Annotated in this window: 112 protein-coding genes, 4 tRNA genes and 1 pseudogene (2 of these 117 only partly in view); 50 read left to right on the top strand and 67 right to left on the bottom strand. The window is 73.7% G+C overall.

All coding sequences use genetic code 11. The annotated features are described in order from the left end of the window. A protein-coding gene (uvrA, locus tag DNK53_RS16055; protein ID WP_110183339.1) for an excinuclease ABC subunit UvrA crosses the window boundary here: on the bottom strand, nt 1-2,517 show its 5' portion. It extends 339 nt beyond the left edge of the window; the window shows 2,517 of its 2,856 coding nt (coding positions 1-2,517); its start codon is at nt 2,515-2,517; the stop codon falls past the left edge of the window. 121 nt (nt 2,518-2,638) lie between these two features. On the opposite strand from uvrA, the gene DNK53_RS16050 reads away from it, so the two are divergent. The 5 genes and pseudogenes from DNK53_RS16050 (at nt 2,639) to DNK53_RS16035 (ending at nt 5,418) form a co-directional block, all read left to right on the top strand. Beyond that, nucleotides 2,639-3,328: a maleylpyruvate isomerase family mycothiol-dependent enzyme gene (locus DNK53_RS16050; RefSeq protein ID WP_162599986.1), complete on the top strand. Its 690-nt coding sequence runs from the start codon at nt 2,639-2,641 to the stop codon at nt 3,326-3,328. 73 nt (nt 3,329-3,401) lie between these two features. Continuing rightward, on the top strand, nt 3,402-4,082 hold the full coding sequence (locus tag DNK53_RS16045; protein ID WP_110183338.1) for an MBL fold metallo-hydrolase: 681 nt from the start codon (nt 3,402-3,404) through the stop codon (nt 4,080-4,082). A gap of 16 nt (nt 4,083-4,098) precedes the next feature. Next, nucleotides 4,099-4,458 (top strand): annotated as a pseudogene (locus tag DNK53_RS17880) (thioredoxin family protein); the annotation flags it as partial. Beyond that, entirely contained in the window at nt 4,441-4,758 is a 318-nt protein-coding gene (locus tag DNK53_RS18215; RefSeq protein WP_420846511.1) for a rhodanese-like domain-containing protein, read from the top strand. The pseudogene DNK53_RS17880 and the gene DNK53_RS18215, both read left to right, overlap by 18 nt. A gap of 30 nt (nt 4,759-4,788) precedes the next feature. After that, nucleotides 4,789-5,418, top strand: coding sequence for a sulfotransferase family 2 domain-containing protein (locus tag DNK53_RS16035; RefSeq protein ID WP_110183336.1), 630 nt, complete (start codon nt 4,789-4,791; stop codon nt 5,416-5,418). Here DNK53_RS16035 and DNK53_RS16030 read toward each other — a convergent pair. Both DNK53_RS16030 and DNK53_RS16025 read right to left on the bottom strand, forming a co-directional pair. After that, nucleotides 5,403-5,996 (bottom strand): flavin reductase family protein, encoded by a 594-nt coding sequence (locus DNK53_RS16030; RefSeq protein ID WP_110183335.1) that lies wholly within the window; start codon nt 5,994-5,996, stop codon nt 5,403-5,405. The two genes, DNK53_RS16035 and DNK53_RS16030, sit on opposite strands and share 16 nt — an antisense overlap. Continuing rightward, the gene (locus tag DNK53_RS16025) at nt 5,908-7,515 is read right to left on the bottom strand and encodes a potassium/proton antiporter (RefSeq protein ID WP_239456593.1); all 1,608 of its coding nucleotides are present in this window, start codon (nt 7,513-7,515) and stop codon (nt 5,908-5,910) included. The genes DNK53_RS16030 and DNK53_RS16025 overlap by 89 nt, the downstream gene beginning before the upstream one ends. Before the next feature lie 137 nt (nt 7,516-7,652). On the opposite strand from DNK53_RS16025, the gene DNK53_RS16020 reads away from it, so the two are divergent. From DNK53_RS16020 to DNK53_RS16005, 4 genes are read left to right on the top strand one after another with little or no spacing between them, the layout of a single operon-like run. Continuing rightward, nucleotides 7,653-8,633 (top strand): sensor histidine kinase, encoded by a 981-nt coding sequence (locus DNK53_RS16020; protein ID WP_162599985.1) that lies wholly within the window; start codon nt 7,653-7,655, stop codon nt 8,631-8,633. Further along, nucleotides 8,630-9,286 carry a response regulator gene (locus DNK53_RS16015; RefSeq protein ID WP_110183332.1) on the top strand — a complete coding sequence of 219 codons (657 nt, stop codon included), beginning with the start codon at nt 8,630-8,632 and terminating at the stop codon, nt 9,284-9,286. The genes DNK53_RS16020 and DNK53_RS16015 overlap by 4 nt, the downstream gene beginning before the upstream one ends. A gap of 24 nt (nt 9,287-9,310) precedes the next feature. Beyond that, nucleotides 9,311-10,558 (top strand): alpha/beta hydrolase, encoded by a 1,248-nt coding sequence (locus DNK53_RS16010; RefSeq protein ID WP_110183331.1) that lies wholly within the window; start codon nt 9,311-9,313, stop codon nt 10,556-10,558. 11 nt (nt 10,559-10,569) lie between these two features. Continuing rightward, nucleotides 10,570-11,235, top strand: a complete 666-nt coding sequence (locus tag DNK53_RS16005; protein ID WP_239456592.1) for a class I SAM-dependent methyltransferase — start codon at nt 10,570-10,572, stop codon at nt 11,233-11,235. On the opposite strand, the gene DNK53_RS16000 is transcribed toward DNK53_RS16005, so the two are convergent. The 3 genes from DNK53_RS16000 to DNK53_RS15990 are packed head-to-tail and all read right to left on the bottom strand — an operon-like array spanning nt 11,200 to nt 14,267. After that, nucleotides 11,200-12,303, bottom strand: a complete 1,104-nt coding sequence (locus DNK53_RS16000) for a prenyltransferase/squalene oxidase repeat-containing protein (RefSeq protein WP_110183330.1) — start codon at nt 12,301-12,303, stop codon at nt 11,200-11,202. The genes DNK53_RS16005 and DNK53_RS16000 overlap by 36 nt on opposite strands. Continuing rightward, nucleotides 12,293-13,012: a class I SAM-dependent methyltransferase gene (locus DNK53_RS15995; RefSeq protein ID WP_110183567.1), complete on the bottom strand. Its 720-nt coding sequence runs from the start codon at nt 13,010-13,012 to the stop codon at nt 12,293-12,295. Before DNK53_RS15995 ends, DNK53_RS16000 begins: the two co-directional genes overlap by 11 nt. Then, nucleotides 12,999-14,267, bottom strand: coding sequence for a glycosyltransferase family 4 protein (locus DNK53_RS15990; protein WP_110183329.1), 1,269 nt, complete (start codon nt 14,265-14,267; stop codon nt 12,999-13,001). Before DNK53_RS15990 ends, DNK53_RS15995 begins: the two co-directional genes overlap by 14 nt. 159 nt (nt 14,268-14,426) lie before the next feature. Here DNK53_RS15990 and DNK53_RS15985 point away from each other — a divergent pair, with 159 nt between their 5' ends. Continuing rightward, entirely contained in the window at nt 14,427-15,056 is a 630-nt protein-coding gene (locus tag DNK53_RS15985; protein WP_110183328.1) for a TetR family transcriptional regulator, read from the top strand. A gap of 66 nt (nt 15,057-15,122) precedes the next feature. On the opposite strand, the gene DNK53_RS15980 is transcribed toward DNK53_RS15985, so the two are convergent. Further along, entirely contained in the window at nt 15,123-16,094 is a 972-nt protein-coding gene (locus DNK53_RS15980; RefSeq protein WP_110183327.1) for an NAD(P)/FAD-dependent oxidoreductase, read from the bottom strand. A gap of 166 nt (nt 16,095-16,260) precedes the next feature. On the opposite strand from DNK53_RS15980, the gene DNK53_RS15975 reads away from it, so the two are divergent. Next, complete coding sequence (locus DNK53_RS15975) at nt 16,261-16,932, top strand: potassium channel family protein (protein ID WP_110183326.1); 672 nt, start codon at nt 16,261-16,263, stop codon at nt 16,930-16,932. Between the two features lie 73 nt (nt 16,933-17,005). Here DNK53_RS15975 and DNK53_RS15970 read toward each other — a convergent pair whose 3' ends face one another. Beyond that, nucleotides 17,006-17,455 (bottom strand): VOC family protein, encoded by a 450-nt coding sequence (locus tag DNK53_RS15970; RefSeq protein ID WP_110183325.1) that lies wholly within the window; start codon nt 17,453-17,455, stop codon nt 17,006-17,008. Further along, nucleotides 17,452-19,584 (bottom strand): excinuclease ABC subunit UvrB, encoded by a 2,133-nt coding sequence (gene uvrB / locus DNK53_RS15965; RefSeq protein ID WP_110183324.1) that lies wholly within the window; start codon nt 19,582-19,584, stop codon nt 17,452-17,454. Before uvrB ends, DNK53_RS15970 begins: the two co-directional genes overlap by 4 nt. Nucleotides 19,585-19,758: 174 nt before the next feature. On the opposite strand from uvrB, the gene DNK53_RS15960 reads away from it, so the two are divergent. From DNK53_RS15960 to DNK53_RS15940, 5 genes are read left to right on the top strand one after another with little or no spacing between them, the layout of a single operon-like run. After that, complete coding sequence (locus DNK53_RS15960) at nt 19,759-22,479, top strand: sensor histidine kinase (protein WP_110183323.1); 2,721 nt, start codon at nt 19,759-19,761, stop codon at nt 22,477-22,479. After that, nucleotides 22,476-22,892: a roadblock/LC7 domain-containing protein gene (locus DNK53_RS15955; protein ID WP_110183322.1), complete on the top strand. Its 417-nt coding sequence runs from the start codon at nt 22,476-22,478 to the stop codon at nt 22,890-22,892. Before DNK53_RS15960 ends, DNK53_RS15955 begins: the two co-directional genes overlap by 4 nt. A 6-nt stretch (nt 22,893-22,898) precedes the next feature. Continuing rightward, nucleotides 22,899-23,273 carry a DUF742 domain-containing protein gene (locus tag DNK53_RS15950; protein ID WP_110183321.1) on the top strand — a complete coding sequence of 125 codons (375 nt, stop codon included), beginning with the start codon at nt 22,899-22,901 and terminating at the stop codon, nt 23,271-23,273. Then, nucleotides 23,254-23,847, top strand: a complete 594-nt coding sequence (locus DNK53_RS15945; RefSeq protein WP_110183320.1) for a GTP-binding protein — start codon at nt 23,254-23,256, stop codon at nt 23,845-23,847. The genes DNK53_RS15950 and DNK53_RS15945 overlap by 20 nt, the downstream gene beginning before the upstream one ends. A gap of 35 nt (nt 23,848-23,882) precedes the next feature. Further along, nucleotides 23,883-25,139: a phospholipase D-like domain-containing protein gene (locus tag DNK53_RS15940; protein ID WP_110183319.1), complete on the top strand. Its 1,257-nt coding sequence runs from the start codon at nt 23,883-23,885 to the stop codon at nt 25,137-25,139. A gap of 48 nt (nt 25,140-25,187) precedes the next feature. On the opposite strand, the gene DNK53_RS15935 is transcribed toward DNK53_RS15940, so the two are convergent. Further along, a complete protein-coding gene (locus DNK53_RS15935; RefSeq protein WP_110183318.1) occupies nt 25,188-26,120 on the bottom strand; it encodes a DNA-3-methyladenine glycosylase family protein in 933 nt (310 codons plus the stop codon). A 31-nt stretch (nt 26,121-26,151) separates the two neighbouring features. Next, nucleotides 26,152-27,849 (bottom strand): FAD-binding dehydrogenase, encoded by a 1,698-nt coding sequence (locus DNK53_RS15930; RefSeq protein ID WP_110183317.1) that lies wholly within the window; start codon nt 27,847-27,849, stop codon nt 26,152-26,154. 74 nt (nt 27,850-27,923) lie between these two features. Here DNK53_RS15930 and DNK53_RS15925 point away from each other — a divergent pair, with 74 nt between their 5' ends. The 6 genes from DNK53_RS15925 (at nt 27,924) to DNK53_RS15900 (ending at nt 35,087) form a co-directional block, all read left to right on the top strand. Then, nucleotides 27,924-29,123 (top strand): helix-turn-helix domain-containing protein, encoded by a 1,200-nt coding sequence (locus DNK53_RS15925; protein ID WP_110183316.1) that lies wholly within the window; start codon nt 27,924-27,926, stop codon nt 29,121-29,123. Next, nucleotides 29,123-29,977 carry a tryptophan 2,3-dioxygenase gene (locus DNK53_RS15920; protein WP_110183566.1) on the top strand — a complete coding sequence of 285 codons (855 nt, stop codon included), beginning with the start codon at nt 29,123-29,125 and terminating at the stop codon, nt 29,975-29,977. The genes DNK53_RS15925 and DNK53_RS15920 overlap by 1 nt, the downstream gene beginning before the upstream one ends. A 2-nt stretch (nt 29,978-29,979) precedes the next feature. Further along, the gene (locus DNK53_RS15915) at nt 29,980-31,491 is read left to right on the top strand and encodes an ATP-dependent DNA ligase (RefSeq protein WP_110183315.1); all 1,512 of its coding nucleotides are present in this window, start codon (nt 29,980-29,982) and stop codon (nt 31,489-31,491) included. A 63-nt stretch (nt 31,492-31,554) separates the two neighbouring features. Next, nucleotides 31,555-32,259 carry a TetR/AcrR family transcriptional regulator gene (locus DNK53_RS15910; protein ID WP_110183314.1) on the top strand — a complete coding sequence of 235 codons (705 nt, stop codon included), beginning with the start codon at nt 31,555-31,557 and terminating at the stop codon, nt 32,257-32,259. 187 nt (nt 32,260-32,446) lie between these two features. After that, complete coding sequence (locus tag DNK53_RS15905; RefSeq protein WP_162599984.1) at nt 32,447-33,394, top strand: class I SAM-dependent methyltransferase; 948 nt, start codon at nt 32,447-32,449, stop codon at nt 33,392-33,394. Nucleotides 33,395-33,401: 7 nt separating this feature from the next. Next, nucleotides 33,402-35,087: a glycosyltransferase family 2 protein gene (locus DNK53_RS15900; protein WP_110183312.1), complete on the top strand. Its 1,686-nt coding sequence runs from the start codon at nt 33,402-33,404 to the stop codon at nt 35,085-35,087. A 50-nt stretch (nt 35,088-35,137) separates the two neighbouring features. On the opposite strand, the gene nusB is transcribed toward DNK53_RS15900, so the two are convergent. From nusB to DNK53_RS15810, 18 genes are all read right to left on the bottom strand, one after another. Beyond that, a complete protein-coding gene (nusB, locus tag DNK53_RS15895) occupies nt 35,138-35,545 on the bottom strand; it encodes a transcription antitermination factor NusB (protein ID WP_110183311.1) in 408 nt (135 codons plus the stop codon). A gap of 28 nt (nt 35,546-35,573) precedes the next feature. Beyond that, entirely contained in the window at nt 35,574-36,137 is a 564-nt protein-coding gene (efp, locus tag DNK53_RS15890; protein WP_110183310.1) for an elongation factor P, read from the bottom strand. Nucleotides 36,138-36,237: 100 nt separating this feature from the next. Further along, entirely contained in the window at nt 36,238-36,681 is a 444-nt protein-coding gene (locus DNK53_RS15885) for a type II 3-dehydroquinate dehydratase (protein WP_110183309.1), read from the bottom strand. Beyond that, on the bottom strand, nt 36,678-37,790 hold the full coding sequence (gene aroB, locus DNK53_RS15880) for a 3-dehydroquinate synthase (RefSeq protein ID WP_110183308.1): 1,113 nt from the start codon (nt 37,788-37,790) through the stop codon (nt 36,678-36,680). Before aroB ends, DNK53_RS15885 begins: the two co-directional genes overlap by 4 nt. Next, nucleotides 37,787-38,257, bottom strand: a complete 471-nt coding sequence (locus tag DNK53_RS15875; protein WP_110183565.1) for a shikimate kinase — start codon at nt 38,255-38,257, stop codon at nt 37,787-37,789. Before DNK53_RS15875 ends, aroB begins: the two co-directional genes overlap by 4 nt. Nucleotides 38,258-38,307: 50 nt before the next feature. Further along, nucleotides 38,308-39,486, bottom strand: a complete 1,179-nt coding sequence (aroC, locus tag DNK53_RS15870) for a chorismate synthase (RefSeq protein WP_204163979.1) — start codon at nt 39,484-39,486, stop codon at nt 38,308-38,310. Nucleotides 39,487-39,521: 35 nt separating this feature from the next. Further along, a complete protein-coding gene (locus tag DNK53_RS15865; protein ID WP_110183307.1) occupies nt 39,522-40,328 on the bottom strand; it encodes a prepilin peptidase in 807 nt (268 codons plus the stop codon). Further along, complete coding sequence (locus tag DNK53_RS15860; RefSeq protein WP_110183306.1) at nt 40,325-41,173, bottom strand: shikimate dehydrogenase; 849 nt, start codon at nt 41,171-41,173, stop codon at nt 40,325-40,327. Before DNK53_RS15860 ends, DNK53_RS15865 begins: the two co-directional genes overlap by 4 nt. A gap of 4 nt (nt 41,174-41,177) precedes the next feature. Beyond that, complete coding sequence (gene mltG / locus DNK53_RS15855; RefSeq protein WP_110183305.1) at nt 41,178-42,344, bottom strand: endolytic transglycosylase MltG; 1,167 nt, start codon at nt 42,342-42,344, stop codon at nt 41,178-41,180. Continuing rightward, nucleotides 42,337-42,798, bottom strand: coding sequence for a Holliday junction resolvase RuvX (gene ruvX / locus DNK53_RS15850; RefSeq protein WP_239456591.1), 462 nt, complete (start codon nt 42,796-42,798; stop codon nt 42,337-42,339). Before ruvX ends, mltG begins: the two co-directional genes overlap by 8 nt. A 1-nt stretch (nt 42,799) precedes the next feature. Further along, nucleotides 42,800-45,520, bottom strand: a complete 2,721-nt coding sequence (gene alaS, locus DNK53_RS15845; protein ID WP_110183303.1) for an alanine--tRNA ligase — start codon at nt 45,518-45,520, stop codon at nt 42,800-42,802. Beyond that, nucleotides 45,520-45,867, bottom strand: coding sequence for a DUF6167 family protein (locus DNK53_RS15840; protein ID WP_110183302.1), 348 nt, complete (start codon nt 45,865-45,867; stop codon nt 45,520-45,522). Before DNK53_RS15840 ends, alaS begins: the two co-directional genes overlap by 1 nt. Next, entirely contained in the window at nt 45,864-46,343 is a 480-nt protein-coding gene (locus tag DNK53_RS15835) for a hypothetical protein (RefSeq protein WP_110183301.1), read from the bottom strand. The genes DNK53_RS15840 and DNK53_RS15835 overlap by 4 nt, the downstream gene beginning before the upstream one ends. A gap of 11 nt (nt 46,344-46,354) precedes the next feature. Next, entirely contained in the window at nt 46,355-47,749 is a 1,395-nt protein-coding gene (locus DNK53_RS15830) for a replication-associated recombination protein A (protein ID WP_420846507.1), read from the bottom strand. Nucleotides 47,750-47,794: 45 nt separating this feature from the next. Beyond that, nucleotides 47,795-49,552: an ABC transporter substrate-binding protein gene (locus DNK53_RS15825; RefSeq protein ID WP_162599983.1), complete on the bottom strand. Its 1,758-nt coding sequence runs from the start codon at nt 49,550-49,552 to the stop codon at nt 47,795-47,797. 119 nt (nt 49,553-49,671) lie between these two features. Next, on the bottom strand, nt 49,672-51,468 hold the full coding sequence (aspS, locus tag DNK53_RS15820; protein ID WP_110183299.1) for an aspartate--tRNA ligase: 1,797 nt from the start codon (nt 51,466-51,468) through the stop codon (nt 49,672-49,674). Continuing rightward, complete coding sequence (gene hisS / locus DNK53_RS15815) at nt 51,465-52,817, bottom strand: histidine--tRNA ligase (protein WP_110183298.1); 1,353 nt, start codon at nt 52,815-52,817, stop codon at nt 51,465-51,467. Before hisS ends, aspS begins: the two co-directional genes overlap by 4 nt. 1 nt (nt 52,818) lies before the next feature. Continuing rightward, nucleotides 52,819-53,541 carry an MBL fold metallo-hydrolase gene (locus tag DNK53_RS15810; protein WP_110183297.1) on the bottom strand — a complete coding sequence of 241 codons (723 nt, stop codon included), beginning with the start codon at nt 53,539-53,541 and terminating at the stop codon, nt 52,819-52,821. 86 nt (nt 53,542-53,627) lie between these two features. On the opposite strand from DNK53_RS15810, the gene DNK53_RS15805 reads away from it, so the two are divergent. Continuing rightward, a complete protein-coding gene (locus DNK53_RS15805) occupies nt 53,628-54,866 on the top strand; it encodes a DUF349 domain-containing protein (RefSeq protein WP_110183296.1) in 1,239 nt (412 codons plus the stop codon). Nucleotides 54,867-54,884: 18 nt separating this feature from the next. On the opposite strand, the gene DNK53_RS15800 is transcribed toward DNK53_RS15805, so the two are convergent. From DNK53_RS15800 to pdxT, 8 genes are all read right to left on the bottom strand, one after another. Continuing rightward, entirely contained in the window at nt 54,885-57,119 is a 2,235-nt protein-coding gene (locus tag DNK53_RS15800) for a RelA/SpoT family protein (protein ID WP_110183562.1), read from the bottom strand. An 87-nt stretch (nt 57,120-57,206) separates the two neighbouring features. Beyond that, complete coding sequence (locus tag DNK53_RS15795) at nt 57,207-57,746, bottom strand: adenine phosphoribosyltransferase (RefSeq protein ID WP_420846510.1); 540 nt, start codon at nt 57,744-57,746, stop codon at nt 57,207-57,209. Between the two features lie 25 nt (nt 57,747-57,771). Continuing rightward, nucleotides 57,772-58,089, bottom strand: coding sequence for a preprotein translocase subunit YajC (gene yajC / locus DNK53_RS15790; protein WP_110183295.1), 318 nt, complete (start codon nt 58,087-58,089; stop codon nt 57,772-57,774). A gap of 51 nt (nt 58,090-58,140) precedes the next feature. Next, complete coding sequence (gene ruvB, locus DNK53_RS15785; RefSeq protein ID WP_110183294.1) at nt 58,141-59,217, bottom strand: Holliday junction branch migration DNA helicase RuvB; 1,077 nt, start codon at nt 59,215-59,217, stop codon at nt 58,141-58,143. A gap of 1 nt (nt 59,218) precedes the next feature. Next, nucleotides 59,219-59,818: a Holliday junction branch migration protein RuvA gene (ruvA, locus tag DNK53_RS15780; protein ID WP_110183293.1), complete on the bottom strand. Its 600-nt coding sequence runs from the start codon at nt 59,816-59,818 to the stop codon at nt 59,219-59,221. Continuing rightward, the gene (gene ruvC, locus DNK53_RS15775) at nt 59,815-60,384 is read right to left on the bottom strand and encodes a crossover junction endodeoxyribonuclease RuvC (RefSeq protein ID WP_204163995.1); all 570 of its coding nucleotides are present in this window, start codon (nt 60,382-60,384) and stop codon (nt 59,815-59,817) included. The genes ruvA and ruvC overlap by 4 nt, the downstream gene beginning before the upstream one ends. A gap of 116 nt (nt 60,385-60,500) precedes the next feature. Further along, nucleotides 60,501-61,265 (bottom strand): YebC/PmpR family DNA-binding transcriptional regulator, encoded by a 765-nt coding sequence (locus DNK53_RS15770; protein WP_110183291.1) that lies wholly within the window; start codon nt 61,263-61,265, stop codon nt 60,501-60,503. Nucleotides 61,266-61,324: 59 nt separating this feature from the next. Continuing rightward, nucleotides 61,325-61,921 carry a pyridoxal 5'-phosphate synthase glutaminase subunit PdxT gene (gene pdxT / locus DNK53_RS15765; protein WP_110183290.1) on the bottom strand — a complete coding sequence of 199 codons (597 nt, stop codon included), beginning with the start codon at nt 61,919-61,921 and terminating at the stop codon, nt 61,325-61,327. Between the two features lie 40 nt (nt 61,922-61,961). Between pdxT and DNK53_RS15760 the strand changes: the two genes are divergently transcribed. From DNK53_RS15760 to DNK53_RS15750, 3 genes are read left to right on the top strand one after another with little or no spacing between them, the layout of a single operon-like run. Then, entirely contained in the window at nt 61,962-62,840 is an 879-nt protein-coding gene (locus tag DNK53_RS15760; protein WP_204163978.1) for a helix-turn-helix domain-containing protein, read from the top strand. Next, nucleotides 62,837-63,277, top strand: coding sequence for a VOC family protein (locus tag DNK53_RS15755; protein WP_110183288.1), 441 nt, complete (start codon nt 62,837-62,839; stop codon nt 63,275-63,277). The genes DNK53_RS15760 and DNK53_RS15755 overlap by 4 nt, the downstream gene beginning before the upstream one ends. A gap of 18 nt (nt 63,278-63,295) precedes the next feature. Beyond that, a complete protein-coding gene (locus DNK53_RS15750) occupies nt 63,296-64,504 on the top strand; it encodes a serine hydrolase domain-containing protein (protein WP_110183287.1) in 1,209 nt (402 codons plus the stop codon). Here the strand turns inward: DNK53_RS15750 and pdxS are convergent. The 6 genes from pdxS to thrS all read right to left on the bottom strand — a co-directional run bounded on the left by pdxS (nt 64,452) and on the right by thrS (nt 70,218). Next, entirely contained in the window at nt 64,452-65,369 is a 918-nt protein-coding gene (pdxS, locus tag DNK53_RS15745; protein WP_110183286.1) for a pyridoxal 5'-phosphate synthase lyase subunit PdxS, read from the bottom strand. The two genes, DNK53_RS15750 and pdxS, sit on opposite strands and share 53 nt — an antisense overlap. Nucleotides 65,370-65,436: 67 nt before the next feature. Further along, entirely contained in the window at nt 65,437-66,240 is an 804-nt protein-coding gene (locus DNK53_RS15740; protein ID WP_239456589.1) for a spermidine synthase, read from the bottom strand. Nucleotides 66,241-66,260: 20 nt separating this feature from the next. After that, nucleotides 66,261-66,890 (bottom strand): phosphatidylinositol phosphate synthase, encoded by a 630-nt coding sequence (gene pgsA, locus DNK53_RS15735; protein WP_110183285.1) that lies wholly within the window; start codon nt 66,888-66,890, stop codon nt 66,261-66,263. 12 nt (nt 66,891-66,902) lie between these two features. Beyond that, nucleotides 66,903-67,715, bottom strand: coding sequence for an inositol monophosphatase family protein (locus DNK53_RS15730; RefSeq protein ID WP_239456588.1), 813 nt, complete (start codon nt 67,713-67,715; stop codon nt 66,903-66,905). After that, nucleotides 67,712-68,170, bottom strand: a complete 459-nt coding sequence (locus tag DNK53_RS15725) for an HIT family protein (protein WP_110183558.1) — start codon at nt 68,168-68,170, stop codon at nt 67,712-67,714. The genes DNK53_RS15730 and DNK53_RS15725 overlap by 4 nt, the downstream gene beginning before the upstream one ends. Before the next feature lie 44 nt (nt 68,171-68,214). Beyond that, nucleotides 68,215-70,218, bottom strand: a complete 2,004-nt coding sequence (gene thrS, locus DNK53_RS15720; RefSeq protein WP_110183284.1) for a threonine--tRNA ligase — start codon at nt 70,216-70,218, stop codon at nt 68,215-68,217. Between the two features lie 108 nt (nt 70,219-70,326). On the opposite strand from thrS, the gene yczE reads away from it, so the two are divergent. Genes yczE through DNK53_RS15705 form a run of 3 tightly spaced genes read left to right on the top strand, consistent with a single transcriptional unit; the run spans nt 70,327 to nt 72,580 of the window. Beyond that, on the top strand, nt 70,327-71,040 hold the full coding sequence (gene yczE / locus DNK53_RS15715) for a membrane protein YczE (protein WP_204163977.1): 714 nt from the start codon (nt 70,327-70,329) through the stop codon (nt 71,038-71,040). Next, nucleotides 71,037-71,423: a hypothetical protein gene (locus tag DNK53_RS15710; protein ID WP_239456587.1), complete on the top strand. Its 387-nt coding sequence runs from the start codon at nt 71,037-71,039 to the stop codon at nt 71,421-71,423. Before yczE ends, DNK53_RS15710 begins: the two co-directional genes overlap by 4 nt. Next, on the top strand, nt 71,420-72,580 hold the full coding sequence (locus DNK53_RS15705; RefSeq protein ID WP_110183283.1) for a phosphatase PAP2 family protein: 1,161 nt from the start codon (nt 71,420-71,422) through the stop codon (nt 72,578-72,580). Before DNK53_RS15710 ends, DNK53_RS15705 begins: the two co-directional genes overlap by 4 nt. 73 nt (nt 72,581-72,653) lie before the next feature. Here DNK53_RS15705 and DNK53_RS17875 read toward each other — a convergent pair whose 3' ends face one another. Then, nucleotides 72,654-72,989, bottom strand: a complete 336-nt coding sequence (locus DNK53_RS17875) for a molybdopterin-dependent oxidoreductase (RefSeq protein WP_204163976.1) — start codon at nt 72,987-72,989, stop codon at nt 72,654-72,656. Between the two features lie 356 nt (nt 72,990-73,345). Between DNK53_RS17875 and DNK53_RS15695 the strand changes: the two genes are divergently transcribed. Next, nucleotides 73,346-73,753, top strand: a complete 408-nt coding sequence (locus DNK53_RS15695) for a four-helix bundle copper-binding protein (RefSeq protein WP_110183282.1) — start codon at nt 73,346-73,348, stop codon at nt 73,751-73,753. A 133-nt stretch (nt 73,754-73,886) separates the two neighbouring features. Here the strand turns inward: DNK53_RS15695 and DNK53_RS15690 are convergent. Together DNK53_RS15690 and DNK53_RS15685 are read right to left on the bottom strand one after the other, a co-directional pair. Beyond that, nucleotides 73,887-73,958 (bottom strand) — tRNA-Val (locus DNK53_RS15690). Nucleotides 73,959-74,032: 74 nt separating this feature from the next. Continuing rightward, nucleotides 74,033-74,584, bottom strand: a complete 552-nt coding sequence (locus DNK53_RS15685) for a PGPGW domain-containing protein (RefSeq protein WP_110183281.1) — start codon at nt 74,582-74,584, stop codon at nt 74,033-74,035. A gap of 138 nt (nt 74,585-74,722) precedes the next feature. On the opposite strand from DNK53_RS15685, the gene DNK53_RS15680 reads away from it, so the two are divergent. Next, nucleotides 74,723-75,157, top strand: coding sequence for an SsgA family sporulation/cell division regulator (locus DNK53_RS15680; protein WP_110183280.1), 435 nt, complete (start codon nt 74,723-74,725; stop codon nt 75,155-75,157). Nucleotides 75,158-75,193: 36 nt separating this feature from the next. On the opposite strand, the gene DNK53_RS15675 is transcribed toward DNK53_RS15680, so the two are convergent. Next, on the bottom strand, nt 75,194-76,015 hold the full coding sequence (locus tag DNK53_RS15675; protein ID WP_162599982.1) for an aminotransferase class IV: 822 nt from the start codon (nt 76,013-76,015) through the stop codon (nt 75,194-75,196). Nucleotides 76,016-76,183: 168 nt separating this feature from the next. Between DNK53_RS15675 and DNK53_RS15670 the strand changes: the two genes are divergently transcribed. The 8 genes from DNK53_RS15670 (at nt 76,184) to DNK53_RS15635 (ending at nt 81,723) form a co-directional block, all read left to right on the top strand. After that, a tRNA-Gly gene (locus tag DNK53_RS15670) sits at nt 76,184-76,256 on the top strand. 43 nt (nt 76,257-76,299) lie between these two features. Further along, nucleotides 76,300-76,373: transfer RNA gene (locus tag DNK53_RS15665), tRNA-Cys, on the top strand. Nucleotides 76,374-76,389: 16 nt separating this feature from the next. Then, nucleotides 76,390-76,464 (top strand) — tRNA-Val (locus tag DNK53_RS15660). Between the two features lie 130 nt (nt 76,465-76,594). Next, nucleotides 76,595-78,193 carry an ABC transporter substrate-binding protein gene (locus DNK53_RS15655; RefSeq protein ID WP_110183278.1) on the top strand — a complete coding sequence of 533 codons (1,599 nt, stop codon included), beginning with the start codon at nt 76,595-76,597 and terminating at the stop codon, nt 78,191-78,193. Beyond that, nucleotides 78,181-79,182 carry an ABC transporter permease gene (locus tag DNK53_RS15650; protein ID WP_239456586.1) on the top strand — a complete coding sequence of 334 codons (1,002 nt, stop codon included), beginning with the start codon at nt 78,181-78,183 and terminating at the stop codon, nt 79,180-79,182. Before DNK53_RS15655 ends, DNK53_RS15650 begins: the two co-directional genes overlap by 13 nt. Beyond that, nucleotides 79,179-80,033: an ABC transporter permease gene (locus DNK53_RS15645; protein WP_110183277.1), complete on the top strand. Its 855-nt coding sequence runs from the start codon at nt 79,179-79,181 to the stop codon at nt 80,031-80,033. Before DNK53_RS15650 ends, DNK53_RS15645 begins: the two co-directional genes overlap by 4 nt. Next, nucleotides 80,030-80,935: an ATP-binding cassette domain-containing protein gene (locus tag DNK53_RS15640; RefSeq protein ID WP_239456585.1), complete on the top strand. Its 906-nt coding sequence runs from the start codon at nt 80,030-80,032 to the stop codon at nt 80,933-80,935. Before DNK53_RS15645 ends, DNK53_RS15640 begins: the two co-directional genes overlap by 4 nt. Beyond that, nucleotides 80,929-81,723 (top strand): ABC transporter ATP-binding protein, encoded by a 795-nt coding sequence (locus DNK53_RS15635; protein WP_110183276.1) that lies wholly within the window; start codon nt 80,929-80,931, stop codon nt 81,721-81,723. The genes DNK53_RS15640 and DNK53_RS15635 overlap by 7 nt, the downstream gene beginning before the upstream one ends. Here the strand turns inward: DNK53_RS15635 and DNK53_RS15630 are convergent. Next, the gene (locus DNK53_RS15630) at nt 81,675-82,268 is read right to left on the bottom strand and encodes a hypothetical protein (protein ID WP_110183275.1); all 594 of its coding nucleotides are present in this window, start codon (nt 82,266-82,268) and stop codon (nt 81,675-81,677) included. The two genes, DNK53_RS15635 and DNK53_RS15630, sit on opposite strands and share 49 nt — an antisense overlap. A 262-nt stretch (nt 82,269-82,530) precedes the next feature. Here DNK53_RS15630 and DNK53_RS15625 point away from each other — a divergent pair, with 262 nt between their 5' ends. Genes DNK53_RS15625 through DNK53_RS15615 form a run of 3 tightly spaced genes read left to right on the top strand, consistent with a single transcriptional unit; the run spans nt 82,531 to nt 84,941 of the window. Beyond that, nucleotides 82,531-83,115, top strand: a complete 585-nt coding sequence (locus tag DNK53_RS15625; RefSeq protein WP_239456584.1) for a type 1 glutamine amidotransferase domain-containing protein — start codon at nt 82,531-82,533, stop codon at nt 83,113-83,115. Nucleotides 83,116-83,158: 43 nt separating this feature from the next. Then, nucleotides 83,159-84,193, top strand: coding sequence for a nicotinate-nucleotide--dimethylbenzimidazole phosphoribosyltransferase (gene cobT / locus DNK53_RS15620; protein ID WP_110183274.1), 1,035 nt, complete (start codon nt 83,159-83,161; stop codon nt 84,191-84,193). After that, complete coding sequence (locus DNK53_RS15615) at nt 84,186-84,941, top strand: adenosylcobinamide-GDP ribazoletransferase (protein WP_110183273.1); 756 nt, start codon at nt 84,186-84,188, stop codon at nt 84,939-84,941. The genes cobT and DNK53_RS15615 overlap by 8 nt, the downstream gene beginning before the upstream one ends. Before the next feature lie 10 nt (nt 84,942-84,951). Here the strand turns inward: DNK53_RS15615 and cobU are convergent, their stop codons facing one another. The 3 genes from cobU to DNK53_RS15600 all read right to left on the bottom strand — a co-directional run bounded on the left by cobU (nt 84,952) and on the right by DNK53_RS15600 (nt 87,561). Continuing rightward, entirely contained in the window at nt 84,952-85,512 is a 561-nt protein-coding gene (gene cobU / locus DNK53_RS15610; protein ID WP_239456583.1) for a bifunctional adenosylcobinamide kinase/adenosylcobinamide-phosphate guanylyltransferase, read from the bottom strand. Next, on the bottom strand, nt 85,509-86,516 hold the full coding sequence (locus DNK53_RS15605; RefSeq protein ID WP_110183552.1) for a potassium channel family protein: 1,008 nt from the start codon (nt 86,514-86,516) through the stop codon (nt 85,509-85,511). Before DNK53_RS15605 ends, cobU begins: the two co-directional genes overlap by 4 nt. 88 nt (nt 86,517-86,604) lie before the next feature. Then, nucleotides 86,605-87,561 (bottom strand): YihY/virulence factor BrkB family protein, encoded by a 957-nt coding sequence (locus tag DNK53_RS15600; RefSeq protein WP_239456581.1) that lies wholly within the window; start codon nt 87,559-87,561, stop codon nt 86,605-86,607. Between the two features lie 146 nt (nt 87,562-87,707). On the opposite strand from DNK53_RS15600, the gene DNK53_RS15595 reads away from it, so the two are divergent. After that, entirely contained in the window at nt 87,708-88,058 is a 351-nt protein-coding gene (locus DNK53_RS15595) for a hypothetical protein (RefSeq protein WP_110183271.1), read from the top strand. 77 nt (nt 88,059-88,135) lie between these two features. Here DNK53_RS15595 and DNK53_RS15590 read toward each other — a convergent pair whose 3' ends face one another. Continuing rightward, nucleotides 88,136-89,581 carry a glycine hydroxymethyltransferase gene (locus DNK53_RS15590; RefSeq protein WP_110183270.1) on the bottom strand — a complete coding sequence of 482 codons (1,446 nt, stop codon included), beginning with the start codon at nt 89,579-89,581 and terminating at the stop codon, nt 88,136-88,138. 354 nt (nt 89,582-89,935) lie between these two features. Between DNK53_RS15590 and DNK53_RS15585 the strand changes: the two genes are divergently transcribed. The 4 genes from DNK53_RS15585 (at nt 89,936) to DNK53_RS15570 (ending at nt 93,368) form a co-directional block, all read left to right on the top strand. Then, entirely contained in the window at nt 89,936-91,642 is a 1,707-nt protein-coding gene (locus DNK53_RS15585; RefSeq protein WP_110183269.1) for a nitrite/sulfite reductase, read from the top strand. Between the two features lies 1 nt (nt 91,643). Next, nucleotides 91,644-91,799, top strand: a complete 156-nt coding sequence (locus DNK53_RS15580) for an Insertion element protein (protein ID WP_110183268.1) — start codon at nt 91,644-91,646, stop codon at nt 91,797-91,799. Further along, on the top strand, nt 91,796-92,539 hold the full coding sequence (locus tag DNK53_RS15575) for a phosphoadenylyl-sulfate reductase (RefSeq protein ID WP_110183267.1): 744 nt from the start codon (nt 91,796-91,798) through the stop codon (nt 92,537-92,539). The genes DNK53_RS15580 and DNK53_RS15575 overlap by 4 nt, the downstream gene beginning before the upstream one ends. Nucleotides 92,540-92,624: 85 nt before the next feature. Next, a complete protein-coding gene (locus DNK53_RS15570) occupies nt 92,625-93,368 on the top strand; it encodes a sirohydrochlorin chelatase (RefSeq protein ID WP_110183550.1) in 744 nt (247 codons plus the stop codon). A 52-nt stretch (nt 93,369-93,420) separates the two neighbouring features. Here the strand turns inward: DNK53_RS15570 and DNK53_RS15565 are convergent, their stop codons facing one another. The 8 genes from DNK53_RS15565 to DNK53_RS15530 all read right to left on the bottom strand — a co-directional run bounded on the left by DNK53_RS15565 (nt 93,421) and on the right by DNK53_RS15530 (nt 99,266). Continuing rightward, nucleotides 93,421-93,801 carry a DUF3037 domain-containing protein gene (locus DNK53_RS15565; protein ID WP_110183266.1) on the bottom strand — a complete coding sequence of 127 codons (381 nt, stop codon included), beginning with the start codon at nt 93,799-93,801 and terminating at the stop codon, nt 93,421-93,423. After that, nucleotides 93,798-94,559, bottom strand: coding sequence for a HipA family kinase (locus DNK53_RS15560; protein WP_110183265.1), 762 nt, complete (start codon nt 94,557-94,559; stop codon nt 93,798-93,800). The genes DNK53_RS15565 and DNK53_RS15560 overlap by 4 nt, the downstream gene beginning before the upstream one ends. Then, nucleotides 94,556-95,419: a PPK2 family polyphosphate kinase gene (locus DNK53_RS15555; RefSeq protein ID WP_110183264.1), complete on the bottom strand. Its 864-nt coding sequence runs from the start codon at nt 95,417-95,419 to the stop codon at nt 94,556-94,558. The genes DNK53_RS15560 and DNK53_RS15555 overlap by 4 nt, the downstream gene beginning before the upstream one ends. A gap of 9 nt (nt 95,420-95,428) precedes the next feature. Then, on the bottom strand, nt 95,429-96,019 hold the full coding sequence (locus DNK53_RS15550; protein WP_110183263.1) for a regulatory protein RecX: 591 nt from the start codon (nt 96,017-96,019) through the stop codon (nt 95,429-95,431). Next, complete coding sequence (recA, locus tag DNK53_RS15545; RefSeq protein WP_110183262.1) at nt 96,009-97,061, bottom strand: recombinase RecA; 1,053 nt, start codon at nt 97,059-97,061, stop codon at nt 96,009-96,011. The genes DNK53_RS15550 and recA overlap by 11 nt, the downstream gene beginning before the upstream one ends. A gap of 156 nt (nt 97,062-97,217) precedes the next feature. After that, nucleotides 97,218-98,516, bottom strand: a complete 1,299-nt coding sequence (locus DNK53_RS15540; protein WP_239456580.1) for an MFS transporter — start codon at nt 98,514-98,516, stop codon at nt 97,218-97,220. Next, the gene (locus tag DNK53_RS15535) at nt 98,513-98,704 is read right to left on the bottom strand and encodes a DUF3046 domain-containing protein (RefSeq protein ID WP_110183261.1); all 192 of its coding nucleotides are present in this window, start codon (nt 98,702-98,704) and stop codon (nt 98,513-98,515) included. The genes DNK53_RS15540 and DNK53_RS15535 overlap by 4 nt, the downstream gene beginning before the upstream one ends. 19 nt (nt 98,705-98,723) lie before the next feature. Beyond that, on the bottom strand, nt 98,724-99,266 hold the full coding sequence (locus DNK53_RS15530) for a DinB family protein (RefSeq protein WP_110183548.1): 543 nt from the start codon (nt 99,264-99,266) through the stop codon (nt 98,724-98,726). 39 nt (nt 99,267-99,305) lie between these two features. On the opposite strand from DNK53_RS15530, the gene DNK53_RS15525 reads away from it, so the two are divergent. Continuing rightward, the gene (locus DNK53_RS15525; RefSeq protein WP_162599981.1) at nt 99,306-99,815 is read left to right on the top strand and encodes a GNAT family N-acetyltransferase; all 510 of its coding nucleotides are present in this window, start codon (nt 99,306-99,308) and stop codon (nt 99,813-99,815) included. Between the two features lie 49 nt (nt 99,816-99,864). Here DNK53_RS15525 and DNK53_RS15520 read toward each other — a convergent pair whose 3' ends face one another. The 3 genes from DNK53_RS15520 to DNK53_RS15510 are packed head-to-tail and all read right to left on the bottom strand — an operon-like array spanning nt 99,865 to nt 102,442. Next, nucleotides 99,865-100,680, bottom strand: a complete 816-nt coding sequence (locus DNK53_RS15520) for an ABC transporter permease (protein ID WP_110183259.1) — start codon at nt 100,678-100,680, stop codon at nt 99,865-99,867. Then, nucleotides 100,680-101,516: an ABC transporter permease gene (locus DNK53_RS15515; protein WP_110183258.1), complete on the bottom strand. Its 837-nt coding sequence runs from the start codon at nt 101,514-101,516 to the stop codon at nt 100,680-100,682. The genes DNK53_RS15520 and DNK53_RS15515 overlap by 1 nt, the downstream gene beginning before the upstream one ends. Continuing rightward, complete coding sequence (locus DNK53_RS15510) at nt 101,516-102,442, bottom strand: ABC transporter ATP-binding protein (protein ID WP_239456579.1); 927 nt, start codon at nt 102,440-102,442, stop codon at nt 101,516-101,518. The genes DNK53_RS15515 and DNK53_RS15510 overlap by 1 nt, the downstream gene beginning before the upstream one ends. A 78-nt stretch (nt 102,443-102,520) precedes the next feature. Here DNK53_RS15510 and DNK53_RS15505 point away from each other — a divergent pair, with 78 nt between their 5' ends. Both DNK53_RS15505 and DNK53_RS15500 read left to right on the top strand, forming a co-directional pair. Further along, nucleotides 102,521-107,041 (top strand): ATP-dependent helicase, encoded by a 4,521-nt coding sequence (locus tag DNK53_RS15505; protein ID WP_110183257.1) that lies wholly within the window; start codon nt 102,521-102,523, stop codon nt 107,039-107,041. Continuing rightward, nucleotides 107,034-107,819: a DNA-formamidopyrimidine glycosylase family protein gene (locus tag DNK53_RS15500; protein ID WP_110183256.1), complete on the top strand. Its 786-nt coding sequence runs from the start codon at nt 107,034-107,036 to the stop codon at nt 107,817-107,819. The genes DNK53_RS15505 and DNK53_RS15500 overlap by 8 nt, the downstream gene beginning before the upstream one ends. Nucleotides 107,820-107,849: 30 nt before the next feature. On the opposite strand, the gene DNK53_RS15495 is transcribed toward DNK53_RS15500, so the two are convergent. The 4 genes from DNK53_RS15495 to pgsA (DNK53_RS15480) form a co-directional block, all read right to left on the bottom strand. Next, nucleotides 107,850-108,158: a helix-turn-helix domain-containing protein gene (locus DNK53_RS15495; RefSeq protein WP_110183255.1), complete on the bottom strand. Its 309-nt coding sequence runs from the start codon at nt 108,156-108,158 to the stop codon at nt 107,850-107,852. A gap of 50 nt (nt 108,159-108,208) precedes the next feature. Continuing rightward, a complete protein-coding gene (locus DNK53_RS15490) occupies nt 108,209-108,748 on the bottom strand; it encodes a CinA family protein (RefSeq protein WP_110183254.1) in 540 nt (179 codons plus the stop codon). A gap of 94 nt (nt 108,749-108,842) precedes the next feature. Then, on the bottom strand, nt 108,843-111,125 hold the full coding sequence (locus DNK53_RS15485; RefSeq protein WP_110183253.1) for a bifunctional metallophosphatase/5'-nucleotidase: 2,283 nt from the start codon (nt 111,123-111,125) through the stop codon (nt 108,843-108,845). Nucleotides 111,126-111,195: 70 nt separating this feature from the next. Continuing rightward, nucleotides 111,196-111,654: the 3' portion of a CDP-diacylglycerol--glycerol-3-phosphate 3-phosphatidyltransferase gene (pgsA, locus tag DNK53_RS15480; protein WP_110183252.1), read on the bottom strand. The gene runs 183 nt beyond the window's last position; only the last 459 of its 642 coding nucleotides appear in the window; its start codon lies beyond the right edge, outside the window; the stop codon is at nt 111,196-111,198.

Raw genomic sequence — 111,654 nt, 5'->3', positions numbered from 1 at the left:
CTCGCCACCCGAGAGGGTGGTCGCGGGCTGACCCAGCCGGACGTAGCCGAGCCCGACCTCGGTGAGGGTCTTCATGTGCCGCGCGATCGGCGGGACCGCGGCGAAGAACTCGGCCGCCTCCTCGATCGGCATGTCCAGCACGTCGGCGATGGTCTTGCCCTTGTAGTGGACCTCGAGGGTCTCCCGGTTGTAGCGCGCCCCGTGGCAGACCTCGCACGGGACGTAGACGTCGGGGAGGAAGTTCATCTCGATCTTGATCGTGCCGTCGCCCTGGCACGCCTCGCAGCGGCCGCCCTTGACGTTGAAGGAGAACCGGCCCTGGAGGTAGCCGCGCACCTTCGCCTCGGGGGTCTGGGCGAAGAGCTTGCGCACGTGGTCGAAGACCCCGGTGTAGGTCGCCGGGTTGCTGCGCGGGGTGCGGCCGATGGGCGACTGGTCGACGTGGATGACCTTGTCGACCTGGTCGACACCCGTGATGGTGCGGTGCCGGCCGGGGACGGTCCGGGCGTTGTAGACCTGCTTGGCCAGCGACGTGTAGAGGATGTCGTTGACCAGGGTCGACTTGCCGGAGCCCGAGACGCCGGTGACCGCGACGAACATCCCGAGCGGGAACGCCACGTCGACGTTGCGGAGGTTGTGCTCCTTGGCCCCCTTCACCACGAGCTCGCGGCCCTTGGTGCGGGGCCGACGGACGTCGGGGACCGGGATCTCCCGGCGCCCCGACAGGTAGAGGCCCGTCGAGGAGTCGGGGTGCTCCAGCAGCCCCTGGACCGAGCCCGAGTGGACGACCTGCCCGCCGTGCTCCCCCGCGCCGGGCCCGATGTCGACGACCCAGTCGGCGGCCCGGATCGTGTCCTCGTCGTGCTCGACGACGATCAGGGTGTTGCCGAGGTCGCGCAGCCGGACCAGCGTCTCGATGAGCCGCATGTTGTCGCGCTGGTGGAGCCCGATCGACGGCTCGTCGAGGACGTAGAGCACGCCCACCAGCCCGGCGCCGATCTGGGTGGCCAGCCGGATCCGCTGGGCCTCGCCGCCCGACAGCGACCCCGAGGGCCGGTCGAGGGAGAGGTAGTCGAGGCCGACGTCGAGCAGGAACTGGAGCCGCTCCTGGATCTCCTTGAGCACCCGCTCCGCGATCTGCCGCTCCCGGGCGCTGAGCTCCACCGAGCGCAGGAAGTCGGCCGTCTCGTTGATCGGCAGGGCGCAGAGCTCGGCGATCGAGAGCCCGCCGACCGTCACGGCCATGGAGACCGGCTTGAGCCGGCTGCCCGCGCAGGCGGGGCACGGCACCTCTCGCATGAAGCCCTCGAAGCGCTCCCGGCTGGTGTCGGTCTCGGCGTCCTGGTGCCGGCGCTCGATGTACTGGCTGACGCCCTCGAACTCCGCGTAGTAGGAGCGCTGGCGGCCGTAGCGGTTGCGGGTGACCACGTGGACCTTGGTGGGGTGGCCGCGCAGGATCGCCTTGCGTGCCTTCGCGGGGAGCTGCTCCCACGGCGTGTTGAGGTCGAAGCCCAGCTCCTCGCCGAGCGCGCCCATCAGCCGCAGGAAGTAGTCGGCGACGTGCGCGCCGCTCCACGGCTGGATCGCCCCCTCCCCCAGCGTCGCCTGCGGGTCGGGCACGACCAGCTCGGGGTCGACCTCCATCCGGGTGCCGATGCCGTGGCACTCGGGACAGGCGCCGAACGGGGAGTTGAACGAGAACGAGCGCGGCTGCAGGTCGTCGGTGTCGATGGGGTGCTCGTTGGGGCAGGCCATCCGCTCGGAGAAGCGGACCTCCCGCCCGGGGTCCTTCTCGTCGAGGTCGACGAAGTCGAGCACCAGCAGGCCGTCGGCGAGCCGCAGCGCGGTCTCGACCGAGTCGGTGAGCCGTCGCTTCGCGCTGGCCTTGACGGCGAGCCGGTCGACCACCACCTCGATCGTGTGCTTGCGCTGCTTCTCCAGCGTCGGCGGGGCGTCGAGCTGGTGCGTCTCGCCGTCGACGCGCGCCCGGCTGAACCCCTGGGACTGCAGCGCCCGGAAGAGCTCGACGTACTCGCCCTTGCGACCGCGGACGACCGGCGCGAGCACCTGGAACCGCCGCCCCTCCTCCATCGCCAGCACCTTGTCGACGATCTGCTGCGGGGTCTGCCGCTCGATGGGCGCACCGCACGTGGGGCAGTGCGGCCGGCCCGCCCGGGCGTACAGCAGGCGCAGGTAGTCGTAGACCTCGGTGATGGTGCCCACGGTCGAGCGCGGGTTCTTCGAGGTCGACTTCTGGTCGATCGAGACGGCCGGGGAGAGCCCCTCGATGAAGTCCACGTCGGGCTTGTCCATCTGGCCGAGGAACTGCCGGGCGTAGGCCGAGAGCGACTCGACGTACCGGCGCTGGCCCTCGGCGAAGATCGTGTCGAACGCGAGCGACGACTTGCCGGAGCCGGAGAGACCGGTGAAGACGATGAGGGAGTCCCGCGGGAGGTCCAGCGAGACGTCCTTGAGGTTGTGCTCCCGGGCGCCCCGGATGATGAGCTGGTCGGTCACAGAGAGATCCCCACACGTCGTTCGAACACGTGTTCGCCATGGTACCAAGGGGACGCAAGCAGAGGGCACCTCGCGGCAGCGGGGGCTGACCGCGCAGCCGGGCGCGGTGTTCAATGTCACCATGCGCGTGCTCGAGCTGCTGCGGTGGGAGACGGCCAGGCTGGTGCGCAGCGTCGACTCCCTCGACGACGACCGGCTCGCGGGGCCGTCGCTGCTCCCGGGGTGGTCGCGGGCCCACGTGGTCGCCCACCTCGCCCTCAACGCCGAGGGGCTGGCGCGAGCCCTCGAGGGCCTGCGCCAGGGCGCCCCGGTCCCCCAGTACGACTCGGCCGAGGCCCGCGCCCGCGACATCGAGGTCCTCGCCGCCGCCCGTCCCGCCGACCTGAGGGACCGCTTCCTCGCCAGCACCACCACGCTCGTGGACGCCCTGGCGGCGCTCCCCGCCGAGATCCGGGACGGGCTGCTCGAGCAGCGTCCGGGCGGGCCATCGTACCGGGCGGGCGACGTGCCGGCCAAGCGGGTGACCGAGGTCGTGCTGCACCACGTCGACCTCGACGCCGGGCACGGCCTGCGCGACATCCACCCCGAGGCGGGCGGGGTGGTCCTCGACCTGCTCGGCCCCCGCCTGGCCCGGATGGGCGCCCTTGAGCTGCACGCCACCGACCTCGACCGGCACTGGGCAGGCGACGCCGGTCCCGGCGGGACCGTCGTCTCCGGCCGGGCGGCGGAGATCGCCTGGTGGCTGAGCGGTCGCGGGACCGTCGCCGACCTGCAGGTCGACGGCGACCTCCCCGAGGTGCGGCCCTGGTGAGCGCCGGTCCCCCGACCCCCGACCCCGAGACCGCACCCCCCGACACCCGTTGCCCGACACCCAGGAGGACCCGATGGAGCCCGACGCGTACGACGGCAGGGTCGAGCCCGGCGGTCCCCCGCAGACGCGCCGGCTGGCCACCCTGGAGGTGACCAAGCTCGCCGTCGACCCCGAGATGTCCAACAACTGCTACCTCCTGCGCTGCCGGGCGACCGGTGAGCAGCTGCTGGTGGACGCGGCGGCCGAGCCCGACCGCCTGCTCGAGCTGGTGGGCGACGGGGGGCTCACGACCGTCGTCACCACCCACCCGCACTGGGACCACCACCGGGCCCTGGCCGCGGTGGTGGCCGCCACGGGGGCAGAGGTCCTCGTGGGCGCCCCCGACGCGGCCGCCGTGACCGAGCAGACGGGGGTCGCCGTCGACCGGGAGCTGCACCACGGCGACCGGGCGCGCGTGGGACAGGTCGCGCTCGAGGTGCTGGCCGTCGCCGGGCACACCCCGGGTTCGGTCTGCCTGCGCCACGACGACCCCGGTGGCCACCCGCACCTGTTCACCGGGGACAGCCTCTTCCCCGGCGGGGTGGGGGCGACGTTCGGCGACGCCGCCGCCTTCGCCCAGCTCGTCGACGAGGTGGAGCAGAAGGTCTTCGGCACGCTCCCCGACGAGACCTGGTTCTACCCCGGCCACGGCGCGGACGGCCGGCTGGGCGACGAGCGGCCCCACCTGCCGGAGTGGCGGGCCCGCGGGTGGTGACGGGTAGCGTCGAGGCATGACGACCCGAGAGCTGACCGGTCAGGACTTCGAGGCGACGGTCACCGCGCCCGGCATCGTGCTGGTCGACTTCTGGGCCGCGTGGTGCGGCCCGTGCCGCCAGTTCGCCCCCGTCTACGAGGCGGCCTCCGAGGCCCATCCCGACATCGTCTTCGCCAAGGTGGACACCGAGGCGGAGCAGGAGCTGGCCGCGATGGCCCAGATCACCTCCATCCCGACCCTGATGGCGTTCCGCGACGGCATCCTCGTCTTCTCCCAGCCCGGGGCCCTCCCGCCGCCCGCGCTGGCCCAGCTGATCGAGGGCGTCCAGGGGCTCGACATGGACGACGTGCGTCGCCAGCTGGCGGAGGTCGAGGCCGGCGAGCTCGACCTCGACAGCTTCGCCGCCGCCCACGCGGAGGGCGGGTTCGTGCTCGACGTCCGCGAGGACGACGAGTTCCGGTCGGGCCACGTCCCGGGCGCCCACCACGTCCCGATGCAGGAGGTGCCCGACCGCCTGGACGAGCTGCCCCGCGACCAGCGGGTGCACGTCATCTGCCGCAGCGGCTCCCGCAGCCGCCAGGTCGTCGACTACCTGCGCTCCCAGGGGGTCGACGCCGCCAACGTCGCCGACGGGACGGGCGGCTGGGCGGCCCGCGGGTGGCCGCTGGAGCGCTAGTCCACCCCGGCCCGGCGCTACCCTGCTCCGGTGCTGATCTCCGACGCCCACCGGCTGCTCTTCATCCACGTCCCGAAGACCGGCGGCGTCACGGTGGAGACCGTCGTCCGCGAGGGCGCGGACGACCTGCGCGACCTCGGTCCGCGGCGCCACCCCCGGCTGCGCTGGGTGCTGCAGCAGGAGCCCGCCCTGGTGGACTACTGGACGTTCGGCTTCGTGCGGAACCCGTGGAGCCGGATGGTCTCGTGGTGGTCGATGATCGACCGCTGGAACCACCGGCTGGGTCCCGCCTCGGGCAAGCCGCAGGTCGAGCAGGACGGCCCGCGCGGCGGGAACCCCCTGTGGCGGGCCGTCGCGGCGTACGCCGACTTCGAGGAGTTCGTCCTCCGCGGCACGGTCGAGCACGAGCGGCTGGCCACCCCGCAGGTCGACTTCCTCGCGACCCCCCGCCGCCGGGCCGACCACATCGGGCGCACCGAGCGGCTCGCCGCCGACCTGGCGGTGGTGCAGCGTCGGCTCGGCCTGCCCGAGACCGAGCCGCCCCGCCGCAACACCTGGAGCGTCGGCCCCTGGCAGGACTTCTACGACGACCGGACCCGTCAGCGGGTCGCCGAGGTCTACGCCAAGGACGTCGCGGAGTTCGGCTACACGTTCGGCTGACCGGTCGCCCCGGGCCCGGCGGCGACGTCCACCGGCTCCGTCGGTCCGGTGCTCCCGTAGCCCCCGCGGAAGTAGAGGAGCCCCTCCCCCTCGCGGTCCACCTGCAGGTGCTGCACGCGACCGACCACGACGTGGTGGTCGCCGCCGTCGTGCACCGCCTCGACCGTGCAGTCGAGGTGGGCCAGCACGCCGGCCAGGACGGGGCTGCCGCTGTGCGCGGAGGGCGCCCACGCGACCTCGGCGAACTTGTCGATCCCGCGACTGGCCATCACGTGCGACACCTCGGCCTGGTCGGCGGCCAGGACGTTGACGCAGAACGCGCCGGTCCGCGCGATCAGCGGCCAGGCCCGGGACGCCCGCGAGGGACAGAAGAGCACCAGCGGCGGGTCGAGCGAGAGGCTGGTGAAGCTCTGGCAGGTGAGCCCCACGGGGACGCCCCCGCTGGTGCCCGTCACGACGGTGACGCCGCTGGCGAACCGCCCCAGCACCTCACGGAACCGGTCGCGGTCCCCGTCGTCCGGGGAGTCCGGGAAGACGTCGTCGTCCGGCTGCCAGCTCCGCCGTCCGTACGTCGTCATGGCCCCCATTCTTCACGGTGCCCGGTTGGCCGGTGCCCGCGGGACGCCCGCCGTCCAGCCAGACGGCCAGCCGGCCGTCCCGGCTGATCGCGTGCAGGCGGCGCTCGGTCTCTCGCCGCACGTGGTCGGGGACCACGAGCAGCAGCTGGTCCCCGGCCCGCAGCGACGTGTGCCGGCCCGGGGTGCTCACCTGCCCGTCGCGGGCGACCAGCGCGAGGACGGCGGCCGGCGGGAGCCGGAGGTCGTCGGCGAAGACGCCGACGAGGCGGGACCCCTGCGGGACCTCGAACTGCAGCAGGCTGGCGTCGATCGACTCCAGCGGGGCCGACTCCACCTGGATCTCCTCGGCCCGCTCCACGACGACCCCGGTGCGCCGGGCCAGCCACGGCAGGGACGGCGCCTGGATCAGGACGAAGCTGGTGACCAGGAGGAAGACCACGTCGAAGACCCGCTCGGCCTCGGGCAGCCCCTGGGTGATGGGGATCGTGGCCAGCACGATGGGCACGGCCCCGCGCAGGCCGGCCCACGAGATGAAGACCTGGTGGCCCCACGGGACCCGCCACCAGGCGGCACAGAGCGCGACCGAGAGCGGCCGGGCCACGAAGGTCAGCCCCACTCCCACGATGAGGGCGGGGACCACGGCCTCGGGCAGCCGCGACGGGCTGGCGAGGAGCCCGAGCAGCACGAAGAGCCCGATCTGGGCCAGCCAGCCCATCCCGTCCGCGAAGCCCGCGGTGACCTGGCGGTGCGGGAGGGAGGCGTTGCCGAGCCACATCCCGGCCACGTAGATCGCCATCAGGCCGCTGCCGCCCGCCACCCCGGCGGCGGCGAACGCGAGGAACATGATGGCGAAGGTGGCCAGCGGGTAGAGGCCGGCGGCCGGCAGGGCGCTGCGCGACAGCAGCCACTGCCCGGCCCACGCCACCGCGAGGCCGGTGACGAGGCCGGTGACGAGCTGGAAGAGCACGAGGCCGGCGATCTCCAGCCCCTGCGCCTCGTACCATGCGTCGCTGGCCACCACCGTCACGAGGATGATCACCGGCGGGTCGTTGAAGCCCGACTCGGCCTCGAGCGTGGCCCTGATCCGGGGCCGCACCGGGAGGCGGCGCATGATCGAGAAGGTGGCGGCGGCGTCGGTCGACCCCACGACGGCCCCCAGCAGCAGGGCCGTCCGCACGTCGACGTCCAGGCCGACGTAGGCGATGGTCGCGGTCACGGCGACGCTGATCGCCACCCCCGCCGTGGCCAGCAGCCCGGAGAGCCCCACGACCGGCCGGATCACGTCCCACCGCGTGCTGAAGCCGCCCTCCGCCAGGATCACGGCCAGCGCCAGGGTGCTGAGCACCATGGTGAGCTGGAGGTCCTCGAACTCCAGGCCGAGACCGGCCTCGCCGATGGCCAGCCCGATCACGAGGTAGAGCAGGAGGCTGGGCAGGCCCGCGCGCGCGGACACGCGGACGGCCGCCACTCCCGAGAGGAGGACGAGGCTGGCGGCGCCGATGGCGAAGTTCAGGTCCATGCTGTCGCACATGGTTCCGGTCCGGGCCGCCCCGCGACATGGGATCCCGTCCCCACGTCGGTCGCGGTGCCGGCCGGTCGGGCACCCGGCACCACCCCGCGTGGACACCCGGCGCGCTCCCGGTGGAGGCTTGCGCCATGTCCCCGCCGGCCGCGACACCGCTCTCCACCCGGGTGGCGCTCACCCTCGCGGTGCTCCTGGGCCTGGGCGCCGCCGCCCTGGCGCTCACCCCGGCCCACGTGTCGCCGCGGACCCGGGCCTCCGAGCTCGCGGTGCTGGCCGCGGGCGCCCTGCTCCTCGTGGCGGCCGGCACCTGGCTGGTACGACGGGTGCTCGCGCCCCTCGACCGGCTCCCCGCCCAGCTCGACCACGCGCGGTCCAGCGAGCCGCTCGAGCGGCTGCCCACGACCGCCCCCGGCCTCGCGGGCCGCCTCGCCCACTCGGTCAACGACCTGCTCGACCGGATCGAGGAGAGCCGCCGGGAGAACGCCGTCGCCGCGCTCGCCGCCCAGGAGGCCGAGCGCAGCCGGATCGCCCAGAACCTGCACGACGGGGTGGGCCAGTCGCTGACGGCGGTGCTGCTCGAGCTGACGGCGCTGGGCGCCGACGCACCCCCGGAGCTGCAGGACCGGCTGGAGCGACTGCGCGAGGGCGTCCGGGCGAGCCTGGACGAGGTCCGGTCGGTCGCGCGGCACCTGCGCCCCCACGTCCTCGAGGACCTCGGCCTGCGCAGCGCCCTGGCCGCGCTCACCAACGACCTCTTCGGCACCGGTGACGTGCTCGTCCGGCGCGGCGTGCTGCCCGGCCTGCCCCCGCTCGGCGACGAGCTGGAGCTCGTCGTCTTCCGGGTGGCGCAGGAGGCGCTGACCAACGTCGCCCGGCACGCCGAGGCGCGGACGGTCGAGATGCACCTCGGCCTGCAGGGCGACCTGCTCGAGCTCACGGTGGCCGACGACGGCCGCGGCACCGCGGGTCGGGCGGAGGGCGTCGGCACGCGCGGCATGCGCGAGCGCGCCGCGCTCGTCGGCGGCACTCTGGAGGTCGCCGCGCGCGACGGCGGCGGCACCCGGGTGACGCTCCGCGTCCCGCTCCCCAGCCGGACGGAGCCGACCCCGTGACGACCGGGGTCGCGCGGGTGCTGCTGGCCGACGACCACGCGCTGGTGCGCCGGGGGGTGCGGATGATCCTCGACGCGGAGCCCGACCTCGAGGTGGTCGCGGAGGCCGCCGACGGGGCGGAGGCCGTGGCCGAGGTCCGTCGGGTCCCCCTGGACCTCGTCGTGCTGGACGTGGCGATGCCGCGCCTCACCGGGCTCCAGGCCGCGCGCGAGATCTCCCGGCGCACCGACCCGCCCCCGATCCTGCTGCTGTCGATGCACGACAACGAGCAGTACTTCTTCGAGTCCCTGCGCGTCGGCGCCTGCGGCTACGTCCTCAAGTCGGTGGCCGACCGGGACCTGGTCGCCGCCTGCCGGGCGGCGCTGCGCGGGGAGTCGTTCCTCTACCCGCAGGCCGAGAGCGTTCTGGTCCGCGACTACCTGCAGCGGCTGCGGCGCGGCGAGCGCCTCCCCCGGGCCGTCCTCACCGCCCGCGAGGACGAGGTCGTCAAGCTGATCGCGGAGGGCCACTCGTCCCGCGAGATCGCCCGGCTCCTCACGATCAGTCCCCGTACGGTTGAGCGGCACCGGGAGAACATCCTCGGCAAGCTCGGGATGCGGGACCGCACCGAGCTCACCCGCTACGCCATCCGGGTCGGGCTGATCGAGCCCTGACAGGGCGCCCGTAGCATCCGCGACGTGTCCTTCCTCCGCCGCCAGCTCGTGACCGCTGCCCTCACGGCCAACGCCCTGCGCCCGCCACGCGGCTTCCGGCGCGGTGTCGGGGCGTTCCCGGCGGGGTGGCTGACCGGGGAGCTCGCCCCGCACCTGCTCGCGTGGACGGTGGTGGACGCGGCCGCCCACCTGGCCCGGCGGCGTACGACGGGCGACCGCGTCGCCCTGGCCCTCGCGGCTGCCTCGACGCTCGGGCTGGCCCGGCTGGTGCAGCTGGGCGGCCGGACCCGCGAGGAGGTCGAGGCCGCGCTGGTGGAGGGGCTGGGCGTGGACTACGTCGAGCAGCTGGACGCGCCACCGACCCCGGCCGACCTGGCCGTCCCGTGGCGCTCGGTGCTGACCCCGTTCCGGATGGGCGACGTGCGGGTTCGGGTCGAGCGCGACATCCCCTACGTCGAGGGCGGGCGCCGCGGCCACCTCGACGTCTACCGGCCGGTCGAGCCGCACGACCTGCGCGGAGCGCCCGTGCTGGTGCAGGTGCACGGCGGTGGCTGGACCGTCGGCCGCAAGGACCAGCAGGGGGTCCCGCTCATGCAGCACATGGCGGCGAAGGGATGGGTCTGCGTGGCGGTCAACTACCGCCTGGCCCCGCGGCACCCCTTCCCCACGCAGCTGGTCGACGTGAAGCGGGCGCTGGCCTGGGTGCACGAGCACGTCGCCGAGCACGGGGGCGACCCGGCGTACGTCGTGGTGACCGGCGGGTCCGCGGGCGGCCACCTGGCCGCGATGGCCGCCCTGACCCCCGGCGACGCGCGCTACCAGCCGGGTTTCGAGGAGGCCGACACCAGCGTGCGGGCCGCCGTCCCGGTCTACGGCGTCTACGACTTCGCCGGGGCCACCGGGCTGCGCAGCGTCGAGCTGATGCGCGACCTCTTCCTCGCTCCCCGGGTCCTGCGGAAGAGGTTCCGGGACGACCCCGAGGCCTTCGAGGCCGCCTCCCCGATCCTGCGGATCACCCCGGAGGCTCCCGACTTCCTCGTCGTCCACGGCCGGGACGACTCCCTGGTCGACGTGCGCCAGGCCCGGGCCTTCGTCGCGGCGCTGCGCCGGGAGTCGCGCGCCTCCGTCGTCTACGCCGAGCTCACCGGCGCCCAGCACGCGTTCGACGTCTTCCACTCGATCCGCTCGGCCCACGTGGTCCGCGCGGTCGAGCGGTACCTGTCGTGGCACTGGAACCGGTACCGGCTGGGGCTGCCGGTGGAGGCGTCGTGAAGGATGCGCGCATGACGACCACGACCATGCCGCCCGAGCTGCTCGCCCTCGCCCGCGAGGTGAAGGGGTTCATGCCCGAGGAGGAGGGCCTGCTCCTGCACCGGTACGCGCTGGAGCGGCTGCCCGAGGGCCCGGCCCTCGAGGTCGGCAGCTACTGCGGCAAGTCGGCCGTCCACCTCGGCGCCGCGGCGCTGGCCGTCGGCGGGACGGTCTTCACCGTCGACCACCACCACGGCAGCGAGGAGAACCAGGCCGGCTGGGAGCACCACGACCCCGAGGTGGTCGACCCGGCGACGGGCCGGATGGACACCCTCCCCTTCCTCCGGCGCACCCTCGAGCGAGCCGGCCTGGAGGAGCACGTCGTGGCGGTGGTGGGCCACTCCGCCACGGTCGCCCGGCACTGGCGCACCCCGCTGTCCCTGCTCTTCATCGACGGCGGCCACGCCGAGGAGCACGCGCAGAACGACTACGCCGGCTGGGCGCCCTGGGTGCAGCCGGGCGGGATGCTCGTGATCCACGACGTCTTCCCCGACCCCGCGGACGGCGGCCAGCCGCCGTACCACGTCTTCCTCCGCGCGCTCGGGAGCGGCGAGTTCACCGAGGTGGAGGCGCTGGGCTCGATGCGGGTGCTGCGCCGGACCTCAGGGACGCCCGGCGTGCTCCGCGGAGTCGGCTGACCGGCACCCGCACTCGAGGCCGATCTCGTCGAACCTCGCCAGGGTGGTGCCCCGCATGATGTCGGCGCCCGGCGTGGTGCCGGAGAGCTGGTCGGCGGCCAGCACGACGGCGGCCGCGGTGTACGTCGTGTGCTCGACCGGCCAGTTCACCTCGTCGGGGTAGACGTACCCCGTCCAGTACCGGCCCCCGGTGTCCCGCAGGTGCTGCATCTCGGTGAAGAGCCGCAGGGCGCGGGCGCGGTCCCCCAGGGCCTCGAGCGCCATCACGAGCTCGCAGGTCTCGGCCCCGGTGACCCAGGGGTTGCTGGAGATGCAGAGGATGCCGAGGTCGGGGACCACGAAGGTCCCCCACCGCTCCTCGACGAGGTCGAGCCCGGCCCGGCCACGCACCGCTCCGCCGAGGACCGGGTAGTACCAGTCCATCGAGAACTCGGACTTGTCCAGGAAGAGGTCGCGGTGCTCGCGCAGCGCGTGGCCCAGCCGGCCACCGGCCAGCTCCCACCCGGGCTGCGGCTCGCCCACGAGGTCGGCGAGGGCGACCCCGGCGGCCAGGGCGTGGTGGATGCTCGAGGAGCCGGCCACCAGCGCCTCGGCGTTGACGCGGCCGGGCACGCCGTCGGCGTACTCCTGCGACCAGGCGATGCCGCCGAACGGGAGCTGCTGCGACACGACCCAGTCGAGCCCGCGACGCACCGCCGGCCAGAAGCGGGCCACGAACGCCGGGTCGCGGCGGACCAGCCAGTGGTGCCACACGCCGACCGCGAGGTAGGCCGACATGTTGGTCTCGCCGCTCTCGTCCTCGACGACGCCCTCCACGACTTTCATCGGCCAGGAGCCGTCGGGGCGCTGCACCTCCAGCGTCCACTCGTAGGCGCGCTCGGCGGCCTCGACCTCGCCGCCGACGAGGAGCGCCATGGCCGCCTCGACGTGGTTCCAGACGTCGGTCTTGTCCCCCGGCGTCCAGGGGATCGCGCCGCTGGGCTCCTGCATGGCCGCGATCGACGCGGCCGTCTCGGCGACCTGGTGCGCCGTCAGGACGCCCGGGACCTCGGGGACCTCAGGCGACATCGGGCTTCGTGAAGTAGAGCACCATGCTCTTGCCGATCAGCGGGTCCAGGACCCGACCGGCCCACTGCAGCACCTTGGGCTGCTCCATGATCTCCCACACGAGGAGCTTGTGGTAGGCCTTGGCCAGCGGGTGCTCGTCGTTGTCGACGCCCACCGCGCACTTGATCCACCAGTACGGCGAGTGCAGGCCGTGGGCGTAGGCAACGCCGTCGTGGCGCAGCCCGGCCTTGCTGATCTTGTCGACCAGCTCCTTGTCGGTGTAGATCCGGATGTGGCCGCCGGGGGTGTTGTGGTAGTCGTCGGAGAGCTTCCAGTTGATGACCTCGGGCAGCCACCGGGGCACCGACACCGCGAGGGTGCCGCCCGGCCGGAGCACCCGGACCAGCTCGTCGATCGCCTGGATGTCGGCGGGGATGTGCTCGAGCACCTCGGCCGCCACGACGCGGTCGAACTCGCCGTCGCCGAAGGGCAGCGCGAGGGCGTCACCCTCCTTGACGTCGGCCTCGGCACCGTCGGGCACCTCGCCGGCCTCCTTCATCGCGACGAAGAGGTCGCGGACGTTGGAGAGCTCGTCGGCGTCTTGGTCGAAGGCGACGACGTCGGCCCCGCGGCGGTACATCTCGAAGGCGTGGCGGCCGGCGCCGCAGCCCATGTCGAGCACCCGGTCGCCGGGGCGCAGCCCCAGCCGGTCGAAGTCAACGGTCAGCACGGGTCTCCCTCTCGTCGGACCGCTCGGCCCGGTAGTCGTCGATCGCTTCCTCGTACGCCGCGGCGGTCGCCTTGGCGACCGCGCGCCAGCTGAACATGTCCATGACGCGCTGGCGCCCGGCGCTGCCCATCCGCTCCCGGCGCTCGGGGTCGTCGAGCAGGGCGCCCAGCGCCTCCACCAGCTCGCCGACGTCGCCGGGGGTGACCAGGTCGGCGCACTCGCCGTCGGGCCCGACCACCTCGGGGATCGCCCCGGCGCGGGAGACCACGAGCGGGGTCGCGCAGGCCATCAGCTCGGCCGTCGGCAGCGAGAACCCCTCGTAGAGCGACGGGACGCAGGCCACCTCGGCCGAGCCCATGATCTCCACGAGCTCGGAGTCGGAGACGCCGTGCACGAACCGCACGGAGTCACCGATGGCGAGGGTGTCGATGAGCTGCTCGGTGCGGCCCCCCGGCACGGGCTTGGTGACCAGCAGCAGCTCGACGTCGCGCTCGGTGCGGAGCTTGGCGAAGGCCTCGAGCAGCGTCGCGATCCCCTTCATCGGGGCGTCGGCGCTGGCCATCGCCAGGATCCGGCCGGGCACCCGCGGCTTCGTCGGGGGCACGAAGACGTCGTCGACGCCGAGGAGGATGACCTCGAGCCGGGCCGGGTCGATGCCGAAGTCGCGCACGATGTCGCGCTTGGAGGACTCCGACGGGGTGAGGATCTTGCGTGCCTGCCGGGCGACCTTCACCTGCATCCGCAGGAAGCCGTACCAGCGGCGCAGCGAGAGCCTCTTGCGCAGGGTGGGGGCCGCGGCGATGTCGATCCGCTTGTCGAAGGTGATCGGGTGGTGGAGTGTCGTGACGAGCGGGAGCCCCATCTTCTCCACCTCGAGCATCCCGTAGCCGAGGACCTGGTTGTCGTGCACCACGTCGAAGTCGTCCACCCGGTCCTTCAGCAGGCGGGCGACCCGGGTGCTGAACGTCTTGGGCTCGGGGAACCCGGCGGTGCACATCGTGAGGAACTCCTCGACGTCCACCAGGTCGCGGAACTCGCGCAGCCTCGGCACCCGGAAGGGGTCGGGCTCGCGGTAGAGGTCCAGCGACGGGACCTTGGTCAGCCGCACGCCCTCGTCGAGGACGGGGTACGGCTGGCCGGAGAAGACCTCCACGTCGTGGCCGAGGGCGACCAGCTCGCGGCTGAGGTGCCGGACGTAGATGCCCTGACCACCACAATGTGGCTTGCTCCGGTAGGACAGCAGTGCAACTCGCATCGCCAGGGCCTTCCTACGACAGGTGAAACGAGTTTCTATCACGTCCCACGGTTGGTACCGTCTGCACCCGGTCAACGGACGCGCCCCGGGCGCTGTTCCGCGCCGACCTGAGTGCTGGGTCACAGCCGGGGCGTCGGACCACGGGGAGCTGGGGGTTCCATGGAGGCCGGGAACGGGCAGTCGGACGCCGGACGCGCGGGGTCGTCCCCCGCGACGGGAAGCACCTCCCGCGAGGACTCCCGCCTCGAGCGCCGCCGCCGGATCCTCGCGACCACCCGGGAGCTGGCCCGCGCCGGCGGGTACGACGCGGTGCAGATGCGGGCGGTCGCCGACGGGGCCGACGTGGCACTGGGGACCCTGTACCGCTACTTCCCCTCCAAGACCCACCTGCTCGTGGAGGTGCTGGAGGAGGAGCTGGTCGGGGTCCGCGAGCGGCTGGCGGAGGCGCCGGTCGCGGGGGCGACCGCGGCCGACCGGGTCGTCGCCGTCCTGCACGCGGCGGGAGCCGACCTGCAGGGGGACCCGCGCCTCACCGAGGCCGTGACCCGCGCCTTCATGTTCGCGGACCACACGGTCAGCGAGCCGATCCACCGGGTCCTGGACCTGTTCACCGGCCTGGTGGCCGGGGCCATCCGGCGCGGCGACCCCTCGCCCGAGGACCGTGCGCTGGCCGAGGTGGTCGCCGACCTGTGGTTCGCCGCCATGGTGGCGTGGGTCAACGGCCGGCTGGACGACGCCGGGACCAGCGCCCGGATGGAGGCCGCCGTCCGCCTCGTCCTGCGGGACTGAGGGACTGGGCTGGACTGGGGCTGGGGCCGAGGGACTCCCCGCTGCCGGTGTCGCCGTGGGAGCGGATCAGCCCTCGCTGGAGTGGCCCGGGAAGACGTGCGCCTCGGGGTCGAGGGTGACGGCGGCGTTGTTCACCGCGGTCGCCGCCTCGCCGAAGCCGACCGCGATCAGGCGGACCTTGCCGGGGTAGTCGGTCACGTCGCCGGCGGCGAAGACCCGAGGCAAGTTCGTCCGCATCGCGGAGTCCACCACGAGGTGCCGCTTGGAGGTGGTGAGGCCCCACTCCTGCAGGGGGCCGAGGTCGGCCACGAACCCGAGGGCCGCCACGACCGCCTGGCAGGGCAGGGTCAGTGGCTCCTCGCCGTCGACGACGACCTCGACCTCCTCGAGCCGGTCGCCGCCGCGCAGCGCGGTGACCTGGGCCCGGGTGACGAGCCCGACGCGCGAGGCGCGCACCTGCTCCACCGTCCGCTGGTGCGCCCGGAAGGCCTCGCGACGGTGGACCAGCGTCACGGAGCGTGCCAGCGGCTCGAGGTGGAGGGCCCAGTCGAAGGCGCTGTCGCCGCCGCCGACCACGACGACGTCCTTGTCCCGGTAGGGCTCGAAGCTGGGCACGAAGAACGCCAGGCCGCGGCCGAGCCAGCCCTCGCCCGCCGGCAGCGGCCGCGGGCTGAACTTGCCGATCCCGGCGGTCACCAGCACCGCCCCGGCCCGCACGGTGGTGCCGTCGTCGAGCCCGACCAGCACGTGGTCGTCGTGGTGCTCCAGGGTGGTCGCGGTCCGCTCCAGCAGGTAGGTGGGCGACGCCGTGGCCGCCTGCTCCACCAGCCCCGCCACGAGGTCGCGCCCCTTGACGCGCGGGAAGCCGGCGACGTCGAGGATCGCCTTCTCGGGGTACATCGCCGTCACCTGTCCGCCCAGCTCGGGGAGCGAGTCGACGACGGCGACCCGCAGGCCCCGGAAGCCGGCGTAGTAGGTCGCGAAGAGCCCCGTGGGCCCGGCTCCCAGCACCAGGAGGTCGGTCTCGACGAGGCTCATGGACGGTCCTTCCGTCAGCGCTGGCAACCCCGACCGGGGTCCGGTGGGTCAGGTATAGCACCCGGCGGCGACGCGCGCGGGGAGACGAGCCGCAGGCCTGCGCGCAGTAGCCTCACGCCATGCCAGGCCGTGCCGTCACCGCGACCACCGTCCCCCGGACCGCACCGTGAAGCCCGCCCCCCTCCTCCGCGTCGTCCGCACGCACCCGTCGGCAGGCCTGCTGGCGGCCCAGCTGACGGCCGTCCTGGCCTACCCGTTCTTCGACCACACCGCGCTGGGGCGCGGGGCGCTGGGCGTCCTCAACATGGTGGTCGTCCTCGCGGCGGTGGTGGCCGTGCGCCGTACCCCGGCCTTCGGCTGGGTCGCCGTGGTGCTCGGCGGCCCGGCGCTGGTCCTCACCCTCCTGGAGGCGAACCTGCCCGACCAGGGCGGGGTGGTGCTGGCCTCGGCGGTGCTGCACGCGCCCTTCTACTTCTACGTCTCGTACGCGCTGATCCGCTACCTCTACGAGGACGAGCGCGTCACCCGCGACGAGCTCTTCGCGACCGGCGCCGCCTTCACCGTGGTGGCCTGGGCCTTCGCCCACGTGTTCGCCGCCGTCCAGGTGGTCTGGCCGGGCTCGTTCGGCGCACCCGAGGGCGACCCCCTGCCGTGGTTCGACCTCCTCTTCCTGTCGTTCACCACCCTGACCAGCGTCGGGCTCTCCGACGTGCTGCCCGTGGCCGACCACGCCCGGTCGGTCGTCATGGTGGAGCAGGTGACGGGCGTGCTCTACGTCGCCCTCGTGGTCTCCCGGCTCGTCGGGCTGACCGTCGCCCGGGCCCGCAGCGGCTCCTGAGGGATCCCGCCCGTCCCGGCCTGGCCAGACCTGTCCCGGCCCGGCACGTCCCGGCACGTCCCGGCCCGGCACGTCAGTCGAGGCAGAACTCGTTGCCCTCGGGGTCGGCCATCACGAGGTAGCCGTCGCTCCCCGGCTCCTCCCCCGCCTCCGACCGGCGGAGGCGGGTCGCGCCGAGCGCGACGAGCCGCTCGGCCTCGCCCTCCAGGACCGCCAGCGCCTCCTCACCGGTGACTCCCGCCGCCGCCCGGACGTCGAGGTGGACCCGGTTCTTGGCCGTCTTGGACTCGGGGACTTGCTGGAAGAACAGGCGGGGCCCCGACGCCCCCTCCGGCGGCACGATCGCCGACTTCGAGCCCCGCGCCTCGGGCGGCACGCCCCACGCGTCGAGCGCCTCGTCCCAGTCGGCGAAGGGAGGCGGGGCCGGCTGGAGCCGGTAGCCCAGGGCCTCGGCCCAGAACCGGGCGAGCCGGTCGGGGTCGTGGGCGTCGAACGTCACCTGGATCTCGCGCAGCGCACTCATCTGGTCGCCTCCATCATCTGGCGCAGCTCCTTCTTGAGGTCGCCGATCTCGTCGCGCAGCCGGGCCGCGACCTCGAACTGCAGCTCGGCGGCCGCGGTCCGCATCTGCTCGGTCAGCTGCTGGATCAGCTCGGCCAGGTCGGTGGAGGGGATCCCGGCCGTGTCGGGGAGGTTCTCGTGGAGCTCGGCGGTCTTCATCCTCGACAGGCCGGGGACCGGCGCCTTCTTGGACTTGTCGCCCCGGGCCCCGGTCCCCTGCCAGGTCGCCAGCAGCTCGGCGGTGTTCTCGTCCTCGCGCGCGAGCATCTCGGTGATGTCAGCGATCTTCTTGCGCAGCGGCTGCGGGTCGATCCCGTGCTCGCGGTTGTAGGCGACCTGCTTCTCGCGGCGCCGGTTGGTCTCGTCGATCGCCGCCTCCATGGAGGGCGTGATCTTGTCGGCGTACATGTGGACCTGGCCCGAGACGTTGCGGGCGGCGCGGCCGATCGTCTGGATCAGCGACTTGTCGGAGCGCAGGAAGCCCTCCTTGTCGGCGTCGAGGATCGCCACGAGGGAGACCTCGGGGAGGTCGAGCCCCTCGCGGAGCAGGTTGATGCCGACGAGGACGTCGTACTCCCCCATCCGCAGCTCGCGCAGCAGCTCGATCCGGCGCAGCGTGTCCACCTCGGAGTGCAGGTAGCGCGTCCGGATCCCGGCCTCGAGCAGGTAGTCGGTGAGGTCCTCCGACATCTTCTTGGTCAGCGTGGTGACCAGGACCCGCTCGTTCTTCGCCGTCCGCTCGCGGATCTCGTGGATCAGGTCGTCGATCTGGCCCTTGGTGGGCTTCACCACCACCTCGGGGTCGACCAGGCCGGTGGGCCGGATGATCTGCTCGACCGCGTGCTCGACGCCGCCGACCCGGTCCAGCTCGTAGTCGCCGGGGGTCGCGGAGAGGTAGATCGTCTGCCCGATCCGCTCGAGGAACTCCTCCCACTTGAGCGGGCGGTTGTCCATGGCGCTGGGCAGCCGGAAGCCGTGGTCGACGAGGTTGCGCTTGCGCGACATGTCGCCCTCGTACATGCCGCCGATCTGCGGCACCGCGACGTGGGACTCGTCGACGACGAGCAGGAAGTCCTCGGGGAAGTAGTCCAGGAGGCAGTTCGGCGCCGAGCCGGGCTGGCGGCCGTCGATGTGCATCGAGTAGTTCTCGATCCCCGAGCACGAGCCGACCTGGCGCATCATCTCGACGTCGTAGGTGGTCCGCATCCGCAGCCGCTGCGCCTCCAGCAGCTTGCCCTGCCGCTCGAAGGTCGCCAGCTGCTCGGCGAGCTCGTGCTCGATCCCCTGGATCGCCCGCTCCATGCGCTCCGGTCCGGCGACGTAGTGGGTGGCCGGGAAGACGTAGAGCTCCTCGTCCTCGGTGAGCACCTCGCCGGTGACCGGGTGGAGCGTCATCAGGCGCTCGATCTCGTCGCCGAAGAACTCCACCCGGACCGCCATCTCCTCGTACACCGGGAAGATCTCGAGCGTGTCCCCGCGGACCCGGAAAGTGCCGCGGGTGAAGCTCATGTCGTTGCGGGTGTACTGGATGTTGACCAGCTGCCGCAGCACCTGGTCGCGGTCGTGCTCCTGCCCCACCTTGAGCCGGATCATCCGGTCGACGTACTCCTGCGGGGTGCCGAGGCCGTAGATGCAGGAGACGGTGGAGACGACGATGACGTCGCGCCGGGTGAGCAGCGAGTTGGTGGCGGAGTGCCGCAGCCGCTCCACCTCCTCGTTGATGGAGGAGTCCTTCTCGATGTAGGTGTCGGTCTGGGGGACGTACGCCTCGGGCTGGTAGTAGTCGTAGTAGGAGACGAAGTACTCGATCGCGTTGCCCGGGAAGAGCTGACGCAGCTCGTTGGCGAACTGCGCCGCGAGCGTCTTGTTGGGCTGCAGGACGAGCATCGGGCGCTGCACCTGCTCGGCCACCCACGCCACCGTGGCCGTCTTGCCGGTGCCGGTGGCGCCGAGCAGGACGACGTCCTGGACGCCGTCGCGGATCCGTCGGCTGATCTCGGCGATGGCCGAGGGCTGGTCGCCCGAGGGCGAGTAGTCGGACTCCACCCGGAACGGGGCGACACGGCGCTCGAGGTCGGTCACTGGACGCATGCGTCGAGCCTACGCGCGCCCTCCGACAGTCCTGGTGGTCCTAGCCGGTCCACCCCGCCACGCGGGGGCGTCGCGTGACGCTCGACACGGTTGGGGGCTTTCGGTCACGCAGGTGCCCGCCGCTGCCTAGGTTCACAGCGAACCACCCGCCCGCACGCGACTGAACGAGGGTCCATGTCGAAGAAGCGCCCAGCCCCCGAGGGGACGGCCCGCCGCTCCCGTTCGCTGCACGTCCCCGAGTGGCCGATGCGGCGCAAGCTCGCCCTCGTGCTCACCGTGCCGATGCTCCTGGCAGCCGTCTTCGGCGGGCTCCGGGTCTCCGACGCCGTGCGCGACCTGCGCGACGTCGAGTCGACCCAGGCGCAGCTCACCGTGCTGCACCCGCTGGTCGACTACTTCGACGCCGTGGAGGAGGCCGCGGTGGTCCTGCACAGCACCGAGCGCGGCGCCCCCGAGCGCGCCGAGGCCCTCGCCGCGGTCCGCGAGACCGCCCAGGTGCTGCAGGAGCGCCGGGACGCCGCCGACCTCACCGGCGAGCAGGGTCGCACCCTCGACCGCACGATCGGTGCCAGCATCGCCCTGCAGGACGAGTCCGGGTACGCCGAGACGGCCCCGCTGCTGGGCCAGCTGCGGATGCTCTACGCGGGCATCCAGGAGTTCGCCGACCTCGTCGTCAGCGACCAGCTCGTCCCCGAGCCGCACCTGCCGCAGCTCGCCTTCGCGATCGGCGGCCGGCTGGCCTTCACCGTCCAGCAGATCCAGGTCGACCGGACCACCGGCGACGTGCACGACGCCTACGACGTCTACGGCGACCTCGGCATGGAGCAGGCGGCCCTCGACCAGCTGCTGCGGATCCGTGGCGCGGAGGAGATCGTCCTCGGCCTCTCCCAGGCCAGCGAGACCCGGCGCGCCCAGGTCGTCGCGGGCAACGTGGACCAGCCCTACGCGAGCACCTTCGCCCTCTACGACCAGCTGATCAGCAGCATCCTCGACGACACCGAGGCGACCCTGTCCCAGTGGGCCGAGGACGCCGAGCGGGACGCCCTCGTCAGCGCCGGCGTCACCGCCGGCGCCCTGCTCCTCGCCGTCCTGCTGGCGCTCTTCGTCGCCCGCCTCCTCGTCCGCCCGGTGCTGCGGGTGCGGGACGAGGCGCTGGTCGTGGCCAACGAGACCCTCCCCGCCACCGTCGCGCGGATCCGCGCCGGCGAGGACCCGGATGAGATCGAGCCGATCGACGTGACCACCAACGAGGAGATGGGCCAGCTGGCCCGCGCGGTGGACGACATGCACCGCGCCGCCGTGCGCCTCGCGGCCGGCGAGGCCCGGATCAAGTCGCAGGTCGGCGAGATGTTCGTGACCCTGTCCCGCCGCAACACCTCGCTGGTCAACCAGCAGCTCAGCCTGATCGAGCGCCTCGAGCAGGACGAGGACGACCCGGAGCGGCTGCAGAGCCTGTTCCGCCTCGACCACCTGGCCGCCCGCATGCGCCGGACCGCCGAGAGCCTGGTGATCCTCTCCGACGCCCCCGTGCGGCAGCGCGAGCAGCCGGCGATGTCGGCGGGCGACGTCATCCAGGCCGCCGCGGGCGGCGTCCAGCAGTACGAGCGGGTCCAGATCATGGGCTTCCCCACCGAGAAGATCGACGGCAGTGCCGCCGCGGACGTCGTCCACCTGCTCACCGAGCTGATCGACAACGCCCTCTCCTTCTCCCCGCCCAGCTGCACGGTCGAGGTCACCACCACCACGTCGGTGGACGAGACGGTCATCCGGGTCAACGACTCCGGGCTCGGGATGTCGCGGCAGCAGATGGACGCGCTCAACGAGATGCTGCGCTCCGGTGGCGAGGTCACCCCCGACACCGCACGCCGCATGGGTCTCTTCGTGGTGAGCCGGCTCGCCCGCCGGCACGGGATCACGGTGCAGCTGGCGACCAACTCGCGCGGCGGCGTGCTCGCCTCCGTCGTCCTGCCGCCCGCGCTGCTGGCCGCCCAGCCGGTCTCCCTGACGCCGGTCGACCCGCCCGCGCCGGCTCCGGTCCCCTCCGGCGCCCCGGCCCTCGCGGGGGCGGGCGCCGGGACCGCCGGGCCCGCGCTCGGCGCACCCCCGGTCGACCCGATCGTGGCGGCGATCAACGCCGTCACCGGCCTGCCCCAGCGGCGTCCCGGCGCCTCCCGTGGGGCGGACGCCGAGTCGGCCCCGACCGGGATGTTCGACCGCCCGGCGCCGACCCCGGCCGTGGAGCCGGACCCCGTCCCGGCGCCTCCCGCGCCGACCCCGCTCCTGCCGCGTGCCGAGGGCGGGACCGCCCCCGGGTCCGGGGACGCGGACACGCCCGGCACGTCGCTGCGCGACGCCTCGGACTACCGGGTGCCGCTGCTGCCCCGCCGGGAGATCAAGCTGCCGCCGCCGGACGCCGAGGAGCCGGCCCCCGTCCCGGCGGCCCGCCCGGTCGCCGAGCCGCGCGCCGGGACCGCCACGGCCCTGGCCGAGCCGCTCCCGGACCTGCTGAACGACCCGCTGCAGGCGCCGTACGAGACGATCAACCACGGCCGTCCCCCGGTCGAGCCCGGGGAGAGCCCCATCTTCGCCTCCCTCCAGTCGAGCTGGCTCGGCCAGGGCGACCACTGGGGACCCGCGGACGCCGACGCGGGCTGGCGGGCCGCGCAGGCGGCGACCGAGCAGGTCGCGGAGCGCACCGAGAGCGGTCTCCCCCAACGGCGTCCCGGGAACCGCCTGGTGCCCGGCACAGCCGCGGCCGCCCCCGCCCCGGCCGCGCCGCTGCGGGACCCCGAGGCCGTCCGGGCGCGACTCAACGCCCACGTCTCCGGAGTGAGCCGCGGCCGCTCCGCCACCACCCAGAACGCCCCCATCCCCGAGGAAGCAGGCCCCGCATGAACGAGCACACCCCGACCGAGTCCCGCGACCTCGACTGGGTCGTCTCGCGCTTCGTCGACGAGGTGCCCGGGACGGCGCACGCCGTGCTGGTCTCCGCCGACGGGCTCCTGATGGCCGCCAGCCAGGGCCTGCCCGAGGACCGGGCCGACCAGGTCGCGGCCGTCGCCTCCGGCCTGGCCAGCCTGGCCCTGGGGGCCTCGCGCCTCTTCGACGGCGGCCCGGTGCTCCAGACGGTCGTGGAGATGGAGCGCGGCTTCCTGCTGCTGATGAGCGTGGGCGACGGCTCGAACCTGGCCGTGCTCACCCAGGAGTCCGCCGACATCGGCCAGGTCGGCTACGAGATGGCCCTGCTCGTCGACCGGGTGGGCCGCATGGTCCAGGCCCAGCCCCGCACCGCGGTCGCGACCAGGTGACCTCCCGTGTCCTCCCATGACCAGGACTGGGACGACGACTCCGGGCACGTCGCCCGGATCCGTCCCTACGTCCTGACCGCCGGGCGCACCACGCCCCGGGTCTCCCTCCCGATGGAGGCGACCCTGGTGCTCGAGCCCGCCGCCCGCGAGCGCACCTGGCCCAACCCGGCGATCACCCGCATCACCCAGGTCTGCGACCGCCGCTCCGTGGCCGAGGTGTCGGCACTCGTCGGCATGCCCCTCGGCGTCGTGCGGGTGCTGCTCGGCGACCTCGTCGACACCGGGTTCGTCGCGGTGCAGGCCACCATCACCGACCGGTCCTCCAAGGACGAGCGTCGGGACCTCATCGAAAGGACCCTCCGTGGACTTCGTGCCATCTAGCCCCCGGCCCTCGGCCTCCACCAAGATCGTCGTGGCCGGCGGCTTCGGCGTCGGCAAGACCACGCTGGTCGGGACCGTCTCGGAGATCTCGCCCCTGCGCACCGAGGCGCTCGTGACCAACGAGTCCCAGGGGGTCGACGACCTCGCCCAGGTGCCGAACAAGCGCACCACCACCGTCGCGATGGACTTCGGGCGGATCACCCTGGACGAGGACCTCGTCCTCTACCTCTTCGGCACCCCGGGGCAGAAGCGGTTCTGGTTCATGTGGGACGACCTCTGCCAGGGGGCGATCGGCGCCATCGTGCTGGTGGACACCGAGCGGCTCGACGAGGCGTTCTCGCCGCTGGACTACTTCGAGGAGAAGGGCATCCCCTTCATCGTCGCGGTCAACCAGTTCCAGGGCACCCGGCAGTACGAGCTGGCGGCGATCCGCGAGGCCCTCGCCGTCCCGCAGCACGTGCCGATGATCCGGCTCGACGCCCGCGACCGCGAGTCGGCCAAGCAGGCGCTCATCCGGATCACCGAGTACTCGCTGGAGCGGATGGCCCAGGCCGCGACCGTGCACGCGGGCTGAGCGGCGTGCTCCCCGCCGCTCGCTAGGGTGTGCCCGTGAGCCGCAGCCCCAGTCCCGACCGCCTCCTGCGGACCGTGCGGCGGGCCCTCGCGGCCGTGGTCGGCACGCCGTTCCTGCTGGCGGTCGCGCTCACGCTCGTCGACTCCTACCGGCGGCGGGGGAAGAAGCCCACGCCCTTCCCGCGCACGCCGCCGCGCACGGTCGAGATCGGCGAGGGCACGGTGACCGCCTACACCTACGGCCGGGACCTGTACGACGACATGCTGGCCGCGATCGACGCCGCCGAGCGGCTGGTCCTCTTCGAGACCTACATGTGGAAGGCCGACGAGGTCGGGGAGGCGTTCAAGCGGGCGCTGGTCGCGGCGGCGGGTCGGGGCGTGGAGGTGTACTGCATCTACGACGCCTTCGCCAACCTGGTCGTCTCCCCGCGGTTCAAGCGCTTCCCGCGGAGCCTCAAGGTGCTGCGCTACCCGGTCTACAACGCCGGGCTCCGGTTCTGGGACCTGAGCCGCTACGGGCGCGACCACCGCAAGATCCTCGTCGTCGACGACACCGTCGCCTTCGTCGGCGGCTACAACATCGGGACGCCGTACGCCACCGAGTGGCGCGACACCCACGTCGCGGTCACCGGGCCCGCCGTCTGGGACCTCAAGCGCGCCTTCGCCGACTTCTGGAACCTGCACCGGCGCAACCGCCTGCGCCCCAGCGAGCCGCCGCTGCTGCTGGAGGCCAGCTCCACCTGGGAGCCGAGGATCCGGCTCTCGCGGAACATCCCGCGGCTGTGGATGTTCCCGATCCGGTCGATGTACCTGGAGGCGATCAACCGGGCGGCCCGCAACATCTGGATGACCCACGCCTACTTCATCCCCGACCAGGACTTCGTCGACGCCCTGGTGCTGGCGGCCCGCCGCGGGGTCGACGTGCGGATCCTGCTCCCGCTGAAGTCCAACCACATCGTGGCCGACTGGATCTCCCGCGGGTACTACTCCCAGCTCCTGGCGGCCGGCGTCCGGATCCTGCGCTACAAGGACGCCATGGTCCACGCGAAGACCTCCACCATCGACGGCCAGTGGACGACGGTCGGCACGGCCAACGTCGACCGGCTCAGCCTCACCGGCAACTACGAGATCAACGTCGAGGTGATCGACGAGGCGATGGCGGAGATGATGGAGGCGATCTTCGAGGTCGACGAGTCCAACACCCTGGAGCTGACCCGCCAGGAGTGGGAGGCGCGCGACCTGCACCGCAAGTTCACCGAGTTCGTCCTGGCGCCGCTGCGCCCCCTGCTCTGAGGGGCCAGGCTCTGAGGGCCAGGTCCGGCGCGGTCAGGTCCGGCGCGGTCAGGTCCGGCGGCCCACCGGGCCGCCCGGCAGGTGGGTGCGGGGCGCCATCCGTGGTCCCCGGCGCGGTCGCCGGCCCACGCCCATCCCCAGGTAGGCCACGACCCGTCCGCGGTGCGGGCGCCACGGCTCGAGGAAGCGGGCCATCTCCTCGTCGGTGAACGGGGTGCCGGTCACGGCCCAGCCGACGTCCTTGGCGACGTGGTAGTCGCCGAAGCTGACCGCGTCCGGGTCGCCGAGCACCCGCGCCCGGACCTCCGCGCTCGTCCACACCCCGATCCCCGGGAGGCTGCACAGGCCACGGTCGAGCTCCTCGGGACCCGCCTCGACGAGCCGCTGCAGGGAGTCGGCCACCCGGGCCGCCCGCACCACCGCGCGCGAGCGGGCGTGGTCGACGTGGAGCTGGAGCCACTCCCACGACGCCACCTGGCGCAGCCGCGCGGCGTCCGGCTGGAGCCACAGGTCCTGCTCGGGCCCCGGCGCCGGCTCGCCGAAGCGCCGGACCAGCCGCCGGAACCCGGCGAAGGCCTCCTGGCCGGTCACCTTCTGCTCGAGGATCGAGGGGAGCAGCGACTCCATCACCAGCCCGCTCCGCGAGAGCCGCCAGTGCGGGTTGCGCCGCTGCCCCTCGGCCACCAGGGGGTGGCGCGGCTCGAAGCCGGTGAGGTCGTCCTCGGCGCCCAGCAGGGCGGGCAGGCGCTCGAGGGCCCAGCCGGCGCCGGTCCCCCACGCCTCGGCCTCCACGACGCCCTCGCCGGCACGCGGGAGGACGCGCAGCGTGGCCGGCCCGTCCGGGGTCCGCATCGCCCGCCAGGTCGTCTCCCCCACCCGCCGGTGGGTGGGGTCGCCCGGGCCGCGCCGGTGCTGCCCGAGGACCCGCGCGACGGGACAGGGCCACTCCGGTCGCCACCGTCGCACCTGGGACTTGCTCACGCCCCGACGGTAGCCCGGCGGCCGAGGCCGCTCAGGCCAGGTCGGCCGCGGCGGTCCGGCCCGCCGCGCGGCCTGAGAAGAGACAGCCGCCCAGGAACGTCCCCTCCAGGGCGTTGTAGCCCATCATCCCGCCGCCGCCGAAGCCGCTGACCTCGCCGGCGGCGTACAGCCCGGGCAGCACCTCGCCGCCGCTGGTCAGGCAGCGGCCGCCCAGGTCGGTCTCGAGGCCCCCGAGCGTCTTGCGGGTCAGGATGTTGAGGCGGACGGCGATCAGGGGGCCGTTGGCCGGGTCGAGGAACCGGTGGGGACGGGCGGTACGGACGATCTTGTCGCCGCGGTGCTGCCGGTGCGACCGCAGGAACGTGACCTGGGCGTCCTTGCCGTAGGGGTTGTCCAGCTGGCGGTCCCGGGCCTCGAGCAGCCGCCGGAGCCTCCCCTCGTCGACGGTGGCGTCGGTGCCGACCCTGTTCATCCCGGCGACCAGCTCGGACAGGTCGTCGGCGACGACGAAGTCCTCCCCGTGGTCCAGGAACGCCTGGATCGGCGCGGGCGGGCCGTCGCCGGTGACCCGGGAGAGGAGCAGGCGCACGTCCTTGCCGGTGAGGTCGGGGTTCTGCTCCGACCCCGAGAGCGCGAACTCCTTCTCGATGACCTTCCGGGTGAGCACGAACCAGGAGTAGTCGTAGCCGGTGCCCCGCAGGTGCCGGAGGGTGCCGAGGGTGTCGAAGCCGGGCAGGTAGGGGGCCGGCAGCCGGTTCCCCTCGGCGTCGAGCCAGAGGGAGGAGGGGCCGGGGAGGATGCGGATGCCGTGGTTGGCCCAGACCGGGTCCCAGTTGCGCACGCCCTCGACGTAGTGCCACATCCGGTCGGGGTTGATCAGGTGGGCTCCCGCGGCCGTCGAGATCCCCACCATCCGCCCGTCCACGTGGGCCGGCACCCCCGCGACCATCGTCCGTGGAGGGGTGCCCAGGCGGCTCGGCCACGCCTTGCGGACCAGGTCGTGGTCGCCGCCGATGCCGCCGGAGGTCACCACGACGGCCTCCGCCCCGACCTCGAAGTCGCCGACCACGTCCCGGTTGCTGGCCACGCCCCGCGGGGCGTCGGTGGGCGCGAGCACCGCCCCACGCACCCCGGTGACCGCCCCGGCGGTGACCACCAGCTCGTCGACACGGTGCCGGAAGGCGAAGGTGATCCGGCCGGCGGCCACGTGCTCGCGCACGCGGCGCTCGAACGGCGCCACGACGCCCGGGCCCGTGCCCCAGGTGAGGTGGAAGCGAGGCACGGAGTTGCCGTGGCCCTCGGCGCGCCCGTCCCCCCGCTCGGCCCAGCCGACCACGGGGAAGACCCGGTGCCCCATCCCGCGGAGCCACGCCCGCTTCTCCCCCGCCGCGAAGTCGACGTAGGCCTCCGCCCAGGCTCGCGGCCACCGGTCCTCGGGCCGGTCGAACTGGGCGCTGCCGAGCCAGTCGGCGAGCGCCAGCTCGTGGCTGTCCCGGATCCCCATCCGGCGCTGCTCCGGGGTGTCGACCATGAAGAGCCCGCCGAGGCTCCAGTGCGCCTGCGCGCCCAGCGACTGCTCCCCCTCCTGGTCCAGCAGGAGCACCCGGCGTCCGGCGTCCGCCGCCTCGGCGGCCGCCACGAGGCCCGCGAGCCCGTGGCCGACGACGAGCACGTCCGCCTCGCGGGCACCGGGGACGGAGGAGGACGGGGGCGGGGCGTCAGGGGTCATGGCGGGAGCCTCCGGACCGGCGGCCCACTGGTCAAGGCACCTGCTCACCGACTGACAACTCCTATGCTCAGTCCGTGACCACCCCCGCCCGCTCCCGCGTCCGGGAGGAGCTGCTCGCCGACCTCCCCGCGCTCACGGCCCGGGTGGTCGACGCCGTCCGGCACCGCATCCCGGCCTACGACGCGCTCGAGCCGGCACAGCTCCAGGAGGTCGCGGCGATCGCCGGCTGGGGCATCACCCGGGTGCTGGAGGCCTGGGCCACCGACGGCCACCTCGACGAGGCCGACCTGCAGCGGTTCCGCGGGATCGGGGCCGCGCGGGCGCTCGACGGCCGACCCCTGCCCGTGGTGCTGCGCGCCTACCGGGTGGCGGGGTCCGAGGTCACCGACCTGGTGGCCGAGCGCGCCGCGGACCGCCTCGACGTGCCCGACGCCCTCGCGCTGGCCCGGCTCTGGATGGCCAGCATCGACGCGCTCTCGGAGGCGCTGTACGCCGGCCACGAGGCAGCCTCGCGGCGGGTCGGCGCCGACCGGGAGCGGGCCCTGGCAGACCTGCTGGACGACCTGCTCGTCGGACGGCACGCGACGCCCGCGGCGGTCCGCGCCCGCAGCCGAGAGCTCGGCGTCCGGCTGCCCGAGCGGCCCGTGCTCCTCGTCGCCGGGCCCGCGGTGACGGGTGCCTCGACCGGGGACTCGGCCGGGGACTGGACCAGCGCCTGGGCCGACCTCCTCGACGCGCTGCCGGTCGAGCCCGACGGGTCGCCGTACCTCGCCCGGTCCCGCGACGACATAACCGCCGTCCTCCTGCCGCCGACCGCGGCCGCGGCAACTCGGGAGGCGTGCCTGCGCCTCGGCGTCACCGCCGTCCTGCTCGCCGACCACCGTCCGGGCGACCTCGCCCGCGCGCACCGCCTCGCCCTGCACGCGCTGGCCGCCGCCCCCGCCCGGGCCCGGGTGGCGCGCCCGGTGCTGGACGACGCCGACGCGGCCACGCTCGCGGTGGTGGCCGGCCACCGCGACGCCGACCCCGGACGGCTCCGCCGGCTGGTCCTCGGCCCGCTGGACGGCAGGGCCGCGCTCCTCTCCGGGCTGGACGCGTTCCTGGCGACCGGCAGCGCGACGGAGGCGGCGGAGGCTGCGGGGTGCCACCCCCAGACCATGCGGTACCGCCTGCGTCGGGTCCGCGAGCTCACCGGGCGGGACCCGCGGGTGCCGTGGGACCGCTTCGTCCTCGAGGTCGCGGCCACGGGCGGGGCGGGTCCTAGGGTGGGGTGATGGAGTCCGAGGAGAACCGACGAGCGCTCGAGGAGTCGGTCCGGCGAGACCTGGCCGGGACGCTGACCTACGCCGACTACCTGCACCTCGACGAGCTGCTCGGCGCCCAGGTGCCGCTCTCCTCGCCCCCGCAGCACGACGAGATGCTCTTCATCGTCCAGCACCAGACCACGGAGCTCTGGCTCAAGCTGCTGGTGCACGAGCTGCGGTCGGCGCGCGACCTCGTCGCCGCCGACGCCCTCGGCCCCGCGCTCAAGCGGCTGGCGCGCGTCAAGCACGTCCAGCACACCCTCACCGAGCAGTGGTCGGTGCTGGCCACGCTCACCCCGAGCGAGTACGCGCAGATCCGCCCCTTCCTCGCCACCTCGTCGGGGTTCCAGTCGGCCCAGTACCGGGAGGTCGAGTTCCTCCTGGGCAACAAGGACCCGCAGATGGTCGAGGTCTTCACCCACGACCCGACCGCTCGCGCCACGCTCGAGCGGCTGCTCCACGAGCCCTCCCTCTACGACGAGTTCCTCGCCCACCTGGCCCGGCTGGGCCACCCGGTGCCGCGCGAGGTCCTCGAGGGCGACCGGACCCGCGCCCACCGCTCCCACCCCGGCGTGGTGGAGGTCTTCCGGGCCGTCTACGCCGACCCCGACGCCCACTGGGGCGTCTACGAGACCTGCGAGGAGCTCGTCGACCTCGAGGACGCCTTCCAGCAGTGGCGTTTCCGCCACCTGCAGGTGGTCCAGCGCACCATCGGCCACCGCACCGGGACGGGCGGGTCCTCCGGCGTCGACTTCCTGCGGCGCGCCCTCGACCTCACGTTCTTCCCCGAGCTCTACGAGGTCCGCGACCGGGTCGGGGGCTGAGGGTGCTGCTCGACCGCGTCGTCCGCGCCTCCGCCGAGACCGCCGCCACCCGCTCCCGCAAGGCCAAGGTGCTGGCCCTGGCGCCGGTCCTCGCCGAGGCGACCCCAGACGAGGCGGAGGTCGTCGCCGCCTACCTGTCGGGCCGGGTGCTGCAGCGCCGCACCGGCGTGGGGTGGCGCAGCCTCGCCACGCTCCCGGCGCCCGCGGACTCCCCCGGCCTCACCGTGCGCGAGGTGCACGAGGCGCTCGACGCGCTGTCGGTCCTCTCGGGCCCGGGGTCGCAGGCCGCCCGGGCCGCCGCCCTCGAGGCCCTGCTGGCGCGCGCCACCGCACCTGAGCAGCAGTGGCTCCGCGCCGTGCTCACCGGCCAGGTGCGTCAGGGCGCCCTCGACGCGCTGCTCCAGGAGGCGGTGGCCCGGGCCTCCGGGGTGCCGCTGGAGCTGGTGCGCCGTGCGGCGATGCTGTCGGGCAGCACGGTCGCCGTCGTCACGGCGGCGCTGCGGGACGGCGCCCCCGCCCTGGAGGCGGTCGGCCTCGACGTCGGGCGCCCCGTGCTGCCGATGCTCGCCTCGAGCGCCCCCGACCTGCCGACCGCGCTGGCCCGCGCGGAGGGTGCCGTGGCGGTCGACACCAAGCTCGACGGCATCCGGGTGCAGGTGCACCGGCGCGGTGAGGAGACCCGGGTCTGGACCCGCTCCCTGGACGACGTGACCGCCCGGCTGCCCGAGGTGGTCGCGGTGGTGGCCGCCCTGCCCGTCTCCTCCCTGGTCCTCGACGGGGAGGCGCTGCTGGTCGGCCCCGACGGTCGGCCTCGCGCGTTCCAGGAGACGGCGTCGCGGGTGGCGCGGGCGGAGTCGGACGCCGCGGTCACGCCGTACTTCTTCGACCTGCTGCACCTCGACGGCACCGACCTGCTGGACGCCCCGGCCGCCGAGCGCTGGCGGCTCCTGGAGGAGCTGGTCCCCGTCGCGCACCGCACCCCGCGGCTGGTCACCGCGTCGGAGCCCGAGGCGTCGGCGTTCCTCGCCGACGTCCTCGCGGCCGGGCACGAGGGCGTCGTGGTGAAGGACCCGGCCGCCCCGTACGCCGCGGGGCGACGCGGCGCCGCCTGGGTCAAGGTCAAGCCCGTGCACACCCTCGACCTGGTCGTCGTGGCGGTGGAGTGGGGCTCGGGACGCCGCCGCGGGATGCTCTCCAACATCCACCTCGCCGCCCGGGCCGCCGACGGGCCCGACGACGGGCTCGTGATGCTGGGCAAGACCTTCAAGGGGATGACCGACGAGGTCCTCGCGTGGCAGACCGAGCGGTTCCTGGGGCTCGAGACCCACCGGGAGGGGCACGTCGTCCACGTGCGTCCCGAGCAGGTGGTCGAGGTCGCCTTCGACGGGGTGCAGCGCTCGACGCGCTACCCGGGCGGGGTGGCGCTGCGCTTCGCCCGGGTCGTGCGCTACCGCGAGGACAAGGCACCGGCGGAGGCAGACACCCTGGAAGCCGTCCGGGCACACCTGGCGTGAGCCGGCGCGGCGTCCCATCACACGTGTGTCACACGGTGTTGCACCTCGTCTAGGATGCCCGTCATGAGCGATGCCGCCGTCCCCGCGCGCCCGGCCCGCAGGACCGCCGCGGCCGCCCGCCGGCGGCTGCGGACCCAGGAGATCCTCGCCGCCACGCGGGCGCTCTTCGACGAGCGCGGCGTCCGGGACGCCCAGATCGAGGACATCGCGAACGCCGTCGGCATCAACCGCGCCATCGTCTACCGGCACTTCAGCGGCAAGGAGGAGCTCTTCGCCCTCACGCTCGTGGGCTACCTCGACGAGCTGCGGGGGCTCCTGGAGGCGGCCGACGACGTCGCCGAGCCCTGCACCCGGCGCCTGGTCGCCCTCGTCGGCACCTTCGCGGACTTCGGCACCACCCACCCGGCCTTCGTCGACTGCGCGCAGTCGCTGATGGGACGCACGGGGCCCGAGCTCCTCGACGAGGTGAGCGAGGAGACCGCGCTGCGGCTCGGCCGGGCGATCTCGGGGTGCCTGGTGCTGCTCACCCGCGTGCTCGACGACGGGGTGGCCAGCGGCGAGTTCAAGGTGAGGGACTCCCACGTCCTCTCCAACACGCTGTACGCGAGCGCGCTGGGCGCGCTCCAGCTCGCCCGGGTCGGCATCCTGGTCCGGGAGATCGCCCCGGGGACCCCGGCCACCGCGGAGATCTCCGCCCGGCAGGTCCGCGACTACCTCGTCAGCTCGGCACTCGCCGTCGCGGTGCACGGCCTCGGCGAGGTCGGGTGAACGTGCCGCCGCACCGGGCCCTGGTGACCCGGTCGCGAGCCCGCCATGCGGTAGGGTGGCGGCGCATTCAAGGCAGCGTTCGGGGCATGGCTCTGCGCTGGGGGCCGATCAACGAGGGACGTGTCTGATGTCGTCGCAGGAGGCAGCGCCGGGTGACCGGGGGTCCGCGGGGACCCGGGACGACGCCGTGACCGCTGCCCCCTCGCCCGCTGCCCCCTCGTCCGCCGTCCCGTGGGACGACCCCGCGACCCGCGACCGCTTCCGCGCGATCGCCGACCGGCTCATCGCCCTCGCCAACCCCAAGACGACCCTCGACCTGGGCTGCGGGCCGGGCCTGCTGGTGCAGGCCCTGGCCGAGAAGGGCGTCGACGCCCACGGGGTCGATGCCGACGAGGCCGCCCTCGGCGCGGCGCACCCCGAGGTCCGCGACCGGCTCGAGGCCCGCCCCTGGAGCCGGGTGGTCCCCGGCCGCCACGACCTCGTCTCCTGCCTCGACGTCGTCGACCGGCTCGAGCCCCTGGCGGCCCAGGCCCTCATCGACGCCGTCTGCTCGGCCACCGACCGGGTCCTCTTCTCCTCGAGCCCCGACGCCTTCGGCGAGCCGGGCCGCCTCAACGTCCACCCCGTCCAGGACTGGGCCGCGGCCTTCGCCGAGCAGGGGTTCTACCGACGCACCGACGTCAACCTCGAGCTCGTGGCCGACCACGCGGTGCTCTTCGAGCGTGCCGACCTGCAGCCGCGCGACGTGGTCCACCGCTACGAGGCGACGCTCGCCCCCATGGTCCAGGAGCTCCGGGAGCGGCGCGAGGCGCTCGCCCGGCTCGAGCGCGACGGCGACGCGCGCGCGGAGGTGGCGCGGCTCCGCGAGCAGCTGCGCCGCGCCCAGCACGACGTGCTCACCACCCGCGACCACATCATCGGCCTCGAGGCCGAGGCCACCCAGGCCCAGCTGTCGGTCGCCCGCCTGGAGGGGCGGCTCAAGGTCCAGCAGTCCCGCCTGCGCAAGCTCCGCGGCCGTCTCGCCGAGCAGCAGCGCCGCGCCCGCCGCCTGGAGCGCACTCTGGAGCAGGTCCGCGTCTCGCGCGCCTGGCGGCTGGGGCGCCGGCTCACCCGGACCACCACGCCCGAGCTCTGAGGAACGCATGACCTCCGCTCCGCTCTTCTCCCTCGTCACGCCGGTCTACGCCCCGCCGCTCGACGTCCTCGCCGAGACCGTCGCCTCGGTGCTGGCCCAGGAGCACCAGGACTGGGAGTGGATCCTGGTGGACGACTGCTCGCCGGACCCCGCGGTCCGCGACCTGCTGCGCGACCACGCCGCGCGCGACCCGCGGATCGTCCTGGTCGAGCGCGAGACCAACGGTCACATCGTGCAGGCGTCCAACGACGGGATCGAGCGGGCGCGCGGCGAGTTCGTCGTGCTCCTCGACCACGACGACCTGCTCACCCCCGACGCCCTCGCCCGCAACGCCGAGGCCATCGCCGCCCAGCCCGACGTCGACTACCTCTACTCCGACGAGGACAAGGTCGACGACACCGGCCGCCACTACGACGCCTTCCGCAAGCCCGACTGGTCCCCCGAGCGACTCCGCGGCCAGATGTACACGAGTCACCTGTCGGTGCTGCGCACGTCGCTGGTGCGCGAGGTCGGCGGGTTCCGCGAGGGGTACGACGGGTCGCAGGACCACGACCTCGCGCTGCGGGTGACCGAGCGGGCCCGCGCCATCGTCCACATCCCCGAGATCCTCTACCACTGGCGGGTCGTCCCCGGGTCGGCCGCGGCCGACGCCAACGCCAAGCCCTACGCCTGGATCGCCGGACGCCAGGCGGTCCAGGACCACGTGGACCGCACGGGGATCGACGCGGAGGTGGAGTTCGGCCCGCACCCGGGCCACTACCGCCTGCGCCGGCGCCTGGACCCCGCGGTCCGCGTCAGCCTCGTGATCCCCACGATCGGCAAGTCCGGCATGGTGTGGGGCGCCACCCACGTCTTCGTGGTCGAGGCGGTCCGCTCGGTGCTGGCCCGGACGAGCCACGAGAACCTCGAGATCGTGGTCGTGCACGACCCGCCGACCCCCGACGAGGTCCTGGTCGAGCTGCGCGCGCTGGCGGGCGACAAGCTGGTGCTCGTCCCCTTCACCGAGCCCTTCAACTACAGCCGCAAGATGAATCTCGGCGTGCTCCACGCCACCGGCGACCGGCTGGTGCTCCTCAACGACGACGTCTCCGTCCGCTCAGACTGCTGGCTCGAGGACCTCGTCGCCCCCCTCGCCGACCCGGGGGTCGGGATGACGGGGGCCAAGCTCTACTTCAGCAACGGCACCATCCAGCACGCCGGCCACTCCTACGACGGCGGGCACTACCTCCACCCCTACCTCGGGACCCCCGGGGACTCCCCCGGGCACTTCGGCGCCCTCGTGATCAACCGCGAGGCCAGCGGCGTCACGGCGGCCTGCGCCGCGATGCGGCGGGACACCTACTTCGAGGTCGGCGGGTTCACCGAGACCCTGCCGCTCAACTTCAACGACGTGGACCTCTGCTACAAGGTCCGGCACCACGGCTACCGCATCGTCTGGGTCGCCACGAGCGAGCTCTTCCACTTCGAGTCCCGGACCCGTCAGCGGGTCGTGGAGGCGTGGGAGAAGACGGCAGCCGTGGCCCGGTGGGGCAACCCCGAGAACGACCGCTTCATGCCGATGCCGGCGCGCCCCAGGCAGGCCGGGTCGACTGCTGGGGCCGGCGCGAAGAAGGGTGCCGCCGGCGGGCGCCGGGCCGGGGCCGGGAATGGCGGGCCCAAGGGCGGCCGCAAGGCCCAGCGCGCCGGACGCTGAACGCCGCAGCCGGCGCCCGGCCCTTGGCACGACGCCGGGCGTCGCGCCGGTCAGTCCAGCGCGTCCTTGTGGCGCACGATGTTGCCGAGCACCCCGTTGACGAAGACCGGGGAGTCGTCGGTCGAGAGCTCCCGGACCAGGCCCATCGCCTCGCTCACCGCCACGGCGTCGGGCACGTCGTCGGCGTGCAGGATCTCGTAGACCCCGAGCCGGAGGACGTTGCGGTCCACCGCCGGCATCCGGGTGAGGGTCCACCCCTCCGCGTAGCGGGTGAGCACCTCGTCGATCCGCTCACGGTGCTGCCAGACTCCGCGGACCAGGACGCTCGTGTACTCGTTGGTCGGCCCGTCGCCCTCGGCGACGGCACGGTCGAGGGCCTCGACCGGCGACTCCGACCTCAGCTCGGAGGCGAAGAGGATGTCGAGGGCCCGCTTGCGGGCCTTGCTGCGCGCAGCCATCAGGCGCGTTCCCCTGCTCGGTCCGCGCTCAGCCCTTGACCCGGCCGAGGTAGGACGAGTCGCGCGTGTCGACCTTGACCTTCTCGCCGGAGGTGAGGAAGAGGGGGACCTGGATGACGTGGCCGGTCTCCAGGGTGGCCGGCTTGGTGCCACCGGTCGACCGGTCGCCCTGCAGGCCGGGCTCGGTCTCCGCGACGAGCAGCTCGACGGAGGCGGGGAGCTCGACGTAGAGCACACGGCCCTCGTTGGTCGCGACGATCGCTTCCTGGTTCTCGAGCATGAAGTTCTTGGCATCGCCGACGACCTCGGGCGAGACCTCGATCTGGTCGTAGGACTGGACGTCCATGAAGACGTAGGACGAGCCGTCGTTGTAGAGGTACTGCATCGTGCGCTTGTCGACGTTGGCCGTCTCGACCTTGGTGCCGGCGTTGAAGGTCTTGTCGACCGTCTTGCCCGACTCGACGTTCTTCAGCTTGGTGCGCACGAACGCCGGGCCCTTGCCGGGCTTGACGTGCTGGAACTCCACGACGGACCACAGCTGTCCGTCGATGTTGAGCACCATGCCGTTCTTCAGGTCGTTCGTGGTTGCCATGCGCGCGTGTCAGCCTTCGGGTCGAGGAACGGGGAGCCGAGCGAGTCTATCGTCCGCACGGCGCAGCGTGAAAAGCGCTCCCCCTGCGGCGCGGGGCGGGTCAGGGCCGGACGGCGAGGAGCTCGAGCGCCTGCCGGTAGCCCTGGACGCCCTGGCCGACGACGGTGGCCAGGGCGTGCGGCTCGACCACGGACGTGTGCCGGAACTCCTCGGGCCGCTGCCCCGGGTCGGAGAGGTGGACCTCCACCAGCGGTGCCTCGAGCTGGGCGCAGGCGTCGAAGAGTGCGAAGGAGTAGTGGGTCCAGGCACCGGCGTTGAGCACGACGGGGAGGCGCTGGTCCGCGGCGTCGTTGAGCCAGTCGAGCAGCTCGCCCTCGTGGTTGGTCTGGCGCACCTCCACGTCGAGGCCGAGGTCGCTCCCCCAGCCGCGGCAGAGCTCAGCGAGCTCGGCGTGGGTCGTGGTGCCGTAGATCTCCGGCTGTCGACGGCCCAGGCGCCCCAGGTTGGGGCCGTTGAGGACGAGCACCCGACGCGTCGCGCTCACGCGACGCTCCCGGACATCACGGCGTACGCCGCCCGCAGGTGCTCCTCCTCGGGCCCCGCGAGGATCCGCGGCTCGGCCAGGTCCTCGAGGACCACGAGGCGCAGCTGGGAGCCGCGGGTCTTCTTGTCGACGGCCATGGCCGCGCGCAGCTCCTCGAAGGAGGCCCCCGCCCACGTCACCGGCAGCCCCAGCCGGCCGAACGCCTCCCGGTGTCGGCCTGCGACGTCGTCGTGGAGGATCCCGGCCAACCGGGCCACCTCGGCGACGAAGACGCAACCCAGGGCCACCGCCTCGCCGTGCCGCACCTCGTAGCCCGACGCCCGCTCGATGGCGTGGGCCATGGTGTGGCCGTAGTTGAGCACCTCGCGGCCCGGGTGGCCCCCGCTGCCCCCGGTCTCCTTGAGGTCGTCGACGACGACGTCGACCTTGACCCGGATCGCGCGCTCGACCAGCTCGCGCAGCACCGGCGAGCCGGGGACCAGCTCGTCGGCCGCCACCTGCTCGACGAGCTCGAGGATCCGGGGGTCGGCGATGAAGCCGCACTTGACCACCTCTCCGAGCCCGGCGACGAGCTCGGCCCGGGGCAGCGTCTCGAGCAGCCGGAGGTCGCAGAGCACCCCGGCGGGCTCGTGGAACGCCCCGACGAGGTTCTTTCCGGCACCGGTGTTGATCCCCGTCTTGCCCCCGACGGCGGCGTCCACCATGGCCAGCACGGTGGTGGGCAGGTGGACGACCCGGACGCCGCGCAGCCACGTGGCCGCCACGAAGCCGCCCAGGTCGGTCGTCGCTCCGCCGCCCAGCGTGACGACCGCGTCGGACCGGGTGAAGCCCGCCTCGCCGAGCGCCTCCCAGCAGTCGGCGGCCACGGCGGCCGTCTTGGTGGCCTCGCCGTCCGGCAGCCCGAGCGCCAGCACGTCGTAGCGGCCGGCCAGCACGTCGGCCACCGGCTGCGCCAGGGCGCCGAGCTCGCCGGCGTAGAGCAGGGCGACCCGCTGCACCCCGTCGCCGAGGATCCCGGGCAGCCGGTCGGCCAGGTCGTGCCCGACCAGCACGTCGTACGGCGACGCGCCGCCGACGTGCAGCCGCGTCTCGGCCGGTGTCCCGCTCATGCCAGGGCCTCCATGATCTCGTCCGCGACCTCTTCGGGGGACCGTCCGTCGGTCTCCACGACCAGCGCGGCGACCGACTCGTAGAGCGGGGCGCGCTCGTCGAGCAGGGCCTTGATCCGGCCGCGCACGTTGCCGAGCAGCAAGGGGCGTCCGGTGCCGAGGCCGACCCGCTTGACCGCGTCGGAGAGACCCACGCGGAGGAAGACCACGGGCCGGCCGGCCAGCAGCTCCCGGGTCGCGGGGTCCAGGACGGCCCCGCCACCGAGGGAGAGGACGCCGGTGTGCTCGGCCAGGGCGCGCGCCACCGCCTCCCGTTCCAGGGCGCGGAAGTGCTCCTCGCCGGAGTCCACGAAGATGTCGGAGATGCTGCGGCCCTCACCGGCCTCGACGTCGGTGTCGGTGTCGCGGTGGCCGACGCCCCAGGCGGCGGCGAGCAGGGCAGCCACGGTGGACTTGCCGGCACCCATCGGGCCGACCAGGACGGCCCGCGGACCCGCCCCGGCCGCTGCGGCGCCGGTCACCGGAACCGCAGGGTGTCGAGGTAGGACTGCGCGTTGCGGCGGGTCTCCTGGACCGAGTCGCCGCCGAACTTCTCCACGGCCGCGTCCGCGAGGACGAGCGCGACCATCGCCTCGGCCACGATGCCTGCCGCGGGGACGGCGCAGACGTCTGAGCGCTGGTGGTGCGCCACCGCCTCCTCGCCGGTCGCCACGTCCACGGTGCGCAGCGCCCGAGGCACGGTGGCGATGGGCTTCATCGCCGCCCGCACGCGCAGGACCTCGCCGGTGGTCATCCCGCCCTCGGTGCCGCCGGAGCGCCCCGACGTGCGGCGCAGCCCGTCGGCGGTGGGCACGATCTCGTCGTGGGCCAGCGAGCCGGGGGTGGCGGCCAGCTCGAAGCCGTCGCCCACCTCGACGCCCTTGATCGCCTGGATGCCCATGAGGGCGCCGGCGAGGCGCGCGTCGAGCCGCCGGTCCCAGTGGACGTGCGAGCCGAGACCCGGCGGGAGGCCGTGCACGACCACCTCGACGACCCCGCCCAGGGTGTCGCCGTCCTTGTGGGCCTGGTCGATCACGGCCACCATCGCGGCCGAGGCCTCGGGGTCGAGGCAGCGCACCGGGTCCTCGTCGAGGCGGGCCACGTCGTCGGCGGTGGGCAGCAGCCCGGACGGGGCGGGGACGCCGCCGAGCTCCACGACGTGGGAGACGATCTCCACGTCGAGGGCCTGGCGCAGGAAGTTGGAGGCGACGCGGCCCAGCGCCACCCGGGCGGCGGTCTCGCGGGCGGAGGCCCGCTCGAGGATCGGGCGGGCCTCGTCGAAGTCGTACTTCTGCATGCCCACCAGGTCGGCGTGCCCGGGACGCGGCCGGGTGAGGGGCGCGTTGCGGGCCATCGTGGCGAGCTCGGCCGGGTCCACGGGGTCCGCGGACATCACCTGCTCCCACTTGGGCCACTCGCTGTTGCCCACCTCGACTGCCACGGGGCCGCCCTGCGTGGCGCCGTGCCGGACTCCCCCGACGATCCGGACCACGTCCTGCTCGAACTTCATCCGGGCGCCGCGGCCGTGGCCGAGCCGACGCCGGGCCAGCGAGTCGGTGAGGTCGTCGGTCGTGACCTGGACGTGGGCCGGGAGGCCCTCCAGGATCGCGACGAGGGACGGTCCGTGGGACTCGCCTGCCGTGAGCCATCGCAACATGGGCCCCAGTCTCCCACGAGGCCTCCGGCGATCGGTCAGGCCCAGCCCCCCACGAGATGTCCCCAGACCCATGGCCCGGCCACCACCCCGACCAGCGCGCCGAGGACCATGAAGGGCCCGAACGGCACCCCCGTGCGGTCGGCCCGCCCCGTGGCGGCCAGCAGCCCCCCGACGACGCCGCCCAGCACGAAGCCGGCGTACAGGCCCGTGAGCAGCTCGCCCCAGCCGAGGTGGCCCAGCGCGATGCCGAGCACCCCCGAGAGGCGCACGTCGCCGTAGCCCAGCCCCCGGGGGTGGACGAACCAGAGCAGGAAGAAGGAGGTGCCGGCGACCAGCCAGCCCCAGGCCGCGCGGACCAGGTCGGCATGGTCCCCGGCCACGAGGGCGGCGACGAGCGCGGCCGGCACCAGGAACGCGTAGCAGCGGGCGATCACCCAGGTGGGCAGCAACCGGGTCCGCCAGTCGACCACCGCGAGGGCGACCAGCACGGGCACCAGCGGGAGCAGCAGGAGCAACGACCAGTCCCAGCCCGCGACGGCACCCACCACCCCTCCCGAGGCGCCGGAGGCGAGGGCGGCCTTCACGCCGAGACCCCGGGTGGCCGCGATCGCGGCGTAGGACTCCTTGGCCTCCGCCGCGATCGCGGCGTAGGACTCCTTGGCCTCGGGGGCCGAGGCGGGCTCGACGTCGGTAGCGGGGGCGGGCTCCGCCTCGCTGGCAGGTACGGGCTCGGGCTCGCTGGCCGGCTCGGGCTCGGGCTCGGGGATCCGGGCCACCAGCGGCGGCACGAGCAGCCCGCCCGCGCCGCACAGCCCGGCGCCCAGCAGGGCCGCCCCGATCACGGCGCCCCCCGGGCGGGGTCGCGCTCGCGCAGGGCCCGCTCCCCCGCGGCCCGCATCGCGGCGATCGGCGCGTCCCGGCCGGTGAAGAGCGCGAACTGGAGGGCCGCCTGGTGGACGAGCAGGTCCAGACCGGAGACCACCGCCCCCGTGGCTGCCCGGGCCAGGGGCGTGGGCCACGGGTCGTAGAGCACGTCGAAGAGGCACGGGACGTCGGCCACGCGCTCCACCAGCCCCGGCTCCTGCGCGCCGGCGGGGATGGTGGAGACCACGACGTCGGGACGCACCGGCACCGCTGCCCCGTCGACGAGGTCGGCGAGGCGCAGGACCGTGACCTCCGGGGCTCCAGGGTGGGCGCGGACCGCGGTCGCGGCGGCTGCCGCGCGGGCGGGATCCCGCACGGCCACGGCGATCCGGCGCACACCGGTCTCGGCGAGCGCGAGCCCCACGGAGGTGGCCGTGGCCCCGCCCCCGAGGACGAGCGCCGTGGTCGGTGCCGACGGCATCCGCTCCTCGAGCGCCGCGACGGCGCCCGGGAGGTCGGTGTTGTCCCCCAGCACGTCGCCGTCGAGGACCAGCGTGTTGACCACGCCGGAGCGCCGGGCCCGGTCGGTCAGCCGGTCCGCCCGGGCGTGGGCCTCGAGCTTGAGCGGCATGGTGACCGACAGGCCGCGCCACTCGGCGTCGAGGCCGTCCACGAACGCCGCCAGCCCGCCCGCCGGCACCCGGTGGGCGTCGTACACCCAGTCCAGGCCCAGCGCCGCGTAGCCCGCCCGGTGCAGGGTGGGCGACAACGAGTGCGCCACGGGGTCGCCCAGCACCCCGCACCGGCGGGCCGTCGAGCTCATCGGGTCAGCACGCGTCCGAGGTCTCGCAGTAGGCGAGGTACTCGTCCTTGAACTGCAGGAACTCCTGGTAGTCCTCGGCGAACTTCGTCTCGCCGGTGCGCAGGTCGACGGTCACGTAGTAGTACCAGGGGCCGTCGGCGGGGTTGACCGCGGCGTCGATGGCGTCGTCGCCGGGCGCCTCGATGGGCGTCGGCGGGAGGCCAGGGTACAGCCGCGTGTTGTACGGCGTGTCCACGGCCAGCTCCTCGGTGGTGAGCGCCGTCGTGCCCGACTTGCCGATGCCGTAGGCGTTGGCCGCGTCGACCTGCAGGAGGCCGTTGGTGCCGCCCTTGTCGCCCGGGCCGTCGAGACGGTTGTAGATCACCCGGGCGACCTTGGGCATGTCGTCCCCCCGGCCCTCCGCCTCGACCAGCGACGCGATGATCATGATCTCGGCCGGCGTCCTGCCCAGCTCGGCCGCCTTCTGCTCCAGCCCGGCGTCGTCGGCGGCCTGCCGCCACCGCGAGACCATCTTGGCGAGGATGTCGACCGGCTTGTCCTTGGGCCCGAGCTCGTAGGTGGCCGGGAAGAGGTAGCCCTCCGCGTTGCCCCCGGCGTACTCGGGCAGGCCCAGGGCGGCGGGGTCGTCGAGCGCCTTCTCGTAGCGCTTGCGGTTGAACTTCGTCTCCTCGACCAGGATGTCGACGATGTCGACGACACGAAGGCCCTCGGGGATGGTCACCGTCGTCTTCACCTGGTTGGCCGGGTCGACCAGCAGGTCGAGCGCGTCGGCGGCCCGCATCCCCTCGGCCAGCTCGTAGGAGCCGGGCTGGATCCCGTTGGAGTCGGGGTTGGCCGCGGCCGCGTCGATGAAGGCCTGGACCGAGGCGACCACCCCGGCGTCCTTGAGGTTGCGGCCGATCTCGGCGACGACGTCCCCGGGCTCGACCTCGAACATCACCTGCCCCTCACCGGGGCCCGGGTAGTCCTCCACCGAGCCGAACTGGTCGGAGACGAACTCCATGCCCCGGTCGACCGCGACGTAGAGCCCGCCGGCCAGGAGCGCGAGGACGGCGAGCAGCACGAGGCAGCCGACCGGTCCGCGCCGCTTCCTGCGGGCGCCCCCGGCGGTGTACTCGTCCGCCTCCTCGTCCTGCCCCAGGGGCAGGACCTCGTCCTCGTGCTCACTCATCGCTGACCTCGACGATCTCTCCGGGCGCGGATCCGGTGCTTCGCTCCGTGTCCAACGCGTGTTGCAGGATGACGACGGCGGCGACCTGGTCGACCACCGCGCGTCGTTTGCTGCCCTTGCTGCCCCGCTCGCGGAGCATCGACTCCGCGCTCACCGTGGACAGGCGCTCATCACACAGCCTCACGGGGACCGGTGCAACCCGACGGGCCAGCGCGAGGGCGAACTCGCGGACCTTGCCGGCCGCCGGCCCCTCGGAACCCGACAACGACCGCGGGAGCCCGACGACGACCTCCACCGCCTCCTCCTCGGCCAGGATCCGGGCGATCCGGCGCAGGTCGCCGCGGCCCCGCGGCACCGTCTCCACCGGGGTGGCGAGGAAGCCGCTCGGGTCGCTGCGGGCCACCCCGATCCGGGCGTCCCCCGGGTCGACCCCCAGCCGCACACCGTGACGCACGTCAGGCTCCGCCGAGCGCCCGGGCCACCTCTGCGGGGACGGCCGCGACGGCGGCGTCGACGCCGCCCACCTCGGTGCCGCCACCCTGGGCGAGGTCGGCCTTGCCGCCGCCCCGGCCCCCGACGTGCGGACCGAGCGCGCGGACCAGGTCGTTGGCCGAGAGCCCCCGCGCGCGGGCCGCGTCGTTGGTGGCCGCGACCACGGAGACCTTGCCGTCGGCAGCACCGACCAGCACCACCACGGCGGGCCGGTCCTGGCCGAGCCGGGCCCGGACGTCGGTGGCCAGGGTCCGCACGTCGCCGCCGGAGGCGCCGTCCAGGCGGGTCGCCACCACGGCCACCCCCGAGACGTCCTGCGCGGCTTCGGCGAGCGCCGCGCCGCCCGCGAGCAGCTGGGCCAGCCGCGCCCGCTCCAGCTCCTTCTCGACCGCCCGGAGGCGCTCGACCATGTCCCGGACGCGGCCCACCACGTCGTCGGGCTGCGCCTTGAGCAGGCCGGTCAGCTCGGAGACCACGTCGCGCTCCCGCGCGAGGTAGGCGAAGCCCTCGACCCCGGTGTAGGCCTCGATGCGCCGGTTGCCCGAGCCGACCGAGGCCTCGCCCGTGACGACGACGGTGCCGATCTGGCTGGCGTGCTCGACGTGGGTGCCGCCGCAGAGCTCGCGCGACCACGGGCCGCCGATCTCCACGACCCGGACCTTCTGGTCGTCGTAGGTCTCGCCGAAGAGGGCGATGGCGCCCCACTCCCTGGCCTCCGAGAGCGTCATGTACTGCCAGCCCACCGGCAGGTCGGCACGGAGCGCCTGGTTGGAGACGGCCTCGATGTCGCGCACCTGCTCGGGGCTGAGCGCCGAGGTCCAGCCGAAGTCGAGCCGCAGGTAGCCGGGACGGTTGTAGGAGCCGGACTGCAGCGCCGACGGGCCGAGCACCTCGCGCAGGGCGGCGTGCACGACGTGGGTGCCCGAGTGGGCCTGCCGGGCGCCGGTGCGCCACTCGGGGTCGACCCGGGCGTGCAGCCCGGTCGCACCGGCGGGGAGCTCGCCCTCCAGCACGCGCACCTGGTGGACGACCAGGCCGCGGACCGGACGCTGCACGTCGACGACCTCCAGCACGGTGCCACCGTCGAGCTCGATGCGTCCGGCGTCGGCCGCCTGGCCTCCGGACTCGGCGTAGAACGGCGTGCGGTCGAGGACCAGCTCGCCGACCTCGCCGGGGGCGAGCGCGGGGACCGGCCGGCCCTCGCGGAGCAGGGCCAGGGCCCGCGACTCGGTCTCGAGGGTCTCGTAGGCGAGCCACTCGGTGGGGCCGTGCGCGTCGAGGACGGCCCGGTACGCCGCCGTGTCGGCGTGCTGGCCGCGCTTGGCGCGCGCGTCTGCCTTGGCCCGGGCACGCTGCTCGGCCATCAGCTCGCGGAAGCCCTGCTCGTCGACCTCGAGCCCCTGCTCGGAGGCCATCTCCAGGGTCAGGTCGATGGGGAAGCCGTAGGTGTCGTGCAGCGCGAAGGCCTGGTCCCCCGGGAGCGAGCGGCCGCCGGCCTCCTTCACCTCGGTCGCGGCCAGATCGAAGATCTGCGTCCCGGAGCGCAGCGTCTTGCGGAACGCGTCCTCCTCGGTGAACGCGACCCGCGAGATCCGCTCCCAGTCGTCGTGCAGCTCGCGGTAGGTCTCCCCCATCCGGTCGCGGGAGACCGGCATCAGCTCGGGCAGGGCGGGGTCCTCGTGGCCCAGCAGGCGCATCGACCGGACGGCCCGGCGCAGCAGCCGGCGCAGGACGTAGCCGCGGCCCTCGTTGCCGGGGGTCACGCCGTCGCTGATCAGCATCATGGAGGAGCGCACGTGGTCGGCCACCACGCGGAACCGCACGTCGTCGGCCGGGTCGTCGCCGTACCGGCGGCCGGTGAGCTCCATCGCCCGCTCGATCACCGGGAACATCACGTCGATCTCGTACATGTTCTGCTTGCCCTGGAGCAGGAACGCGACCCGCTCGAGGCCCATGCCGGTGTCGATGTTGCGCGAGGGCAGCTGGCCGGCGATGTCGAAGTCGCTCTTGGAGCGCACCGCCGACAGCTCGTCCTGCATGAAGACGAGGTTCCAGATCTCCAGCAGGCGGTCCTCGAGCTCGACCGGCATGTCGGGGCCGAGCGTCGCGGCCTCGAAGTCGGGACCGAACTCGGGGCCGCGGTCGTAGAGCAGCTCGGAGCAGGGGCCGCCGGGCCCGGGCACGCCCATGGACCAGTAGTTCTCCTTGGGACCGAGCTTGATGATCCGCTCCGGGGGGAGGCCGGTGACCCGGCACCACAGGGCCTCGGCCTCGTCGTCGCCCGCGAGCACCGACGGGTAGAGGCGCGACTCGTCGAGGCCGAAGCCGCCGTCGGCGACCGGCTTGGTCACGAGGTCCCAGGCCAGGCGGATGGCGCCTTCCTTGAAGTAGTCGCCGAAGGAGAAGTTGCCGCACATCTCGAAGAAGGTGCCGTGCCGGGTGGTCTTGCCGACGTCCTCGATGTCGGGCGTGCGGACGCACTTCTGGACGCTGGTGGCGCGCGGGTAGGGCGGGGTCTCCTGGCCGAGGAAGTACGGCTTGAAGGGCACCATGCCGGCGTTGACGAAGAGCAGGTTGGGGTCGTCGAGCAGCAGCGACGCCGACGGCACCGCGGTGTGGGCCCCCACGGTGGTGTCGCGCTCGAAGTGCGCGAGGAAGCGGCGGCGGATCTCGGCGGTCTCCATCAGGTCCTGTCTCTCGTGTCGTCGTCCGCCCGGGGCCGGGGCGCCGGGGCGGGGGTCGGGTGCGGGGTCTGCTGCGCGGGGAGCGGGGCGGGGGTGCCGCCGGGCGGGGATCCCGCCGGGAGGGCCGCGGGCCCGGTGAGGTCGAGGCCCAGCCGGTGGCGGAGCTCGGTCTCCTTCTCTGCCCGCGCCGCGTGCATCTCCTCGCCGGCGAGCCGGGCGGCGTGCGCGAGGCCCTGCCAGCGGTGGCGCAGGCCCTCGGCGCTGACGCTCGCCAGGGCCCGGCGCGCGCGGTTGGCCGCGTAGGCGCCCGCGCCTGCGCCGGCCACGAACCACAGGCCGCGGCTCATGCCGCGTCACCCCGGTCGCGCGCGTAGTACTGGCGCAGGGCCTCCTTGACGTCGGCCCGGCGACGCCGGGCGGAGCGCCGGGTCTCCCGCCGCATCTCCGCCCGCAGCCGGGACCGCACCTCGGGGGCGAGCACCCGGCGTACGCCGTGAGCCCAGGAGGCCGCCTTGACGACCGACTCGCGGAGCACGAGGTCGGCGAAGAGCCGACCCTCGATCCGGGCCGGGACGGCGGGGGCCTCGCGCTCGGCGCCGACGTCGGTGATGACGAACTCGGCCGTCGGGAGCGTGCCCGCGGCCGCGCCTGCGGCCCGGGCCTGCTCGAGGGCCTCCAGCCTGGCCAGGAGCGCGGCCTGCGCCTCCTCGGCGCGGGCGAGCTGCCGGGCGGTCCGGCGACGGGTCCGGACCAGGACGCCGGCGAGCACCAGCGCGACCGCCAGGGCCGCGCCGGCCAGCGCGAGGGTCGTCGGCTCGGTCACAGGGGGGAACCCTACCTGCCCCCGCGGACGCCCCGGACGAGGCTGCGGATCCGCTCCCAGCGCTCCTTGACCGCGGCCTCGGCGCCCAGGCTGGTCGGCCGGTAGTAGCGGGCGCCCTGCACGACGTCGGGCGCGTACTGCTGCTCGGCGACCCCGTAGGGCTCGTCGTGCGAGTACTTGTAGCCGCCCCCGTGCCCCAGCTGCTTGGCGCCGCCGTAGTGCGCGTCCCGGAGGTGGGCCGGGACCGGCCCGATCTTCCCGGCGCGCACGTCGGCGCTGGCGGCGTCGATCGCCTTGATCACCGCGTTGGACTTCGGCGCCACCGCCAGCGCGATCGTGGCCTGCGCCAGGTTGAGCCTGGCCTCGGGCATCCCGATGAGCTGCACGGCCTGCGCCGCCGCCACCGCCGTGGTCAGCGCGGTGGGGTCGGCGAGCCCCACGTCCTCGCTGGCGAGGATCACCAGGCGCCGCGCGATGAAGCGCGGGTCCTCCCCCGCCTCGACCATCCTGGCCAGGTAGTGCAGCGCCGCGTCCACGTCGGATCCGCGGACCGACTTGATGAAGGCGCTGGTCACGTCGTAGTGCTGGTCGCCCTGCCGGTCGTAGCGGACGGCGGCGCGGTCCACCGCCGTCTCGGCCAGCTCGAGGTCGATGAGGGTCGCGTCGCCCTCGGGCTCCGCCGCGGGGCCGGTGGACGCGGCGGCACCGGCGGCCGCCTCCAGGTAGGTCAGGGCACGACGCGCGTCCCCGCCCGCCAGGCGGACGAGGTGGGCGCGGGCGTCGTCGGCGAGCCGGTACCGCCCGGCCAGGCCCCGGTCGTCGGCCAACGCCTGGTCGACGACCGACGAGACGTCCTCGTCGGTCAGCGACTCGAGCCGCAGGAGCAGGCTGCGCGAGAGCAGCGGGGAGATCACCGAGAAGAAGGGGTTCTCGGTGGTCGCGGCGACGAGCGTCACCCACCTGTTCTCCACGCCGGGCAGCAGGGCGTCCTGCTGCGCCTTGCTGAACCGGTGGACCTCGTCGACGAAGAGCACGGTCTCCCGGCCGCCCCGCGCGAGCTCGCCGCGGGCGGCGTCGATGGCGGCGCGCACCTCCTTGACCCCCGCCGAGACCGCCGACACCTCGACGAACCGGCGGTCGGTCTGCAGGCTGACGATCCCGGCGATGGTGGTCTTCCCCGTGCCGGGCGGCCCCCACAGCAGCAGGGACATCGACTGGTCGCCCTCCACCAGGCGGCGCAGGGGCGACCCGGGTGCCCGCAGCTGGGCCTGCCCGACCAGCTCGTCGAGGGTCCGGGGACGCATCCGCACCGCCAGCGGCGCCGAGGAGTGCGTGTTGGTGCCCAGGGACCCGGCACCGGGGTCGGGGGCGTCGAAGAGTCCGGGCTCGGACGACGGCTCAGCCACGCACCCAGCCTAGGTGGGTCCGGTCAGGACCCCGGTCGACGGGCGTCACCGGACGACGAAGAGGTCCTTGTAGTGGGGGGCGCCGATCGCTGCGTCGCCCGAGGGGTTCCCGATCTTCTCGCCGAAGGCGAGCAGCTCGTTGCGGTGGTCGACCGGGATCACCGCGGACAGCTCGGAGACCAGCCGGTGGTCGAGCTCGCTCCACGCCGCGCCCTGCTGCTCGTGGGGCAGCGTGCTGATCCGCTCGATCTCGGCGTCGACCTCCTCGTCGGCGAACCGTCCGACGTTGTAGAGGGAGTCGGAGCCGACGAGCGCCGGGAGCAGGGCCGACCCCGTCGGCCAGTCGGCGCACAGCGTGACCCCGCGCAGGTTGAGCTGCTTGTTGATGTCGTCCTTCGGGTCGGTCCAGACGTTGTACGGCGACTGGGCCACGGGGATCGCGCGGACCTTGAAGCCCCCCGCCTTCAGCCCGCGGGTGACCTCGCCCTGCACCTCCCGCGCGATCGGGTCGGCGCCGTAGTAGATCATCGTGATCTCGTACTCCCCCGGCCGGTAGCCCGCCGCGGCGAGCAGCTCCTTGGAGAGCTCGGGGTCGGTGCGCACCGGGCCGCCCTCGAGGACGAGGTCCCGACGACCCGCCGTCCAGTACGGGAGGATCGACGCCGCGTGCACGCGGGTGGCGCCGGGCACCTCGCCCGCGGCCAGCCAGGCGTCCTCGTAGGGGTAGGCGTAGGCGAGCGCGCGGCGCACCTCCACCTCGGTGATCCGGCGGTGGTCCGGGACCAGCGTCGTCACGCACGGCGAGGGCTGGTGGACGAGGCGGTTGCCGAGCTCCGTCAGCCCCCGCTCGTAGTGCTCCTGGCCCAGCGCCGTCGAGATCGCCGTCTGGGACTCCGGGCTGCCGGAGAGCAGCAGCTCGTCGGTCTCGGCCTGGTCCTGGTCGAAGCGGAACACCCACTTGTCGACGTACTGGTGGCGGGCGGGGTCGCTGCCCGGGTTCCACTGGTCGTTGCGGACCAGGACGAGCTCGCGGCCCGCCTTGAAGCTCTCGACCTTGTAGGGGCCGTTGGAGAGCGGGTCCCGCCCGTAGGCCGGCGGGACGGAGGCCTTGCCCTCGGGAGCCGGACCCATCGCCATGAAGGCCCCGAAGTGGTCCATGTCGGGGAACGGCTCCGTCATCCGGAGGACCACGTCGCGGCCTTCGACGGTGACGCCGCGGAGCTTCTTGTCCGCGTCCCGGTAGGGGCCCCGGTACTTGTCGGCGCCCTCGAGGTAGCGCGCCGAGTACTCGGTGCCGGGACCCAGGGGGAACGCCTTCGCGTCCAGGGAGCGCTTGATCCCGAAGGCCACCTCGCGCGGCGTGATCAGCTTGCCGTCCTCCCAGGTGGCGTCCTCGCGGATCGTGAAGCGCCACTCCGTGAAGTCGTCGTTGGGCCGGCCCAGGTCGACCGCGAGGTCGGGCACGAGCACCGGCCGGCCGTCCTCGCCGCGCGCGTACTGGGTGAGCGACCGGTGGGTCAGGGCCTGCTGGATCGCACGGCCGCTCCCCTGCCACGACGCGGAAGGGTCGAGCGTCGCAGGCCCCTCGTCCTCGGGCAGGTGGACGGTGATCGTGCCGCCGGCGGTGGCGCCGTCGACGTCGGGGGCCGGCCCCTGTCGGGAGGCGTCCCGGGTCACCACCGCGGCGGCGGGCTCCCCACCGTCGGGGTCGTCGGGGCCGTCGGGCTCTCCTCCGGAGCAGGCGGCGAGGGCGAGCAGGGCGGTGGCGCAGGCCAGCACCCGGACCGACCTGGACCGCTTCATGCTGTTCCGCCTTTCACGCAGGGGCACGCCGAGCACCGGTGCGCCCGGAAGGGCGGCGCGTGGGGGACTCTAGGTGACGCCCGTGTTACGTGTAATCACCGTGGGATAACGATCGGGTCTCACCCGTCCTGGTCCTCGGGGGTGGCGTCGACACCCGCCTCGGCGCGCTGCTGCGGGGTGATCGGGGCCGGAGCCGACGTCAGCGGGTCGTAGCCACCGCCCGACTTGGGGAAGGCGATGACGTCCCGGATCGAGTCGGTCCCCGCGAGGATCGCCGCGATCCGGTCGAGACCCACCGCGATCCCGCCGTGCGGCGGAGCGCCGTACTTGAACGCCTCCAGCAGGAAGCCGAACTTCTCCTGCGCCTCCTCCTCGCTGATCCCCATCACCGCGAAGACGCGCTTCTGCACGTCCTCGCGGTGGATACGGATCGAGCCACCGCCGAGCTCGCTGCCGTTGCAGACGATGTCGTAGGCGTAGGCCAGCGCGCTGCCCGGGTCGGTGTCGAAGGTGTCGAGGAACTCCGGCTTGGGGCTCGTGAAGGCGTGGTGCACCGCCGTCCAGGCTCCGGCGCCGACCGCCACGTCACCGCTGGCGACGGCGTCGGAGGCCGGCTCGAACAGGGGTGCGTCGACCACCCAGGTGAAGGCGAAGGCCGACTCGTCGATGAGCCCGCCCCGGCGACCGATCTCGAGCCGCGCGGCGCCCAGCAGGGCGCGGCTGGACTTGGGTGCCCCGGCCGCGAAGAAGACGCAGTCGCCCGGGGCCGCGCCGACATGGGCCGCCAGGCCCGCGGTCTCGGCCTCGGACAGGTTCTTGGCCACGGGGCCGGTGAGCGAGCCGTCCTCCTGGACCAGGACGTAGGCCAGGCCCTTGGCGCCGCGCTGCTTGGCCCACTCCTGCCAGGCGTCGAGCTGCTTGCGCGGCTGGGACGCCCCGCCCGGCATGACGACGGCACCCACGTAGGGCGCCTGGAAGACGCGGAAGGTGGTGTCGGCGAAGAAGTCGGTGCACTCCACCAGCTCCTGGCCCATCCGCAGGTCGGGCTTGTCGGAGCCGAAGCGGCGCATCGCCTCCTCGTAGGTCATCCGCGGGATCGGCCTGCTGATCGTGTGGCCGGCCTCGGCCCACATCGCCTCGAGCACGTCCTCCATGAGGGCGATGACGTCCTCCTGGTCGACGAAGCTCATCTCGATGTCGAGCTGGGTGAACTCGGGCTGCCGGTCGGCGCGGAAGTCCTCGTCGCGGTAGCAGCGCGCGATCTGGTAGTAGCGCTCGAGCCCGCCGACCATCAGCAGCTGCTTGAACAGCTGCGGGCTCTGCGGCAGCGCGTACCAGCTGCCGGGGGCCAGGCGTGCGGGCACGAGGAAGTCGCGGGCGCCCTCGGGGGTGGAGCGGGTCAGGGTGGGGGTCTCGACCTCGACGAAGTCCTGGCCCTCCAGGACCCGGCGGGCGGCCCGGTGGAGGCGGCTGCGCAGCCGGATCGCGGCGGCCGGCCCGGAGCGCCGCAGGTCGAGGTAGCGGTACTTGAGGCGGACCTCCTCGCCGACGTCCCCGCCCTTGTGGGCGGCCGCGTCGTCGATCGGGAACGGCAGCGGTGCGGAGGCCGACAGCACCTCGACGCCGGCCTCCCCGGGCAGCGCCACGACCTCGATCTCGCCGGTGGGGATCGCGGGGTTGGCGTTCCCCTCCGGTCGGGTGCCGACCTCGCCGGTGACCTTGAGGCAGAACTCGGTGCGCAGGCTGTGGGCGACCGCCTCGTCGCGGACGACGACCTGGACGACGCCGCTGGCGTCGCGCAGGTCGAGGAACGCGACCCCGCCGTGGTCGCGCCGGCGGGCCACCCAGCCGGCGAGGGTCACGGTCTCGCCGACGTGCTCGGGTCGCAGGCTGCCGGCGTCGTGGGTGCGGATCACGGGGTGGTCTCCTCGGTGGTGGTGGTCAGGACCCGCGGTCGCAGGTCCTCGACGGGCGGGGTCCAGGTCGCCGGGTCCGCGACGACCTGCTCCCCGCTCCGGATGTCCTTGACGGTGTGCTCGCCGTCCTCGCCCGGGAACCAGACCCAGGGGATGCCGCGCCGGTCGGCGAAGCGGATCTGCTTGCCGAACTTCTGCGCCGTCGGCGCGACCTCGCACGGGACGCCGCTGCGGCGCAGCGCGGTCGCCACGCGCGTGGAGCGGCCGCGCGACTCCTCGTCCACGACGGCGACCAGCACCGCGCTCGGCACGGGCCGGGAGCCGGCGAGCACGCCGTCCGCGATCAGCGGCAGCAGGCTGCGGGAGACCCCGAAGGAGACCCCCACGCCCGGGTAGGTGGTCTTCCCGTCGGTGGCCAGCGCGTCGTACCGGCCCCCGCCGCCGACGGACTTGAGCCGCTCGTAGCCGCGCATGAAGATCTCGACGACCGTGCCGGTGTAGTAGTCCAGGCCGCGGGCGATCCGCAGGTTGGCCTCGACCGTCACCGACGGCGCGTCCACCTGCGAGCACCCCTCCACGACCGCAGCCAGCTCCGCGAGCCCCTCGTCGAGCAGCTCGTCGGTGACGCCCAGGGCGCGCACCCGCTCCACGAACGAGGTGTCGGGCACCCGGATGGTGGCCAGCTCCAGGCAGCGCGCGGCCTGCTCGGGCGTGGCGCCCGCCTGCTCGACGAGGAGCCGGGCGACCTCGTCGGCGGGCAGCTTGTCGAGCTTGTCGATCACGCGGATCGCCGCCGTGACGTCGGCGAGGCCGAGACCGCGGTAGAAGCCCTGGATGAGCTTGCGGTTGTTGAACTGGAACGACACCGGGGGGACCGGCAGCCGGTCGAGGGCGTCGACCATCACGGCCATCACCTCGACGTCGTGGTGGAACGGCAGCACGTCGCGCCCGACGACGTCGACGTCGGCCTGGGTGAACTGCCGGTAGCGACCCTCCTGTGGCCGCTCGCCGCGCCAAGCCGGCTGGACCTGGAAGCGCCGGAAGGGGAACTCCAGGTGCCCGGCGTGCTCCAGCACGTAGCGGGAGAAGGGCACCGTCAGGTCGAAGTGCATGCCGAGGCCGGTGTCGTCGGCGCCGTCGTCGGCCTGGAGCCGGCGCAGCACGTAGATCTCCTTGTCGATCTCGCCGCCCTTGGCCAGCCGGTCGAGCGGCTCCACGACGCGGGTCTCGATGTTGGCGAAGCCGTGCAGCTCGAACGTCTGCGACAACGAGGCGATCACCTCGCGCTCGACGACGCGCTGGGCAGGCAGCAGCTCGGGGAACCCGCTGAGCGGGGCGATGCGCGCCACCTCAGAGCCCCCGCGTGACGGCGGGGGCGGCGCCCTCGTCCAGCAGGTCGCGCAGGTACGGGTTCGTCGCCCGCTCGCGGCCGATCGAGGTCTGCTCGCCGTGGCCGGGCAGGACGACGACGTCGTCGGGCAGCGGCAGCACCTTCTCGGTGAGGCTGCGCAGCATCTTCGGGTGGTCGCCGCCCGGCAGGTCCGTCCGGCCGATCGAACCGGCGAACAGCAGGTCGCCCGAGAACATCACCTCGGAGACGTCGGGCTGCCCGGCGGCGGCGCCGTACGGCGTGCGGAAGGTGACCGACCCCTCCGTGTGACCGGGCGTGTGGTCGACGACGAAGCTGATCCCCGCGATCTCGAGCGTCTGCAGGTCGCTGAGCTCGCGGACGTCGTCGGGCTCGGCCCACTCGTACTTCCCGCCCAGCAGCATCTGCGACGTCTCGCGCGACATGCCGGCCATCGGGTCGGCGAGCAGGTGACGGTCCCGCGGGTGGATCCACGCGGTGGCGTCGTAGCTGCCCGCCACCGGGGCGACGCACCACATGTGGTCCACGTGCCCGTGGGTGACGAGGACGGCGACCGGCTTGAGCCGGTGCTCGCGCACCACCTGGTCGACGCCGGCGGCGGCGTCCTTGCCGGGATCGACGACGACGCACTCGTTGCCGGGACCGGTAGAGACGACGTAGCAGTTGGTTCCCCAGGGGCCTGCGGGGAAGCCGGCGATGAACACGGTGATGGACCTTCGTTCGTCTCAGGATCGGTTGTCGGTCAGCAGCCTACCGAGGACCGCCCGTCCATTGACTAGCATGGGCGCCCATGAGCGCGCAGAAGCAGTCCGAGTGGGGCCGGGTGGCCGAGGACGGCACGGTCTACGTCAAGACCTCCGCCGGTGAGCGGGCCGTCGGGTCCTACCCTGCCGGGACGCCCGAGGAAGCCCTGGCGTTCTTCACCGAGCGCTTCGCCGCGCTCGAGTTCGAGGTGGGTCTCCTGGCCCAGCGGATCGCCGCGGGCAAGGTCTCGCCCGAGGAGGCGACCACGGCGGTCAAGGCCGTGCGGGCCCAGGTGGCCGAGGCCAACGCCGTCGGCGACCTCGACGCCCTCACCGCCAAGCTGGACGCCCTCGGCCCGGTCATCGCGGCCCAGCGCGACGCGCGGCGCGCCGAGAAGGCCCAGCGCACGGCGGAGTCCAGGGAGCGCAAGGAGCAGATCGTCGGCGAGGCCGAGAAGCTCGCCGCCGGCACCGACTGGCGCAACGGCGCCAACCGCCTGCGCGACCTGCTGGAGGAGTGGAAGGCGCTCCCCCGGCTCGACAAGCCGACGGACGATGCGCTGTGGCGCCGGTTCTCGACCGCGCGGACCACCTACACCCGGCACCGCAAGAGCCACTTCGCCGAGCAGCACGAGAAGCGCGACGCGGCCAAGGTGGTCAAGGAGCGCCTGGTCAAGGAGGCCGAGGCGCTCGCCGACTCCACCGAGTGGGGTCCGACCTCCGGCAGGTTCCGCGACCTCATGCGCGACTGGAAGGCCGCCGGGCCGGCGCCGCGCGACGTCGACGAGAAGCTCTGGCGCCGGTTCCGCGGCGCCCAGGACACGTTCTTCGGCAACCGGGACGCCGCCAACGCCGCGACCGACGCCGAGTTCGCGAAGAACGCCGAGGTGAAGGAGGCGCTGCTGGTCGAGGCCGAGGCGCTGCTGCCCGTCACCGACCTGGACGCCGCGAAGGCCGCCTTCCGCGCCCTCGCCGAGCGCTGGGACGACGCCGGAAAGGTCCCGCGGGACCGGATCAAGGACCTCGAGGGCCGGATGCGCAAGGTCGAGCAGGCCATCCGCGGCGTCGAGGAGGACCAGTGGCGCCGCTCGGACCCCGAGAAGTCCGCCCGGGCCGACGACATGGTGGGCAAGCTGCAGGACGCGATCGACGACCTCGAGGCACGCCTGGAGAAGGCGCGCGCCGCCGGCCACGACAAGCAGGTCCGCGAGCTCGAGGAGAACCTCGAGTCGCGCCGCGCGTTCCTCGAGGCCGCCCGTCGCGCCGCCGAGGAGTTCAGCGGCTGACGCCGGCGACGTCGGCGCCTACTGCGTGACGCGGTAGGCGTCGAACACGCCCGGCACGCCGCGCACGGCGCGCAGCACGCTGTCGAGGTGGGTCGCGTCGGCCATCTCGAACGTGAACCGGCTCTTGGAGACCCGGTCGCGGGTCGTCTGCAGCGTCGCGCTGAGGATGTTGACGTGGGACTCGGCCAGCGCCATGGTGATGTCGGAGAGCAGCCGCGCCCGGTCCAGCGCCTCCACCTGGATGTTGACCAGGAACGTCGAGTGCGCGGTGGGCGCCCAGTCGACCTCGATCAGCCGCTCCGGCTGCCCCTGCAGGCTCTCGGCGTTGGTGCAGTCCTTGCGGTGCACGGAGACGCCGCCGCCCTTCGTGACGAAGCCCAGGATCGGGTCGGGCGGCACCGGGGTGCAGCACTTCGCCAGCTTGACCCAGACGTCGCCGCTGCCCTGCACGACCACGCCGCTGTCCCCCGCCGTCGCCACCTTCTGCGGCCGCCGCCGGCGGCCGGTGATGGTGACGCCCTCGGCGAGGTCCTCCGCCGCGCCGTCGTCGCCGCCGTGGAGCTCGATGACCCGGCGCACCACCGCCTGCGCGGAGAGGTTCCCCTCGCCGACGGCGGCGTACAGGGCGGAGACGTCGGCGAGCTTGTAGTAGGTCGCCGCCTCGGTGAGCGACTCGTGGGAGAGCAGGCGCTTGAGCGGCAGCCCCTCCTTGCGCATCAGCCGGGCGATCTGCTCCTTGCCGCGCTCGGTCGCCTCCTCGCGGCGCTCCTTGGTGAACCACGCGCGGATCTTGGAGCGGGCCCGCTGGGACTTGACGAAGTTGAGCCAGTCCAACGACGGCCCCGCGGTCGGCGCCTTGGAGGTGAAGACCTCCACCACGTCGCTGTTGTCCAGGGTGGACTCCAGCGGCACGAGGCGCCCGTTGACCCGGGCGCCGATCGTGTGGTGGCCCACCTCGGTGTGCACGGCGTAGGCGAAGTCGATGGGGGTGGCCCCGGTGGGCAGGGCGATCACGTCGCCGCGGGGGGTGAAGACGTAGACCTCGGCCCGGTTGATCTCGAAGCGCAGGGACTCGAGGAACTCCCCCGGGTCCTCCACGTCGCTCTGCCAGTCCATGAGCTGGCGCAGCCAGTGCATGTCGTCGAGGTCGCCGCGCCGGTCGGTGTCGACCCCGTCGCGGGAGTTCTCCTTGTACTTCCAGTGGGCCGCGACGCCGTACTCCGCGCGGCGGTGCATGCCGAAGGTGCGGATCTGCACCTCGACGGGCTTGCCCGCGGGGCCGATGACGGTGGTGTGCAGCGACTGGTACATGTTGAACTTCGGCATCGCGACGTAGTCCTTGAACCGGCCGAGGACCGGGTTCCAGCGCGAGTGCAGCACGCCGAGGACGGAGTAGCAGTCGCGGTCCTCCTCGACGAGGATGCGGATGCCGACCAGGTCGTAGATGTCGGAGAACTCGCGGCCGCCGACGATCATCTTCTGGTAGATCGAGTAGTAGTGCTTCGGCCGCCCGGTGACCTTCGCCTTGATCCGCGAGTTCTTCAGGTCCTCCTTGACCTGGGCGATCACCTGGGTGAGGAACTGGTCGCGGGAGGGGGCGCGCTCGGCCACCATCCGCACGATCTCGTCGTAGATCTTGGGGTGCAGCGTGGCGAACGCGAGGTCCTCCAGCTCCCACTTGAGCGTGTTCATGCCGAGCCGGTGGGCCAGCGGCGCGTAGATGTCGAGGGTCTCCCGGGCCGTGCGCTCCTGGCTGGCCTGCGGCACGTAGCGCAGCGTGCGCATGTTGTGCAGGCGGTCGGCGAGCTTGATCACCAGCACCCGGATGTCGCGCGACATCGCGACGATCATCTTGCGGATGGTCTCGGCCTGGGCGGCGTCGCCGTACTTGACCTTGTCGAGCTTGGTGACGCCGTCGACCAGCGCCGCCACCTCGTCGCCGAAGTCGGCGCGGAGCTGCTCCAGCGTGTACGGCGTGTCCTCCACCGTGTCGTGCAGCAGGGCGGCGACCAGGGTCGGCTCCGTCATGCCGATGTCGGCCAGGATCGTCGTGACCGCCAGCGGGTGGGTGATGTAGGGGTCGCCGCTCTTGCGCGTCTGCGTCCCGTGCATCTTCTCGGCCGTCGTGTAGGCGCGCTCCAGCAGCGCCAGGTCGGCCTTGGGGTGGTTGGCGCGGACCGCCCGGAAGAGCGGCTCGAGCACCGGGTTGCCGGGCTGGCTCCGGGTGCCGATCCGCGCGAGCCGGGCCCGCATCGAGCGCGCCGAGAGCGGGAGCTCGGCGCTCGCCGGCTCCTGGGTCGTCCCGGTCTCCTCGCTCATCTGCGTCAGTCTAGTCCCGGCTCAGAGCGTCTCGAGGGCGGTGAGCGGGAGGCCGTCGCACTTCTCACGGCCCGCGAGGAAGCCGAGCTCCATGAGCACGGCGACCCCCACCACGACCCCGCCGCACGACTCCACGAGCCGACGCGTGGCCGCCACGGTCCCGCCGGTGGCCAGCACGTCGTCGACGAGCAGCACGCGGTCGCCCTCCGCGACGGCGTCGCGGTGCAGCTCGAGCGTGGCGGAGCCGTACTCCAGGTCGTAGGTCTCCCCGTGGGTCTCGCGGGGCAGCTTGCCGGCCTTCCGCACCGGGACGAAGCCGGCGCCCAGGGCGAGCGCCACCGGGGCCGCCAGGATGAACCCGCGAGCCTCCATCCCGACCACCTTGTCGACGACCACGTGGCCGGCGTCGTCCTGGCCGGCGCTGGCCAGGGCGGCCACGACCTGCTCGAACGCCGTGTGGTCGGCGAGCAGCGGCGTGATGTCCTTGAAGACGACGCCGGGCTCGGGGAAGTCGGGCACGTCCACGACGAGCCGCGCCATCGCCGCCCGCGCCTCCGCCAGCGTCGGCAGCTGCAGGGGCCGCACGTCAGGCACCCGGGGCGGTGGGGCCGCCCGGCTGCTCCGGGCCCGCGAGACCCTCGGGCCCGCCGGGGCCGGGGCTCGGCTCGATGGCGGCCACGGCTCCGCGAGCCACGTCGACCACGACGCCCGGCGCGATCTCGGCGCGGATCCGGTCGTCGAAGGTCTCCTGCACGGTGGCGAAGAGGCCGGAGCTCAGCAGCACCCGGTTCCCCGGCGCCAGGGACGACTGCAGGCGGGCGACCTCCTTCTGGCGCCGGCTGGCGGGTCGCACGATGAACAGCCAGAACACCAGGGCGATGGCGGCCAGGGGCAGGAACTCCACGAGGGGGACCTCTCAGACGTCGGGGGGATGCGCCGCGAGTCTACGGGTCGCCTACTCCTCGAAGAGCGGGTCGTCGGCCCCGAAGACCCCGGTGGCCGGCACCGGCAGCCCCAGGTGCTGCCAGGCGGCCGCGGTGGCCACCCGGCCCCGCGGCGTCCGGGCGAGGAAGCCGTTGCGCACGAGGAACGGCTCGGCGACCTCCTCGACCGTCTCGCGCTCCTCCCCCACGGCGACCGCGAGGGTCGAGACGCCGACGGGCCCGCCGCCGAACCGACGGCAGAGCACGTCGAGCACCGCGCGGTCCAGGCGGTCGAGCCCGAGCTCGTCGACCTCGTACAGGTCGAGGGCAGCCCGGGCGACCTCGCGGGTGAGCACCCCGTCGGCGCGCACCTGCGCGAAGTCGCGGACGCGGCGCAGCAGCCGGTTGGCGATCCGTGGGGTCCCGCGGGAGCGCGAGGCGATCTCGGCGGAGCCGCCGTCGGTCAGCCGGACGTCCAGCAGCCCGGCCGAGCGGTGCACGATCCGGTCCAGCTCGGACGGCTCGTAGTACTCCAGGTGGGCGGTGAAGCCGAACCGGTCGCGCAGGGGGCCCGGCAGGAGGCCGGCGCGCGTGGTGGCCCCGACCAGGGTGAAGGTCGGGATCTCGAGCGGGATCGCGGTGGCCCCGGGTCCCTTGCCGATGACGACGTCGACCCGGAAGTCCTCCATCGCCATGTAGAGCATCTCCTCCGCCGGTCGCGACATCCGGTGGATCTCGTCGACGAAGAGGACGTCGCCCTCGTTGACCGCGCTGAGGATCGCGGCGAGGTCGCCGGCGTGGGTGATCGCGGGGCCGCTGGTGAGCCGGAGCGGCACCGACATCTCGGCGGCCACGATCATCGCCAGGGTCGTCTTGCCAAGGCCGGGCGGGCCCGACAGCAGCACGTGGTCGGGGGCCCGGCCACGCTGCCGCGCGGCCTCCAGCACCAGGCCGAGCTGGTCGCGGACACGGGCCTGCCCCACCACCTCGTCGAGGGTGCGCGGCCGCAGGGCCGCCTCGACGGCCCGCTCGTCGCCCTCGGCCTCCGCGGCGACCAACGACCGCAGGTACGCCTCCTCGCCCGCGGCGAGCAGCTCCTCGGGATCCATCTCAGGCCTTGCTCAAGGCCTGCAGCGCGGCCCGCAGGAGCGACGCCACGTCGGGCGACTCCCCGGCCCGGTCGGCGACCGACTCGACGGCCTTCTCGGCCTCCTTGCCCGACCACCCCAGCCCGACGAGCCCCTGGAGGACCTGGTCGCGCCAGGGCGCCGCCGCGGCGGGGGCGCCCGTGGCGCGGCCGGACCCGACGGGAGCGCCGATCCGGTCGCGCAGCTCGAGGATGATCCGCTGCGCCCCCTTCTGGCCGATGCCGGGGACCCGGGTGAGGGTCTTGACGTCCTCCGCCGCCACCGCCGCGCGCAACGCGTCGGGCGACAGCACCGCGAGCATCGCCTGGGCCAGCTTGGGGCCCACGCCGCTGGCCGTCTGCACCAGCTCGAAGCACGCCTTCTCGTCGTCGTCGACGAAGCCGAAGAGCGTGAGGGAGTCCTCGCGGACGACCATGCTGGTGGGGACGGTGGCTTCCTGGCCCGGGCGGAGCGTGGCCAGGGTGCCGGGCGTGCACATGAGCTCGAGGCCGACCCCGCCGACCTCGACGACGGCCGAGGAGAGGGTGAGGGCGGCCACCCGGCCGCGGACGAAGGCGATCATGCGGGTCTCCTGGAACGGGCGGCGGCGCCCGGACGGGTGCGGCCGGTGGCGGCGCGGAGGGCGGCCGACTGGGCCTCGGCGGCCGCGGCCAGCCGGGACTGGGCGCCGCCGCGCCAGACGTGGGTGATGGCGAGCGCGAGGGCGTCCGCGGCGTCCGCGGGCCTGGGCGGGGCGTCGAGGCGCAGGATGCGGGCGACCATCAGCCCCACCTGGGCCTTGTCGGCCCGGCCGTTGCCGGAGACCGCTGCCTTCACCTCGCTCGGTGTGTGCAGCGCGACCGGGAGGCCCCGGCGCGCGGCCGCCACCAGGGCGATCCCGCTGGCCTGGGCGGTCCCCATGATCGTGCTGGAGTCGGAGCGGGCGAAGACCCGCTCCACCGCGACGGCGTCCGGGCGGTACTCGTCGAGCCAGGCGTCGATCCCGCGCTCGATGGTGACGAGCCGCTCGGCGACCGGGACCGAGGCGCTGGTACGCAGGACGTTGACGTCGACCAGCGTCAGCGGTCGACCGACTTGTCCCTCGACCAGCCCGATCCCGCACCTGGTCAGGCCGGGGTCGATCCCCAGGACACGCATCGCCACCCTCTCGTCCGAACGTGTGTTCGCACGCCACGCTAACCGGCCGCGTCCTGCGACCGCGGCAGACACGCGGGGAGGCACCCGGACGGGGGCGGGTGCGCGGCTCAACCCTCGAGCTGCGCCATGACCTCGTCGGGCACGTCGAAGTTCGCGAACACGTTCTGCACGTCGTCCAGGTCCTCCAGCGCCTCGACGAGGCGGAAGACCTTGCCCGCCGCCTCGGCGTCGACCGGGATCTCCATGCTGGGCACGAACTCGACCTCGGCGGAGTCGTAGTCGATCCCCGCCGCCTGGAGCGCGGTGCGGACCTCGACCACGTCGGTGGCCTCCGACAGCACCCGGATCGCCTCGTCGAGGTCGTTGACGTCCTCGGCGCCGGCCTCCAGGGTCGCCTCGAGGACGTCGTCCTCGCTCACCTCGCGGCTCTCCTGCGCCTTCGGGAGCATCACGACGCCCTTGCGGGTGAACAGCCGCGACACGGAGCCCGGGTCGGCCATGGTCCCGCCGTTGCGGGTGACCGCGGTGCGGACCTCCATGGCGGCGCGGTTGCGGTTGTCGGTGAGGCACTCGACGAGCAGGGCGACGCCCTGCGGGCCGTAGACCTCGTACATGATCGTCTGGTACTCGGCACCGCCCGCCTCGGCGCCGGAGCCCCGCTTGACCGCGCGGTCGATGTTGTCGTTGGGGACCGAGCTCTTCTTCGCCTTCTGGATGGCGTCGTAGAGGGTGGGGTTGCCGGCCGGGTCGCCGCCGCCCTGCCGCGCCGCGACCTCGATGTTCTTGATCAGCTTGGCGAAGAGCTTGCCGCGCTTGGCGTCGATCGCGGCCTTCTTGTGCTTGGTCGTTGCCCACTTGGAGTGGCCAGACATGGAGTCCCTCTATCAGTCTCGGAAACGGCTTGTCGGGTGCAGCGTGCGGAGCGTGGCCGTCACGCCGAGCGCACCAGGTCCACGAACATGCCGTGCACCCGGTCGTCGCCGCCGACCTCGGGGTGGAACGAGGTCGCCATCAGGGGGCCTTGACGGACCGCCACGATCCTACCCACGGCCGGGCCCGTCGCGACCCGGGCCAGCACCTCGACGTCGTCGTCGACCTGCTCGACCCAGGGTGCCCGGATGAAGACCGCCCGCACCGGGTCGGCCAGGCCGGTCACCCGCAGGTCCTCCTCGAAGGAGTCGACCTGGCGGCCGAACGCGTTGCGGCGCACGGTGACGTGGAGCCCGCCCACCGTCTCCTGCCCGGTCGCCGCGTCCTCGACGCGGTCGGCGAGCAGGATCATCCCGGCGCAGGTGCCGAGCACCGGCAGGCCTGCGCGCACGGCCTCGCGCAGCGGTGCGAGCAGCTCGAAGGTCGCCGCGAGCTTGACCATCGTCGTCGACTCCCCGCCCGGCAGCACGAGCGCGTCGCACGCCGCCAGCTCGGCCACGCGGCGTACCGGGACCGCCGCCGCCCCGACGGAGCGGAGGGCAGCGAGGTGCTCGCGCACGTCGCCCTGCAGGGCGAGCACGCCGACGGTGGTGGTCACGGAGGGGGATCCTAGGCCGGGGTGCGGCAGACTGGGTCGTGTGGGACGCGCAGGCGGGCAGCCCCCTGCCGCACCGGTGCCGGTGCGGCTGCGTCCGCACGTGTCGGCGATGTTCGGCTACCGGGCCCACGGGCTGGAGCCCGGCGTCCACCGTGGCCTCCCCTCGCCCGGCCTGACCCTCGTCCTCAGCCTGGGGCGGCCGCTGGTCACCGCACCGGACGCACGGGCGTGGGACGCGGGCGTGCGGGACCGGCAGTGGGTCAGCCTCGGCGGCCTGCACACCGAGGCCGCGATGGTGGAGAACCCGGGGTGGTGGGCCGGCGTCCAGCTGACGCTGCACCCGCTCGGGCTGAGACGGCTGCTGGGCGTGCCGGCCGCCGACCTGCCGGTGGGCAGCTGGGACGCCGCCGACCTGCTGGGCGGCGAGGTCGACCGGGTCGCCGAGGAGCTGGGAGCCGCGCGCTGCTGGTCCGCCCGGTACGCCGTGGTGCACGCGTTCCTGGCCCGGCTGCAGGAGCGCGCCGGGAGGGCGGCCGAGCCGCCCCCGCCCCGCCCCGAGGTCCGCCAGGCGTGGCGCCTGCTCACCGCCGGCACCCCGCCCACGGTCGACGAGGTGGCCCGGGAGGTGGGGTACAGCCGGCGTCGCCTCGGCGAGCTCTTCGCCGCCGAGGTCGGCCACGGCCCCAAGACCGTGCAGCGCCTGGCCCGGTTCGACGCCGCCCGGCGCGCCGTGCCGCTCGCCGCGGCCCGCGGGGCCCCGCTCGCGACCGTGGCCGCGGCGGCCGGCTACTGCGACCAGTCCCACCTCGTCCGCGAGTTCCGGCAGTACGCCGGCCTCTCCCCCACCCGCTGGCTGGCCGCGGAGCTCCCGAATGTCCAAGCCCCCGCGGGCCCGGCTGCGCCACCGTGGGACGCATGACGCCCACACCCGCCCCCTCGCCCTCCCCGTCCCCCCGGCCCACCGTCTGGCCCGCCTTCCAGGCCCGCGACCCCGACCTCCTCGTCCGGCTGCTGGTCGCGCTCGGCTTCGAGGAGACCGCCACGTACCGCGACGAGGAAGGACGCGTGGAGCACGCCCAGCTCGACTGGCCCGAGGGTGGGGGCGTGATGCTCGGCCGGCACAAGCCCGAGGGTCTGTTCACCCAGCAGCCGGGCACGACCGCGGCGTACGTGGTGACGTCCGACGTCGAGGGGGTCCACTCCCGCGCCGTCGCGGCCGGCCTCGACGCCGGCCCGGTCGAGGAGAAGCCGTACGGCGGCAGCGACTTCCGCCTCACTGACCCCGAGGGCAACCAGTGGTCGTTCGGCTCCTACCCCGGCGAGCCGCGGCGGGACTCCGGGAGCACCGGCACCTGACGGCCCTAGGGTGCGGCCATGGCATCCCCCCGGTCCCGCGTCCGCTCCCTCCTCCCGGCTCCGGCCCTGGCGCTCGCGCTGCTGGTCGCCGCGGTGCCCGGCACCCCCGCCGCCCCCGCCGCCCCCGCCGGGCCCGCCGCGCCCGCCGGGGCCGGCGGCTCGGGCCGGCCCGGCGAGCAGCTCGTCGAGGGCTGGCCGGTGCGCACGCCCGTCCGAGCCGGGCTGCGCGGTCGGGCGCTGGTCCGAGGCGCGGAGGTGGCCGAGGCGAAGCGGTCGACGTGCTTCGCCGTGACCCGCCGCGGTCGGCTCGTGCGCGACTGGAGCTGGGGGCTGTCCCGGGAGACGCCCCGTCCGGTCTTCTCGGTGACCAAGTCCGTCACCAGCACGCTCGTCGGCATCGCCGTGCGGGACGGCGACCTGCGGCTCGACGACCCGGTCGCGACCTGGGTGCCCCAGTGGCGGGACACCCCGTCGGAGACGGTCACCGTGCGGCACCTGCTCGCAGGGGACAGCGGCCGGTACTGGTCGCTCGCCTCCGACTACCGCGACCTGCTCGCCGCCGTCGACCGCACGGCGTACGCCGTCGGGCTGGGGCAGCAGCACGCGCCCGGCAGCGCCTGGGCCTACAACAACGCCGCGATCGCGGTGCTGGAGGCAGTGCTGGAGCGGGCGACCGGGACCCCGGTGGCGCGGTTCGCCCGCACCCGCCTGTTCCGCCCGCTCGGCATGCGCCGCACCACCTTCGTCACCGACCGCACCGACAGCCCCACGAACTTCTACGGCGTGCGGAGCACCTGCCTCGACCTGGCGCGGCTCGCCGACCTCTACCTCGGCCGGGGCCGGGTGGGAGGCCGGCGCCTGCTGGACCGGTCCTTCGTCACGCAGGCCGTCGGCCGCCCGTCCACGCCGCACAACGCGGCGTACGGCCTCCTGTGGTGGCTCAACCGGACCGGTCCGCTCCGGGGCGTGGCCGATCCCGTCGACGCACTGGGGCAGCCGCTGAGTCCCGTGACGGGGCAGCTCGCCCCGGGCGAGCCCCAGAGCCTGTTCGCCGCGGTGGGCGCAGGCGGCCAGGTGGTGCTGGCGGATCCCACCAGCGGCACCGTCGTGGTCCGCCTCGGCGCCCCCGCGGCCGAGGGCGCGGAGCCCTACGCCGTGGCCGACGCCGCGGCGGTCACCAGCCGCGCTCTGCGAGCCGGTGGGGCTGCGGGATCTCGTCGACGTTGATCCCGACCATCGCCTCGCCGAGGCCGCGGGAGACCTTCGCGACCACGTCGGGGTCGTCGTAGAACGTCGTGGCCTTGACGATCGCCTCCGCCCGCTGGGCGGGGTTCCCGGACTTGAAGATCCCGGACCCGACGAAGACGCCCTGCGCGCCGAGCTGCATCATCATCGCGGCGTCCGCCGGCGTCGCGATGCCGCCGGCCGTGAAGAGCACGACCGGCAGGGTGCCGGTCTCGGCGACCTCCTTGACCAGGTCGTACGGCGCCTGCAGCTCCTTGGCCGCCACGTAGAGCTCGTCGGCCTCCAGCGTGGCGAGCCGGCGCAGCTCGCCGCCGATGGTCCGCATGTGGGTCACCGCGTTGGAGACGTCGCCCGTGCCGGCCTCGCCCTTGGAGCGGATCATCGCCGCGCCCTCGGTGATCCGGCGCAGCGCCTCGCCCAGGTTGGTCGCGCCGCAGACGAAGGGGACGGTGAACCGCCACTTGTCGATGTGGTGGGCGTAGTCGGCGGGGGTGAGCACCTCGGACTCGTCGATGTAGTCGACGCCGAGGCTCTGCAGCACCTGGGCCTCGGCGAAGTGGCCGATCCGCGCCTTGGCCATCACCGGGATCGACACGGCCTCCTTGATCCCCTCGATCATGTCGGGGTCGCTCATCCGGGAGACCCCGCCCTGGGCCCGGATGTCGGCGGGCACCCGCTCGAGGGCCATGACGGCGACCGCGCCGGCGTCCTCCGCGATCCGCGCCTGCTCGGGCGTGACGACGTCCATGATCACGCCGCCCTTCAGCATCTCGGCCATGCCCCGCTTCACGCGGGTGGTGCCGGTGGTGGCCGTCTCGACGCTGTTCGCGTCCCTCTGCTCGCTCATGCCTCGATCCTAGGCCCCGCGTTGACGTCCGGTCAGCGCGGGCGCGTCGCTGGACTCAGGCGGGGACTCAGGCGGGGTCGGGGCGCGGGGAGGGCTCCGTGTCGGCGTCGGTGAAGGGCCGGCCCCCGCCGAACGAGTCGGCGACCCGGGCCCCCTCGACGGACCGGAACTCGCTCGGACGCGAGCGCACGAAGGCGGTCACCCGGTCGACCACCTCGGCCCGGGTCGAGGCGACCACCAGCACGTTGCCGGCCCGCCGGCCGCGCTGGGTCGCGGGCTCGAGGTGCACCGACGCGGCCCCGAGCACCGTCCGCAGCGCGGCCAGCACGCGCCGGGTCCAGACGAACGGCGCCCGGTCGGCGAGGTTGAGCAGGAGCAGGCCGTCGGGCGCCAGCACCCGCGCCACCTCGGCGAACGCCTCGACGGTGACGAGGTCGCCGGGCACCCGACCCTGCGCGAACGCGTCGACCAGGACCACGTCGACGGCGCCCTCCCGCAGCCCCGCCAGGCCGGTGCGGCCGTCCAGCGGACGCACCTTGATCCCGCTCCGGGGCGGCAGCGGGAGCTCCCGCCGCACCAGGGCGGTGAGCTCCTCGTCGGGCTCCAGGACCACCTGCGCCGACCGGGGCCGGGTGTGGGCGACGTACCGGGGCAGCGTGAGGCCGGCGCCGCCGACGTGGACGACCCGCACCGGCCGCCCCGGTTCCGCGACGGCGTCGAGCGCGTCGCCCAGCCGGCGCACGTAGTCGAACGCCAGGAACCCGGGGTCGTCGAGGTCCACGTAGGACTGCGCCTGGCCGTCGAGCCTCAGCACCAGCGCCGATCGGCGCTCGGTCGGGACGATCGCGGCGCCGCCGAGGGGCTCCTCCACGCGGGGCTCCTGCACGCGGGTCAGGGCGCTTCCGGGGCACCCGTCGCGGCCAGGGCCTGCCGGCGCACGCCCAGGATCCGCTGGAGCACGGTCACGGTGCTGAGCGCGCCGAGCAGCGCGAGCCCCCACGCGAAGACCAGCGGCTCGCCCGCGACCTCGGCGGCGATCGCCGAGAGGCCCAGCAGCACCAGCCGGTCCGCCCGTTCCATGATCCCGACGCGCGCGGTGAAGCCGACCGACTCGGCACGGGCCCGGGCGTAGGAGGTGACGACGCCGGTGACCAGGCACCACAGGGCGGTCGCCTGGCCCAGCCCGGAGTCCCCCGGGCCGGCGAAGTAGAGCATCACGGATCCGAAGACGACCGCGTCCGCGACCCGGTCCAGGGTGGAGTCGAGGAAGGCGCCGAAGGGGCTGGTGCGGCCGCTGAGCCGGGCCATCGTCCCGTCGAGCAGGTCGAAGAGGGCGAAGACGGTGACGAGCACCAGGGCGGTCATCAGCTCCCCCCGTGGCGCGAACCAGAGCGCCGAGGCACACGTGCAGATCGTGCCGAAGACGGTGATCGCGTCGGGGCCCAGCCCGAGGCGGAGCAGCAGGCGGGCGACGGGCGCGATGAGGACCTTCGTGACGAGGCCCCGGATGTGTTCGAGCATGGCGGGAGCAGGCTACCGCCCGGTGAGGGCCGCGCAGACCTCGGACACCGCGGTGGGGACCCCGGCGACGTACCACTCGACCCCCGCGGCCTCGAGCCGCTCGGTGCGGCCGCCCACCGACCGGACCAGGGCGGCGCCCGGCAGCTCGTCCCACGGCGGCACGCTGTGCTGGCAGAGCACGTGCAGGCGGCCGGTGGCCACCGCCACGGCGTCCATCGTCCCCGAGCCCAGCATCCGCACGGTCGCGGCACCGTTGGCCATCCGTCCGAACGCCTCCCCGACCGGCCCGCCGAAGAACGGGGGGTGCAGGTAGGTGGTGAGGCAGGAGGCGGCCAGCGGCCGGTCCGCCAGGGGCGCGAGCCGGCGGCCGTCGACGGTGGCGGGCAGGTCGGGTCCCCCGACCCAGGTCGTCGCCCCGGCGGCGTGGTGGACGGCTCCGAGCACGAGCCCGTCCCCGTGCCGACGGTCGTCCCGCAGCGCCAGGGCCGAGCACCACCAGTCCAGGCCGGCCGCGAAGTTGTAGGTCCCGTCCACCGGGTCGATCACCCAGGTGCGACCGCTCGACCCCCGGTGGTCGGTGCCCTCCTCCCCCACGACCGAGTCCTCGGGGCGCAGCCGGCGCAGGGTCTCGACCACGAGCCTCTCGGCGGCGTGGTCGGCGGCTGTCACCACGTCGGAGACCGACGTCTTCTCCTGCACCTCCACCCCTTCGGCGCGCATGGCGGCCGCAAGGGTCGCGGCCTCGCGCACCAGGCGAGCCGCGAGGGCGGCGTCGTCCAGCGCCTCCAGCCCGGCGTCCGGCACACCGCCCGAGTCGGGGCTCACCCCTCCCACGCCTCGGCGAGCAGGTCGCGGGTGTCGGCCAGCAGCTGGGGCACCGTCTTGGTGCCGCCGACCACGGTGATGAAGTTGGCGTCGCCGGTCCAGCGCGGGACGACGTGCTGGTGCAGGTGGTCGGCCAGCGAGCCGCCGGCGGAGCGCCCCAGGTTGAGCCCGATGTTGAAGGCGTGCGGCTCGCTCACTGAGCGGATCGTCCGGATCGCCTGCTGGGTCATCGCCATCAGGTCGGCGGACTCCTCGGGGGTGAGCTCCTCGAGCCCGGCCACGTGCCGGTAGGGCACCACCATGAGGTGGCCGGGGTTGTAGGGGTGCAGGTTGAGCACGGCGTACGTCGTGGCGGCGCGCGCCACGACCAGCCCCTCGTCGCCCGGCAGGTCGGGGATCGTGCAGAACGGGCACCCGCCCTCGCCGTCGGGGACGGCGGGGCGGATGTAGGCCATCCGGTGCGGCGTCCAGATCCGCTCCAGCCCGTCGGCCACGTCGCTCAGACCTGCTCGCGCGAGGCCACGGCGGCGACGACCCGCTCGATCGCCTCGTCGAGCGGCACCCCGTTGTCCTGGCGGCCGTCGCGGTAGCGGAACGACACGGCGCCGGCCTCGACGTCCTGGTCGCCCGCGATCAGCATGAAGGGCACCTTCTGGAGCTGGGCGTTGCGGATCTTCTTCTGCATCCGGTCGTCGGAGTCGTCCACCTCGACGCGCAGCCCCAGCGTCCTCATCCGACGCGCGACGTCGAAGAGGTAGTCGTGGTGGCGCTCGGCGATCGGGATCGCCTCGACCTGCACCGGGGCGAGCCAGGGCGGGAAGGCGCCGGCGTAGTGCTCGGTGAGGACGCCGAGGAAGCGCTCGATCGACCCGAACTTGGCCGAGTGGATCATCACCGGCTGCTGGCGCGAGCCGTCGGCGGCGACGTACTCCAGGTTGAAGCGGTCGGGCGACGGCTGGTTGAAGTCGTACTGGACCGTGCCCATCTGCCAGGTGCGGCCGATGGCGTCGCGCGCCTGCACCGAGATCTTGGGGCCGTAGTACGCCGCCCCGCCCGGGTCGGGGACCAGCTCGAGGCCGGTGCTGGTCGCGACGTCCTCGAGGACCTTCGTCGCGGTCGCCCAGTCCTCGTCGGAGCCGATGAACTTGTCCTTGGCCGCGTCGCGGGTGGAGAGCTCGAGGTAGAAGTCGTCCAGCCCGAAGTCGCGCAGCACGCTGAGCATGAACTCCAGGAGGTGGCGCACCTCGTCGGGGGCTTGCTCGGGAGTGCAGTAGGAGTGCGAGTCGTCCTGGGCGAAGCCGCGCACCCGGGTGAGGCCGTGGACGACGCCCGACTTCTCGTGCCGGTAGACGCTGCCGAACTCGAAGAGGCGCAGCGGCAGCTCGCGGTAGGAGCGTTGCCGCGACCGGAAGATCAGGTTGTGCATCGGGCAGTTCATCGCCTTGAGGCGGTAGTCCATGCCGTCGACGTCGAGCGCGGGGAACATCCCCTCGCCGTAGTAGGGCAGGTGGCCCGAGGTGTGGAAGAGCCCCTCCTTGGCGATGTGGGGGGTGCCGACGTAGTCGAAGCCCTCCTCGATGTGCCGCTGGCGGACGTAGTCCTCCATCGCCCGCTTGATCACCCCGCCCTTGGGGTGGAAGACCGGAAGGCCCGACCCGATCTCGTCGGGGAAGCTGAAGAGGTCGAGGTCGCGGCCCAGCTTGCGGTGGTCGCGCCGCTCGGCCTCCTCGATCCGGTGCAGGTGCGCCTCGAGCGCCTCCTTGGACTCCCAGGCGGTGCCGTAGATCCGCTGCAGCTGCTTGTTCTTCTCGTCGCCGCGCCAGTAGGCCGCCGCCGAGCGCATCAGCTTGAACGCCGGGATCCGCTTGGTGGTCGGCAGGTGGGGGCCGCGGCACAGGTCGGACCACGCCACGTCGCCGTTGCGCCGGACGTTGTCGTAGATGGTCAGCTCTCCGGCGCCGACCTCGACCGACGCTCCCTCGGCCACCTCGGCGGTCGAGCCCGTCGAGGCCATGCCGCCCTTGAGGCCGATGAGCTCGATCTTGTAGGGCTCGTCCTGCAGCTCGTCGAGCGCGGCGGCGTCGGTGGTGACCCGGCGCTCGAAGCGCTGCCCCTCCTTGACGATCTTGCGCATGGCGGTCTCGATCTTCGCCAGGTCCTCGGGGACGAACGGGGTCTCGACGTCGAAGTCGTAGTAGAAGCCGTTCTCCACCGGCGGGCCGATGCCGAGCCTCGCCTCGGGGAAGAGCTGCTGGACGGCCTGTGCCATCACGTGGGCGGTGGAGTGACGGAGGATGTCGCGGCCGTCGGGGCTGTCGATCGCGACCGACTCGACCTCGTCGCCGTCGGCGAGCACGGTCGACAGGTCCTTGAGCTCGCCGCCGACCCGCGCCGCCACGACCTCGGTGTCGTCGGCGAAGAGCTCCCACGCCTTGGTGCCCGTGGCCGTCGTCCGCTCCTCGCGCTCTCCGGCGTGGACGCGGACGACCTTGATCTCGGGCACGGGTGACTCCTGGTGTCGACGGGGTGGGACCTCGGCCGATGCTATCGGGCCTCCCCGTCCGCCCCACCGCGCGAGGGTGTGGGGCAGGACGGGGGCCATGATGGGCCGGTGACCCCCTCGTCCCGCCGCACACGCGTCCCCCCGACCCCCGGGCGCCCGGGGCTGCTGGCGCTCGGGCCGGTCGAGCAGCTGCGCGCCGGCCGGCTGGGGCGGCGGCTCGTCCAGCTGCTGGTGGGCCTGCTCCTGTACGGCGCCTCCTTGGCGATGCTCGTGCGGGGGACGCTGGGGCTGGCCCCGTGGGACGTGCTCCACTCCGGCCTGGTCCGGCACCTCCCGGTGACGCTGGGCCAGATGGTGGTGCTGGCGAGCGTCGTCGTGCTCCTGCTGTGGATCCCGCTGCGGGAGCGGCCCGGCCTCGGCACCCTCGCCAACGCGGTGCTGGTGGGTGTCGCGCTGGACCTCACCCTCGCCGTCCTGGCGGAGCCCTCCTCGACGGCGGCGCGGATCGGGCTGGTGGTGGGCGCGGTGCTGCTCAACGGGGTCGCCACGGCGCTCTACATCGGGGCGCAGCTGGGGCCGGGCCCGCGCGACGGGCTGATGACCGGCCTGGCCCGGCGTACCGGTCTCTCCCTCCGGCTGGTGCGCACCTGCCTCGAGGTCGCGGTCGTCGTCGCGGGGGTGCTCCTGGGCGGGACGCTGGGGGTCGCCACGGTGCTCTACGCGCTCGCCATCGGACCGGTGGCCCAGGCCGCCCTCCCCCACGTCCTTGTTAACCTGCGCCCTGTGGGCCACCCCCACGGACAGAGCCCGGAGGAAGCGTGAGCAGCGACAAGCCGCTGGTGGAGCAGGACGGCAGCGCCCCGCTGGCGCGACCCGCTGGGCGGAGGGACCGGCACCTGCTGGACCTCAGCGCCCCGCGGCCCCCGCGCGACCACTCCGCCGAGGCGCGCAGCCTCGGGCGGGTGCAGCGCTGGGTGCTCTCCACGCTGGCGGTCACCACGATCCTGCACCTCTCGCTCGGGCTGGTGGTCGCCGCGGCCTACGTGCCCGAGACCTCCGGCAAGGTCGTGCTCTGCGTCATCGCCGGCGCCTTCGGCGTCATCGCCGTCATCGCCGGGCTCGTGATCCACGGCCGCCGCCCCCTCACCCCGTGGCTGCTCCTGGGCCTGCTGCCCACGCTCGTCGGGCTGCTGGTCGTCCTGTGAGCGCAGACGCACCGGCCCAGGCGCCTTCCGGGACGGTCCCCGCCGCCCGTCCGCGGCGGGGCGGCGACTGGCGACGCAACTGGCTCTTCCTGGTCGTGAACGCCCTCGTCATCGGGGTGGCCGCCGTGGTGGCGAGCCGGTGGCTGGACCGCCCCATCGCCGATCCCGAGGGCAGCTTCCTGGGTCCGTCCTGGGTCCGCCTGCCGGTCCTCTGCGGGGCGGCGATCGTGCTCGACCTGCTCCCGCGGGCGCTGTGGCAGGGACGGTTGCACCCGAGGCGCACGGTGACGGCGGCCAGGGATCGGCTCCGTTCCCACTGGACGCCGGCGCGGCTCCAGCTCGTGGTGGTCGGCATCTCCTGCTTCTACGTCATCTACGTCAGCTACCGGAACCTCAAGTCGCTGCTCCCGATGATCCGCGACGTCAAGTACGACCGCCCGCTGCGGGTGCTCGACCGGGCCATGTTCGGCGGAGAGGACCCCGCGACGGTCCTGCACCGGCTGATGGGGACGGAGATCTCGGCCCAGGTGCTGTCGGCGATCTACCTCATCTACATCCCCCTCGTCGCGGTCTTCGTCACCGTGTGGCTCGTCTGGTCGAAGAACATCGGCTACGGCTGGTGGTTCGTCACCGCGCAGGGCATCGCCTGGACCCTGGGCACCGTCTCCTACTACGCGCTGCCGACGCTGGGCCCCGGGATCATGTACCCGCACCTCGTGACGGACCTGACCCACACGGGCGTCACCGACCTGATGGATGCGCTGGTCTACGCCCGCCAGGGCTTCCTGTGGACCGACGCCGACTACCAGGGGGTCGCCGGCTTCGCCAGCCTGCACACGGCGATCGCGCTGCTCTGGGCGCTGATGGCGCAGTACACGGTGCGCAGCCGGGCCGTGCGGGTCACGCTCTGGGTCAACTTCGTCCTCACGGTCCTGGCCACCATCTACTTCGGCTGGCACTACGTCGCCGACGACATCGGCGGCGCCGCCCTCGCCCTCTTCTCGTTCTGGCTCGGCGGCGTCGTCACCGGTCACCGGTTCCGGCCCGGGCGGCTGGGTGAGCGCCCGGACGCGGTGGACCAAGCCACTCCCGTGGGCGCGGGCCACAGGGCAGGCACGGCGGACCCCGTGGACGAGGCCGACCGCGTGACGTCCTGACCACCGGCACGCACGCACCGGGGTCCGGGCCACCACCCGACGTCACCCCTTGACATTAGTTCGAGTCGCGTCCTCATGGGGAGATGACCCTGGTCCTCGGTGTCGACTGGGTGTTGCCGTCCATGTGGTTGGTGCCGATTCCACTGTGCCCGATCAACCCCAGGGTGTAGTACTCCCCCAGGAACATCTGGCCGGTGGTGCAAAACCCGACCGATCTGGGCCCGTGCTCCTCGAGCAGCTGCTTCGTCGGCCCGGCAACCGCGTCCACGGCGGTGTCCCAGTCGGTCTCGACCAGCTCCCCGTCGCGGCGGACCAGAGGTCGGGTGAGCCGGTCGGGCGAGTGGTTGGCCTGCCACCCAAAAGGCGTCCTTCGGGTCCAGCCTTCCGTGGTTGACCCGGTCCACCGCACGGCCCCGGACCCCGCCGATCCGGTCGTCCTTGACCGCGATGTCGATGCCGTCCCCGTTGGAGTGCAGGATCGAGGCCGACTGCACCCAGCGGTCCACGGCATCGGGTCGGACCCCTCCATCACCCCTGGTCGGCCACTGCTCCCCCGAGGCATACGGAGTCCTGCTCCCCCACGGCTGGGCGATGCGGTCGCGTGTCCAAATCCGTCTTCGTGCCTTCACGACAGTGGCGCAAAACGCAGCGGCCTTCGAGGTAGCGGCACCACGGAACGCGTACGTCGTCCGACGACCGGGTACAGGGCTCCTCGAGGGCGAGATCGCCCCCACTGCCGACACCGGACCCCACGGGAGGCACGCCGTGACCCATCGCATCACCGCCATGCTCGAGTCCCACCCCGCCTCCATCGGCCTCGAGACCGAGGCCCTGACCGAGTGCCTGGCCGCCTGCTTCGAGTGCGCCCAGACCTGCTCCGCCTGTGCCGACGCCTGCCTGAGCGAGGAGATGGTCGCCGACCTCCGCGGGTGCATCCGCACCAACCTCGATTGCGCCGACATCTGTGACGCCACGGGTCGCGTGCTGTCCCGTCACACCGCGTACGACGCGACCATCACCCGCGCGATCCTCCAAGCCTGCGCCCAGGCCTGCCGCTCGTGCGGCGACGAGTGCGCCTCCCACGCCGACATGCACGAGCACTGCCGCGTCTGTGCCGAGGCGTGCCGCCGCTGCGAGGACGCGTGCCACCGGTTGCTCGAGACGATCGACTGAAGCGGCCGAGGCGCGGGCGCGCCGGCACAGACCCGTGACATGCGCAGGTCGGCACCCCGGGTGATCTGAGACCGGGGCGACGAAGACGGCCCCCGACCCGGGTTCCCCAGGTCAGAGGCGGTCTTGGAAGCGGTGGGCGATACTGGGTTCGAACCAGTGACCTCTTCGGTGTGAACGAAGCGCGCTACCACTGCGCCAATCGCCCGCGTGGTGCGGCGGAAACACTAGCGCATGCCCGGGGGCGATTCACATTCGCCCCGGCAGACCACCGGAGACGGGTCACATGCCCGGCAGCTCGGGGACGACGCCCGAGATCTCCTGCACCCAGTTCCACCCGTCGACGGCCAGCTCGGGCCACCCGAAGGCCCACAGGTACCAGGAGACGCCCGCGGCGACGACCACGACGCCCAGCAGCGCCCAGCCGATCCGGCGGCGGCGCACCGCGGGGTCCATCTCGCGCGCCTTCTGGGCCGCGTCGTGGGCGTAGGACCGGAGCCGGTCGACCCAGCGGTCGGCCCAGTCCCACTCGGTGGAGAGGATGCCGAGACCCACGAGGATCGCGACGATGCCGGGGCCCGGCGCGACCATCATGACGAGGCCGGCGACGATGACGAGCGCACCGACGCAGGTGACGACCACCTTGGTGACCAGGCCGGTGACCGGGTTGGCGTGCGCCCGCGCGTGCCAGCGCCTCAGCCAGTGGGGGCCGTAGTCGAGCTCGGGCGCGTGCACGCCCTCCTCCACGGAGGTGCCGCCTCCCGGACTGCGGTCGCCCGACCCCGGGGGGTCCGAGGGGTCCTCGACCGGACCGTCCGACAGGTTCTCGCTCACCGCGTCAGCCTATCGGGCAGCGCACACCTGACCCGTTGTGACTACTCGGAAACTTCATCGATATAAATCTTGACGTTTCGTCCCCAACGGTGCTTGCCAGGTGCGTTACTACTGCCACAGAGAGCAGTGGAGGAAGACATGGCGAGCAAGTACGACCGTCGGGTGGCTGGCGCAGTCGAGCAGGAGATCACGATGCAGTGCGTCGACTCCCTGGGCCGCGGCCACGATCTCGAGACCGTCTTCTCCTACCGCGAGGACGACCCCTTCGCGGTGACGATCACCTTCCTCACCCACGAGGGCGAGCTCCCCTGGACCTTCAGCCGCGAGCTGATCGCCGAGGGGCTGTCGACCCCGACCGGCGAGGGCGACGTGCACGTCCTGCCCAGCCGCGACGAGCACGGCCGCGACGTCGTCGTCGTCGAGCTCAGCTCCCCCGACGGCCACCTGGTCACCCGCGCCGCCGCGCGGGAGGTCCGCCGCTTCGTCCGCCGCTCGTTCAACGTGGTCCCCGCCGGCGAGGAGTCGCAGTTCCTGCGCCTCGACAGCGTGATCAGCCAGCTGCTGGCCGGCTGAACCCACCGACGCCCCCGCCGGACTGTCCCGCCAGGCCTACGGGTCGACGTCGGCCGCCTCCCGCTCCGCCCATCTGGCGGCGACCTCCGCGGTGACCGGTCCCGGCGCGGGCAGCTCGCGGCCGTCCCACCGGTCGACGCCCTGGACGTCGCGGGTGGTGGAGACGAGGAAGACCTCGCTCGCCCTGCCGACCACCTCGATCGGCTCGTCGACCTCGCGGGCTCCGTACCACTCCAGGACCAGTGCCCGGGTCACCCCCGCGAGGCACCCCGAGGCGAGCGTGGGCGTGCGCAGCTCGCCGTCCACGACGTAGAAGACGTTGGAGCCGGTGCCCTCGCACAGGTGACCAGCCAGGTTGGCGAAGACCGCCTCGGTGGCGCCCCGCTCGCGGGCGTGGGCGAGCGCGACGACGTTCTCGGCGTACGACGTGGTCTTGAGGCCGGCGATCGCCCCGCGCTCGTTGCGCGGCCAGGGCACGGTGACCACCCGCGTCGTCTCGGGAGCCGGCTCCATCGGGGCGGCGACCACGGCCAGGGTGGGACGTCCGTGCCCACGCCCGCTGCCCAGGGGCGCGGGGCCGGCCGTGTAGGTGACACGCACCCGACCCAGCGCGAGGTGCTCGGCGGCGAGGACGGCGGCGACCGCCTCGCGCACGCGCGCCTCGTCGACGGGGGGCAGGCCGAGCCCCTCGGCCGACCGCACGAGACGGTCGAGGTGACGGGTCAGGGCGAAGGGCCGGCCGTCCACGACCTTCACCGCCTCGAAGACCCCGTCGCCCACGGTGAAGCCGTGGTCGGTGACCCCCAGGGCGGGGCCCTCGGGGTCGTCCAACAGGTGGCCGTCGATCCAGGTGCGCATGGGTCGCACTCTAGGTCGCCCCGCGGCCGGCCGGGCGTCGCCGGAGCCCCTCGGGACACTCCCGCCACACCGTCGCGACACCCTGGGGACCCCCCGGTTTTGGCACGCCCGCGACGATCGGCTACTGTTCTGCTCGCACGAACGGCCGGGGAACGGCCGGGAACGCATGCGGACATAGCTCAGTTGGTAGAGCGCAACCTTGCCAAGGTTGAGGTCGCGAGTTCGAGTCTCGTTGTCCGCTCGGAGAGGTCTTTCCACCGGTCCTTCCATGGAGGGCCTCACGCGGTGGGTTGGCCGAGAGGCGAGGCAACGGACTGCAAATCCGTGTACACGGGTTCAAATCCCGTACCCACCTCCATCACAATTCAAGACCTGGGCGATTGGCGCAGCGGTAGCGCGCTTCCTTGACACGGAAGAGGTCACTGGTTCAAACCCAGTATCGCCCACCAGCACCGAAGGCCCCCGGCTCGCGACACGCGACCGGGGGCCTTCGTCGTACCCACCTCCCACCCAACCCGGGTCTCGGGGCCGGACGCCCCCGGGGCGGCGTTGTTGCGAATCACTTGCAACAATGGCGGAATGTCCCGCAGCCGACTCCTCGTCCTCGCCGCCGTCACGGCCCTGACGGCCTCCGCGTGCGGTGGCGGCACCTCCGGCGAGGAGGCCACCGCGAAGCCGACGGAGCTGCGGCTGGCGATCGGGGGCGAGCCGGAGGACGGCTTCGACCCGACGCTGGGCTGGGGTCGCTACGGCTCCCCCCTCTTCCAGTCCACGCTGCTGACCCGCGAGCCCGACCTCGGGGTGGGCCTCGACCTCGCGACGGCGTACGAGGTCAGCGGCGACGGGCTCACCTGGACCGTCGACCTGCGAACCGACGCGGCCTTCACCGACGGTGAGCCGGTGACCCCGGCGGACGTCGCCTACACCTTCAACACCGCCGCGAGGCAGGGCGGCCTCACCGACGTGACGGCCCTCGACGAGGCCGTGGCCGTCGACGAGGACACGGTCGAGCTGCGCCTCGACGAGCCCCGGAGCACCTTCGTCGACCGCCTGATCAGCCTGGGCATCGTCCCGGAGCACGCCCACGACGACGGCTACGCCCGCGAGCCCGTGGGGTCGGGGCCCTACCGGCTCGTCGACTGGCAGCAGGGCCAGCAGCTGGTCGTGGAGCGCAACGACGACTACTACGGCGACCTCCCGGCGTTCGACCGCCTCGTCTTCGCCTTCACCGACGAGGACGCGACCCTCGCCGCGGCCCGCACCGGGGCCGTGGACGTCGCCGCCCTGCCCTCCTCGCTGGCCACCGGCGACATCGGCGGGATGCGCCTGGAGACGGTGACCTCCATCGACAACCGCGGGATCTCCTTCCCGACCGTCCCCTCGGGGAGCCGCCGGAGCCCGGCGGGCCGGCCGGTCGGGAACGACGTGACGGCCGACGTCGCCGTCCGCCGCGCGGTCAACGTCGCGATCGACCGAGAGGCCCTGGTCGAGGGGGTCCTCGAGGGGTTCGGCTCCCCCGCCACCGGGCCGGTGGACGGCGCCCCCTGGTACGAGCCGGACTCGGCGATCGAGGACGCCGACGTCGACGCCGCCGCGGCGCTGCTCGAGGAGGCCGGCTGGCAGGACGCCGACGGAGACGGCGTGCGTGAGAAGGACGGCACGGACGCCGCGTTCACGCTGCTCTACCCGGCGGGCGACACCCTGCGGCAGGGGCTGGCGCTGAGCGTCGTCGACATGGTCGCGCCGGCCGGCGTCCGGATCGAGACCGAGGGAGTCTCGTGGGACGAGATCGACCAGCGGCTGCACACCGACGCGGTCCTCTTCGGCTGGGGCAGCCACGACCCCACCGAGATGTACAACCTCTACCGCTCCTCGATGGCCGGGACCGAGTCGTTCAACCCCGGCTACTACCGCGACCCGGTCGTGGACCGGCACCTCGACGCGGCGATGGCCGCCACCGACCCCGATGAGGCGGCGGAGCACTGGCGGGCCGCCCAGCTGGACGACGACGGGCACGGGTTCACGGCGCCCGCCGACGCCGCGTGGGCGTGGCTGGTCAACCTCGAGCACACCTACTACGTCGACTCCTGCCTCGACCTGGGCGAGCCCCGGATCGAGCCGCACGGCCACGGCTGGCCGCTCACGGCCGGCATCGCGTCCTGGCGGTGGGACTGCTGAGCCGCGACCGGGGTCGACTGCGCACGGCGGGCCTGCGCGCGGTCCGGCTCGTCAGCCTGCTGGTGGCGGTCGCCGCCGGCTGCTTCGCGCTGATGGCCGGCTCACCCGTCGACCCCGTCGAGGCGTACGTCGGCGCCGACACCGCCGCGATCGGCTCCGAGCAGCGCGCCCAGATCGAGGAGAGGTGGGGGCTGGACGAGCCGCCGCTGGAGCGCTTCGGCGTCTGGGCGGGCCACGTCGTCACCGGCGACCTCGGCACCTCCCAGGTCTTCGGGCAACCGGTCACCGAGGTGATCGCCGACCGGTTCGCGGCCAGCCTGTCGTTGCTGGCGCTCGCCTGGCTCCTCTCGGGGGTGCTCGGGTTCACGCTGGGGCTGCTCGCGGGCGCCACCCGGGGCCGGCTCCTCGACCGGGTGCTGACGTGGTGGGCCTACACGCTCGCCTCGGCCCCGACGTTCTGGGTCGGGCTCCTGCTCCTCTACGTCTTCTCGGTCTCGTTGCAGTGGACGCCGGTCTGCTGCGCCGCCCCGCTGGGGACGCTGCCGGGAGAGGTCTCGCTGCTCGACCGCGTGCACCACCTCGTGCTCCCCGCGCTGACCCTCAGCGTGGTCGGCATCTCCCCCGTCCTGCTGCACACCCGCCAGGCGACGCTCGAGGTCCTGGCCAGCGACCACGTCGCCTTCGCCCGCGCCCAGGGGGAGAGACTCCCCGGCCTGCTGCTCCACCGGGTTGCCCGCAACGCCGCCGGTCCGGCCCTGATGCTCCAGTTCGCCTCGGTCGGGGAGCTCCTCGGCGGCTCGGTCCTCGCCGAGCAGGTCTTCACCTACCCGGGGCTGGGCGAGGCCACGACGACCGCCGCGCTGCGCCAGGACGTGCCCCTCCTCCTGGGCATCGCCCTGACCACCGCCCTCGTCGTCTTCGTCGGCAACGCCCTGGGCGACCTCGCCCACAGGGTGGCCGTCCCGCGGACCCGGGAGGTGGCCGCGTGAGCAGCGCCCTCTCCCCCGTCGCCGGGGCGCGGTGGGCCGACCGGCGCACCCGGACCCTGGCCGGTCTCGGGGTCGCGCTCGCACTCGTGGCCGCCGTGGTCGTGGCGGGCACGCTGGCCGCCGGCCCCGCCCAGGTGACCGACCTGGCAGCCCGGCACCGACCGCCGTCCCTCGACCACCCCTTCGGCACCGACCGCTACGGTCGCGACCTCCTGCTGCGCACCCTCGTCGGGCTCCGCCTGAGCCTCCTCGTGGGAGCGCTGGCGGCCCTGCTGTCGGGTGCGATCGCCCTGCTCCTGGCCCTGCTGGCCACGGCCGGGGGTCGCGTCGCCGCCGCCGTCGTCGACTGGCTGGTCGACCTCTTCCTGGCGCTGCCGCACCTGGTGCTGCTGATCCTCGTCGCGTTCGCGCTCGGCGGCGGGACCGACGCCGTGGTCCTCGCGGTGGGCCTGACCCACTGGCCGCGGCTGACGCGCGTCCTCGTCTCGGTCGGCCGCGAGACGACCGCGGCGGAGTACGTCGCCGTGTCCCGCGCGCTCGGCCACGGCCGGCTCCACGTCGCCCGTCGCCACCTCGCCCCGCACCTGGTCCCGCACCTGAGCGTCGGCGTGGTGCTGATGTTCCCGCACGCGATCCTGCACGAGGCGGCGCTGTCGTTCCTCGGCCTCGGGGTCGACCCCGGGGAGCCCGCGGTCGGCGTGCTGCTGGCCGACTCGATGCGCTCGCTGTCGGCCGGTCACTGGTGGCTCGCCGTGCTGCCCGGCCTCGGTCTCCTGCTCGTCGTCAAGCTCGTCGACCGGGTCGGCGAGGACCTCCGTCTGCTGCTCGACCCGAGGAGTGCCCACCTGTGACCAGCTACGCCGACACCGCCGCCCCGGCTCCCCCCGCCGTCACCGGGACCACGAGGCAGAGCGCACCCTCGCCCGTCGACGGGTCCGACGCGCCCGCCCGGGAGGCGCTGCTGCAGGTCGAGGACCTCGAGATCAGCTTTGAGCAGTACGACCGCGGGCTGCGCCGCCGCACGGTGACGGCGGTGCGGGGCATGAGCCTCGCCGTGCACCCGGGCGAGGTGGTCGCCATGGTCGGCGCCAGCGGCGCCGGCAAGAGCCTCCTGGGCCACGCGGTCCTGGGGATGCTGCCGCCCAACGCGCGCGAGTCGGGCCGGGTGCTGTGGCGGGGGACCCCGGTCGGCCCCGCGGCCCGACGTCGGCTCGCCGGGACCGGGACGGCGCTCCTCCCCCAGTCGCTGACCCACCTCGACCCGACCGCCACCGTGGGCGCCCAGCTGCGCCGGGCCGCGCGCCTCGCCGGCGCCGATCGTCGTACGGCGCGGGTGCGGGCCGCCGCCGCGCTCCGCGAGCAGGGGCTCGCCGAGGACGTGCTCCGCCGTCACCCGCACGAGCTCTCCGGCGGGATGGGCCGTCGCGTGCTCACCGCGATCGCCCTCATGGGCGACCCCGCGCTCGTGGTCGCCGACGAGCCCACCCCCGGCCTGGCGCCCGCCAGCGTGGCGGCGGTGCTGGACCGGCTGGCCGGGATCGCCCGCGCCGGCAGCGGCGTCCTGCTGATCACGCACGAGCTCGACGCGGCCCTGGAGGTGGCCGACCGGGTCGTCGTCGTCCGCGAGGGCCGCACCGTCGAGACCACCGACGCCGGGGCCTTCACCGGCGACGGGCTCCGCCTCGCCCACCCCTACAGCCGGGCGCTCTGGCGGGCGCTGCCGGGCAACGACTTCGAGGTGACGGCGTGCTGAGCGGCGAGGGCCTCTGGGTCCGGTACGGGCACCGGGGGCCGTGGGTGCTGCGCGACGTCGACGTGGACGTGCGACCCGGGGAGGTCGTGGGTCTGTGGGGCGCTTCGGGCCGGGGCAAGTCCACGCTGGCGACGACGCTGGCCGGCCTGCGCACGCCCGACCGCGGCACGGTGCAGGTCGACGGCCGCCCGTTCCCGACCGCGCCGCGTGAGGGTCCGCGCCCGGTCCAGCTGGTGCTGCAGCACGCCGAGCGTGCGATGAACCCCCGCTGGCGGATCCGCGACGTGCTCGCCGAGGCGCGGCGGGCCGGCGACGGGGAGGTCGACCCGGCGGACCCGGCGGACCCGGCGCACGGGCTCGTGGACGTCGTCTGGCTCGACCGGCGGCCGCACGAGCTCAGCGGCGGGGAGCTGCAGCGGGTCAACCTGGCCCGCGCCCTGCTGGCGCGGCCGGCGTACGTGCTGGCCGACGAGATCTCCAGCAGTCTCGACGCCCTCACCCAGGCGCTGCTCTGGCAGCGGCTGCTCGGGGAGGTGCGCGAGCGCGGCCTCGGGGTCCTGGCGGTCACCCACGACCCGGCGCTGCTGGACCGGGTCGCCGACCGCACCGTCGTCCTCCCCGACCGCGCGGCGGTCGACGGGGAGGACGGACTGGACGACGGGGACGACGGGGGGCGCGTGCCGCGGGCACGGCTACGGCCGGCTCCCGAGAGCCGGCCGCTTCTCCCACCCGGTCCGGGTCACCGCAGGATCGCGAACCGCTTCACGATCGGCAGCCGCTCCCAGTAGGCACCGAGGCCCAGGTAGCGCCCGGCACCCAACAGGGCCAGGAGCACCAGCACCGCTGCGTAGACCAGGTGGTCGTCCATGAACGGGTTGTTCTCCAGGGGCAGCGCCGCCGCCCACATCAGGACCAGCAGCACCGAGCCGGACGCCGCCGCGATGTTGGTCGCGACGCCCAGCATCAGCGAGAGCCCGATGCCCAGCAGGCCGGCCATGAAGAGCCAGTCGGCCCAGGCGTGGCCCGCCATCGAGTTGAAGAACGAGGCGAAGGTGCCGTCCGCGCCGCTGAGGAAGCCGGTGGTGGGGCTGCCGCCCTCGATCCAGGCCCGCTCGGCCGGGGTGGCGAAGCCCAGGCCGAAGGTCTTGTCCAGGAATGCCCACAGGAAGACCCAGCCGATCGCCAGTCGGGTCAGACCTGCGGTGACGGCCACGCCGACGGGGTGGCGGCGGGTCGTGGGCTCCTCGGCGCTCTCGTGCCCGACCATGTGGGCGACGATCTCGCTGAAGGCGTGGTGGGTGTGTGCCTCTCGGGTGGTGTGGGTGGCGCTCATGACGGCCTCCGGACGGGGTGTGCTTCCGGTTCGGTCGGAGGACCCTGTGCCCTCCACCGGAGCACTTCTTGCACCCACCACGTTCCTCCGTGGTCGCCCCCGCGCGTAGGACGTGGGTCACCCCACGGCTGTCTCCCCGCTCACGCAGGCGAGGCTCCCCTCAGCGGGGGCCGCGGCGCCGCGGTGCGGGGCACGGCGCCACGATTGGTGCGCGGTCCCCCGGGTACGAACCGGTGACGATCCCCCCGAGAAAGGAACACCTGTGTCCGAGCTCCTGGACGAGAACGGCAAGAACCACAAGCGCGTCGCCTTCCTGGTCGCGACGGAGGGCATCGAGCGCGTCGAGCTGGTCGACCCCTGGGACGCCGTGAAGGACGCCGGTCACACCCCCGTGCTGGTCTCCACCGAGAGCGGCGAGGTGCAGACCTTCGACCACCTCGACAAGGCGGAGACCCGCCCCGTCGACCAGGTCGTGGCCGACGCCGACGTCGACTCCTACGACGCCCTCGTGCTCCCGGGCGGCGTGGCGAACCCCGACGCGCTGCGGATGGACGCCGACGCGGTCGAGCTCGTCCGGGCCTTCGTCGCCTCCGGCAAGCCCGTGGCCGCCATCTGCCACGCGCCGTGGACGCTGGTCGAGGCCGACGTGCTCAAGGGGCGCCGCCTCACGTCGTGGCCCAGCCTGCAGACCGACATCCGCAACGCGGGCGGCGAGTGGGTCGACGAGAAGAACGTCGTCGACGGCAACCTGATCACGAGCCGCAACCCCGACGACATCCCGGCGTTCGTCAGCGCGCTGCTCGAGGCCCTGCAGCACGGCGTGGACTCCGCGGTCTCCACGGACTGACGCGGACGCACCGGGCGGGAGGGGCAGCACCTACCCTTGGCGGGTGCCTCCCCTCCCTCCTCCGTCCCCCTCGAGTCTCGACGCCGCGCGTGAGCGCCTCGCGGGACTGGCCACTCCTCCCGGCGCGCTGGGCCGCCTCGGCGACCTCGCGTGCTGGTACGCCGCCGCGCACGCCCAGGTCCCGCCGCCCCCGGTCGACGACGTGCGCCTCGTCATCTTCGCCGGCGACCACGGGGTCGCCCGGCACGGCGTCTCCGCCTTCCCGCCCGAGATCACCGGCGCCATGGTCCGCACCTTCGTGGCCGGACGCGCGGGCGTCAACGCGCTCGCCCGCGCCCACGGCGTCCACGTCCGGGTCCTGGACGTCGCGGTCGACGACGACCTCGCCGACGTCCCCGCGGAGGTCACCGAGCGCAAGGTCCGCCGCAGCAGCGGCGCCATCCACCTCGAGGACGCCCTCTCCGCCTACGACACCCAGCGCTCCGTGGCGCTGGGCCGCGCGGTCGCGATGGAGGAGGTGGGCGCGGGCGCGCAGGTCCTCCTCAGCGGCGACATGGGCATCGGCAACACCACCCCCGCGGCCGCCATGGTGGCGGGTGTCCTGGGGCTGCCGGCCGCCGAGGTGACCGGGCGCGGCACCGGCGTCGACGACGCCGCCCTCGCCCACAAGGAGCGGGTGGTCCAGCAGGCCCTCGACCGCGCCGGCGGCCGGCTGCACGACCCGGTGGAGCTCCTCGCCTCCGTCGGCAGCGCCGACCTGGCCGCCACGGTCGGCTACCTCGTCACGGCCGCCGAGCTCGGCGTGCCCGTCCTGCTGGACGGCCTGATGTCGGTCGCCTGCGCCCTCGTCGCCGACGCCATGTCGCCGGGGGCCGCCGCCTGGTTCCGGGCCGGCCACCGCTCGACCGAGCCCGCCCAGCAGCTCGCGCTCGCCAAGATGGGGCTGGAGCCCCTGCTCGACCTGGGCATGCGCCTGGGCGAGGGCAGCGGGGCGGTCGCCGCGGTGCCGGTGCTGCGCAGCGCCGTCGCCCTGCTCCGCGACGTGGCGCTGCTCTCCGAGCTCGCCGGCGATGCGTGACGGCTGGCGCCTCTCCGTCGGGACCCTGACGGCGCTGCCCGTGCCCCCGCCGCGGGCCGTCGACCGCCGATCGGCCCGGGACGCGGTGCTGCTGGCCCCGGTGGCGGTCCTCCCGCTGGCGGCCGGCGTCACCCTGCTCGGTCTGGTCGGCGACCGGTTCGGCACCCCGACGCCTGTGGTCGCCCTGCTGGCCGTCGGGCTGCTCGCCCTGGGCACCCGTGCCCTGCACTGGGACGGCCTGTCTGACACCGTCGACGGCCTGGCGGCGTCGTACGACCGAGAGCGCGCCCTGACCGTCATGCGCTCCGGGACGTCGGGACCGGCCGGGGTGCTGGCCACCGTCCTGGTCGCCGGCCTGCAGGTCGCGGGGCTGACCTCCCTGCTGGGCAGCGCGCGAGGAGCGGTCCTGGCGGGGCTGCTGGTCTGCGTCTCGCGGGCGGCCCTCACGCTGACCTGCCGGCGGGGGGTGCCCCCCGCCCGTCGCGACGGGCTGGGCAACCCGCTCGCGGGGGTGGTCCCGCCGGGTGCCGTGCTGGCGCTGTGGGGCCTGGCGGCCGCAGGGGTCGCGGTCGTGGCTGCCTGGTACGGCGCGGAGTGGTGGCGCGGGCTCGTGGCCCTCGGCCTGGGCGCGGTCGTCGTGGTCGCGCTGGTGCGCCGGACCACGCGCCGGTTCGGCGGCGTCACCGGGGACGTCTACGGCGCGGCCGTCGAGCTGACGGTCGCGACGCTCGTCGTGGCCCTGGCCTGACGCCGACGGCTCAGAGCACCAGGACGCGCCCGGCGACCACGAGGTGGACCTCGTCGCAGACCGCCGCCACCCGTTGGTTGGCGGTGCCGAGCAGGTCGCGGAAGACGCGCCCGGAGCGGTGCTCGGGGACGATGCCCATGCCGACCTCGTTGGTCACCACCACGAGCCGGCCCGGGTGCTGACGGACTGCCTCGAGCACGGGCTCGAGCGCGCCCGCGACGACGGCGCGCAGCTCCTCGTCGGGGTGGTCCCACGCCTGCGCCGCGTCGACCACGGCGGTGACCCAGGTGCCGAGGCAGTCCAGCAGCACCGTCGCCGGGCCCGCCGACGCGACGGCGGCCGCCACGTCGTGCCCCTCGACCGTGCGCCAGCCGGCGGGCCGGCGCTCGCGGTGGGCCGCCACCCGGGCCGCCCAGTCCGGGTCCTCCGCGTCGGGCACAGGGCCCGGCGCGACGTAGACCACCGGGTCGGGTCCGGCCGCCAGGCGCTCGGCGTGGGTCGACTTGCCGGAGCGGACGCCACCGGTGACGAGCACCGACCGCCATGCGCCGGACCCCTGACCCGCGCTCACGTGCGCTCGACCGACTCGGCCGCGTCCTCGCCGTGGGTGCCGGGCCGCGGGGCCCACGGCAGCTCGCGGGCCGGACGGATGACGATCAGCCGGTCGCCGCGGGCGAGCTGGGTGACCACCGGGTCGAAGTAGCGGTAGACCTTCTCGTCGCGGACCACCGCGATCACCTGGTCGGGCAGCCGCTGCGGCTGCTGGCCGACCTCGTTGACGAGGAGGTCCCGTTCCGCGACCTCCAGCCCCTCGCCGTAGGTCAGGATGTCCTCCATCACGGAGCCGAGCAGCGGGGAGAGCGACGAGAGCCCCAGCAGGCGGCCGACCGCCTCCGAGGAGGTGATCACCGAGTCGGCGCCCGACTGACGCATCAGCGGGACGTTCTCCTGCTCGCGCACCGCGACCACGATGAACGCGTCGGGGTTGAGCTGCCGGACGGTGAGCGTCGCCAGCACGTTGGAGGCGTCCAGGTCGGTCGTGATGATGACCTGCCGGGCCTCGTGGACGTCAGCCTGGCGCAGCACCTGGCGCCGGGTGGCGTCGCCGGTCACCACCGCCAACCCGTCCTCGTGGGCGTCGGCGAGGGCCTCGGGGCTGGGGTCGACGACCACCACCGAGGCCTTGTCCAGGCCGTTGCTCAGCAGGGTGTGGACCGCGCTGCGGCCCTTCGTCCCGTAGCCGATGACGACGACGTGGTCTCCCATGTTCTTCCTCCACCGGGCGACCCGGAACATCTCGCGGCCCTGGGAGGCGAGCACCTCCAGGGTGGTCCCGATCAGGAGGACCAGGAAGGCGACCCGCGCCGGGGTGACCACGAAGGCGTTGAGCAGCCGCGCCTGCGTGGTCACCGGGGCGATGTCGCCGTAGCCGGTCGTGCTCAGCGTGACCGTCGTGTAGTAGATCGCGTCCACGAGACCGACCCGGCCGTCGTAGGAGTCGCGGTAGCCGTCCCGGTCGAGGTAGACCAGCAGCACCGTCCCCGCCAGCACCGCGAACGCCGCCAGGAGGCGCATCCCCAGCTGTCGCCAGGGGGAGCGCTCGGGGTCCGGCAGCTCCACCCTGCCCCCGGGACCGGGCGCCGCCGTCGGTTGGCTCACCCGCTCAGTCTTTCACGCCGACGCGCTGCCGCAGGCGCTGCACGAGCTCGTGGCGCGCCCGAGTCGTGGCGCTCTGCGGGAAGACGGCGTCGAACGCCGCGTTGACGGCCGCGCCGATCAGCACCGCGATCGCCAGCAGGTAGAGCCACAGCAGGACCGCGATCGGGGCCGCGAGCGGGCCGAAGATCGACTTGGAGTCCGCCGCCGTCACCGTCAGGACCCAGCGCAGCACCCAGGACCCGACGATCCAGCTCGCCAGCGAGAAGGTGGCGCCCGGCAGGTTGAAGCTCCAGTGCGTCCGCACCGGCACCGAGACGTGGTAGAGCGTGGCGAGGAAGCAGATGCAGACCACGATCACGGTCGGCCAGTAGAAGGCCATGAGGAAGCCGAGGTCGTCGGGGAGCCACTCCCCCAGCAGGTCGGGCCCGAGGACGACGAGGGGGATCGTCACCGCCCCGGTGAGCAGCGCCAGCAGGTAGAGGCCGAAGGAGAGCGCCCGGGTGCGCACGATCCCCCGCTCGCCGCCCAGTCCGTGCATGATCGTGATGGTGTCGACGAAGACGTTGAGCGCCCGCGAGCCCGACCAGAGCGCGAGCACGAACCCGACCGAGACGACGTCGAAGCGCCCCCCGCGCAGCACCTGGTCGATGGTGGGCGCGATCACCCCGTCGACGGCCCGCTCGGTGAGGGCCTGGGAGGCCAGGTCGATGATCGCCCGGCGCACGTCGTCGACCTGCGCCGCGGGGTACTGGTCGGAGACGAAGCCGATCGCGCCGGTGAGCGCGAAGACCAGCGGAGGGACCGAGAGCACCGCGAAGAACGCCGCCTCCGCGGCGAGCCCGGTGACCCGGTAGCGCATGCACGCGCCGAACGTCGTGACGACCAGGCGCCACGCGAGGTGACGGGCCCGCGCCGGCCACGTGCGGTCCCCCGCCGCCCGGGACCGCACGCTGGAGGACATGGGCGACACGCTATCCACTGACGGCGGCCGATCCCGGGACCGGAGGCGGAGCCGACGGGTGCGTCGTCTTCTGCCGAACGGCGTCGTGGCGACCGGTCGGCGACCTACCCTGTCGGGGCACCGCACCTCCCACCGGACAGGACCCCATGGCGACCCAGGGCAGCACCATCTTCACCGTCGGCACGTTGCTCAACCGGGCCCAGGACCAGGGGACCCCGGTGCGGGTGCTCGTCGAGGGTGTGTGGCTCGAGGGGACGCCGGTGGCGTCCGACGGGCACGGCGTCATCCTGGACAACCCCGCGGACGGGCAGTACCTCGTGCGGACCAACGCCATCTCGGTCGTCCTCTACCTGCGCGATGCCGAGCCCGAGGAGGAGGCTCCCGCGGCGGGCTCGGCTCACGCCGAGCAGGAGCGCCAGGAGCCCGCCCCCACCCGCACCGGATACGCGGCGGCGCCGCGTCGCGCGGTCGAGGCGGGGTCGGGCTCCGGCCCCTGATCCCTTCGCTCCGCGGACGTCGTCGAGCGGGGTCGCCGGGGCGACCGGGTGTGACGACGTCCCGCGGGGGGCCGGGCTCAGGCCAGGTCGAGACCCGGGTAGAGCGGGTGGCGGTCGAGGAGCTCGGCGCTCGCCGCACGCACCCGGTCGGCCACGCCGTCGCCGGTCACGTACGACGCCTTCGACGGGCCGCCGGCCTTCGTGGTGCCGGCCTGGGTGCTGCTCAGCACCTCGACGATCAGCTCGGCCACCCGGTCGAACTCGTCGTGGCCGAAGCCGCGGGTGGTCAGGGCCGGGGTGCCGAGCCGCACGCCCGAGGTGTACCAGGCGCCGTTGGGGTCGGCCGGGACGGAGTTGCGGTTGGTCACCACGCCCGCGTCGAGCAGGGCGGACTCCGCCTGACGGCCGGTGAGGCCGAACGAGCTGACGTCGAGCAGCACCAGGTGGTTGTCGGTGCCGCCGGTGACCAGCTCGGCCCCGCGGGACAGGAACCCGTCGGCCAGCGACTTGGCGTTGTCGGCCACCCGCTGGGCGTAGCCCTGGAACTCGGTGGTGCGGGCCTCCGCCAGGGCCACGGCCTTGGCCGCCATCACGTGGGAGAGGGGCCCGCCGAGCACCATCGGGCAGCCGCGGTCGACGTCGGCCGCGAACTCCTCCTGCGCCAGGACCATGCCGCCGCGAGGGCCGCGCAGCGACTTGTGGGTGGTGGTGGTGACCACGTGGGCGTGGGGCACCGGGTCCTCGTCGCCCGTGAAGACCTTGCCGGCCACGAGGCCCGCGAAGTGGGCCATGTCGACCATGAGGACCGCGCCCACCTCGTCGGCGATCTCGCGCATCTTGGCGAAGTCCACCCGCCGCGGGTAGGCGCTGTAGCCGGCGACCAGGACCAGGGGCTTGAACTCGCGCGCCTTGGCGGCGACGGCGTCGTAGTCGAGCAGCCCGGTCACGGGGTCGGTGCCGTACTGCTGCTGGTGGAACATCTTGCCGCTGATGTTGGGGCGGAAGCCGTGGGTCAGGTGGCCGCCGGCGTCGAGGCTCATGCCGAGCAGCCGCTGGTTGCCGAGCTCGTGGCGCAGGCTCTCCCAGTCGGCCTCCGTCAGCTCGTTGACGTTCTTGGCGCCGAGCCGGGCCAGCGCCGGCGTCTCGACCCGGTTGGCCAGGATCGACCAGAACGCGACGAGGTTGGCGTCGATGCCCGAGTGCGGCTGGACGTAGGCGTACGGCGCGCCGAAGAGCTCGCGGGCGTGCTCGGCGGCGAGCGCCTCGACGGTGTCGACGTTCTGGCAGCCCGCGTAGAACCGGTGACCCACGGTGCCCTCGGCGTACTTGTCGCTGAGCCAGGTGCCCATCGTGAGGAGGACCGCCGGGGAGGCGTAGTTCTCCGAGGCGATGAGCTTGAGGGAACCTCGCTGGTCGGCCAGCTCCTGCCGCGTGGCGGCGGCGATCCGCGGCTCCACGGAGGCGATGACCTCGAGGGCGGCGTCGTAGGCGGTGCTGGCGGTCTTGGCAAGGGAGTCGCTCATGACCCACAGCCTAGTGACGACGGCCGCGCGCGCCCGCGGAGGTGCCGACGTCGACTGGACCACCCCGGCGCCCCGGGTGTGACCTGTGCCTCACCTCCTGGCCGGTCAGGCGTGGCCTCCCGGAACTGCGTCCATGGACTGAGATGACTGTCCACATGTTGGAAAGCGCGCTTGTGGTGCTGCTGTCCGTCCACTGAGACTCCTTGACATGATCAGCCGCGACACCCACACGTACCTCGTGGTCCGACGCCACGTGGACTACGGGCGCACCCGCAGCATGATCTGTTGGCCCCGCTGACCTCCGCCCCCTTCCGCGCTCGACGACGCGCGCGGCCTCAGCGAACAAGGACCACCATGACTGCCACCCCTGCTCCGGCCCGCACCGCCCGCCCCCGCCCCAAGCGCGGCGAGGGCCAGTGGGCGCTCGGCTACTCCGAGCCGCTGAACAAGAACGAGCAGACAAAGAAGGACGACGACCCGCTCAACGTGCGGGCCCGGATCGTCAACATCTACTCCAAGCGCGGCTTCGACTCGATCGACCCGGCCGACCTGCGCGGCCGCTTCCGCTGGATGGGCCTCTACACCCAGCGCGCCCCCGGCTTCGACGGCGGCAAGACCGCGCAGCTTGAGGAGGAGGAGCTCGACGACCGCTTCTTCATGATGCGGGTGCGCACCGACGGCGCGATCCTGGACGCGGCGGCGCTGCGGGCGCTCGGCAGCGTCTCGGAGGAGTTCGCCCGCGGCACCGCCGACATCACCGACCGCAACAACATCCAGTACCACTGGATCGACGTGGTCGACGTGCCCGCGATCTGGGAGCGGCTCGAGGGCGCCGGGCTGACCACGGTCGAGGCCTGCGGGGACTCCCCCCGCCCCTTCCTCGGCTCCCCCGTCGCCGGGATCGCCCGGGACGAGATCATCGACGGCACCTGGGCGCTGGAGGAGATCAAGCGCCGGGCCCTGTCCAACCCCGAGTTCTCCAACCTGCCGCGCAAGTTCAAGACCGCGCTGACCGGTCACCCCAGCCACGACGTGGCCCCCGAGGTCAACGACGTCTCGTTCGTGGGCACGGTGCACCCCGAGCACGGCCCCGGCTTCGACGTGTGGGTCGGCGGCGGGCTGTCGACCAACCCGATGCTCGCGCAGAAGCTCGGCGTCTGGGTCCCCCTCGCGGAGGTGCCCGACGTGTGGGAGGCCGTCTGCGGCATCTTCCGCGACTACGGCTACCGTCGGCTGCGGTCGAAGGCGCGGCTGAAGTTCCTCGTCGCGGACTGGGGCAAGGAGAAGTTCCGCGAGGTCATGGAGAAGGAGTACCTGGGCCGGGCGCTCCTCGACCTCGACTCCCCCGCCTCGCCGGCCACGCAGGGCGACCACGTCGGCGTGCACGAGCAGCAGGACGGCCGCTTCTACGTCGGTGCCGCCCCGGTCGTGGGCCGCGTGAACGGCCGGATCCTCCTCGACCTGGCCGACCTGGTCGAGCAGTACGGCGCCACGGGCGTCCGCCTCACGGCGTACCAGAAGCTGGTGGTCCTCGGGGTCGCCGGCGCGGACACCGAGCGCTTCGTCGCCGACCTCCGCGCGATCGGCCTGGACGCCACCCCGTCCAACTGGCGCCGGAACACCATGGCCTGCACCGGCATCGAGTACTGCAAGCTCGCCATCGTCGACACCAAGAACCGCGCCCGCGACCTCGTCGCGGAGCTGGAGCGCCGCTTCCCCGACCTGGACGTCCCGGTGACGGTGAACGTCAACGGCTGCCCGAACGCCTGCGCCCGCACCCAGGTCGCCGACATCGGCCTCAAGGGCCAGCTCGTGCTCGACGACGACGGCAACCAGGTCGAGGGATTCCAGGTCCACCTCGGCGGTGCGTTGGGGCTGGGCGCCGCCTTCGGCCGCAAGCTACGCGCCCACAAGGTGACCAGCGCCGAGCTCGACGACTACGTGACCCACGTCGTCTCCGCCTTCCTCGCGGACCGCCGCGACGACGAGACCTTCGCCGCCTGGGTCGCCCGGGCGGACGAGGCCCACCTGCGCGGCGAGCGCGAGCTGGAGGCGGTCTGACATGAGCGAGCGCGCGGTGCCCTACCACTGCCCCTACTGCGGCGAGGAGAACCTGTTCCCGCAGGAGGGCCACGGGGCCTGGGAGTGCCGCTCCTGCCTGCGCGCGTTCACCGTCAAGATGCTCGGCATGATCCGTCCCGGAGGAGGTGCGGCATGAGTCTCTCCACCCAGGCCGCCCGCGCCTTCCGCGGCACCCACACCGAGGGACGCTCGCCCGAGGAGCTGCGCGAGCTGGTCTCCCACGTCGGGGCCGAGCTCGAGCTCGCCCCCGCCGAGCACATCATCGAGTGGGCCGTCGCCACCTTCGGCGACCGGTTCTGCCTGACCAGCTCGATGGGGGACGCCGTCCTCGCCCACCTGGCCAGCAAGGTCGCCCCCGGGGTCGACGTGGTCTTCCTCGACACGGGCTACCACTTCGCCGAGACGATCGGGACCCGGGACGCCGTGGAGGCGACCCTGCCGGTCAACCTGATCACGATCAGTCCCACCCAGAGCGTCGCCGAGCAGGACGCGGAGCACGGGCCCGAGCTCTTCCGCACCGACCCCGACCGCTGCTGCGCGCTGCGCAAGGTCGCCCCGCTCGCGGACGCCCTCGCCGGCTACGACGCGTGGGCGACCGGACTGCGGCGGGCCGAGACCCACAACCGGGTCATCGCGCCGGTCATCGGCTGGGACGCCCGCAAGGGCAAGGTCAAGGTGTCCCCCCTGGCCCGCTGGTCGGACGAGCAGGTCGAGCGCTACGTCGTCGAGCACGGCGTGCTCGTCAACCCGCTCGTCCACGACGGCTACCCGAGCATCGGCTGCTGGCCGTGCACCCGACGGGTGGCGCCCGGGGACGACCCGCGCAGCGGGCGCTGGGCCGGGACCAGCAAGACCGAGTGCGGGATCCACGCATGAGCGCCCGCACCCACCAGACCTCACTCCTGGACAAGATCGACAACGTCGTCGATGCACACCTCACCCGAGATGGGAGGCCATGCTGATGGCTGCTCCTGCACTGGTTGCACTCGCCCACGGAAGCCGCGACCCCCGGTCGGCGGCGACGATCAAGGCCCTGGTCGACGAGGTCCGGCGCATGCGCCCCGACCTGCGGATCGAGCAGGCGTTCCTCGAGCTGTCCCGACCGTCCTTCGAGACCACGGTCGACCGGCTCGTCAAGGCCGGCCACGACGAGATCGTCGTCGTGCCGCTGCTCCTCACCGAGGCCTACCACGCCAAGGTCGACGTCCCGCAGGCCATCGCCGAGGGTATGCAGCGCCACGAGGGTCTCAAGGTGCGCGCGACCTCGGTGCTCGGCCTCGAGTCGGCGTTCCTGGAGGTGCTGGACCTGCGGATGCGCGAGGCCCTGAAGGACGCACGGGTCCGGGAGCTCGACGCCCTCGTCCTCGCGGCGGCCGGCTCCTCCGACGCCCTGGCCAACCAGTCGGTCGCCCGCCTGGCGCGGGTCTGGGGCAGCCGTCACAAGCTGCCCGTGACGGCGGCCTTCGCGTCCGCCGCCCCGCCGGCCGCCGGTGAGGCGGTCCGGGCGTTCCGCAACCAGGGCAAGCGTCACATCGCCGTCGCCTCCCTCTTCCTCGCCCCCGGCTTCCTGCCCGACCGGGCCAAGGAGCTGGCGCTCGAGGCCGGCGCCGTCGCGGTCTCCGACCCGCTCGGCGCCCACCCCGAGGTGGCGCGGACCATCCTGGCCCGCTACGCCGTCGGCGCGGTCGAGCTCGTCCCGGTCTGACCCGGCACACCCACCGGCGAGCCGGTCGGGTGGGCGGACCGCAGAGGACCGCTCACCGGACCAGCCGCGCCAGCAGGTGCGCGAGCTGGGCGGCCGGGTCGGCGGTGACCCCGCCGTGGACCGGCCCGGGCTGCAGCACGGTGGACCGGGGAGCCTTGAGAAAGCCGAACCGCGTCCCCAACGGCTTCGTCGCCACCGCCCCCACGCGCGGGTCGCCGGCGCAGACGCCCGCCAAGAAGTCCAGGGCGGCGCAGACCCGGTCGACGTCGAGCCCCGGGTCCAGGGCGAGCAGCCGCTCGCGCGGCGCGCTCCAGGCCACGTCCAGGAAGTCGGCGGCCTGGCAGTGCAGCACGACGCCGACGTTGAGGAACTCCTCGCGCTCCGGGCGCGGCACGCACCGCAGCACGACGTACTCGTAGGCCAGCGGACTCATCGCCCCTCCCCCGGCAGCCAGGCGCGGCTGCCCAGCCGCGCATCCAGGAAGTCGACGTACGCCGCCCGCAGGGTCTCGGGCCGCGTCTCGGGGACGAATCCCAGCCACTCGTCGGGGACCAGCGCGACGACCTCGGCGAAGACCTCCCGGGAGAGGACGCCCCGGGCGTGGGCGTCGGCCAGGGCAAGGCCCGGCAGCGCGGACTCGAGGACGTGGTCGGTGACGTCCCACGGCTGGTCGGCGAAGCGGGCCGGGTCGGTCACCCGCGTGCCCCATGCGTGGTGGAAGTAGAGGGAGGCGCCGTGGTCGATCGCCCACACGTCCCCGTGCCAGAGCAACAGGTTGGGGTTGCGCCAGCTCCGGTCGACGTTGGCGGTGAAGGCGTCGAGCCACAGGATGCGAGCCGCCACCTCGGGGTCGGTGGCCTGCTCGCCGTCGAAGCCGAAGGCGCCGGGGAGGAAGTCGACGCCCAAGTTGAGCCCGACGCTGGCCACCAGCAGGTCCTGGACCTCCTCGTCGGCCTCGTAGCGGGCGATCTCGGGGCCCAGCTCCAGCGCCACGAGCCGCGGCGTGCGCAGGCCCAGCCGACGCGCGAGCTCACCGGCCAGCACCTCCGCGACCAGCACGCGCACTCCCTGCCCGGCGCCGCGGAACTTGCAGACGTAGACCCCGAGGTCGGCGGCCTCGACCAGGCCCGGCAGGCTTCCCCCCTCCCGCAGCGGGGTGACGTAGCGCGTGACTCCGACCCGGGGGATCACCGCACCACCGTCGCGGCGAGCCGGGCCTTCTCGGCCTCGACGTCGAAGTCCGCGGTCGGCCACCCGAGGTCGAGCCCGCGCAGCACCTCGAGCAGCAGCTGGCCCACGGCCAGGTTGCGGTACCACTTGTGGTCCGCCGGGACGACGTGCCACGGGGCGGCGTCGGTGTGGGTGCGCCGCAGCGCCGTCTCGTAGGCCTCGCGGTAGGCGGGCCACAGCTCCCGCTCGTCCAGGTCGCCCGGCTCGTACTTCCAGTGCTTCTCGGGGTTGTCGAGGCGCTCCTGCAGCCGCTCGCGCTGGACGGCGGAGGAGACGTGCAGCATGCACTTGAGCAGGACCACCCCGGAGTCGGCGAGCTCGGCCTCGAAGTCGTTGATCGCGCCGTAGCGGCGTTCGAGCTCGGCGGCAGGGGCGAGCCCGCGGACACGGGCGATCAGGACGTCCTCGTAGTGGCTGCGGTCGAAGACCCCGATGTGGCCCGGGGTCGGCACCCGGGACCGGATCCGCCAGAGGAAGTCGTGCGCCAGCTCCTCGGGCGTGGGCGCCTTGAAGCTGGTGATCTGCAGGCCCTGGGGGTCCACGAGACCCAGCGTCTTGCGGATCACTCCCCCCTTGCCGCTGGTGTCCATCCCCTGCAGCACCAGCAGCAGCCGTCGCTGCGAGCCGGTGGTGCGGTTGGCCCACAGCCGCTCCTGCAGATCGGCCAGCTCGTCGCCCAGCGCGGCCAGGGCCGCCTTCCCGGCGTCCTTGTCGCCGGCGAAGCCGCGCGTGGACCCGGCCAGGGCCTCGTCCAGCACCACGTGCTCCGGGTCCACCCGCAGCGCGGAGGTGTCCAGCGGGACAGGGGTGTCGTCGGCCATGGGGGAACCCTAGTCCGTCCGGCGGGCGGCCTCGAGCTCCTCCCGGACCACGGCGAAGGCCGTGCCGCTGCCGTAGCCCTTGCGCGCGAGCATCCCCACCAGCCGGCGCGTCGCCACCTCGCGGTCCAGGCGTGCCATGCTGCGCATCTTGCGCCGGACGAGCGCCCGGGCGGCCTCCACCTCGTCGTCGGGGTCGATCTCGGCGACGGCCTCCCGGACCACCTCGTCGTCGATCCCCTTGCGCCGCAGTTCCTGGGCCAGGGCCCGGCCCGCGAGCCCCTTGCCGGGTTGGCGGCTGGCGATCCAGGCCCGGGCGAACGCCTCGTCGTCGACCAGCCCGACCTCCTCGAACCGGTCGAGGAGCCGCGTCGCGACGTCGTCGGGCACGTTCTTGGCGGCGAGCTTGTCGGCGAGCTCCTTGCGGCTGCGCGCCTGCCCCGTGAGCTGGTCGAGCAGGATCTTGCGCGCCACCGCCTCGTGGTCGGCCGGCGGGCCGGCCTGGACCGGGTCCTCGGGGAGCTCCCCGGTCCAGGCGGCCACACCGTGGTGGACGTCCCCGCGCCAGGCGGGGTCGTGCCGACCCGGTCGCTCAGAAGTCACTGACCCCGATGGGCTCGTCGGAGAGGTCGTCGCCCGGGGCGTCGACCTGCGGACCCACGCCCAGCTTCTCGAGGATGCGCTTCTCGAGCTCGTTGGCGAGGTCGGGGTTGTCGCGCAGGAACGAGCGCGCGTTCTCCTTGCCCTGCCCGAGCTGGTCGCCCTCGTAGGTGTACCAGGCGCCGGCCTTGCGGACGAGGCCCGCCTCGACGCCCACGTCGATGAGCCCGCCCTCGCGGCTGATGCCCTTGCCGTACATGATGTCGAACTCCGCCTGCTTGAACGGCGGCGCGACCTTGTTCTTCACGACCTTGACCCTGGTCCGGTTGCCGACCATCTCCTGGCCGTCCTTCAGGGTCTCGATCCGGCGGACGTCGAGGCGGACCGACGAGTAGAACTTCAGCGCCCGACCACCCGTCGTGGTCTCGGGCGAGCCGAACATGACGCCGATCTTCTCGCGCAGCTGGTTGATGAAGATCGCCGTGGTGCCGGAGTTGTTCAGCGCACCCGTCATCTTGCGGAGCGCCTGGCTCATCAGGCGCGCCTGCAGGCCCACGTGGCTGTCGCCCATCTCGCCCTCGATCTCGGCACGGGGCACCAGCGCCGCGACCGAGTCGATGACGATCAGGTCGAGGGCACCCGAGCGCACCAGCATGTCGGCGATCTCCAGGGCCTGCTCGCCCGAGTCGGGCTGGGAGACCAGGAGCGCGTCGGTGTCGACCCCGAGGGCCTTCGCGTACTCCGGGTCGAGCGCGTGCTCCGCGTCGATGAAGGCCACGATGCCGCCGGCGGCCTGCGCGTTGGCCACCGCGTGCAGCGCGACCGTCGTCTTTCCGGAGGACTCCGGACCGTAGATCTCCACGACCCGGCCGCGGGGAAGGCCACCGAGCCCGAGGGCCACGTCGAGCGCGATGGCGCCGGTGGGGATCACCTCCAGCGGAGCGCGGGTCTCGTCGCCCAGTCGCATGACCGAGCCCTTGCCGAACGACTTCTCGATGTTGGCGAGGGCAGCGTCCAGCGCCTTCTCGCGATCTCCACCAGCCATGTCTGTGCCCCAATTCGTCTCGTCGGTGTGCCAGGTACGTCGTCGACGCTAGGGGGAGCCACCGACAAGCCTGATCAGCCGTGTCGTCGCTGTGGAGAACCTCGCCCCGCGTCGTACCTGCGGAGCCACCCTAGCCCGAACAGGTGTTCGAGCGTGTCAGCGGGCTTCGGCGTGTCGGACCCACTGCGGCACCAGTGCCGCCGCCAGCACCACCACGGCGGCGAGCACCGCGGCGAGGCCGGCGAGCACCGGGTAGCCCCAGGCCCCGACCACCACTCCCGCGCCCGCGCTCGCCGCCCCCGCCGTGAGGCTCATGGTCATGTCCGCCGCTCCCTGGACGTCCGCCCGCGACGCCAGGGGCGCGTGGTCGACGACCAGGGTCGAGGCCGAGATCGTGACGCAGGACCAGCCCAGGCCCAGCAGGAAGAGCCCGGCGAAGATCTGCCACGACGTCCCCTCCGGGGCCAGCGCGCACAACGCCAGCGACACCAGGAGCACCACTCCCCCGGCCCCCAGGACGGGCGCCCGCCCTGCCCGGTCGACGGCCGTCCCCACGAACGGCGAGAAGGCGAACATCCCGAGCACGTGGACCGAGATGACGAAGCCGATCACCTCGAGCCCCGCCTCGCCGTGCTCCATGTGCAGCGGCGTCATCACCATCACCGCCACCATCGTCGCGTGCGCGGCCGACATCCCCGCGGTGGCGACGCCCAGCACCGGGCGCTCGCGCAGGGCCTCGACGACCCGGCCCCAGGACGTCGTCGCGGGGCCGGCGGGCGTCACGACCGGCCCCGTGTCCAGCTCCGCGGCCGCGACCTGCCGGGCCAGCAGGAGCGGGTCGGGACGCAGCAGGAGGAGAGCGGCGCCCGCCGCCACCGCCATGCCGACCGCGCCCAGCACGAAGGGACCCGTGAGGCGGGGCACCCCCAGCACCTCCGCCAGCGCCGACGCCGGACCGGTGAGGTTGGGACCCACCACGGCGCCCAGCGTCGTGGCCCACACGACGACCGAGAGCGCCCGCGCACGGCTCGACGGCGGCGCGAGGTCGGTGGCGGCGTACCGCGCGGCGTTGTTGGAGGCGGTGGCCGCGCCGAGCAGGACCATCCCGACGAGCAGCACGAGCATGCTGCCCCAGACCCCGGCCAGCACGGCGAGCACGGCGCCGACCGCCGCCACGACGTACCCGGTGACGAGCCCGACGCGGCGGCCGGAGCGGGTCATCAGGCCGGCCAGCAGCCACGCCGCGGCCGCCGTCCCGAGCACCTGGAAGGTCTGCGCCAGGCCCGCCAGCCGCTCGGACCCGGAGAGGTCGCGCGCGAGCAGCGAGGCGGTCGCGATGCCGATGGTCATGCCCAGGGCGCCCAGCGCCTGGACCAGGACCAGGGTGGCCACCGTGCGCCGCTGCACGACGGCGACGTCGGGCAGCGCCGCCGTCTCCTGCGCGGGGTGCGTCACTTGTGGCTGTCCGGCAGCTCGAGCGCCTCCCGGACCGCGGCCCAGACCTGCTTGGGCGGCACCCCGGCGTCCAGCGCCTCGTTGACCGTGCGGGAGCCCAGCTCGGGCATCACGAAGAGCTCGGCCCACGACCGGGTCTCCGCGCCCTTCACCTGCTCGAGGCGCTCCCAGAACTCGGTGTACCTCATGCGCGGGGCACCCGGATGCTCACAGCGGGCGCCCGACGTCATGGAGGTGGTGCAGCACGTCGTGCAGGTGGTACTGCCCCAGCGTGCGCAGGGTGAAGGCGCTGCCGTTGCTGCGCAGGCCGGTGTGCGCCTCCTGCTCGGGCGTCGCGGCCGCGTAGAGCCCGGCCACCGTGCCGGCGGCCCCGAGCAGCTCGAGCTCGACCTCGACGGGGTCCTGCTCCGCGTAGCGCCCCGCCAGGGCGGCGGCGTCCTGGTCCCAGTTCGCGAACCGGACGCCGTCCTCGGCCAGCACGGCCCGGACCCTCTCGGCGAAGACCAGGTGGACGTCGCGCACGTGGCAGGCGTACTCCAGGGGCGACCACCGGTCCGGCGCGGGGCGGCGCCGGGCCGCCTCCGGGTCCCGGAGGGCGTCGCCCAGGGCCAGCGAGCTGCGCCGGAGCAGGTCGGGGAGCTCGGCGACGCCCAGGGCCGCCGCGTCGGTCCCGCACTCGGGGCAGGGCCGCTCCAGCACCCAGGTCCAGTCCTTGGTGTCGGGCGGCGGGGGGCCGAAGCGGTCAGGCACCCGCACATTGAACCAGCCGCACCTGAGACCATGTCGCCCATGCCCACCTTCTCGACCCGATCGGCGGCCGAGCGCGACCTCGCCGTGATCTCCGACATCTACACGCACGCGGTGGAGCACTCGACGGCGACGTTCGACCTCGAGCCCCCCGACCTGGACTACTGGCGGGCGCGGCTGGACGGCCAGCACCCCGGCGACCACCTGCTGGTGGCGGTGGACGAGGACGACCGCGCCGTGGGCTACGCCTACTCCTGGTCGTTCCGGCCCCGCCCCGCCTACGAGCTCACCCGGGAGACGTCGATCTACCTGGACAGCCGGGTGCGCGGCCTGGGCGTGGGCCGGATGCTCTACCCGGCGCTGCTGGAGACGATGGCGGTCTCGGGGGTGCACACCGCGGTGGCGCTGGTCGCGCTGCCCAACCCCGCGAGCGAGGCGCTGCACCGCGCCGCCGGCTTCGAGAAGGTCGGCGAGATGAAGGAGATCGGCTTCAAGTTCGACCAGTGGATCGACATCGCCTGGTACCAGAAGATGCTCGTCACCCTGCCCTGAGGCACGCTTCCCACGAGCCGGGTCCGCGGGATCCCGGGCGTCGCCTGCCTCAGGTGAGCAGCAGCTTCCCGAGCCGCCGGCGCACGACCGCGAGGCCGACCAGTCCCATCGCCAGCAGGTAGACCACGCTGACCGCCGAGGCGGCCGAGAGGTGGCCCGTGGTCAGCTCGCGGCAGAGCACGACGCCGCGGTAGAGCGGCGTGGCCTCCACGAGCCAGCGGACCACCCCGTCGCCGTACGAGCTGAGCGGGAAGAAGGTCGCAGAGAAGAGGAACAACGGCAGCTGGGCCAGGGTGATCTTGTCGAAGTCCTGGAACGACTTCATGTACGTCGTGAGCGCCATGCAGACCGCCGAGAACGCGAAGGCGATGAGCACGGCCGCCGGCAGCGCCAGCAGGCCCCACCACGACTCCACCAGCCCCATGGCGGCCATCACCAGCAGGAAGGCCGCGGAGTACGTCGACCCGCGGATCAGGCCCCACGCGATCTCGCCGCGCGCCACGTCGGCCGGGGTCAGCGGGGTCGCGAGCATCTGGTCGTAGAGCTTGTCGTACTTGAGCTTGAAGAAGACGTTGTACGTCGAGTCCATCAGCGCCCCGTTGAACGCCGACGCGGCCAGCATCCCGGGCGCCACGAAGGCGGCGTACGGGATCTCCCGGCCGTCGACGACGAACCCCTCGACCAGCGCGCCCACCCCGATGCCGATCGAGAACAGGTAGAAGACCGGCTCCAGGAATCCGGTGAGGAAGAGCTTCCAGGCCGACCGGTAGGTGATGAAGTTGCGCAGCACCAGCACCCCCGCCGCCTGGGCGGGGCCGAGCCGGGTCGCCCGCTGCGTCGTCCGCTGCGGGACCACGGCCGCCATCAGACGGCCATCCGTCGCTCGAGGCCGGTGACCGCCAGCCGCCAGCCGACGGCGGCCACCGCCGCCAGCACCAGCACGTGGAGGAGGGCCAGGGGCCAGTCGACGACGTCCAGGCAGAGCATCCGGGTCAGGCTCACGCCGTGCCACAGCGGCGTGGCCCGGGCGACCCACTCCAGCACGGGACCGAGGTTGGCGACGGGGAAGAACGCGCCCGAGAAGAGGGTCAGGGGGACGACGCCCAGCCGGTGCACGAGGCCGAAGGACTGCTCGTTGCGGACCCGCACGCTGAAGGCCATGACACCAGCGGCGAAGGCGGCGCCGAGCAGGACCAGCCCGAGCCACGCCAGGAGCGGCCCCCACCAGGAGCCGAAGACGCCGAAGGGGGCGAGCACGAGGAGGAAGACGGCGCTGGCGGAGGCGACCTTGCTGACCGCGAAGGCGAGCTGGCCGTTGACGACGTCGCGCACCGAGAGCGGAGTCGCCACCTGCGCCCAGTAGGTCTTCTGCCACTTGATCCCGCCCATCACCGGATAGGTGGTCTCCCCCACGGCGACCTGCATGACGTGGGCGGCCACGAGGCCCGGCACGACGAAGGCGAGGTACGACGTGGCGCCCTCGAGGCGGTCGGGCCCGGCGTCGACGAACCCGCCGAGGAGGACGCCCATGGCGACGACGTAGAAGAGCGGCGCGACGAAGCTGGAGACGACCCCGCCCCGCCACGTCCGGCGGTGGACGGTCCACCAGTAGTCGAGCTGGCGGGCCAGGCCCTCGCGGGCGGTCAGCCGGTCGCCGGCGCCCAGCGCCAGCGCGCCCTCGGGGCGGGTGGTGCCCGCCATCAGTCCACCAGCGATCGGCCGGTGAGGGCGAGGAAGACGTCCTCGAGCGTGGAGCGCCGGACCAGCACCGCCTGCGGGGTCAGCCCGCGCTCGTGGACCCTCGCCAGGACCTCCTCGCCGTCGTCGGAGTAGACGAGCAGCCGGTCGGGGAGCACCTCGAGCCGGGTCCCCACGTCGGCGACCTTCTCGGCGATCCGCTCGTTCTCCCCGATCCCGAAGCGCAGCTCGGCCACCTCGCGCGTGGAGTGCTCCCGGATCAGCTGCTGGGGGCTCCCCTCGGCGACGATCCGCCCCTTGTCCATCACCACGAGCCTGTCGCAGAGCTGCTCGGCCTCGTCCATGTAGTGCGTGGTCAGGACGAGCGTGACGCCGGCGTGCTTGAGGCGGTAGAGCTGCTCCCAGAGGACGTGCCTGGCCTGCGGGTCCAGCCCGGTGGTCGGCTCGTCGAGCAGCAGCAGCTCGGGCGAGCTCACCAGGCTGCGGGCGATGGTGAGCCGGCGCTTCATGCCGCCGGAGAGGTCCTCGACCCGCGCGCGGCGCTTCTCGGTGAGCTGGACGAACTCCAGCAGCTGCTCCGCCCGGTCGCGCACCTCCGCGCGCGGGATCCCGAAGTAGCGCCCGTAGACGTAGAGGTTGTCGAAGACGTTGAGCTCGTTGTCGAGGGTGTCCTCCTGGGGGCAGACCCCGAGGCGGGAGCGGATCGCCGGACCGTCGACGGCCGGGTCCATGCCGAGGATCCGCAGCTCGCCGCCGCTGACCGGGCTGACCGCCGCCACCATCCGCATGGTGCTGGACTTGCCGGCGCCGTTGGGGCCGAGGAAGCCGAAGGTCTCGCCCCGGGCCACCTCGACGTCGATCCCCCGGACCGCCTCGAAGTCGCCGAAGCTCTTGCGCAGCCCCCGCGCCGAGATCATGGAGTCGCTCACCCGCCGACCGTACAAGAGCGATGCGGCGGCGGACCGCAGCGCGGCGCCGGTGTGGGTGCCGGGTGTCAGGATGACGGGGTGCCGGTCCTCGACGCCTTCAGCGCCCCCACCCGCGAGTGGTTCCGTGCGGCCTTCGCGGAGCCGACGGCCGCCCAGGAGGGCGCGTGGGAGGCGATCCGCGGCGGCCGTCACGCGCTGGTGGTCGCGCCGACGGGCTCGGGCAAGACCCTCAGCGCCTTCCTGGCCGGGATCGACCGCCTGCTCACCGAGGAGCCGCCGGAGCCCGCGCGCCGGTGCCGCGTCCTCTACGTCTCCCCCCTCAAGGCGCTCGCGGTCGACGTCGAGCGCAACCTGCGCGCCCCGCTGACCGGGATCCGGCACACCGCGGCCCGGCTCGGCGCGGAGCTGCCGGAGGTCCGGGTGGGCGTGCGCTCGGGCGACACCCCGGCGGCCGAGCGCCGACGGCTGAGCACCTCGCCGCCCGACATCCTCATCACCACCCCCGAGTCCCTCTTCCTCATGCTCACCAGCCAGGCGCGGGAGTCGCTGCGCGGGGTGGAGACCGTCATCCTCGACGAGGTCCACGCCGTCGCGGGCAGCAAGCGCGGCGCCCACCTCGCGCTGTCCCTCGAGCGGCTGGACGCGCTGCTCCCGGCGCCGGCGCAACGGATCGGGCTGAGCGCGACCGTCCGCCCGCTCGAGGAGGTCGCCCGTTTCCTGGGCGGCCACGCGCAGGTGGAGATCGTCGCCCCGCCCAGCGAGAAGACCTGGGACCTGCAGGTCGTGGTCCCGGTCGAGGACATGACGGCCCCCGAGGAGTACGACGAGGAGTCCGGCGACCCGCGTCGCAGCCAGTCCCTGTGGCCCCACGTCGAGGAACGGGTCGTCGACCTCGTGGAGCAGCACCGCTCCACGATCGTCTTCGCCAACTCCCGCCGGCTGGCCGAGCGACTGACGGCGCGGCTCAACGAGATCGCCGTGGAGCGCGCCGCCGACCCGGACCCCGGGGCCGACGGAGGCAAGGGGGCCGAGGGTGCCACGAGCCGGCCGCCGGCGGAGGTGATGGCCCAGGCCGGGGCCACGCAGGGGGCGGCTCCCGTGCTGGCCAGGGCCCACCACGGCTCGGTCTCCAAGGAGCAGCGGGCCGTCATCGAGGACGACCTCAAGCAGGGCCGGCTCCCCTGCGTGGTCGCCACCAGCAGCCTCGAGCTCGGCATCGACATGGGGGCGGTCGACCTCGTCATCCAGATCGAGTCGCCGCCGAGCGTCGCGAGCGCGCTGCAGCGGGTCGGCCGCGCCGGCCACCAGGTCGGCGAGACCAGCCGCGGCGTCCTCTTCCCCAAGCACCGCGGCGACCTGGCCCAGACCGCGGTGGCGGTCCAGCGGATGCGGTCGGGCCAGATCGAGAGCCTGCGCGTCCCGGCGAACCCGCTCGACGTGCTCGCCCAGCAGGTGGTGGCCGCGACGGCGGTGGACGAGTGGGACGTCGAGGAGCTCTACGCACTGGTGCGCCGGGCGGCGCCGTTCACCTCGCTCCCCCGCAGCGCCTTCGACGCCACCCTCGACCTGCTGAGCGGCCGCTACCCCAGCGAGGAGTTCGCCGAGCTGCGCCCGCGCATCGTCTGGGACCGGGTGACGGGCCGGCTCACCGCGCGTCCCGGCGCGCAGCGCCTGGCGGTGACCAGCGGCGGGACCATCCCCGACCGTGGGCTCTTCGGCGTCTACCTCGTCGGCGACGGTGCGGGTCGGCGCGTGGGCGAGCTCGACGAGGAGATGGTCTACGAGTCCCGGGTCGGCGACGTCTTCGCGCTGGGCGCGAGCAGCTGGCGGATCGAGGACATCACCCACGACCGCGTGCTGGTCACCCCGGCCCCCGGCGTGCCGGGCAAGCTGCCCTTCTGGAAGGGCGACGGCCTGGGTCGGCCCGCCGAGCTCGGCGCAGCCATCGGCGAGCTCTGCCGCGAGCTCTCCTCGATGCCGGTCGCGGACGCGGTCGCCGAGGCGCAGGGGCACGGGCTGGACACGTTCGCCGCCACCAACCTCGTCCACTACCTGACCGAGCAGCGCGAGGCGACCAACGCCGTCCCCCACGACCGCCAGCTCCTCGTCGAGCGGTTCCGCGACGAGCTCGGCGACTGGCGGCTGGTGCTGCACTCCCCCTACGGGATGCCGGTGCACGCACCCTGGGCGCTGGCGATCAACGCGCGCCTGAGGGAGCAGCACGGCGTCGACGGGCAGGCGATGGCCGCCGACGACGGCATCGTGATCCGCGTCCCCGACAGCGACCAGGAGCCGCCGGGCGCCGAGCTCGTCGTCTTCGAGCCCGAGGAGGTCGAGCAGCTCGTCACCGACGAGGTCGGCGGGTCCGCCCTCTTCGCCAGCCGGTTCCGGGAGTGTGCCGCCCGCGCCCTGCTGCTGCCCCGCCGCGACCCCGGGCGCCGCAGCCCGCTGTGGCAGCAGCGGCAGCGCAGCGCCCAGCTGCTGGAGGTGGCGGTCAAGTACCCCTCCTTCCCGATCGTGCTGGAGGCGGTCCGGGAGTGCCTGCAGGACGCCTACGACCTACCGTCGCTGCTGCGCCTCCTCGGCGCGGTGCAGCGCCGGGAGGTCGCCGTCGTCGACGTCGCCACGACGCAGCCCTCCCCCTTCGCGCGGACCCTGCTCTTCGGGTACGTCGCGCAGTTCCTCTACGAGGGCGACTCGCCGCTCGCCGAGCGCCGGGCCGCCGCCCTGAGCCTCGACCAGTCCCTGCTGGCCGAGCTGCTGGGCCGCGCCGAGCTCCGCGAGCTGCTGGACCCCGACGTGCTGGCCGAGGTCGAGGCCGACCTGCAGTGGCTCAGCGAGGAGCGTCGCGCCCGGGACGCCGAGGGCGTCGTCGACATGCTGCGGCTGCTCGGCCCGCTGACCGTGGCCGAGGTGCGCGAGCGGACCCGCGAGGGCTCACCGGTGGAGGCCTGGCTCGCCGAGCTGGCGGCGAGCCGCCGGGTCGTTGAGGTGCGGATGGGCGGGCAGCAGGTCTGGTGCACGATCGAGGAGGTCGCCCGCCTGCGGGACGGCCTGGGCGTGCCCGTCCCGCAGGGGACGCCGGTGGCCTTCACCGAGGTGCAGGAAGACCCCGTCGGCGACCTCGTGGCCCGCTACGCACGCACGCACGGCCCCTTCACCACGGAGGCGGTGGCTGCCCGGTTCAGCCTGGGCGAAGCCGTCGCCCGGCACACGCTGCAGCGGCTGGCCGCCCGCGGGCGCGTGCTGGACGGCGAGTTCCGCCCCCAGGGCACGGGCCCGGAGTGGTGCGACGCCCAGGTGCTGCGCCGGCTGCGCCGACGCTCGCTGGCGCGGCTGCGCCAGGAGGTCGAGCCCGTCACCCCCGACACGCTCGCGCGGTTCCTGCCCGCCTGGCAGAAGGTGACCACCACCCGGGGCGCGCTGCGCGGCGTGGACGGTGTGGTCACCGCGCTGGAGCAGCTGGCCGGCTGCTCCGTGCCCGCGAGCGCGCTGGAGCCCCTCGTGCTGGCGGCGCGGGTCCGCGACTACCAGTCGGCGTACCTCGACGAGCTCACCGCCTCGGGCGAGGTGCTGTGGTGCGGGCACGCGGCGCTGCCCGGCAGCGACGGATGGGTCAGCCTGCACCTGGCCGACCAGGCCCACCTGACACTCCCCGACCCGTCGGAGGAGGAGCTCGACGAGCTCCAGCTGCGCGTGCTCGAGGCGCTGGCCCCGGGTGGGGCCTTCTTCTTCCGCCAGCTCTCCGACCAGGTCGGCTCCACCTCCGACCAGCGGTTGTCGGCGGCCCTGTGGGGCCTGGTCTGGGCGGGCCACGTCACCAACGACACCGTCGTCCCGCTGCGCGCCCTGGTGCGTTCCGGCACGGCCTCGCACCGCACCCGACGCGCCCCGCCGCGGACCGGGCGGATGCCGATCCGCAGCGGCCCGCCGGAGACCGCCGGGCGCTGGTCGCTCCTGCCGGCCAGGGACGCCGACCCGACCAGGCGGGCCCACGCCCTGGCCGAGCACCTGCTGGAGCGGCACGGCGTCGTCACCCGGGGCGCCGTCTCGAGCGAGCGGGTCACGGGCGGGTTCGCGGGCGTCTACAAGGTCCTGGCCGCCTTCGAGGAGTCCGGTCGCTGCCGTCGGGGGTACTTCGTGGAGGGCCTGGGCGCCGCCCAGTTCGGCACGGCGGGTGCCGTGGACCGGTTGCGGACCTTCTCCGACACCGACCGCGGCACGTCGCCACCCGAGGCGGTCGCGCTCGCGGCCACCGACCCGGCCAACCCGTACGGCGCCGCGCTCCCCTGGCCCGAGACCTCGGGGCACCGCCCCGGGCGGAAGGCGGGCGCCCTCGTCGTGCTGGTCGACGGGCACCTCACGCTGTACGTCGAGCGCGGGGGCCGGACGCTGCTCACGTGGTCCGACGAGCCCGCGCGGCTGGAGCCCGCGGCTAGAGCGCTCGCGGAGTCGGTCCGCGGCGGGGCGCTGGGCCGCCTCACCGTCGAGCGGGCCGACGGCTCCCAGCTGCTCGGTGCCGGAGAGACCCCGCTGCGCCACGCCCTGCGCGACGCGGGCTTCGTGGCCACGCCGAAGGGGCTGAGGATCCGTGCCTGAGGGGGACACCGTCTGGCGGGCCGCACGGCTGCTGGACCGCACGCTGGCCGGCCGCACCCTGACGGCCACCGACTTCCGGGTCCCCCAGCTGGCGACGCGCGACCTCGCCGGGGCGACCGTGCGGCACACGGCGAGCCGGGGCAAGCACCTGCTCACCCGGATCGAGGCGGACCGCGCGTGGACCCTGCACACCCACCTGAAGATGGAGGGCGCCTGGCAGGCCTACGGCCCGGGACAGCGGTGGCGGCGTCCGGTGCACACCGCCCGGGTGGTGCTGGAGGCGGGCGAGCGGACCGCCGTGGGCTTCTCCCTCGGGATCGTGGAGCTCGTGCCCACAGGCGACGAGCACGAGGTCGTCGGCCACCTCGGACCCGACCTGCTCGGTCCCGACTGGGACGAGGCGGAGGCGCTGCGCAGGCTCACCGAGGACCCCGACCGCCCCCTCGTCCACGCCCTGCTGGACCAGACCAGGCTGGCGGGGATCGGCAACATGTACGCCGCCGAGCTGTGCTTCACCAGCGGCGTCCGTCCGACCACGCCCGTCGCCCGGGTGCCCGACCTGACCCGGCTCGTGCGGCGCGCGAAGCTGATGCTGGAGCACAACAAGGAGCGCGCCGAGCAGTCGACCACGGGCGACCTGCGACGCGGACGACGGACCTGGGTCTACCGGCAGCGCCAGTGCCTGCGCTGCGGGACGACCGTCAGCGTCGAGCAGTCGGGTCCGCCGGGCAAGGAGCGGGCGACGTACTGGTGCCCGCGGTGCCAGCCCGACCGCTGACGCTGAGCAGAGCCCGCGCGACGAGCCCGGTCAGGCGGCCGAGGCGACGACCTCGCGGTCGGCGACGGGGCGGGCCACCTCGAGCGACGTGGTGGCTGCCAGCGCCTCCTCGTGGGCGACGGCCACGCTGGCGTCGCGCAGGACCGACGAGAGCGGTACCTCGAGCGCGGCGCACAGGGACGCCAGGAGCTCGGAGGACGCCTCCTTCTGGCCGCGCTCGATCTCGCTGATGTAGCCGAGGCTCACCCGGGCCTCCGCGGAGACCTCGCGCAGCGTCATGCCCAGCTCCATCCGCTTGTGGCGGAGGACTTCGCCGAGCGAGCGACGAAACAGCACCATGCGCGCGTCCTTCCAGGGTTCGACTCTGGGCCCCACGCTACCGGAACCCCTCAACCGGCGTCCTCCGCCACGGCGATCTCCAGCAGGCGGAGTGCCTCGCGGCAGGTGGCGGCGCGGACCCCGGTACGGTCCCCAGGCAGCACCAGGGAGTGCGAGCCGGCCCCTGCGGGGCCGGCCAGCCCCACGAAGACGGTGCCGACCGGGTGGCCCTCCTGGGTCTCGGGCCCCGCCACACCGGTGGTGGCCACCCCCCAGGTGGCGCCGAGCAGGCGACGCACCCCCGCGGCCATCTGCTCCGCGCAGCGGGCGGAGACCACGCCGTCGCGCCGCACCACCTCGTCGTCCACCCCGAGGACCTCGACCTTGACCTCGGTGGCGTAGGAGACGACGCCGCCCCGGAAGACGACGGACGCACCCGGCACGGCGGTGACCGCCGCCGCGAGCTGGCCTCCGGTGAGCGACTCGGCCACCGCGAGCGACCAGCCGCGGTCGGCCAGCCGTCGCAGCAGGGGGCGCACGAGCGCCTCGGTGCCGACGGGGACGTCGTCGGGCACGTCGGCGGGGGCATCGGGCCGGTCGAGCTCGCTCATGCCCCGATCCTAGGGACGCGACGAGGGGCCCGGGTGCGTGCACCCGGGCCCCTCGCCCCCTGCTCCCGCGGCTCCTCGGGGAGCCGCGAGACCGTCAGCGACGGTTCACGCGGAGGTTGTAGCTCTTCTTCTGCGGGTTGTACTTGTTGTTGCCGAGGTACTTGGCCCGCACGGTGTAGACGCCGGGCTTCGGCAGCCGGGGCAGGCGGACGTTCACCTTGCTGCGCGGCTTGCCCTTGACCTTGGCCAGCTTGCCGAACGCCTTGGCCTTGTAGCCCTGGCCCTTGACCACGACCTTGACCCGCCCGGCCACCTTGCCGTCGTTGTTCGCCTGGACGACGACCTTGACGCGCGGACGCGTCTTGCCCGCCTTGACGACCTTCGGGAAGACGCGGACCTGCTTGATCTTCGGGCGGGTCTTCCGCAGCTCGCGGGTGACCGTGGTGCCGGAGGGCTGTGCGACCAGCTCGATCGCCTGGGCGGCCGGCGCGGCGAACTTCACGGTGGCGGCCCCGTCGGTGACGGGCACCGTCTTGATCACCTTGCGCTTGCCGTTGGCGCGGACCCGCACGACCTCGACGCTCGTGTTCTTCGGAGCGCCGGTCGAGGCGAGGTCGAGGCCGGAGAGCTTCGTCCGGACCCGCGCACCCATCGTCACCTTGCGCGGCTTCAGGTCACGCACCTCGACCTGCTGCTTGGCGAAGTCGGGGCTGACCGGGTGGTCGCGCAGGTACTTCATCCACACGTCGCGGTCGACCAGGCCGGTGTCCTTGGCGGTCCCGTCCCGGAAGGCGGTGAAGTTGTCGCCGCCCGCGCCGAGGAACGAGAAGGTGGAGACCCTGTAGACCTTCTTGCTGTCGAGCCACTGGTCGTCGATGCGCACGGAGGTGATGCGCTCGCCGGCCGGCTGGGTCGAGTCGTAGGTCACCTCGACGTTGTCCGACAGGCCCAGGTGCAGGAACGGACGCCCGGCGCCGGCGGGCTGCCACTGCTGCTCCAGCACCCGCCGCAGCTGGGCACCGGTGAGCTCGACGGTCCAGATGTTGTTGACGAACGGCAGCACGTCGTTGGCCTCGCCGTAGGTGATCACCCCGTCGGTGTTGGCGGGGTTGCTCGCCGGGTCGCCCTGGAAGCGCAGGTCGGCGCGCAGGCCACCCGGGTTCACGATGCCCAGGTCGGGGTCGGCCACCTCGGCCGGCACCCCGTCCCGCAGGGCGTTGGCGACCAGGTCGCCGAGGGTCGACTCGGCCCCGCGGTCCTCGACCGGCTTGCCGCTGGCGTCGACGCCGGCGTAGGCGCGGGTCACGTCGGCGGTGAGCCTGCCGATCGGCTGGTTGCCGATCTCGGCTGCCTTCGCCTGCGCGGCCTTGACGATCTGGTCCACCTGAGCGACGACCGGGTTGGCCAGGTCGGCCTCCTTGGCCGCGGCCACGTTCTCGGCCTGGTACGACTTCACGTCGCCGGTGGCCGCGTCCACGGTCAGGGTGACGTGGCCGACGTTGGCGGCGTACTCACCGGTCTGCAGGATCGGCCGGGTGCCGCCGCCGGGCTTCGGGGCGTCCCAGGCGTAGACCTGGTGGGTGTGGCCGTTGAAGATCGCGTCCACGCTCGCCGGCAGCTGCGCCATCCGCTGGAACTCGCCGGCGGTGGCGGCCTCCTTCGCGTAGTCGGAGCCGGTCCCGTGGGCCGCGCCGGAGTGGAAGGTCGCGACGATCACGTCGGCCTCGCCGTTGGCCTCGTTGCCGTCGCTGAGCTTGTCGGCGACCCGGGTGACGGCCTGCACGGGCTCACCGAAGGTGAGGTCCGCGACGCCGCCCGGGCTGACCAGCGACGGGGTCTCCTCGGTGACCGCACCGACGACGGCGACCGTGAGCTCGCCGACGGTGAACTCGGCGTACTCCGGGAGGACCGGGGTCTGGGTGCCCTTCTGGTACACGTTCGCGCCGAGGTACTTCCACTTCGCGTTGGTGTTGTTGGCGATGACCCGGTCGCGCAGGTCGGCCCAGCCACGGTCGAACTCGTGGTTGCCGACGGCCGAGGCGTCGAGGCCGAGCGTGTTGAGCACGTCGATGGTCGGCTGGTCGTTGGAGACCGCCGACGTGAACTCCGAGGCGCCGATGAGGTCGCCCGCACCCACGAAGAGGTCGGAGTCGGTCTCCGACGCGTTGCGGAGGCTCTCGACCGTGGTCGCCCACTTGGTCGTGCTGGAGTTGATCCGGCCGTGGAAGTCGTTCACCCCGATGAGGTTGATGACGACGTCGTCGGCCGCCGCGGCCGGCGAGGCGGTGACCGCCACGACGCTGAGTGGTGCTGCTACCAGCCCCGTGATGATCGCCGTCGCCGAGAAGCGGCGGCCCGAGCTTCTGATCGCTGACACAGTCTGTTCCCTTGTTCGGTGGACAAGTGATCCTGGCCACCATAACCAGAGGGACGGGTGTGAAAGCCAGTCAGAGGCTCCGAGTGCCTGCCTCCGAGGCGCGCGCCGACCGGTGCCGGCGGACGTCCCGGACGAACTCCCAGCCCGACCACAGCGTCATGGCGACGGCGCCCGCGAGCACGACCTGGCCGAGGAGGAAGAGCAGCTCGCCCGGGGTCCCCCAGGCGTCGAACGCGCCTCCGTGCGCCTCCCCGTGGGGCAGGGGCCACAGGAGGAGGCCGAGCGCGAGACCCTGCAGCATGGTCTTGACCTTGCCGCTCTGGGACGCGGCCATCACCACGTCGGAGAGCACCGAGAGCCGCAGCAGGGTGACGCTCCACTCCCGCACCAGGACCACGGCCGTCACCCACCACCAGACGTCCCCGACCAGCGAGAGGCCGATGAAGGCCATGCCCGTGATCGCCTTGTCGGCGATCGGGTCGGCGATCTTGCCGAAGTCGGTCACGATGTCGTACTTGCGGGCCAGGTC

Source organism: Nocardioides solisilvae (genome assembly GCF_003194625.1).
Taxonomy (GTDB): Bacteria; Actinomycetota; Actinomycetes; order Propionibacteriales; family Nocardioidaceae; genus Nocardioides; species Nocardioides solisilvae.
Note: the sequence above shows the minus strand (reverse complement) of the source record. Positions and strands in the feature narration are given on the sequence as shown.

Bases quoted from the DNA above. Each gene is read 5' to 3' on its own strand.
- DNK53_RS15770 (WP_110183291.1), bottom strand. From the start codon at position 61,265: ATGTCTGGCCACTCCAAGTGGGCAACGACCAAGCACAAGAAGGCCGCG.
- DNK53_RS15800 (WP_110183562.1), bottom strand. From the start codon at position 57,119: ATGCGGGCCCGGCTCGCGCGGATCGGCACCCGGAGCCAGCCCGGCAAC.
- DNK53_RS15875 (WP_110183565.1), bottom strand. From the start codon at position 38,257: ATGGGTGCCGGCAAGTCCACCGTGGCTGCCCTGCTCGCCGCCGCCTGG.
- DNK53_RS15920 (WP_110183566.1), top strand. From the start codon at position 29,123: ATGGAGTCCGAGGAGAACCGACGAGCGCTCGAGGAGTCGGTCCGGCGA.
- DNK53_RS15840 (WP_110183302.1), bottom strand. From the start codon at position 45,867: ATGAGCCGCGGCCTGTGGTTCGTGGCCGGCGCAGGCGCGGGCGCCTAC.
- DNK53_RS15590 (WP_110183270.1), bottom strand. From the start codon at position 89,581: ATGAGCGACTCCCTTGCCAAGACCGCCAGCACCGCCTACGACGCCGCC.
- DNK53_RS15680 (WP_110183280.1), top strand. From the start codon at position 74,723: ATGGCGAGCAAGTACGACCGTCGGGTGGCTGGCGCAGTCGAGCAGGAG.
- aroB (WP_110183308.1), bottom strand. From the start codon at position 37,790: ATGAGCGGGACACCGGCCGAGACGCGGCTGCACGTCGGCGGCGCGTCG.
- DNK53_RS15755 (WP_110183288.1), top strand. From the start codon at position 62,837: ATGACGCCCACACCCGCCCCCTCGCCCTCCCCGTCCCCCCGGCCCACC.
- recA (WP_110183262.1), bottom strand. From the start codon at position 97,061: ATGGCTGGTGGAGATCGCGAGAAGGCGCTGGACGCTGCCCTCGCCAAC.
- ruvA (WP_110183293.1), bottom strand. From the start codon at position 59,818: ATGATCGCCTTCGTCCGCGGCCGGGTGGCCGCCCTCACCCTCTCCTCG.
- DNK53_RS15750 (WP_110183287.1), top strand. From the start codon at position 63,296: ATGGCATCCCCCCGGTCCCGCGTCCGCTCCCTCCTCCCGGCTCCGGCC.
- mltG (WP_110183305.1), bottom strand. From the start codon at position 42,344: ATGAGTGAGCACGAGGACGAGGTCCTGCCCCTGGGGCAGGACGAGGAG.
- DNK53_RS15595 (WP_110183271.1), top strand. From the start codon at position 87,708: ATGGCGACCCAGGGCAGCACCATCTTCACCGTCGGCACGTTGCTCAAC.
- DNK53_RS15565 (WP_110183266.1), bottom strand. From the start codon at position 93,801: ATGAGTCCGCTGGCCTACGAGTACGTCGTGCTGCGGTGCGTGCCGCGC.
- pdxS (WP_110183286.1), bottom strand. From the start codon at position 65,369: ATGAGCGAGCAGAGGGACGCGAACAGCGTCGAGACGGCCACCACCGGC.
- DNK53_RS15990 (WP_110183329.1), bottom strand. From the start codon at position 14,267: ATGCGAGTTGCACTGCTGTCCTACCGGAGCAAGCCACATTGTGGTGGT.
- DNK53_RS16005 (WP_239456592.1), top strand. From the start codon at position 10,570: ATGACGACCACGACCATGCCGCCCGAGCTGCTCGCCCTCGCCCGCGAG.
- DNK53_RS15900 (WP_110183312.1), top strand. From the start codon at position 33,402: ATGACCTCCGCTCCGCTCTTCTCCCTCGTCACGCCGGTCTACGCCCCG.
- DNK53_RS15495 (WP_110183255.1), bottom strand. From the start codon at position 108,158: ATGGTGCTGTTTCGTCGCTCGCTCGGCGAAGTCCTCCGCCACAAGCGG.
- DNK53_RS16020 (WP_162599985.1), top strand. From the start codon at position 7,653: ATGTCCCCGCCGGCCGCGACACCGCTCTCCACCCGGGTGGCGCTCACC.
- DNK53_RS16050 (WP_162599986.1), top strand. From the start codon at position 2,639: ATGCGCGTGCTCGAGCTGCTGCGGTGGGAGACGGCCAGGCTGGTGCGC.
- DNK53_RS16030 (WP_110183335.1), bottom strand. From the start codon at position 5,996: ATGACGACGTACGGACGGCGGAGCTGGCAGCCGGACGACGACGTCTTC.
- DNK53_RS15825 (WP_162599983.1), bottom strand. From the start codon at position 49,552: ATGAAGCGGTCCAGGTCGGTCCGGGTGCTGGCCTGCGCCACCGCCCTG.
- DNK53_RS15970 (WP_110183325.1), bottom strand. From the start codon at position 17,455: ATGAGTGCGCTGCGCGAGATCCAGGTGACGTTCGACGCCCACGACCCC.
- DNK53_RS15725 (WP_110183558.1), bottom strand. From the start codon at position 68,170: ATGGCCTACATCCGCCCCGCCGTCCCCGACGGCGAGGGCGGGTGCCCG.
- DNK53_RS15580 (WP_110183268.1), top strand. From the start codon at position 91,644: ATGAGCGAGCGCGCGGTGCCCTACCACTGCCCCTACTGCGGCGAGGAG.
- DNK53_RS15600 (WP_239456581.1), bottom strand. From the start codon at position 87,561: ATGTCCTCCAGCGTGCGGTCCCGGGCGGCGGGGGACCGCACGTGGCCG.
- DNK53_RS15615 (WP_110183273.1), top strand. From the start codon at position 84,186: ATGCGTGACGGCTGGCGCCTCTCCGTCGGGACCCTGACGGCGCTGCCC.
- DNK53_RS15930 (WP_110183317.1), bottom strand. From the start codon at position 27,849: ATGACCCCTGACGCCCCGCCCCCGTCCTCCTCCGTCCCCGGTGCCCGC.
- DNK53_RS16045 (WP_110183338.1), top strand. From the start codon at position 3,402: ATGGAGCCCGACGCGTACGACGGCAGGGTCGAGCCCGGCGGTCCCCCG.
- alaS (WP_110183303.1), bottom strand. From the start codon at position 45,520: ATGGAGACCGCCGAGATCCGCCGCCGCTTCCTCGCGCACTTCGAGCGC.
- DNK53_RS15555 (WP_110183264.1), bottom strand. From the start codon at position 95,419: ATGGCCGACGACACCCCTGTCCCGCTGGACACCTCCGCGCTGCGGGTG.
- DNK53_RS15570 (WP_110183550.1), top strand. From the start codon at position 92,625: ATGGCTGCTCCTGCACTGGTTGCACTCGCCCACGGAAGCCGCGACCCC.
- DNK53_RS16000 (WP_110183330.1), bottom strand. From the start codon at position 12,303: ATGTCGCCTGAGGTCCCCGAGGTCCCGGGCGTCCTGACGGCGCACCAG.
- DNK53_RS15860 (WP_110183306.1), bottom strand. From the start codon at position 41,173: ATGAGCTCGACGGCCCGCCGGTGCGGGGTGCTGGGCGACCCCGTGGCG.
- aroC (WP_204163979.1), bottom strand. From the start codon at position 39,486: ATGTTGCGATGGCTCACGGCAGGCGAGTCCCACGGACCGTCCCTCGTC.
- DNK53_RS15980 (WP_110183327.1), bottom strand. From the start codon at position 16,094: ATGAGCCTCGTCGAGACCGACCTCCTGGTGCTGGGAGCCGGGCCCACG.
- DNK53_RS15490 (WP_110183254.1), bottom strand. From the start codon at position 108,748: ATGAGCGAGCTCGACCGGCCCGATGCCCCCGCCGACGTGCCCGACGAC.
- DNK53_RS15520 (WP_110183259.1), bottom strand. From the start codon at position 100,680: ATGGCGGCCGTGGTCCCGCAGCGGACGACGCAGCGGGCGACCCGGCTC.
- DNK53_RS15910 (WP_110183314.1), top strand. From the start codon at position 31,555: ATGAGCGATGCCGCCGTCCCCGCGCGCCCGGCCCGCAGGACCGCCGCG.
- DNK53_RS15575 (WP_110183267.1), top strand. From the start codon at position 91,796: ATGAGTCTCTCCACCCAGGCCGCCCGCGCCTTCCGCGGCACCCACACC.
- DNK53_RS15655 (WP_110183278.1), top strand. From the start codon at position 76,595: ATGTCCCGCAGCCGACTCCTCGTCCTCGCCGCCGTCACGGCCCTGACG.
- DNK53_RS15535 (WP_110183261.1), bottom strand. From the start codon at position 98,704: ATGAGGTACACCGAGTTCTGGGAGCGCCTCGAGCAGGTGAAGGGCGCG.
- DNK53_RS15585 (WP_110183269.1), top strand. From the start codon at position 89,936: ATGACTGCCACCCCTGCTCCGGCCCGCACCGCCCGCCCCCGCCCCAAG.
- DNK53_RS15515 (WP_110183258.1), bottom strand. From the start codon at position 101,516: ATGGCGGGCACCACCCGCCCCGAGGGCGCGCTGGCGCTGGGCGCCGGC.
- DNK53_RS16025 (WP_239456593.1), bottom strand. From the start codon at position 7,515: ATGGACCTGAACTTCGCCATCGGCGCCGCCAGCCTCGTCCTCCTCTCG.
- efp (WP_110183310.1), bottom strand. From the start codon at position 36,137: ATGGCAACCACGAACGACCTGAAGAACGGCATGGTGCTCAACATCGAC.
- DNK53_RS15960 (WP_110183323.1), top strand. From the start codon at position 19,759: ATGTCGAAGAAGCGCCCAGCCCCCGAGGGGACGGCCCGCCGCTCCCGT.
- DNK53_RS15805 (WP_110183296.1), top strand. From the start codon at position 53,628: ATGAGCGCGCAGAAGCAGTCCGAGTGGGGCCGGGTGGCCGAGGACGGC.
- uvrB (WP_110183324.1), bottom strand. From the start codon at position 19,584: ATGCGTCCAGTGACCGACCTCGAGCGCCGTGTCGCCCCGTTCCGGGTG.
- DNK53_RS15675 (WP_162599982.1), bottom strand. From the start codon at position 76,015: ATGCGCACCTGGATCGACGGCCACCTGTTGGACGACCCCGAGGGCCCC.
- DNK53_RS15605 (WP_110183552.1), bottom strand. From the start codon at position 86,516: ATGCGCCTCCTGGCGGCGTTCGCGGTGCTGGCGGGGACGGTGCTGCTG.
- ruvB (WP_110183294.1), bottom strand. From the start codon at position 59,217: ATGGATCCCGAGGAGCTGCTCGCCGCGGGCGAGGAGGCGTACCTGCGG.
- nusB (WP_110183311.1), bottom strand. From the start codon at position 35,545: ATGGCTGCGCGCAGCAAGGCCCGCAAGCGGGCCCTCGACATCCTCTTC.
- DNK53_RS15525 (WP_162599981.1), top strand. From the start codon at position 99,306: ATGCCCACCTTCTCGACCCGATCGGCGGCCGAGCGCGACCTCGCCGTG.
- DNK53_RS15630 (WP_110183275.1), bottom strand. From the start codon at position 82,268: ATGAGCGCCACCCACACCACCCGAGAGGCACACACCCACCACGCCTTC.
- DNK53_RS15955 (WP_110183322.1), top strand. From the start codon at position 22,476: ATGAACGAGCACACCCCGACCGAGTCCCGCGACCTCGACTGGGTCGTC.
- DNK53_RS15985 (WP_110183328.1), top strand. From the start codon at position 14,427: ATGGAGGCCGGGAACGGGCAGTCGGACGCCGGACGCGCGGGGTCGTCC.
- pgsA (WP_110183285.1), bottom strand. From the start codon at position 66,890: ATGCTCGAACACATCCGGGGCCTCGTCACGAAGGTCCTCATCGCGCCC.